The organism is Acidovorax sp. FW305-C-20-28, assembly GCF_058783375.1.
Genome location: NZ_JBYSYM010000019.1, coordinates 54,883 through 149,374, shown reverse-complemented (window position 1 = coordinate 149,374; position 94,492 = coordinate 54,883). Strand labels below are relative to the sequence as shown.

General features: G+C 69.2%; 76 protein-coding genes (1 of these 76 cut by a window edge). 30 read left to right on the top strand and 46 right to left on the bottom strand.

All coding sequences use genetic code 11. The annotated features are described in order from the left end of the window. Window positions 1–370: 370 nt before the first annotated feature. The 6 genes from AC3WOH_RS21480 to AC3WOH_RS21455 form a co-directional block, all read right to left on the bottom strand. Window positions 371–2,536, bottom strand: coding sequence for a TonB-dependent receptor domain-containing protein (locus tag AC3WOH_RS21480; RefSeq protein WP_492231354.1), 2,166 nt, complete (start codon window positions 2,534–2,536; stop codon window positions 371–373). A 233-nt stretch (window positions 2,537–2,769) separates the two neighbouring features. After that, window positions 2,770–4,164: a sulfite reductase subunit alpha gene (locus tag AC3WOH_RS21475; RefSeq protein WP_492231353.1), complete on the bottom strand. Its 1,395-nt coding sequence runs from the start codon at window positions 4,162–4,164 to the stop codon at window positions 2,770–2,772. Beyond that, on the bottom strand, window positions 4,161–5,243 hold the full coding sequence (locus tag AC3WOH_RS21470; RefSeq protein WP_492231352.1) for an FAD:protein FMN transferase: 1,083 nt from the start codon (window positions 5,241–5,243) through the stop codon (window positions 4,161–4,163). Before AC3WOH_RS21470 ends, AC3WOH_RS21475 begins: the two co-directional genes overlap by 4 nt. Before the next feature lie 21 nt (window positions 5,244–5,264). Continuing rightward, window positions 5,265–6,065 carry a DUF4198 domain-containing protein gene (locus tag AC3WOH_RS21465; protein ID WP_492231351.1) on the bottom strand — a complete coding sequence of 267 codons (801 nt, stop codon included), beginning with the start codon at window positions 6,063–6,065 and terminating at the stop codon, window positions 5,265–5,267. A gap of 30 nt (window positions 6,066–6,095) precedes the next feature. Then, the gene (locus AC3WOH_RS21460) at window positions 6,096–6,626 is read right to left on the bottom strand and encodes a DUF2271 domain-containing protein (protein WP_492231350.1); all 531 of its coding nucleotides are present in this window, start codon (window positions 6,624–6,626) and stop codon (window positions 6,096–6,098) included. 17 nt (window positions 6,627–6,643) lie between these two features. Further along, window positions 6,644–7,276, bottom strand: a complete 633-nt coding sequence (locus AC3WOH_RS21455) for a PepSY-associated TM helix domain-containing protein (protein WP_492231349.1) — start codon at window positions 7,274–7,276, stop codon at window positions 6,644–6,646. Window positions 7,277–7,528: 252 nt separating this feature from the next. Between AC3WOH_RS21455 and AC3WOH_RS21450 the strand changes: the two genes are divergently transcribed. The 3 genes from AC3WOH_RS21450 to AC3WOH_RS21440 all read left to right on the top strand — a co-directional run bounded on the left by AC3WOH_RS21450 (window position 7,529) and on the right by AC3WOH_RS21440 (window position 11,648). Further along, window positions 7,529–8,029, top strand: coding sequence for a sigma-70 family RNA polymerase sigma factor (locus AC3WOH_RS21450; RefSeq protein ID WP_492231348.1), 501 nt, complete (start codon window positions 7,529–7,531; stop codon window positions 8,027–8,029). Next, entirely contained in the window at window positions 8,026–9,033 is a 1,008-nt protein-coding gene (locus AC3WOH_RS21445) for a FecR family protein (RefSeq protein ID WP_492231347.1), read from the top strand. Before AC3WOH_RS21450 ends, AC3WOH_RS21445 begins: the two co-directional genes overlap by 4 nt. 107 nt (window positions 9,034–9,140) lie before the next feature. Next, complete coding sequence (locus AC3WOH_RS21440; protein ID WP_492231346.1) at window positions 9,141–11,648, top strand: TonB-dependent siderophore receptor; 2,508 nt, start codon at window positions 9,141–9,143, stop codon at window positions 11,646–11,648. Between the two features lie 28 nt (window positions 11,649–11,676). On the opposite strand, the gene AC3WOH_RS21435 is transcribed toward AC3WOH_RS21440, so the two are convergent. The 3 genes from AC3WOH_RS21435 to AC3WOH_RS21425 form a co-directional block, all read right to left on the bottom strand. Then, window positions 11,677–12,657, bottom strand: a complete 981-nt coding sequence (locus AC3WOH_RS21435; RefSeq protein ID WP_492231345.1) for a tripartite tricarboxylate transporter substrate binding protein — start codon at window positions 12,655–12,657, stop codon at window positions 11,677–11,679. Window positions 12,658–12,740: 83 nt separating this feature from the next. After that, entirely contained in the window at window positions 12,741–13,961 is a 1,221-nt protein-coding gene (locus AC3WOH_RS21430) for a CaiB/BaiF CoA transferase family protein (RefSeq protein WP_492231344.1), read from the bottom strand. Between the two features lie 20 nt (window positions 13,962–13,981). After that, entirely contained in the window at window positions 13,982–14,914 is a 933-nt protein-coding gene (locus tag AC3WOH_RS21425) for a hydroxymethylglutaryl-CoA lyase (protein ID WP_492231343.1), read from the bottom strand. A 104-nt stretch (window positions 14,915–15,018) separates the two neighbouring features. On the opposite strand from AC3WOH_RS21425, the gene AC3WOH_RS21420 reads away from it, so the two are divergent. Then, window positions 15,019–15,915, top strand: coding sequence for a LysR family transcriptional regulator (locus AC3WOH_RS21420; RefSeq protein WP_492231342.1), 897 nt, complete (start codon window positions 15,019–15,021; stop codon window positions 15,913–15,915). Here AC3WOH_RS21420 and AC3WOH_RS21415 read toward each other — a convergent pair. After that, window positions 15,912–16,778 carry a class I SAM-dependent methyltransferase gene (locus AC3WOH_RS21415; RefSeq protein WP_492231341.1) on the bottom strand — a complete coding sequence of 289 codons (867 nt, stop codon included), beginning with the start codon at window positions 16,776–16,778 and terminating at the stop codon, window positions 15,912–15,914. The genes AC3WOH_RS21420 and AC3WOH_RS21415 overlap by 4 nt on opposite strands. Before the next feature lie 243 nt (window positions 16,779–17,021). Between AC3WOH_RS21415 and AC3WOH_RS21410 the strand changes: the two genes are divergently transcribed. After that, window positions 17,022–17,336, top strand: coding sequence for a winged helix-turn-helix transcriptional regulator (locus AC3WOH_RS21410; protein ID WP_184858575.1), 315 nt, complete (start codon window positions 17,022–17,024; stop codon window positions 17,334–17,336). Between the two features lie 67 nt (window positions 17,337–17,403). Next, window positions 17,404–17,763 carry an FKBP-type peptidyl-prolyl cis-trans isomerase gene (locus AC3WOH_RS21405; protein ID WP_184858573.1) on the top strand — a complete coding sequence of 120 codons (360 nt, stop codon included), beginning with the start codon at window positions 17,404–17,406 and terminating at the stop codon, window positions 17,761–17,763. Between the two features lie 65 nt (window positions 17,764–17,828). Here the strand turns inward: AC3WOH_RS21405 and AC3WOH_RS21400 are convergent, their stop codons facing one another. The 4 genes from AC3WOH_RS21400 to ppsA form a co-directional block, all read right to left on the bottom strand. Continuing rightward, entirely contained in the window at window positions 17,829–18,368 is a 540-nt protein-coding gene (locus AC3WOH_RS21400) for a hypothetical protein (RefSeq protein WP_492231340.1), read from the bottom strand. Between the two features lie 173 nt (window positions 18,369–18,541). Beyond that, window positions 18,542–20,665 (bottom strand): VC_2705 family sodium/solute symporter, encoded by a 2,124-nt coding sequence (locus AC3WOH_RS21395; protein WP_492231339.1) that lies wholly within the window; start codon window positions 20,663–20,665, stop codon window positions 18,542–18,544. A gap of 4 nt (window positions 20,666–20,669) precedes the next feature. Further along, window positions 20,670–21,026, bottom strand: coding sequence for a DUF4212 domain-containing protein (locus tag AC3WOH_RS21390; protein WP_184858567.1), 357 nt, complete (start codon window positions 21,024–21,026; stop codon window positions 20,670–20,672). A gap of 46 nt (window positions 21,027–21,072) precedes the next feature. Beyond that, window positions 21,073–23,466, bottom strand: coding sequence for a phosphoenolpyruvate synthase (gene ppsA / locus AC3WOH_RS21385; RefSeq protein WP_492231338.1), 2,394 nt, complete (start codon window positions 23,464–23,466; stop codon window positions 21,073–21,075). Window positions 23,467–23,686: 220 nt separating this feature from the next. Here ppsA and ppsR point away from each other — a divergent pair, with 220 nt between their 5' ends. Next, on the top strand, window positions 23,687–24,508 hold the full coding sequence (ppsR, locus tag AC3WOH_RS21380; RefSeq protein WP_184858563.1) for a posphoenolpyruvate synthetase regulatory kinase/phosphorylase PpsR: 822 nt from the start codon (window positions 23,687–23,689) through the stop codon (window positions 24,506–24,508). 8 nt (window positions 24,509–24,516) lie between these two features. On the opposite strand, the gene AC3WOH_RS21375 is transcribed toward ppsR, so the two are convergent. The 14 genes from AC3WOH_RS21375 to AC3WOH_RS21310 form a co-directional block, all read right to left on the bottom strand. Then, on the bottom strand, window positions 24,517–25,077 hold the full coding sequence (locus tag AC3WOH_RS21375) for a DUF4303 domain-containing protein (RefSeq protein ID WP_492231337.1): 561 nt from the start codon (window positions 25,075–25,077) through the stop codon (window positions 24,517–24,519). 100 nt (window positions 25,078–25,177) lie between these two features. Continuing rightward, window positions 25,178–25,567 carry a hypothetical protein gene (locus AC3WOH_RS21370; protein WP_492231336.1) on the bottom strand — a complete coding sequence of 130 codons (390 nt, stop codon included), beginning with the start codon at window positions 25,565–25,567 and terminating at the stop codon, window positions 25,178–25,180. Between the two features lie 41 nt (window positions 25,568–25,608). Further along, window positions 25,609–28,728, bottom strand: a complete 3,120-nt coding sequence (locus AC3WOH_RS21365) for an efflux RND transporter permease subunit (RefSeq protein ID WP_492231335.1) — start codon at window positions 28,726–28,728, stop codon at window positions 25,609–25,611. A gap of 13 nt (window positions 28,729–28,741) precedes the next feature. Next, window positions 28,742–29,851 carry an efflux RND transporter periplasmic adaptor subunit gene (locus AC3WOH_RS21360; RefSeq protein WP_492231334.1) on the bottom strand — a complete coding sequence of 370 codons (1,110 nt, stop codon included), beginning with the start codon at window positions 29,849–29,851 and terminating at the stop codon, window positions 28,742–28,744. Continuing rightward, complete coding sequence (locus tag AC3WOH_RS21355) at window positions 29,848–30,396, bottom strand: hypothetical protein (protein WP_492231333.1); 549 nt, start codon at window positions 30,394–30,396, stop codon at window positions 29,848–29,850. The genes AC3WOH_RS21360 and AC3WOH_RS21355 overlap by 4 nt, the downstream gene beginning before the upstream one ends. A 40-nt stretch (window positions 30,397–30,436) precedes the next feature. Next, window positions 30,437–31,699 (bottom strand): TolC family protein, encoded by a 1,263-nt coding sequence (locus tag AC3WOH_RS21350; protein ID WP_492231332.1) that lies wholly within the window; start codon window positions 31,697–31,699, stop codon window positions 30,437–30,439. 145 nt (window positions 31,700–31,844) lie between these two features. Beyond that, window positions 31,845–32,225 (bottom strand): hypothetical protein, encoded by a 381-nt coding sequence (locus AC3WOH_RS21345; protein WP_492231331.1) that lies wholly within the window; start codon window positions 32,223–32,225, stop codon window positions 31,845–31,847. Between the two features lie 112 nt (window positions 32,226–32,337). Beyond that, entirely contained in the window at window positions 32,338–33,150 is an 813-nt protein-coding gene (locus AC3WOH_RS21340; RefSeq protein ID WP_492231330.1) for a heme ABC transporter ATP-binding protein, read from the bottom strand. Continuing rightward, window positions 33,147–34,220: a FecCD family ABC transporter permease gene (locus AC3WOH_RS21335; protein WP_492231356.1), complete on the bottom strand. Its 1,074-nt coding sequence runs from the start codon at window positions 34,218–34,220 to the stop codon at window positions 33,147–33,149. Before AC3WOH_RS21335 ends, AC3WOH_RS21340 begins: the two co-directional genes overlap by 4 nt. A gap of 5 nt (window positions 34,221–34,225) precedes the next feature. Continuing rightward, window positions 34,226–35,101 (bottom strand): heme/hemin ABC transporter substrate-binding protein, encoded by an 876-nt coding sequence (locus tag AC3WOH_RS21330; RefSeq protein WP_492231329.1) that lies wholly within the window; start codon window positions 35,099–35,101, stop codon window positions 34,226–34,228. Continuing rightward, on the bottom strand, window positions 35,091–36,218 hold the full coding sequence (locus AC3WOH_RS21325; RefSeq protein ID WP_492231328.1) for a hemin-degrading factor: 1,128 nt from the start codon (window positions 36,216–36,218) through the stop codon (window positions 35,091–35,093). Before AC3WOH_RS21325 ends, AC3WOH_RS21330 begins: the two co-directional genes overlap by 11 nt. A 5-nt stretch (window positions 36,219–36,223) precedes the next feature. Beyond that, window positions 36,224–36,571: a hypothetical protein gene (locus tag AC3WOH_RS21320; RefSeq protein WP_184858542.1), complete on the bottom strand. Its 348-nt coding sequence runs from the start codon at window positions 36,569–36,571 to the stop codon at window positions 36,224–36,226. A 48-nt stretch (window positions 36,572–36,619) separates the two neighbouring features. Continuing rightward, window positions 36,620–38,863 (bottom strand): TonB-dependent hemoglobin/transferrin/lactoferrin family receptor, encoded by a 2,244-nt coding sequence (locus tag AC3WOH_RS21315; RefSeq protein ID WP_492231326.1) that lies wholly within the window; start codon window positions 38,861–38,863, stop codon window positions 36,620–36,622. 163 nt (window positions 38,864–39,026) lie between these two features. Continuing rightward, window positions 39,027–40,049 (bottom strand): helix-turn-helix domain-containing protein, encoded by a 1,023-nt coding sequence (locus AC3WOH_RS21310; protein WP_492231325.1) that lies wholly within the window; start codon window positions 40,047–40,049, stop codon window positions 39,027–39,029. Between the two features lie 83 nt (window positions 40,050–40,132). Between AC3WOH_RS21310 and AC3WOH_RS21305 the strand changes: the two genes are divergently transcribed. Together AC3WOH_RS21305 and AC3WOH_RS21300 are read left to right on the top strand one after the other, a co-directional pair. Then, window positions 40,133–42,160: a TonB-dependent receptor domain-containing protein gene (locus AC3WOH_RS21305; RefSeq protein ID WP_492231323.1), complete on the top strand. Its 2,028-nt coding sequence runs from the start codon at window positions 40,133–40,135 to the stop codon at window positions 42,158–42,160. Beyond that, window positions 42,147–43,541, top strand: coding sequence for an alpha/beta hydrolase-fold protein (locus tag AC3WOH_RS21300; RefSeq protein ID WP_492231321.1), 1,395 nt, complete (start codon window positions 42,147–42,149; stop codon window positions 43,539–43,541). Before AC3WOH_RS21305 ends, AC3WOH_RS21300 begins: the two co-directional genes overlap by 14 nt. A gap of 51 nt (window positions 43,542–43,592) precedes the next feature. On the opposite strand, the gene ahpF is transcribed toward AC3WOH_RS21300, so the two are convergent. Continuing rightward, window positions 43,593–45,200 carry an alkyl hydroperoxide reductase subunit F gene (gene ahpF, locus AC3WOH_RS21295; protein ID WP_492231320.1) on the bottom strand — a complete coding sequence of 536 codons (1,608 nt, stop codon included), beginning with the start codon at window positions 45,198–45,200 and terminating at the stop codon, window positions 43,593–43,595. Window positions 45,201–45,383: 183 nt separating this feature from the next. Continuing rightward, the gene (ahpC, locus tag AC3WOH_RS21290; protein ID WP_184858532.1) at window positions 45,384–45,959 is read right to left on the bottom strand and encodes an alkyl hydroperoxide reductase subunit C; all 576 of its coding nucleotides are present in this window, start codon (window positions 45,957–45,959) and stop codon (window positions 45,384–45,386) included. Window positions 45,960–46,315: 356 nt separating this feature from the next. On the opposite strand from ahpC, the gene AC3WOH_RS21285 reads away from it, so the two are divergent. The 14 genes from AC3WOH_RS21285 (at window position 46,316) to AC3WOH_RS21220 (ending at window position 66,804) form a co-directional block, all read left to right on the top strand. Continuing rightward, window positions 46,316–47,110 carry an FTR1 family protein gene (locus AC3WOH_RS21285; protein WP_492231318.1) on the top strand — a complete coding sequence of 265 codons (795 nt, stop codon included), beginning with the start codon at window positions 46,316–46,318 and terminating at the stop codon, window positions 47,108–47,110. 196 nt (window positions 47,111–47,306) lie between these two features. Continuing rightward, the gene (gene bfr, locus AC3WOH_RS21280) at window positions 47,307–47,783 is read left to right on the top strand and encodes a bacterioferritin (protein WP_492231317.1); all 477 of its coding nucleotides are present in this window, start codon (window positions 47,307–47,309) and stop codon (window positions 47,781–47,783) included. Between the two features lie 434 nt (window positions 47,784–48,217). Next, window positions 48,218–48,526, top strand: a complete 309-nt coding sequence (locus AC3WOH_RS21275) for a DUF3649 domain-containing protein (RefSeq protein ID WP_492231316.1) — start codon at window positions 48,218–48,220, stop codon at window positions 48,524–48,526. Continuing rightward, complete coding sequence (locus AC3WOH_RS21270; protein WP_492231315.1) at window positions 48,523–50,217, top strand: PepSY-associated TM helix domain-containing protein; 1,695 nt, start codon at window positions 48,523–48,525, stop codon at window positions 50,215–50,217. The genes AC3WOH_RS21275 and AC3WOH_RS21270 overlap by 4 nt, the downstream gene beginning before the upstream one ends. Window positions 50,218–50,231: 14 nt before the next feature. Beyond that, entirely contained in the window at window positions 50,232–50,564 is a 333-nt protein-coding gene (locus AC3WOH_RS21265) for a DUF3325 domain-containing protein (protein ID WP_492231314.1), read from the top strand. A 73-nt stretch (window positions 50,565–50,637) separates the two neighbouring features. Continuing rightward, window positions 50,638–52,797 (top strand): TonB-dependent receptor, encoded by a 2,160-nt coding sequence (locus AC3WOH_RS21260; RefSeq protein WP_492231313.1) that lies wholly within the window; start codon window positions 50,638–50,640, stop codon window positions 52,795–52,797. A 35-nt stretch (window positions 52,798–52,832) separates the two neighbouring features. Continuing rightward, a complete protein-coding gene (locus AC3WOH_RS21255; RefSeq protein WP_492231312.1) occupies window positions 52,833–54,980 on the top strand; it encodes a TonB-dependent siderophore receptor in 2,148 nt (715 codons plus the stop codon). Window positions 54,981–55,212: 232 nt separating this feature from the next. Next, window positions 55,213–56,400: a PepSY-associated TM helix domain-containing protein gene (locus tag AC3WOH_RS21250; RefSeq protein ID WP_492231311.1), complete on the top strand. Its 1,188-nt coding sequence runs from the start codon at window positions 55,213–55,215 to the stop codon at window positions 56,398–56,400. Next, on the top strand, window positions 56,397–56,642 hold the full coding sequence (locus AC3WOH_RS21245; RefSeq protein WP_492231310.1) for a hypothetical protein: 246 nt from the start codon (window positions 56,397–56,399) through the stop codon (window positions 56,640–56,642). The genes AC3WOH_RS21250 and AC3WOH_RS21245 overlap by 4 nt, the downstream gene beginning before the upstream one ends. A gap of 33 nt (window positions 56,643–56,675) precedes the next feature. Then, window positions 56,676–58,886, top strand: a complete 2,211-nt coding sequence (locus AC3WOH_RS21240; protein WP_492231309.1) for a TonB-dependent receptor — start codon at window positions 56,676–56,678, stop codon at window positions 58,884–58,886. 162 nt (window positions 58,887–59,048) lie between these two features. Further along, entirely contained in the window at window positions 59,049–61,181 is a 2,133-nt protein-coding gene (locus AC3WOH_RS21235) for a TonB-dependent receptor (RefSeq protein WP_492231308.1), read from the top strand. A gap of 62 nt (window positions 61,182–61,243) precedes the next feature. Beyond that, window positions 61,244–61,963 (top strand): TonB-dependent receptor, encoded by a 720-nt coding sequence (locus AC3WOH_RS21230; protein ID WP_492231307.1) that lies wholly within the window; start codon window positions 61,244–61,246, stop codon window positions 61,961–61,963. A gap of 208 nt (window positions 61,964–62,171) precedes the next feature. Continuing rightward, window positions 62,172–64,343, top strand: coding sequence for a TonB-dependent siderophore receptor (locus tag AC3WOH_RS21225; RefSeq protein WP_492231306.1), 2,172 nt, complete (start codon window positions 62,172–62,174; stop codon window positions 64,341–64,343). A gap of 166 nt (window positions 64,344–64,509) precedes the next feature. Next, window positions 64,510–66,804 carry a sensor domain-containing diguanylate cyclase gene (locus AC3WOH_RS21220; protein WP_492231305.1) on the top strand — a complete coding sequence of 765 codons (2,295 nt, stop codon included), beginning with the start codon at window positions 64,510–64,512 and terminating at the stop codon, window positions 66,802–66,804. Between the two features lie 7 nt (window positions 66,805–66,811). Here AC3WOH_RS21220 and AC3WOH_RS21215 read toward each other — a convergent pair whose 3' ends face one another. The 3 genes from AC3WOH_RS21215 to AC3WOH_RS21205 form a co-directional block, all read right to left on the bottom strand. Next, window positions 66,812–67,486: a GNAT family N-acetyltransferase gene (locus tag AC3WOH_RS21215; protein ID WP_492231304.1), complete on the bottom strand. Its 675-nt coding sequence runs from the start codon at window positions 67,484–67,486 to the stop codon at window positions 66,812–66,814. After that, window positions 67,483–68,007, bottom strand: a complete 525-nt coding sequence (locus AC3WOH_RS21210) for a MarR family winged helix-turn-helix transcriptional regulator (RefSeq protein ID WP_492231303.1) — start codon at window positions 68,005–68,007, stop codon at window positions 67,483–67,485. Before AC3WOH_RS21210 ends, AC3WOH_RS21215 begins: the two co-directional genes overlap by 4 nt. Before the next feature lie 79 nt (window positions 68,008–68,086). Further along, the gene (locus AC3WOH_RS21205) at window positions 68,087–68,827 is read right to left on the bottom strand and encodes a LuxR family transcriptional regulator (RefSeq protein ID WP_492231302.1); all 741 of its coding nucleotides are present in this window, start codon (window positions 68,825–68,827) and stop codon (window positions 68,087–68,089) included. A gap of 152 nt (window positions 68,828–68,979) precedes the next feature. On the opposite strand from AC3WOH_RS21205, the gene AC3WOH_RS21200 reads away from it, so the two are divergent. Continuing rightward, complete coding sequence (locus AC3WOH_RS21200; protein WP_492231301.1) at window positions 68,980–70,110, top strand: sensor histidine kinase; 1,131 nt, start codon at window positions 68,980–68,982, stop codon at window positions 70,108–70,110. Continuing rightward, window positions 70,107–70,892 carry a LytR/AlgR family response regulator transcription factor gene (locus AC3WOH_RS21195; RefSeq protein WP_492231300.1) on the top strand — a complete coding sequence of 262 codons (786 nt, stop codon included), beginning with the start codon at window positions 70,107–70,109 and terminating at the stop codon, window positions 70,890–70,892. Before AC3WOH_RS21200 ends, AC3WOH_RS21195 begins: the two co-directional genes overlap by 4 nt. On the opposite strand, the gene AC3WOH_RS21190 is transcribed toward AC3WOH_RS21195, so the two are convergent. From AC3WOH_RS21190 to AC3WOH_RS21165, 6 genes are all read right to left on the bottom strand, one after another. Beyond that, on the bottom strand, window positions 70,797–71,567 hold the full coding sequence (locus tag AC3WOH_RS21190; RefSeq protein ID WP_492231299.1) for a hypothetical protein: 771 nt from the start codon (window positions 71,565–71,567) through the stop codon (window positions 70,797–70,799). The genes AC3WOH_RS21195 and AC3WOH_RS21190 overlap by 96 nt on opposite strands. 74 nt (window positions 71,568–71,641) lie before the next feature. After that, window positions 71,642–73,078 carry an NAD-dependent succinate-semialdehyde dehydrogenase gene (locus tag AC3WOH_RS21185; protein ID WP_492231298.1) on the bottom strand — a complete coding sequence of 479 codons (1,437 nt, stop codon included), beginning with the start codon at window positions 73,076–73,078 and terminating at the stop codon, window positions 71,642–71,644. Window positions 73,079–73,232: 154 nt separating this feature from the next. Then, complete coding sequence (locus tag AC3WOH_RS21180) at window positions 73,233–74,717, bottom strand: efflux transporter outer membrane subunit (protein ID WP_492231297.1); 1,485 nt, start codon at window positions 74,715–74,717, stop codon at window positions 73,233–73,235. A gap of 23 nt (window positions 74,718–74,740) precedes the next feature. Then, window positions 74,741–77,974, bottom strand: a complete 3,234-nt coding sequence (locus AC3WOH_RS21175; RefSeq protein ID WP_492231296.1) for an efflux RND transporter permease subunit — start codon at window positions 77,972–77,974, stop codon at window positions 74,741–74,743. A gap of 32 nt (window positions 77,975–78,006) precedes the next feature. Next, window positions 78,007–79,248 (bottom strand): efflux RND transporter periplasmic adaptor subunit, encoded by a 1,242-nt coding sequence (locus AC3WOH_RS21170; RefSeq protein WP_184858478.1) that lies wholly within the window; start codon window positions 79,246–79,248, stop codon window positions 78,007–78,009. A 441-nt stretch (window positions 79,249–79,689) separates the two neighbouring features. After that, window positions 79,690–80,571: an alpha/beta hydrolase gene (locus AC3WOH_RS21165; protein WP_492231295.1), complete on the bottom strand. Its 882-nt coding sequence runs from the start codon at window positions 80,569–80,571 to the stop codon at window positions 79,690–79,692. 171 nt (window positions 80,572–80,742) lie between these two features. Here AC3WOH_RS21165 and AC3WOH_RS21160 point away from each other — a divergent pair, with 171 nt between their 5' ends. Further along, window positions 80,743–81,660 carry a LysR family transcriptional regulator gene (locus tag AC3WOH_RS21160; protein ID WP_492231294.1) on the top strand — a complete coding sequence of 306 codons (918 nt, stop codon included), beginning with the start codon at window positions 80,743–80,745 and terminating at the stop codon, window positions 81,658–81,660. Window positions 81,661–81,682: 22 nt separating this feature from the next. Then, window positions 81,683–81,961, top strand: a complete 279-nt coding sequence (locus tag AC3WOH_RS21155) for a VF530 family protein (protein WP_492231293.1) — start codon at window positions 81,683–81,685, stop codon at window positions 81,959–81,961. On the opposite strand, the gene AC3WOH_RS21150 is transcribed toward AC3WOH_RS21155, so the two are convergent. Further along, entirely contained in the window at window positions 81,958–82,575 is a 618-nt protein-coding gene (locus AC3WOH_RS21150) for a DJ-1/PfpI family protein (protein WP_492231292.1), read from the bottom strand. The genes AC3WOH_RS21155 and AC3WOH_RS21150 overlap by 4 nt on opposite strands. An 88-nt stretch (window positions 82,576–82,663) precedes the next feature. Here AC3WOH_RS21150 and AC3WOH_RS21145 point away from each other — a divergent pair, with 88 nt between their 5' ends. Next, entirely contained in the window at window positions 82,664–83,995 is a 1,332-nt protein-coding gene (locus tag AC3WOH_RS21145) for an aminotransferase-like domain-containing protein (RefSeq protein ID WP_492231291.1), read from the top strand. A 3-nt stretch (window positions 83,996–83,998) separates the two neighbouring features. Here AC3WOH_RS21145 and AC3WOH_RS21140 read toward each other — a convergent pair whose 3' ends face one another. Then, window positions 83,999–84,922 carry a carbon-nitrogen hydrolase family protein gene (locus tag AC3WOH_RS21140; RefSeq protein WP_492231290.1) on the bottom strand — a complete coding sequence of 308 codons (924 nt, stop codon included), beginning with the start codon at window positions 84,920–84,922 and terminating at the stop codon, window positions 83,999–84,001. A gap of 83 nt (window positions 84,923–85,005) precedes the next feature. Here AC3WOH_RS21140 and AC3WOH_RS21135 point away from each other — a divergent pair, with 83 nt between their 5' ends. Next, entirely contained in the window at window positions 85,006–85,917 is a 912-nt protein-coding gene (locus tag AC3WOH_RS21135; RefSeq protein WP_492231289.1) for a LysR family transcriptional regulator, read from the top strand. 21 nt (window positions 85,918–85,938) lie between these two features. Here the strand turns inward: AC3WOH_RS21135 and AC3WOH_RS21130 are convergent, their stop codons facing one another. The 3 genes from AC3WOH_RS21130 to AC3WOH_RS21120 form a co-directional block, all read right to left on the bottom strand. Beyond that, on the bottom strand, window positions 85,939–86,898 hold the full coding sequence (locus tag AC3WOH_RS21130; protein WP_492231288.1) for an alpha-E domain-containing protein: 960 nt from the start codon (window positions 86,896–86,898) through the stop codon (window positions 85,939–85,941). After that, a complete protein-coding gene (locus AC3WOH_RS21125; protein ID WP_184858462.1) occupies window positions 86,898–88,355 on the bottom strand; it encodes a circularly permuted type 2 ATP-grasp protein in 1,458 nt (485 codons plus the stop codon). The genes AC3WOH_RS21130 and AC3WOH_RS21125 overlap by 1 nt, the downstream gene beginning before the upstream one ends. 94 nt (window positions 88,356–88,449) lie before the next feature. After that, window positions 88,450–91,017 carry a DNA internalization-related competence protein ComEC/Rec2 gene (locus AC3WOH_RS21120; RefSeq protein ID WP_492231287.1) on the bottom strand — a complete coding sequence of 856 codons (2,568 nt, stop codon included), beginning with the start codon at window positions 91,015–91,017 and terminating at the stop codon, window positions 88,450–88,452. 145 nt (window positions 91,018–91,162) lie between these two features. Here AC3WOH_RS21120 and AC3WOH_RS21115 point away from each other — a divergent pair, with 145 nt between their 5' ends. Beyond that, window positions 91,163–91,621: a RidA family protein gene (locus AC3WOH_RS21115; protein WP_184858458.1), complete on the top strand. Its 459-nt coding sequence runs from the start codon at window positions 91,163–91,165 to the stop codon at window positions 91,619–91,621. 30 nt (window positions 91,622–91,651) lie between these two features. Here the strand turns inward: AC3WOH_RS21115 and AC3WOH_RS21110 are convergent, their stop codons facing one another. Next, the gene (locus AC3WOH_RS21110; RefSeq protein WP_492231286.1) at window positions 91,652–93,400 is read right to left on the bottom strand and encodes a methyl-accepting chemotaxis protein; all 1,749 of its coding nucleotides are present in this window, start codon (window positions 93,398–93,400) and stop codon (window positions 91,652–91,654) included. Window positions 93,401–93,631: 231 nt separating this feature from the next. Continuing rightward, on the bottom strand, window positions 93,632–94,492 hold the 3' portion of the coding sequence (parC, locus tag AC3WOH_RS21105) for a DNA topoisomerase IV subunit A (protein ID WP_492231285.1). The gene runs 1,497 nt beyond the window's last position; 861 of the gene's 2,358 nt are visible here — the last part of the coding sequence; its start codon lies off the right edge, out of view — the gene reads right to left on this strand; its stop codon occupies window positions 93,632–93,634.

The following is a 94,492-nucleotide window of genomic DNA, read 5'->3' as shown; positions in this document are numbered from 1 at the left end:
CTGCCAAAGCAGCAGCCGTGCGGTACCCGCTCCCCACCCCTTCTGGCTGCGCCGAGAAGCGCAGGAGCTGGGGTGGGCGTGTGTGCCGAAGGACACACACGCTTCGTCTTCTGGCTCGTCGATGCTGTCTGAGCGGAGTTCACCCGAAGGGGGAACGTAGCGAGTTCATCGACGCCCACCCCAGATCCGAGCATCGCAGGTTGCCCGTAGCGAAGCGAAGGGACGCAGACAGCGGGGTCGCCTTTTCTTGGCCCACCTTCTTTTGGCGACGCAAAAGAAGGTGGGTGCGCCGCCGGGCGCACATCCCGGCCTCCGCCCTCAGCCAAAGCAAGAAGCATCAAAGCGAAGCGACACCCACACAACAAAAAAATCAGAACTCGTAAGTAGCCGACAACCACAACCTACGCCCATCCTGGCTGTTCGTATAAAGATTCCGATAGTTCACCACCGCAGGCGACCCTGGCACCGTATACGGCGTGTACTCCACAAAATCCTTGTTGAACAGGTTGTACACCGCCGCATTGATCGTGAACTGCGGCGTGACCTTGTAGCTGCCGCCCACATGGAACTGCGTGTACGCCTTGAAGTCCCCGAGTACTGCCTTCGCAGCCCGCGTATCCGCAGTCGTCCCCGGATCACGGAAACGCTCGCTGCGGTACTCCGCACGCAGCCACACATTCCACTGCTGCGAAGGCTCCCAGTTCAGCCGCGCGTTGAACGCATGCTCGGGCGTGTCCATCAGCGGCTTGCCCACGTTGGGCCCGCTCTTCTGTTCACTCTCGGTGTACGTGTAGTTGGCCGTGGCGGACCAGGCCTTGGTGATCGGGATGCGGGTGCTCAGCTCCAGCCCGCGCGTCACCGCCTCGTCCACGTTGATGGACTGGCCAAACGCATCCACGCGCGGCCAGTCGCCAAAGCTCACGCAGCCGGGGCGATTCGGCGCCACGCTGTAGCTGCAGTTGAGCAAACCCGGGCCGCTGGTGATCTTGTCCTTGAAGTCGTTGTTGAACAACATGGCGCTGGCAGCAAAACCACCGGGGCTGTCGAAGTACACGCCCAGTTCGGTGCTGCGGCTGGTCTCGGGCTTGAGGCCTGGGCTGCCCACCAGGGGAATCGTGCCCTGGCCGCCAAAGCCGTTGATGCCCGGCGCCAGTTGCTCCACGCGCGGCGTCTTGTAGCCGTTGCTGACACCGCCCTTCACGGTCCACTGCGGCGCAGCGTTCCACACGCCGTAGACGCGCGGGCTGACCTTGCCGCCGAAGATGCTGTGGTTGTCATACCGTGCGCCCAGGGTCAGCTTGAAGCTCTTGGTCAGGCTCCACTCGTCCTCGGCAAAGACCGCCTTCTGCGTGAAGGCGAACACCCCCGGGGCCACGCCGTCCTTCATCTCGGCGTCCCACCACTGGCCGCCCACGGTGGTCAGGTGGTCGCCCCAGGGCAGCATGAGCTTGGTGTCGAGCACCTTGCTTTCCACCTCCAGCGCGCGCGCACCGCCGGCCACTGCGCCCGGCGTGCCGGGCGGGATGGTGCGGCCGATGGTTTCGGTGCGGTTGACCATGTAGCTGGTGTCCCAGGTACCGAAGCCGTAGCGGCCGGTGTGGGCCAGCGTGACCTGGTCGCGGTGGTACTTCTGCTCGGGGCCATAGCCGCCCTGCACACCCAGCGTGCCCAGCTGGCCGCGTGAGTTGTCATAGGTCTGGCGGCCGGTGTCCAGGTCCAGCGTGAGGTCGTGGTACTTGTTGGGCGTGAACGCCAGCCGCGCACCCAGGGTGTTGACCTCGGACTTCACGGGGTTGGCCCCCATGATGGGCACGACCTCGCTGCCGGCCAGCGTCATGTAGCGGATGTCCGAGGCACCGCGGCGAAAGGTACTGCCGCGCAAGGACAGGCCGAGCATGTCTTCCTTGATGGGTCCGCTCAGGTAGAACTTGCCCGAGCGGGTGTCGCCAAAGTCCGATTCTTCCTGCAGCGCGTAGTCGGCCGACACAGATCCTGCCCAGGTCTTGCCGACCTTGCGCGTGATGATGTTGACCACGCCACCCATGGCATCGGAACCGTACAGCGTGGACATGGGGCCGCGGATCACTTCGATGCGCTCGATGGCCGACAGCGGTGGCATGAAGCTGGTCTGCGTGCCGCCGAAGTCGTTAGGCGTGACGTTGCCGGCCGCATTCTGGCGGCGCCCGTCGATCAGGATCAGCGTGTAGTCGCTGGGCATGCCGCGGATGCTGATGTTGAGCCCGCCCGACTTGTCGGTGGCCGTGCCGATGTCCACGCCTTCCACGTCTTCAAGCGCCTGCGCCAGGCTGCTGAAACGGTTCTGCTCGAGCTGCTTGCGCGTGATCACGGTGATGGAGGCCGGCGCCTCCTTGATGTCCTGCTCGAAACCAGAGGCAGAGACCACCACTTCGCGCAGCTGGGCTGTGGCAGGCTCCTGGGCCATGGCAGTGCCCCCCGCACACACGGCGGCGACCACCAGGGAAAGGGAAGAAAGACGCAGCGGGCACGAGGCGCCGGCAGGCATGCGGATGGGCATGGGAACAACACTCCAGGGAACAACGGTGGAAAAACGACGGAAAGGGTCCGTGCCACGCGCTCTGGAATGTTTTGTTCTGCGGCTCAACGGCGATCGACAGCGGCAGGCGCTGTCTGCGGTGCCGACTGTATCAATCAATAACAGAAATCGTTGTCATTACCATTCGTATTCGATGGATTCACAAGTAGGTGCTGCAGCGCGTGCATACGCACGCACGCGGCGAAGGCGGGCCCTCAGTACACATCGCGCCGGTAACGCCCGCTGCGCACCAGCTCGGCCATGGGCGCGGGCCCGAGCAGGCCTGCGAGCGCCAGGTCCACGCCCTGCGCCATGCCCTGCAGGCTGCCGCAGACGTAGATGGCGGCGCCCTGCCCTTCGACCCAGGCGCGCACGGTGGCGGCCTGCGCCTGCAGCAGGTCCTGCACATAGACCTTGTGGGCCGGGTCGTCGCGCGAGAAGGCCAGGTCCAGGCGCGCGAGCACTCCGCTGGCCTGCCAGGCGAGCAGTTCATCGCGAAACAGGAAATCGTGCGCCGCCTGGCGCTCGCCGAACAACAGCCAGCTGGGCCCTGCCCCGGCCTGTGCTCGGGCCCGCAGGTGGCTGCGCAGGCCGGCAATGCCCGTGCCGTTGCCCACCAGGATCAGCGGGCGCGCCGCGTTGTCCTCCAGCCGGAAATTGCGGTGCGCGCGCAGGCGCATCTGCACGGCCTCGCCCACGGGCGCGCCATGCGTCAACCAGTGCGATGCCAGGCCCGGCGTGCCGTCCTCGCGCGTGGTCTGGCGCACCACCAGGTGCACGCGGCCATCGCTGGCGAGCGAGGCGATCGAATACTCGCGCGGGTGCTGCAGATCATCCGGCACGCAGACCTGCACCAGGTCTCCGGACTCCCAGGTGGCCACTTCGGCCTCGGGCGGCGCCAGCTCGACAAGATGCACCTCGGCGCCCGCACTGCCCGGGTTCAGGTGGCTGCGCGCAGCCAGGGTCCATTGCGCGAACGCGGGGGCTTCCCACGCAGGTAGCTCGCTCAGGCTGGACACCTGGGCCAGGTGGTGCTGCCAGGCCGTGAGGGCGGCGGGATCGCCGTTGTCCATCTCCACACACTCGAACAGCGGCACCGCGCCGCGCGCGCGCAGCCAGGCATCGAGCTGGCGGCCAAAGCCGCAGAAGTGCGCATACTGCCGGTCGCCCAGGGCCAGCAGGCCGTACTGCAGTTGCGACAGATCGGCTGCATCGCCCTCCTGCCTGCCCATGCAGGCCTGCTGGAACGCGGCGGCATTGTCAGGTGCATCGCCCTCGCCATAGGTGCTGGCCAGGAACAGCGCACGCCGGCTGCGCGCCAGCAAGCCCGCATCGAGCTGATCGAGCGCACACAGGTGCACCGGCTCGCCGGCCGTGTGCAAGAGGCGCGCGGTCTCGCGCGCAAGCTCTTCGGCCTGGCCGGTCTGGCTGGCATAGACCACCAGCAGCGGCTGCACGCCTTCGCGCGCCGATGCCAGGGCCTGGGCCTGCGCGGCCTGGGCGCGGTGCCTGCGCCGCTCGCGCAGCCAGATGGCGGCACACATGGCGGCATACAGCAGCACCAGGGCGGCGGCCGCGGCCAGCCGCACAGCGGGATCAGAAACGTTCATTGAAATTCGGGAAAGCGCTCGCGCCAGGCCGGGGTCGCCGTCCACCGGGCCCCCTGGCCCGTGCGCTCGCACAGCAGCGCGGCCACGCCCTGCCCCGTGGCAAAGGCCAGGCCTTCGACCGGCCCCAGCACCGTGAGCACCGTGGCCAGGGCATCGGCATGCATGCACTCGGGGTGCAGCACCGTCACGCTGGCCAGCGCATGGGCCACCGGCGCACCGGTGCGCGGATCGATGGTGTGCGAGTAGCGGCGCCCGCCATGCTCGAAGGCATGCCAGTGGTCGCCCGAGGTGGCGATGGCCATGTCCTGCAGCGGCAGCGCCCGGGCCGGGTCTGCGGCCTCGCCTGCCACCGCTACGCGCCAGGGCTGTCCACCGGGGCGCGTGCCACTGGCGCGCAGCTCGCCACCCACCTCGGCCAGGAAATCGGCCCATCCCTGCGCCTGCAGGGCCTGCACCACCAGGTCCACCGAATGGCCCTTGGCAATGCCCGAGAGGTCCAGCTGCAGGCCACCGGGCTGCAGCACCTGCTGGGCCTCTTCGCGCAATACAAGGCCGGCACCTGGCGGGCGCAGGGCCGCCAACTCCGGTGCCAGCGGCATAGCCGCCGGCGCCGTGTGGTCGGCCTGCGGATCGGGCCGCGGGCCGAAGCCCCAGCGGCCCACCAGCGCTCCCACGCCCACGTCGAATGCACCGCCGCTGGCCTGTGCCCAGTGGCGCGCCGCCTGCAGCACCGCGAAGAACTCGGGCGACAGCAGGTGCCAGCTGCCCGCCGGCGCGCGGTTGAAGCGCGAGACCTCGGAGTCCGGCTCCCAGTTGCTCATCTGCCGCACGACCAGGGCCAGGGCCTCCTCGACGGCCGCGCGCACAGGCGCCAGCGGCGCGAACTGCGGGTTGCACAGGCGCACCGACCAGCTGGTGCCCATGGCCTCGCCGGCCAGGGTCTGCAAGGCCGTGGAATCGGCCGCGCGCACGGGGGCATGCGGGGCGGCATGGCCAAGCCCGCCGAACGAGACCCGGGCGGCAAGGGGCGCAGCGACAGCCGCTGCGCGCCCGAACCCGGGACCGTAGTGCACCTTCATCCGCAAGACCTCACGCCAGGCTCAAGGCAGGACTTCGAGCGTTCCCACGTACGACAGGCGGCGTTCCTTGGCCTGGGGCAGCGAGGTCTTGTCGTCCTTGGCATCGGCATCCACCCAGTACATGCCGGCGGCAGGCCAGGTCACGCTGAACTCGCCCTTGGCATCGGTGGTGGCCTTGATCTCGCCGATCTTGTCGCGGTAGCGCGTGGCACCGGCCACCAGCACCACTTCGAGGTTGGCGGCAGGCTTGCCGTCCACGTGGAAGGCGAAGGTGGCCTTCTCGCCCTTGACCAGGTCGTTGGGGTGGGTCACGGGCACCAGCTCCAGGCCCTGGCCCGTGGGCTTGATGGCGCTGGGCTTGCCCACCGTGATGAAGGTCTCGATGCGGCCGGCGGACTGCGTCACCTTGAGGTCCTGCGCGTCAGCCGGCACTTCGGCCGCAAACTTCTCGGCCGTGCCGCGCCAGCGCTTGTTCTGGCCGGCCTTGTCCTTGTAGGTGGCGCTCAGGCCGCTGTTGACCACGGCCAGGTGGTAGGTGCCGGGCTGCGTGAGGTTCAGGTCGAACACGCTGCGCAGCTTGCCGCGGTGCGCGTTCTCGGGCTTGATGGACGAGCCATCGGGTGCCACCACCACCAGGTTGTCCAGGCCCAGCGGCACATGGTTGAAGAAGAACAGGTCGTTGGACACGGCGGCGTCCACCGTGACCCACTCGGCCTTGGAGAGCACGGTGGTCGATGGCAGCAGCCAGACATTGTGGGCCTGGGCCGAGAAGGCACCGCACAGCAGGGCGATGCAGGTGGCGATACGGGTCTTGAATTGCATGGAAAGTCTCCGGGTAGGGGGGTGATGCGGTCAGGGCTTGAGGTCGAGGGTGACCTCGCCGAGCTCGCTGCTGCCCTTGGCGCTCAGCTGCTGGGCCTTGGCGGCGGGCCAGGTGAAGGGAATCGTCACCAGCTCGCGGCCGCCAACCTCGCGCGAGGCCTCGACCACCAGCTTGTAGCTGCCGGCAGGCAGCGCGGCCAGTTGCTTGGTGCCTTCGTTGAAGGCCAACTGGTGCTTGCCCGCAGGGCGCGTGGGGCTGGTCACGCCGTCGACGGGCATGGCCAGGTCACGACCGGTGCGGCGCCACCACTGGCGCAGGTCCTTGAGCCATTTGGTGCCCTCGTCGTTCTTGAGCTTCACGTCGTACCAGACGGCCAGGGTCGAGGCCACCGTGTTGTCGGCACGCTCGACCCACATCGCCACGTAGGGGCGGTGGTACTCGGCCACGTCCAGGCGCGGGATCTCCACGCCCACGCCCAAGCCGGCCGCGAAGGCCGGGGCCCCCAGGCAGGCGCCCAGGGCAATGCTGTAGCGCAGGTGCAAATGCTTGGTCACAGGCATTCTTTTCTACTTTCGGTTCAGTGGATAAACAGGAGCGCCAGCACCACGGGGATCACCAGCCCCATGCCCACCATGGGCCAGGTGAAGGGGCGGTTGCCCGCATGCATCTTGAGGATGAACAGCCCGGTGACGGTGAACACCAGGCAGGCGGCGGCGAAGATGTCGATGAACCAGCTCCAGGCGGCGCCCGTGTTGCGGCCCTTGTGCAGGTCGTTGAGGTAGGAGATCCAGCCCCGGTCGGTGCGCTCGTACTCGGCCTCGCCGTCGGCCAGGTTCACGCGCAGCCAGGCGTCGCCACCGGGGCGCGGCAGCGAGACATAGATCTCATCGGCCGACCACTCGGCCTCGCGCCCCGCCGCGTCCACGGCCCACTGCGTACGCGCCCATTCCTGCAGCGCGGCGGGCAGCGGCCCGCGGTCCTTGGGCGGTGGCGGCACAGCCTTGAGCGTGGTCAGCAGCGCACCGGGCAGCGTGGCCTGCTGGCTCACGACCTGGGGCTTGGCCTCGATCTGCCCGGCATGGTTGAGCGTGAAGCCGGTCACTGCGAACAGCAGCATGCCGATGAGGCACAGGGCCGAGCTGACCCAATGCCATTCGTGCAGCGTCTTGAGCCAGTAAGACCGGCGCCGGTTGTCCTGTGGTTTGTTCATTCCAGGGAGAGGTGCGCGCAGGCAGCAACGGGCTTGGCGCGGGGATGCGGAACCCAGGATTCTAGTTTCAGAGAATGACAACCATTTGCATTTGCACAATCTTTACCTTGGGAACACTGGGGGAACCCCGGGTTGGCAGGGGCAGCCGCCCTCCGAAAAGGCCGTGCGGCAGAAGCATTGATAAGAATGGTTATCATTACCATGTTTTTGCCTTAGGCCCGCCATGCGCAGCCCCTGCCGCCGCCTCCTCCCATGTCCCTTCCACACGCGCTGACCGACCTCTACGTACAGCACCACGGCTGGCTGCGCGGCTGGCTGCAGCGCCGGCTGGGCCATGCGGGGGATGCAGCCGACTTCGCCCAGGACACCTACCTGCGCGTGATCGAGTCGCGCACGGCGCTGGCCGAGATCCGCGAGCCGCGCGCCTTCCTCACCACCGTGGCCAAGCGTGTGGTGGCCAACCACCTGCGCCATCGCGAGATCGAGCGCGCCTACCTCGAAACGCTGGCCCACATGCCCCAGGCGCTGGCGCCCTCGCCCGAAGACCGCGCCATCGTGCTCGAGACGCTGCAGGAGATCGACACCCTCCTCGACGGCCTGCCGCCCAAGGTGCGCACGGCCTTTTTGTGGGCGCAACTCGACGGCATGCCCTATGCCGAGATTGCCGAGCGCATGGGGGTCTCGCTGAGCTCGGTCAAGCAGTACATGGCGCGTGCCATACGGCACTGCTATTTCCCCACAGGCACGGCATGAGCGCCCACCCGCCCACCACCAAAGCGCCACTGCCGGCCCCGGTGGTCGATGCCGCCGTGGAGTGGCTGGTGCACCTGTGGTCCGGCACCGCCACGGCCGAGAGCCGCAGCGCATGGCTGCGTTGGCGCGCCGCCCACCCGCAGCATGAACAGGCCTGGCAGCACATCGAGGCCACCAATGCGCGCCTGCGCGGCCATGGCGCCACCGGCCTGCTCACGGCCACCACGGCGGTGGCCACATTGGCCGGGCCCGCATCGCCGCGCCGGCGCCACGCACTGCGCGCCATCGGCGGCCTGGCAGCCGGCGGCGTGGCCACCTGGCTGGGCTACGAGCAACTGCCCTGGCGCGGCTGGGGTGCCGACCTGCGCACGGCCCGGGGCGAGCAGCGCAGCACCACCCTGCCCGACGGCACGCGCATCGTGCTCAACACCGCCAGCGCACTGGACGTGCGCTACACCGGTGGCCTGCGCCGCCTGCAGCTGCGCGAGGGCGAGGTGTTCATCACCACCGCGCACGACCCTGTGGCGGTGCCGCGCCCCTTCGTGGTGGACACGCCGGCCGGGCGCATCCGCGCACTGGGTACGCGCTTCACCGTACGGCACGAGGGTGATGCCAGCGAGGTCGCGGTGTACGAAGGTGCGGTGGAGCTGAGCCCCCTGAACCGGCCGGACACCACGGTGCGCGTGGCGGCAAACCAGTCGGCACGGCTCACACCGGGCGCGGCCACCATCCCCACGGCCAGTGCAACGGAGCCCCCCGGCTGGACCGAAGGCGTGCTGGTGGCCTCCAACATGCGCCTGTCGGATTTCGTTGCCGAACTGCGGCGCTACCGCAGCGGGGTGATCACGCTGTCCCCCGAGGTGGCGCACCTGCGCCTGTCGGGCGTGTTCCCGCTGGCGGACACGGACCGCATTCTGCAGGCCGTGGCCCAGGTGCTGCCGGTGCACGTGCGCATCCCCGTGCGCTACTGGGTGCGCATAGGCCCTGTGAGCGAGCACGGCTGAAGAACCTTCGATTTTTTTGGTGGCGGGGTCTGTACCTTTTGCGCGCTCGCGTGACAAGGAAGGGAAACCTGTTCTTTCCCCCTCCTTCTCCCCCTCTACCGACCACCATGTCCACCGCTTCCCGGCGCCTCGCATCCACCACCCGCCTCTCGGCACCCCGCTTCGCCCTGCGCCCCACGGCCGCGTTCACCGCGGCACTGGCCAGCGCGCTCTTTGCCGGGCTGGGTGCCGCCACCAGCCTGCCCGCGCAGGCCCAGGCCATCCAGGCGAGCCGCGCCACCGCCTACAGCATCCCTGCCGGCCCGCTGGAGCCCGCGCTCACTGCCTTCGCCAAGGCTTCGGGCGTGCTGCTGGCCTACACCCCCGATCTGGTGCAAGGCCGCAGCAGCCCGGGCCTGCAGGGCAACCACACGCCGCCCCAGGCCCTGGCGGCACTGCTTGCCGGCACGGGCCTCGCGGCCGTGGTGGCGGAGAACGGCACCTACACCCTGCGGCGCGCACCGGCCCCGGCGGCGGGCACGCCCGCCCCAGGCGCCGCCGCGGGCAGTGTCTCCCTGGCGGAAGTTCGCGTCACGGCGCAGGCCCAGCCCAACGACGGCACCACCGAAGGCACGGGCAGCTACACCGCGGCCGGCCCCAGCGGCGCCGCCACCGGCCTGAACCTGAGCCTGCGCGAAACACCGCAGTCCCTCACCATCATGTCGCGCCAGCGCATGGACGACTTCCATGTGGAGACGCTGAGCGATGCGCTCGAACAGACGCCCGGCGTGACCGTGAGCCGCCAGAGCGACATGACCACCTTCAACGTGCGCGGCTCCAGCGTGAACCTGAAGATCGATGGCAACCGGCTGCTGTCCAGCGGCTGGGGCTGGAACAGCCACATCATGTACTCGCTCGACGACCTGGCGGAGATCGACCGCGTCGAGGTGCTCAAGGGCTCCTCGGGCCTGGTCAACGGCGACGGCGGCTACGGCGGCACGGTGAACCTGGTGCGCAAGCGGCCCACGCGCGAGTTCCAGGCCAGTGCCCAGGCCGGCGTGGGCAGCTGGAACAGCTACCGGGGCGATGCCGACATCAGCGGCCCGCTGAATGCCGCCGGCACACTGCGTGGCCGCCTCGTCGTCGCCGCCAAGGATGCCGACGCGTTCCGCGACCGGCAGCACAGCCGCAACGCCACGCTGTACGGCACCGTGGAAGCCGACCTGGGCCCGGACACCGTGCTCGGCGCCGGCCTGACCTACAAGCAGCGCAGCCTGCAAGGGGCCACCGGCACCACGCCGATCCAGGCCTTCTCGGGCGATGGCGTCGCGGTGCCGCGCATGCCGCGCTCGTTCCGCATCGGTGCCACCTGGGCCGGCTACGACCAGGAATCGCTGGGCCTGTTCGCACGGCTGGAGCACCGCTTCGCCGGTGGCTGGACGGCCAAACTCCAGGTGGCGCGAGACACCGTGGAAACCCCGGACATGCGCATCGGCTACCTGCGCTACGCCCTGCCCGGCCAGCTCCAATACAACCGCTACACGGACATCGACGACCGCAACGACAGCATCAGCCTGGACGTGCAGGGCCCGTTCCAGCTGCTGGGCCGCACGCACGACCTGCTGCTGGGCGCGGGCAGCACGCGCGCCCGCACCACGCTGCTGCGTGGCAGCGGCGGGAGCGCGACGCTGGCAGCCGCCGGCATCACCTACGCGGGCGGAGGCGCCGCCATCGCCGAGCCCGACTGGAACCGCATGGCCTATTCCAACGACCTGTTCAGCCGCAAGAACCGCTATGCCTACGCCGCAGGCCGCTTCCACCTGGCCGACCCGGTCAAGCTGATCGCCGGTGCGCGCGTGAGCGACTATGACCAGAAGGACGTGACCGACATCGGCTGGTACAACTACCGCATGCGCGAGCGCGGCGTGGTCACGCCCTATGCAGGGCTGGTGGTGGACGTGGCCCCGGACATCTCGGTCTACGGCAGCTATGCCAGCATCTTCCAGCCGCAAAGCGCCAAGGACGTGGCCGAACGCACGCTGCCGCCCGAAGAGGGCACGACCTACGAGATCGGCGCCAAGGGCGAGTTCTTCAACAAGCGCCTGAACGCCAGCATCGCCTACTTCTGGATGCGCACCGAGAACACGGCCGAGGAGGTGGGCCTGAATGCCAACGGCGACAGCATCTACCGGGCCGTCAACAGCGCCACGCGCCGCGGCTATGAGCTCGAGCTCTCGGGCGAGCTGGCCCGTGGCTGGCAGGCACAAGGCAGCTATGTCATGAACAGCAGCAACCTGGGCAGCGCCAGCACCACACCCCGGCACCAGTTCAAGCTAGGCACCACCTACCGCATTGCCAACGGTGCTGCCCAGGGCCTCACGGTGGGCGCCTCCACGCGCTGGCAGAGCGCCATCTCCACCAGCCGCGGCACGGCCGTGCTGGGCCAGGGCGCCTACTGGCTGCTGGACCTGATGGCGCGCTACGAGATCAACCGCCAGCTCAGCGTCACGGCCAACATCCACAATGTGCTGGACAAGCAGTACTTCTCGGGCGTGACCAACTTCGCCGCGCAAGGCCTGTTCTACACCTGGGGCGCGCCACGCAGCTTCAACCTGAGCGCACGCTACACGTTCTGAGGCAGCAGCCCAAGGTGATGGGAGCCGATCAATCCATGGTCACATGCGCGTTCTTCACCACCTGGGCCATGCGCGCCAGTTCACTGCGCATGAAGGCCGTGGACGCCTCGGGCGCTGTGAGCTTGATCTCGTAGCCCTGTGCGATCAGCGCGTCGCGCGCCTCGGGCATGGCCAGGGCATTTTTGAAGCCGGCATGCAGGCGCGCCACCTCGGCCTTGGGGATGCCGGCGGGCGCGACGGCGGCGATCCAGCCGTCCAATTCGTAGCGCGGCAGGCCCTGTTCTGCAATGGTGGGCACGTCGGGCAGCGAGGGCACGCGCGCGGCCGTGCTCACGCCCAGGGCACGCAGGGCGCCGGCCTTGATGTGCGCGGCCGCCGGGGCCACCGCCACCACACCGAGCTGCACCTGCCCGCCCAGGATGTCGTTCATCAGCGGGCCCATGCCCTTGTAGGGGATGTGCTTGATGTCCAGTTGCGCCTGCTCCACGAACATGGCTGCACCGAGGTGCAGGATGGTGCCGTTGCCCGAGGAGCCATAGTTGAGCACGCCCGGCCTGGCCTTGGCCAGCGCGATCAGCTCCTTGACGTTCCTGGCCGGCAACGCCGGGTGGGCCACCAGCACGAAGGGCGTGGCGCCGATGATGGTGATGGGCGTGATGTCCTCGATGGAATCAAAGGGGATGTTCTTGTAGACGCTGGGGTTGACCACGTGGTTGTTAGAAACCACGCCGATCACCGAGCCGTCCTTGGGCGCACGCACCAGTTGCGTGGTGCCGGTGATGCCGCCCGCCCCGGGCAGGTTCTCGATGACCACGGGCTGGCCCAGCGCCTTGGCCAGGCTGTTACTCATGGCGCGGATGGCGCCATCGGCCCCCGAGCCGGCCGACAGCGGCAGGATGATGCGCAGGGGCTTGTCGCCCAGTTGGGCGAGCGCGAGGCCGGGGGCCGCGAGGGCTGCGGCGCCCAGGGCCAGTGCGCGGCGGCGTGTGGGTGCGGGGATGGTGTGCATTGCGTTGTCTCCTGGGGGGTATGTTCCACCCGGGGCGCGCAGACTGCCGCTGCGTTCAGGCCACCGGGCGGGAGGGATGAAAGTCAGGCCACGGCTGCAGCTTCCTGAAGGGCCTGCACCTGCTCAGGCGTGTAGCCCAGGCCAGCCAGCAGCTCGGCCGTGTGCTGGCCCAGCCGGGGCGGGTCGGTGCGCACAGGCATGCGCTGGCCGTCCATGCGCAGGGGCATGAGGGCCACGCGCGCGGTGCTGCCGGCACGCTCGCCATCGGGCAGCGCCACTTCGGCCAAGCCGCCCGTGGCGTTCAGGTGCGGGTCGTCGAACAATTGCTCGGGCCGCATGATGGGCGCAAACGGCAGGCCGTGGCGCTCGAAGATGGCCGCCAGTTCCTCGGCCGTGTGCGCGGCCAGGCGCTGGCGCAGTTCGGGCAGCAGCGTGGCACGGGCGCGCACGCGGTCGTTGTTGCTGGCCAGGCCGGCATCGGCCCGGAGGTCGGCATAGCCCATCGCATCACAGAAGGTGAGCCACTGCGCATCGCTCACCGCGGCCAGGAAGATCTGCCCGCCGTCCTTCACGCTGAACACGTCATACACAGCCCAGGAGGAAATGCGCTCGGGCATGGGCGCTGCGGGCTGGCCCGTGACGGCGTACTGCATCATGTGCTGGCCGACCAAAAAGACGTTGTTCTCGAACAGGGCCGAATCGACCTCCTGCCCGCGCCCGGTGGTGGCGCGCTGCATCAGCGCCGCCATCGCACCGATGGCGCCGAACATGCCGCCCATGATGTCGTTGACGCTGGTGCCCGCGCGCAGCGGGTCGCCCGGGCGCCCGGTCATGTAGGCCAGGCCGCCCATCATCTGCACCACCTCGTCGAGGGCCGTGCGGTGCTCGTACGGCCCGGGCAGAAAGCCCGCATGGTTCACATAGACCAGGCGCTCGTTCAGGCGCGACAGCGCCGCGTAGTCCAGCCCGTACTTGGCCATCACGCCGGGCTTGAAGTTCTGCGCCACCACATCGGCCGACGAGGCCAGGCGGATCGCCACCTCGAGCCCCTCAGGCCGGCGCAGGTCCAGCGCAATGCTCTTCTTGTTGCGGTTGAACATGGGGAAAAAGCCGGCGCCCGCGCCCAGCAGGTGGCGCGTGCGGTCACCGTCCACAGGCTCGACCTTGATGACCTCGGCCCCCAGGTCGGCCAGCACCATGCCACAGGTGGGGCCCATGACCATGTGGGTGAACTCCACCACACGCAGGCCGGCCAGGGGCAGCGCTGCGGCGGGGACGGAAGCAGGATTCAAAGCAACATTCATGGGGCAGGACGATAAACGTTTCAGGCCAGGGCGGGTGCCAGGGTGCGCGGCAGTCCGGCCTGCCACAGCGTGCCATGCAAGGTCTCACCGGCCAGCCAGCCTGTAACGCGCTGGCGCAAGGACAGCAGCGCAGGCACGTCCAGGCCGGTGGCCACGCCCATGCGTTCGAGCATGAAAGCCAGGTCTTCGGTGGTGACATTGCCGCTGGCGCCCGGCGCGTGCGGGCAGCCGCCGATGCCGGCCAGGCAGGCGTCGAAGCGCGTGATGCCGGTCTGCCAGGCCGCATAAGCATTGGCCAGGCCCATGCCGCGCGTGTCGTGGAAGTGCGCGCAGGCCAGGCGCTCGCCCACCAGGGCGCGGGCCTTCTCGAACAGGCGCTGCACACCCACCGGATCGGCATAGCCCACAGTGTCGGCCAGGCTCACGCGGTCGGCGCCGGCATCGAGCAGGGCCTGCATCAGGCGCAGCACCTCGCTCTCGGCCACCTCGCCCTGCAACGTGCAGCCAAAGGCCGTGCCCACGCCACCCTCGATCAGGATGCGCGAGCCCGCGGCATCGCGCGCGGCGCGGATGCGCGCCACCTCGGCCACCACCTCGTCGGGGGTCTTGCGCAGGTTGGCCAGGCTGTGCGCATGGCTGGCCGACAGGGGCACCACCATCAGGTGGGCGCCGCAGTCGATGGCGCGCTCGGCCCCCTTGAGGTTGGGCACCAGCACCGAGGCCGTGAGGCCCGGCAAGGTGAGCGCATGGGCCAGCACCTCGGCTGTGTCGGCCAGTTGGGGCAGCAGCCGGGCAGGCACGAAGGAGCCGACCTCCATCTCGCGCTGGCCTGCGGCGTAGGCGGCGTTGAGCCATTCGATCTTCTGCGCAGTGGAGACGATGGTGGCAATGCTTTGCAGGCCGTCGCGCAGGCCGACCTCACGGATGACGGTGGCAGGGGGCATGGGGTTCATTTCTCGGGTGTGCAGGGGATGGGTGGATTCTAGAAATTCCACAACACCATATGAAATCAATTTTGGAACACATAAAATTCCCAAACAGAATATCTAGTCACACCATGCGCCCGCTCGACCTGCAAACCCTCAAGCTCTTCGTGGCCGTCTGCGAGCACCGCAACATCGCGCGTGCGGCGGAGCAGGAGTCCATCGTGGGTTCGGCCGTGAGCAAGCGGCTGGCACAGCTGGAGGACACGGTGGGCACACCCCTGCTGGTGCGCAAGCGCCACGGCATGGCGCCCACGCCCGCGGGCGAGACGCTGCTCGAGCATGCGCGCGCCATGCTGGCCAGCGTGGGCCGCATCGAGCGCGACATGGCGGCCTTTGCCACCGGCATCAAGGGCCATGTGCGCGTGCTGGCCACCGCCTCGGTGATGGCCGAGTCGCTGGCCGAAGACGTGGCCGCCTTCTTGCAAGACCCGGCGCACCGCGACATCCAGATCAGCATGGAGGAGCGCGTGAGCCCCGACGTGGTGCGCGGCATCCGCGAGGGCAGCGCCTCCATCGGCATCTGCTGGGATGCGGCCGACCTCACGGGCCTGTCCACCTGCAGCTACCGGCACGACCACCTGGCCATCGTGGCGCATGCCAGCCACCCGGTGGCGCAGCAGGCAAGCGTGCGCTTTGCCGACGTGCTGGAGCACGAGTTCGTGAGCATGCCGGCCCTGAGCGCCGTGCAGCTGCTGCTGACCCGCGCCGCCGCCGTGGAGGGCAAGGCCCTGGCGCACCGGGTGCAGGTCTCCAACTTCGACGCCGCGCTGCGCGTGGTGCGCGCCAACCTGGCCATCAGCGTGGTGCCGCGCGAGGTGGCCGCGCCGTTTGCCGAGACGGCGCCGGTGCGCATCGTCGACCTGTCCGACCCCTGGGCCGACCGGCGCTTTGCCCTGTGCTGGCGCGGGCCGGAGGCCCTCACCCCTGCGGCCCGCCTGCTGGTGGACCACCTGGCGGCGCGTGCCTAGGTGCTTTCCGGCCGGCGTGCCACCAGGGAGTACATCAGCGGCATGCGCGCCCTGCCCGGCGGCATGCCCCAACGCCGGCCGCCCAGGTCCTGCATGCCCTCGAAGGCGCACCAACCGTTCATGTAGGGATACTCCTCGAGCGCCTCCAGCCGCAGGCCCGCGCCCAGCAGCGCCGCCACCACGCGGCCGATGCCCCAGGCGAATTCGTGGCTGGGGTGGGGGTTGGTGAACGCCTCCGATGCCGGGGCCGGCTGACCGTCCCGCGCATCCTGGGTCTCGCCCACATAGTCGCCCACCCCAGCCTCGTGCACCGGCGCGTCGTTGAAGTAGTCGTAGCGGGGCTCCCACTGCGGGTCGAACACCAGGGCCGCGGGGTGGAACTCCACAAAGACGAAGCGCCCGCCCGGGCGCAGAGCCGCCGCAACGCCGCGCGCCCAGCGCGCCAGGTCCGACAGCCAGCAAATGGTGCCGTAGGAGCTGAACACGGTGTCGAACGCCCCGCCCTGCCCTCCCGCAGCCGCCAGCCCGTCGAAATAGTCGTACACATCCGAGCGCACGAACTCGGCCGCAATGCCGCTGGCGTCCGACAGCGCCCGGGCAAAGGCGATGGCCTCGTCCGAAATGTCCACGCCGGTCACCCGGGCGCCCAGGCGGGCGATGCCCAGGCTGTCCTGCCCCGCATTGCACTGCAGGTGCAGCACGGCCTGGCCCTGCAGGTCACCCAACAGCGCAAGCTCCTCTGGGAACAGCGGCGAGCCCCCGGCCCGGAAAAAGGCGGCCTGGTCGCCCTTGTGGCGGTTGTGGGCACGGGTGGCCGCGTTCCAGGACAGCCGGTTGGCCTCGTGCAAGTGCTTGTATTCCATGAATTCCTCCCAGGGCGGTGCGCCGCCAAGGCCGGAATGCTACCTGCCCCAGCCGGCCGTGGCAGTGCCGCAACACTTCGCAAAAAAGACCCCCAATTCACGGGGTTGGTGCATATCAGTGCTGCATTCAGAGCTATTAAACTTGTAGCAAAATCGTTTCCAAGCTATATTGGCAGCGTCTTGCGGGCAGTGTCCGGCGGGCCGCGACTGCTTTCCACACCCACCGCGCAAGGAGAAGCTTGCATGAGCTCCAAGGAAAATTTCGCCATCAACCAGCTGTTCGAGCGGCTGGAATGCCGCTATGCGCTGCGTGTGCTGTGGGCCCTGCGTGACGGACACCCCCAGACCTTCCGCCTGCTGCAGGACAGCGTGGGCGGCATCACCCCCAACACCCTGAACACCCGCATCAAGGAACTGCGCGAGGCCGGCCTGGTCGACCACGGCAGCGACGGCTACACCGTGACCCCTTCAGGCACCGACCTGCTCAAGCGCCTGAGCGATGTACAGGCCTTTGCCACGCGCTGGGTGGCCGGCCGCGTGAAGAAGCCGGTCGCCTAAGTAAAATCAGCCTTTTCGGGCCGGACCTGCTCCGCCCGGCTCCCCCAACGACACCCCGAGGATTTCCATGGCACTCACCACCACCGCATCCGGCCTGCAGTACGAAGACACCCAAGTGGGCGACGGCGCAGAAGCCACCAAGGGCCAGAACGTCTCGGTGCACTACACCGGCTGGCTCTACAACAACGGCGAGCAAGGCGCCAAGTTCGACTCCAGCCGCGACCGCAACGACCCCTTCGAGTTCTCCCTGGGCGCCGGCATGGTCATCAAGGGCTGGGACGAAGGCGTGCAGGGCATGAAGATCGGCGGCCAGCGCACGCTGATCATCCCCGCCTCCCTGGGCTACGGCGCGCGCGGCGCGGGCGGCGTGATTCCCCCGAACGCCACGCTCAAGTTCGACGTGGAACTCCTCAAGGTCGGCCGCTGATCGCAGCGGACCCAACGACAAAGCGGCCCGCGGGCCGCTTTTTTCATGGCCGGGCGAAGCCTGTTTCAGTCGAAGAGTGCTTTGTCGAGCCTGGCGAACTTGGCGTCGCCCACCGCCTCGCGGATCTTGGGCGCCAGCGCCGCCAGGTCGGAGAAGCTGCCCGCCCCCTCCACCGCCAGGTTCAGTCGAAAGCCCCGCAGGCCCAGGCCGGCTGTGAGCTCGGTGGCAATGGGGTAGGCATCCTTGTAGCGCTGCTGGTCGGAGCGCCCGCTGCCCTGCACGGCCTCCATCGCCACCGTGGCCTCGAACGAGGTGCTGGAGGCCTGGGCGGCCGCTGCGGCCACCGCCTGGCCACTGCCCTTGGCGGCTGCTGCGGCGGCCACCGCGGCCCCGGCGCCGCTGCTCGACAGGGGCTCCAGCAGGCCCTGGGCGATCATGGCCTGCACATCGTCCTGCGTGATGCCCATGGCCGCCGTGGCGGCCAGCACCTCGCCTGTGGAACGCTTGCCATCGAACAGGATGAAGGCCGAACGCTGCCGTGAGGTCAAACCACCGTGGCGGTCCTTGAGCGCCTCCTGCCCCGCCTGTGTTTTGACAAGAACCATGTATCTCCCCCGAAATCTCTGAAACCAGCTACCGTGAACGGCTGCTGTCTTGCAGCCTGTTTACAGGGTGTCACGTTTGCGGCCTGTTGAACAGTCGGGTTTTTCCATGCCCCTTCGCCTGCGCGGCTTATTTCACGGCCTGGTCCAGGGGACGCGCCGCGCAGGGCAAACGCTCAGATCTCGATGCGCACGCGCGGCAGCTCGGGCGCGGGCCGCGTGATGCGGCTGACCACCAGCGCCACGAGCAGGCCCACCGGCACGCCGAAGACCCCGGCCGAGATGGGCTGGATGCCGAACCACAGCCCGTCGGCCAGCAGCCAGGCGGGCAGCAGCGCCTTCAGGGCCACCACATGCGAGAGCATGTAGTACACCGCCACGCCCAGGCCCGCGAGCATGCCCGCCACCGCCCCCTGGCGCGTGGTGCCGCGCCAGAAGATCCCGAGCACCATCACCGGCACGAAGGCCGAGGCCGCCAGCGAGAACGAGGCCGAGACCATGGGCAGGATCTCGGCCGGCTTGAGCGCCGCCACAAAGGCCGCCGACAGGGCCACCGCCAGCAGCGCGAACTTGGTGAGGATCACGCGCTGCTCGGGCGAGGCCTGGCGGTCCGAGCCCTGAAAATACAGGTCACGCACCAGCGCATTGCTGATGGTGAGCAAAAGCCCGTCGGCCGTGGACAGCGCCGCCGCCAGGCCACCGGCCGCCACCAGGCCCGAGACCACATAGGGCAGGCCCCCGAGTTCGGGCGTGGCCAGCATGATGAGGTCGGCCCCGAGCCGGATCTCGGCAAATTGCACGATGCCATCGCCATTGACATCCTCGATGGACAGCAGCGAGGCATCGACCCGCGCCCACTGCGCCATCCAGTTGGGCAGCGCCTCGAAGCTGCTGCCCACCAGGTTGTGCATGACCTCGAACTTCACGAGCACGGCGAGCGCCGGCGCGCTCAGGTACAAGAGGGCAATGAAGAACAGCGACCAGCCTACCGAGGCGCGCGCACCCGAGACCGTGGGCGAGGTGTAGTAGCGCGTGAGCAGGTGCGGCAGGCCCGCCGTGCCCACCATGAGGCAGAACATCAGCGCCATGAAATTGCGCCGGCTCAGGTCGAACTCGCGCTGCTCCTCGGGCGTGCCATCGGGGTCGCCGGCAAAGGCCTGGCTGTGCTGCGGCAGGCCGCCCAGGGGGCGGGCGCGCTCGGTGTTCTCCTGCATCTCGCGCGTCCAGCGTTCGCGCGCGGCGGCGGGGTCACGCGGCAGGGCCGCCAGGTCGCGGCTGGCCAATACGATGAGACCCACGTCGGCGTTCTGCGCGCGCAGGGTGCGGATGCGCTCGCGCCCCTTCTCGCGCTCGCGCTCCAGGGCGGCCTCCACGTCCTTCAGGCGCTCCTCGAACTCCAGTGCGCGCTCGCGGTAGATCTGCACCACCTGGTTTTCGGCGGGCGAATCGAGCAGTTGCGCCTCCAGGTCGGCGATCTTGGTGATCTGCGCGCCGTAGGCCACCGGGGCCAGCGGGCTGCCCAGCTGCTTGTAGGCCAGCCAGGACACGGGGATCAGAAAGGCCAGCAGCAGCACCACGTACTGCGCGACCTGCGTCCAGGTGATGGCGCGCATGCCACCGAGGAAGGAGCACAGCAGCACCCCACCCAGGCCGAGCATGATGCCGATCTCGAACTGCACGCCCGTGAGGCGCGAGGCGATCAGCCCCACACCGTAGATCTGTGCCACCACATAGGTGAACGAGCAAAGCACGGCCGCCAGCGCTGCGATCACGCGCGGCCAGCGCCCGCCAAAGCGCACGTGGAAGAAGTCGGGCACGGTGTACAGGCCCATGGCGCGCAGGTGCGGCGCGATCAGCATGGCCACGAGGCAAAAGCCCCCCGTCCAGCCCAGCAGGTAGGCCAGGCCGCCGGGCTGCCCCGGCGTGCCGGCAAAGCCCTGCAGGTAGAGCGCGCCCGAGAGGCTGATGAACGAGGCCGCGCTCATCCAGTCGGCCGCCGCCGCCATGCCGTTGTACAGGGGCGGAATGCGCCGCCCGGCGACATAGTATTCCTCGGGGTCCGAGGTGCGGCCATAGACGCCGATGCCGGCATAGACCATGACGGTGAGAAAGAGAAAGATGGGCCCGATCCAGTGGCGCGACAGGCCCTGGTGCTCGGCCCAGGTCATGAGGGCCAGAAAGCCCAGCACCCCGCAGACATACAGCGCCAGGATGCGGTGCAGGCGCCAGGAGTAGGCGTTTTCCACGGCGCTCTGGCCGGCTGCGGACGAAGCGCCCCCGGGGCTGCTGCGCTGGCGCATGGCGTCAGGCCGCGTCGGCGGGGGGTTTGGCGCCCGCCAGGGGCTCGGCCTCCAGCGCCAGGCGGCGCTGTTCATCCTGGCGCTCGAAGCGGTTCATGGCCCAGGCATAGACCACCACGATGCCGATGAACACCAGCACCGCGCCCTGGGCCTCGATCCAGTAGCCCAGCGGCCAGCCACCGGCCATGAGGAACTGCAGGTCGCGCGCGAAATAGGTGGCCACGAAGGACACCAGCACCCAGATCAGCAGCAGCCCGGCCTTGAGCCAGAGGTGGCGCACATCGTGCAGGTCGGGCGGAAACGGTCCGGCGAGTTCGGGCTCGGCGGACTTCACGGGGGAGCGTGGCAGCAGCAGGGACATGGGGTCAGCCAGGGGGCGGCATCGGTCCAGGTCCCTGCACCAGGCCTCAGCCCGCGGCCAGCTGCTGCCAGGTGGCCATCACGCTGTCGGGGTTCAGCGAGATCGAGGAGATGCCCTCGGCGGCCAGCCACTGCGCGAAGTCGGGGTGGTCGCTGGGGCCCTGGCCGCAGATGCCGATGTACTTGCCCTGGGCCAGGCAGGCCTTGATGGCCTGGTGGATCAACGCCAGCACGGCAGGGTCGCGCTCGTCGAAGTCCTGGGCCAGCAGTTCCAGGCCCGAATCGCGGTCCAGGCCCAGCGAGAGCTGGGTCAGGTCGTTGGAACCGATGGAGAAGCCGTCGAAGAATTCGAGGAAGCGCTCGGCCAGGATGGCGTTGCTCGGCACCTCGCACATCATGATGACCTTGAGCTCGTCCTTGCCGCGCTGCAGGCCATGCTGGGCCAGCAATTGCGTGACGCGCTCGGCCTGGCCCAGCGTGCGCACGAAGGGCACCATCACCTGCACATTGGTCAGACCCATGTCGTTGCGCACGCGCTTGAGCGCTTCGCACTCCATGGCGAAGGCTTCGCCGAAGTCGGCGCTCAGGTAGCGCGCCGCGCCGCGGAAGCCCAGCATGGGGTTTTCTTCCTCGGGCTCGTAGCGGCTGCCGCCGATGAGCTTCCTGTACTCGTTGCTCTTGAAGTCCGACAGGCGCACGATGACCGGCTTGGGGTAGAAGGCCGCGGCGATGGTGGCCACGCCTTCGGCGACCTTGTCCACGTAGAAGGCACGGGGGCTGGCATGGCCGCGGGCCACCGATTCCACGGCCTTCTTGAGGTCGGCATCGATCTGCGGGTAGTCCAGGATGGCCTTGGGGTGCACGCCGATGTTGTTGTTGATGATGAACTCCAGCCGCGCCAGGCCCACGCCCTCGTTGGGCAGCTGGCAGAAGTCGAAGGCGAGCTGGGGGTTGCCCACGTTCATCATGATCTTGGTCTTGATGCTCGGCATCTCGCCGCGCTGCACTTCCGTGACCTCGGTTTCCAACAGGCCGTCATAGATCTGGCCGGTGTCGCCCTCGGCGCAGCTCACGGTAACCAGGGTGCCGTCCTTCAGGCGCTCGGTCGCATCACCGCAGCCCACCACGGCCGGGATGCCCAGCTCGCGCGCGATGATGGCCGCGTGGCAGGTGCGCCCGCCGCGGTTGGTGACGATGGCGCTGGCGCGTTTCATCACCGGCTCCCAGTTGGGGTCGGTCATGTCGGTCACGAGCACATCGCCGGGCTGGACCTTGTCCATCTCGGAGATGCTGTGCACCAGGCGCACGGGGCCGGTGCCGATCTTCTGGCCAATGGCGCGGCCCTCGGCCAGCACGGTGCCCTGGCCCTTGAGCTTGTAGCGCATCTCGGCCTGGCCCTTGGACTGGCTCTTCACCGTCTCGGGGCGGGCCTGCAGGATGTAGAGCAGGCCGTCGGTGCCGTCCTTGCCCCATTCGATGTCCATGGGGCGGCCATAGTGCTGCTCGATCACCAGCGCGTAGTGCGCCAGCTGCTGCACGTCGGCATCGCTCAGCGAATAGCGGTTGCGCTGCTCGGTGGGCACATCGGTGGTCTTGACCAGCTTGCCCGAGGCGGCCTTTTCCTCGGCCGAGGAGAACACCATCTGCACCAGCTTGCTGCCCAGGTTGCGGCGGATCACGGCCTTCTTGCCGGCCTTGAGCATGGGCTTGTGCACGTAGAACTCGTCGGGGTTCACGGCGCCCTGCACCACGGTCTCGCCCAGGCCGTAGCTGCTGGTGATGAAGACGACTTCATCAAAGCCCGATTCGGTGTCGATGGTGAACATCACGCCCGCAGCGCCCAGGTCGGAGCGCACCATGCGCTGCACGCCGGCCGACAGGGCCACCACGTCGTGCGCGAAGCCCTTGTGCACGCGGTAGGAGATGGCGCGGTCGTTGTACAGGGAGGCGAACACCTCCTTCATCTTGTGCAGCACGTCCTCGATGCCCACCACGTTCAGGAAGGTCTCCTGCTGGCCGGCGAACGAGGCGTCGGGCAGGTCCTCGGCCGTGGCGGACGAGCGCACGGCAAAGCTGGCCTGCGGGTTGCCGGCGGACAGGGTGGCGAAGGCATCGCCGATGGCCTTTTGCAGATCGGCCGGGAAGGGCTGGGCCTCGACCATGGCGCGGATTTCGGCACCCACGCGGGCCAGGGCACGCACATCCTCGGTGTCCAGGCTCGCCAGCTTGGCGCTGATCTTGTCGGCCAGGCCATCGTGGGCCAGGAACTGGCGGAAGGCATGGGCCGTGGTGGCAAAGCCGGTCGGGACGCGCACGCCCTCGGGCAGTTGGGAGATCATCTCGCCGAGGGAGGCGTTTTTACCGCCCACCGACTCGACGTCGGTCATTCTCAGGTTTTCAAACGGTACGACCAGGGCGGTCGGGCTGAAAAGTGCAGACATGGGAAAGCTCCAGAAGTTGAAACCGGGTCGTCTGCGCGCCCGCCCCTTCCAAGGGGCACCGTGGGGCGAGCGGCCATGCACGGGCGCTTGGGGCTTTGTCGTTGTGGTTGTGGGCCGACGGCGTGCATGGTGGAGAAATTTGGATAATTGACACAATTGTAGGCCTGCCGCGCCCAAAGCAGGTTGACATCGTGTTGACACACCCAAAGGCCCCCCTCCCATGCACACGCGCACCGTATTCTTTGTCTCCGACGGCACCGGCATCACCGCAGAGACTTTTGGCAACGCCATCCTGGCCCAGTTCGAGATGAAGCCGCGCCACGTGCGCCTGCCCTTCATCGACAGCGTGGACAAGGCCCACCAGACCGTGCGGCAGATCAACCACACGGCCGAGATCGAGGGCAAGAAGCCCATCGTCTTCACCACCCTGGTGAACATGGAGGTGCTGCGCGTCATCCAGGAAGGCTGCAAGGGCATGCTGCTCGACATGTTCGGCACCTTCGTGCACCCGCTGGAAGACGAACTGGGCATCAAGTCGCACCACCGCGTGGGCCGTTTCTCCGACGTAAGCCGCAGCAAGGAGTACACCGACCGCATCGAGGCCATCAACTTCAGCCTGGCGCACGACGACGGCCAGAGCAACCGCGACCTGGTGAACGCCGACGTGATCCTGGTCGGCGTGAGCCGCAGCGGCAAGACCCCCACCAGCCTCTACCTGGCCATGCAGTACGGCATGAAGGCCGCCAACTACCCGCTGATCCCCGAGGATTTCGAGCGCCGCCAGTTGCCGCCCGCGCTGGAGCCGCACCGCAAGAAGATTTTCGGCCTGACCATCCAGCCCGAGCGCCTGTCCGAGATCCGCAACGAGCGCCGGCCCAACTCCAAGTACGCCGACCTGGTCAACTGCCGCAACGAGGTGGCCGACGCCGAGGCCATGATGCGCCGCGCCGGCATCCGCTGGCTGTCGACCACCACCAAGTCGATCGAGGAGATCGCGACGACCATCCTGCAGGAGATCCGGCCGGAACGCCTGGAATACTGATCTGACGGCTAACCCCAGGTATCCGTCCAGGCCTTGAACCGGGCCGCCACGGCCGGCGGGTTCAGGCGCGCCACCCACTGGTTCAGCAGCTCGGCAGGCTCGTCGCCGTCCGACACGGCCACCTGCAGCATCAGCGATTCCCGGGCAAAGGCCGGGTCTTCGCGGCGCAGCTGCTCCAGCACCTGGAGCAGGGTTTCGAGCAGTTGGGTGCGGAACGCGGTGAAGGCCGCATCACCATCCGCGTCCGGCAGCGCCAGCACATGGTCGGCCACCCGGGTGCACAGCCCGTTGAAGGCGGCGTTGGCGCCCTCGCCCTCCAGGGGCCATTCCGCGGAACTGTAGCGGTAGTAGTCGGCATCGTCCGGGTGGCGCATGGTGAGCGCTTGCACCTGGCCCTCGGTCACCATGGCCGGGCAGACGGTCATGGCGCCATCGTCGGTGTAGAGCGTGAAGGCGCACACGGGGTCGTGCGGGCCGCAGCGCTCGGAGATCTCGGCCAGGGCGGCGCGGCTGGCCTGGGCAATGCCCTCGGCCAGCGCGGCGAAATCGAAGTCGGCGGAAGCAGGCATGCCGGCATGGTAGGCCAGGCATGCGCCGCACGCAGCCCATGCCGGCGCATCGGGCGCCACTTTCGTGACGGATTGCGCGCCGGCGGGCGTGGGTGCCTGCTTACTTCAGCGCAAAGCGCACGTTCGCAGGCTTCTTGCCCGGCAGGGTCACCAGGGCCACGACCTTGGTGCCGGCTGCCACCTTGAACGTGCCCTTGGCTTCGAGCTTGCCCTCGCCCGCGGGCGTCAGCACGGCCTCGGACTTCTCCGTACCGCTCAGCAGCGTGAGCTTGGCGCTCACGCCCTGCGCGCTGGCCGGCTTGCCGTGGTCGCGCAGGTGCAGGGTGATCACGTCGGGCCGTGCCACGAGTTCGTAGTCCATGTCGTGGGTGCCGGCCACGATGCCGCCGTGCTGCGGCTTGTGGTCGTCGCCATGGCTGTGGTCGCCGGCCGCGAAGGCGGCGCCCGAAACGGCCAGCGCCAGCGCGGCCAGGAGATGCTTGCTTGTCATGGATGTCCTTTCATGGGGTTGCGGGAACAGGGAAAACATGGTCAGAAGGCCTCGGCGTTCTTGTCGTTCAGCAGGCGCTCGGCGTCGCGGCGGCCGAACAGCCAGAACAGGGCCGGGGTGAGAAAGGTGTCGAGCAGGGTCGAGCTGATCAGGCCCGAGAAGATAACCACCGCCACGGGGTGCAGGATCTCGGTGCCCGGGCGCTCGGCCTCGAGCAACAGCGGTGCCAGTGCAAACGCGGTGACCAGGGCCGTCATGAGCACGGGGGAGAGGCGCTCCAGCGAGCCGCGCACGATCATCGCGGTGTCGAAGTTCTCGCCCTCCACACGCATCAGGTTCAGGTAGTGGCTGACCTTCAGGATGCCGTTGCGCACCGAGATGCCCGCCAGCGTGATGAAGCCGATCAGCGCCGCCACCGACAGCGGCTGGCCCGAGATCCACAGGCCCAGCACGGCCCCCACCAGCGCCAGCGGGATGTTGGCCATGATGAGTGCCGACAGCGTGGCCGAGCGGTAGCGCGTGTACAGCACCACGAACATCAGCACCAGCGAGACGATGGCCAGCATGCCCACCAGGCGGCTGGCCTCTTCCTGCGCCTGGAACTGGCCGCCCAGGGTGATGAAGTAGCCGTCGGGCAGGCGCGTCTCGCCCACCACCTTGCGGATGTCGGCCACCACGTCGGACAGCGCCCTGCCCTGCGCATTGGCCGACAGCACGATGCGGCGCTTGCCATCGTCGCGGCTGATCTGGTTGGGGCCGTCGCCGTCCTCGATGCTGGCCAGGCGCGACAGCGGCACCCGCCCGCGCGGCGTCTCGATCATGATCTGCGCCAGGCCATCGAGCGAGCGCGCACTCTCGGGCAGGCGAACCACCAGCGCAAAGCGCCGGCTGCCTTCGACGATCTGCGTGAGCTTCTCGCCTTCCACCAGCCCTTGCAGCGTGGCCAGCACCTGCGCCGCGGGCACGCCGTACTGGGCGGCTGCGGCGTGGTCCACGCGCACGGTGATCTGCGGCGCCAGCACCTGCTTTTCCACCTCCAGGTCGGCCAGGCCGTCGATGGTGGCCAGGCGCGCGCGCAGCGCATCGGCCTGGCCGCGCAGGGTATCGAGGTCCTCGCCGAAGAGCTTGATCGCGATCTGCGAGCGCACGCCCGAAAGCATGTGGTCGATGCGGTGCGAGATCGGCTGGCCGATGGCGATGGCCGCCGGCATCTGCGCCAGCCGGCTGCGGATGTCGGCCTGCACCTCGCCCATGCTGCGTTTCAGTTCGCTCGCGGGCAGCAGGCCCACGTCGAGCTCGCTCACGTGCACGCCCTCGGCATGTTCGTCGAGCTCGGCGCGGCCACTGCGCCGGCCCACGTGCGTGACCTCGGGCACCTGGCGCACCAGCACCTCGGCCTGGCTGGCCAGCAGGGTCGATTCGGCCAGCGTCACGCCCGGGTTCAGGCGCATGCCGATGAGCAGCGTGCCTTCATTGAACGGCGGCAGGAAGGTGGTCGGAAAGAACGGCACCGCCGCCACCGACAGCACCACCGCCACCGCGCTCACGGCCATGGCGATGCGCGGGCGTGCCAGCACCCGGCCGAGCCCGCCGCGGTAGCGCGCCTTGAGCCAGGCCACCACGCGCGTGTCCCCATGGTCCAGGTTCTTCATGCGCGGCAGCAGGTAGAAGGCCAGCACCGGCGTGACCGTGACCGATACCAGCAGCGAGGCCAGCGTGGAGACGATGAAGGCAATGCCCAGCGGCACGAACAGCCGCCCCTCGATGCCCGGCAGCGCGAACAGCGGCAGGAACACCAGCACGATGATGGCCGTGGCGTAGAGGATGCCCGAGCGCACTTCCATCGACGCGAGCTTGACCACCTCCAGCGGGTGCAGCCGGTGCTGCGGGTGCCGGGCGCGGTCCATCTTCAGGCGGCGCAGCACGTTCTCCACGTCCACCACCGCATCGTCCACCAGGCCGCCGATGGCAATGGCCAGGCCGCCCAGCGTCATGGTGTTGATGGACAGGCCGAAGTACTTGAACACCAGGGCCGTGATGAAGATCGACACCGGGATGGCCGTGAGCGCAATCACCGTGGGCCGGAGCGTGCCCAGGAACACGAACAGGATCACCGCCACGAACACCGAGGCGCCGATGAGCTTGCCCTGCAAGGTAGTGACCGAGGCCTCGATGAAGCTGGCCTGGCGGAAGGTGACGCGCGGCGCCTCCATGCCCGCGGGCAGCGACTTCTTCAGATCGACCAGCGCCGCCTCGATGCTGCGCGTGAGCGCAATGGTGTCGGCCGTGGGCTGCTTCTGGATACCGAGGATCACGGCCGGCTTGCCCTCGAAGCCCGCATCGCCGCGCTTGAGTGCGGCGGCGAATGTCACCTCGGCCACCTGGCGCAGCAGCACGGGCTGGCCGTTCTTTGCGGTGAGGGCCAGGTTCTGCAGGTCCGAAAGCCGCGAGGTGCGGCCCAGGTGGCGAATCAGGTATTCACGCCCGTTGAGCTCCAGGAAGCCGCCCGAGGTGTTGCTGGAGAAGCCCTTGAGCGCCCCCGTGAGCTGGTCGTGCGTGATGCCCAGCTCGGCCATGCGCTCCGTCTGCGGCTGCACCTGGAACTGGCGCACCTCGCCGCCGATGGAAATCACCTGGGCCACGCCGGCAATGGCCAGCAGGCGCGGGCGCAGCACCCAGTCGGCGTACTCGCGCACGGCCATGGGCGTGGTGCGCTGCACGTCGATGGGTATCGCCACCTGCATGATCTCGCCCATGATGGAGCTGATGGGGCCCATGCGCGGCGTCACGCCGACGGGCAGGCCCTCCTCCATGGAGGACAGGCGCTCGGACACCATCTGCCGTGCGCGGAAGATGTCCACGCTCCAGTCGAAGGTGACGTAGATGAAGGACAGGCCCGCGCTGGAGGTGGAACGCACGCTCTCCACGCCGGGCAGGCCGTTCATCGTCGTCTCCAGCGGGAAGGTGATGAGCTGCTCCACCTCTTCGGCGGCCATGCCGCCGGCCTCGGTCATCAGCGTGACGGTGGGCTTGTTGAGGTCGGGGAACACGTCCACCGGGGTGCGCGAGAGCGTGAAGGCGCCATAGGCCATGAGCACGCCGGCCGCGATGAGCACCAGCAGCCGATTGACCAGGCTGCTTTCGAGTAGCCACTTGAACATGGTGGTGGCTCCCTCAGCGGACCTGGTTGATCAGCGTGGCGCCCTGCGTGGCCACGCGGTCACCCGCCTTGAGGCCCGAGGTCACGGCCACCGAGGTGCCATCGAGCGGCACATGGGTGACCACACGCGGCACGAAGCGCTCGGGCGACTCCTTGACCCAGACGATGGTCTGGTTCGCGGGGTTGCGCAGCAGCGCGGCGACCGGCACCTGCACGCCGGCCGCCTGCTCGGTGGACTGCACGAACACGCGCACGGGCTGGCCCAGGGCCAGGGTGCCCAGCACCGCCGAGTCGCCGGCAAACTGCAGCGGCAGCGCCTGCTCGCGCAGGCTGCGCGCCGCGCCCAGAAAGCGCAGCGGCACGCGCTGCCCGCCCACGGCCAGCGCGGCACCGGCCACGCTGTGGGCCTGGGCCGTGTCATAGGCCAGGGCCTCGACGCGCAGGCGCGCGGGGTCCACCACCTCGAACACCAGTTCGCGCGCATCCACCACCTGGCCGGCCACGGCGTTGGCCGAGGCGATCACGCCCGAGACCGGTGCCAGCAGCGCATCGCGCGTGGACAGGCCGGCCCCCACCGCGCCCAGGCGCTGCGTGAAGCTCTGCAGCTCGCTCTCGGCCGCCTCGATCTCCTTGCGCGGCACGGTGTCGGCCAGCTCTTTGAGCCGCGCCACGCGCCGTGCCGCCAGGTCGCGCGAGGCACGCAGCTCGGCCTGCTGGGCCAGTTGGTTGGAGCGCTCGATGGCACCCGCCGTGGGCACCACATAGGCCAGCACCTCGCCCTTGCGCACCGCCTGGCCCACGCCGGGCAGGCCCTTGGGCCCGGCCTCCAGGCGGCCGGCCAGGGCCGCCTGCACCTTGCCGCCGGCATTCGGGTCCATGACCACGGTGCCCGCCAGCTCGAAGGCCTTGGCGTGCCGGCCCTCGGCCGCCACCAGGGTGCGCACGCCCAGTTGGCGCTGCGCGGGCTTGGGCAAGAAGACGCTGCCATCGGGCTGGCGCTTGGGGCCGTTGCCATCGGCGGCTGCAGGCGCATCGCCATGGTCATGGCCTTCTCCCGCGGCCACGGAGAGCGGAGCCCACAGGGCTGCCGCCGCCAGCATGGCGGCAATCATGGTGCGCTTCATGCTGCACCTCCCACGCGGGCGGCGCGGCCACGCCGCAGGCCCCACACGGCGGCCAGCGCCGCCAGCACGGCAGCGACGGCACCTGCCACCCAGACCTTGCGCGGGCCTGCCGGCTCGGCATGGGCATGCACGGCGGCATGCACGTCGATCTCGCCAGCCAGCAGGTCGGTCTCGGCGCCGGCCACCACGGTGGCCGTGACAGGGCTCACGCCCTCGGCCAGGGGGGCGGCCAGGGCGGCCTGGAATTCGCCATCGGCCACGCGGGTCACGGGCACGCGCGTGCCCGCGATGTCAAGCTCGAGCTGCGCCTCCTTCACGGGGCTGTTGTCGCCCGCGTGGTCAAGGTAGAGCGCGAGCTTTTGCCCATCGAGCACGCCAACCAGTTCGAACAGGTCCGACGTGGCGGCAAAGCGCGGCAGCGCAGGGCCGGATGCGGCAGCGGGGGCTTCGCCATGGTCATGGCCTTCGCCGGCCAGGGCCCATGAGGGTGCGAGACCCAGCACCAGGGCCAGGCCCAGTGCGGAAAGAAAGGAGGGGAATTGCATGGTGTTCAGAAAAATGGGGGGAGAAAGGGGCTGCGGGCGCTCACTGCGGCAACAGGCCCAGGGCCTGGCGCAGGCTGGAGATGGCGGCGGCCGCATCGATGCGGGCCCGCGCGAGCTGGCGTTCGGCCTGCACGGCATCGAGTTCCACGCGCAGGCGCGTGGGCCAGTCGGCTTCGCCCAGGCGAAAGGCCTTGTCGATGAAACCCCTTGTGTCGCGCGCCAGGGCGGCATGGCGCTCCATGGCCTCGCGCTGGCGCTTCATCGACTGGACACGGGCCGTGGCCGCAGCCACCTCGGCGGCCAGCCGGTCCTGCTCCACGCGCACGCGGGCCTCGGCGTCCAGCGCGTCGGCCCGTGCAGCGGTCTCCTTCGCACGCGCGCGGTCGCCGCCGCCCAGGGGAATGCGCACGCCCAGCGTGAAGCTTTGCGCATAGCGTTCGCCTGACTGCTCGCGCGCCCGCGTGGCCGCCACGGTCAGCTCGGGGTTGGCCCGGGTCTGCACGGCCGCCAGGTCGGCGCTGCGGCGCGCCACCTCGGCCTGGTCCTGCCAATCCGCCACGGCGGGGTGGTCGGCGGGCAGCCCGGCGGCGGGCCAGGCCTCGGGTTCGGCGCCATCGGCCTGGACCACGGCACCGCCCCACACCGCCAGCGCAGCCTGCGCGGCATCGCGCGCGCCCGTGGCTTCGGCCACGGCGGCCTCGGCCTGGGCCACGGCGCCATCGGCCTGGGTCTGGTCGGCACGCGACATGTCACCGGCCTTGAAGCGCCGCGCCACATCGGCCGCAAGCTGCTGCGCGCTGTGCAGACGGTCCTGGGCCAGTCCCAGTTCCGCCTGGGCCCGCTGTAAGGCCCACCAGGCCTCGCGCACGGTGGCCGCCAACTGCAGCTGCGCGGCCAGGCGGCGGCTTTCCACGGCCTTGAGCTCGGCATCGCCCAGCGCCGCCTTGCGGGCGCGCTCACCGGGCAGCCACAGCGGCAGGGCCACGCCCACCTCGTATTCGCGGCTGCCCTGGTTGCTGCCGGGGCGGTCGCTCTTGCGCGACAGTTCCAGCGCGGCGGGCTCGGCCGTCCAGGCGTCGGCACCGCTGCGCGCGGCCTGCGCGGACTCGCGCCGCAGCGCGGCCGACTGCGCCTCGGGCTGGCGTTCCCAGGCGCGCTCGAACAGGGCCTTGAGCGTGGTCGGCGGCGGTGGCGGTGGGGGCGGCGACTGGGCCAGCGCGGCACTGCCGCCCAGTGCCCACGCCAGGGCCACGGCCGCCATGCGCCGCCGTGGGGTGTGGTTCGTTTCTCTCGTTCGTTGCATCCGATTCCTCTGCAGTGGCCGGGGGCCACGGGGTTGAAATCGGCAAGGCACGACACCGGGCGCGCACGCACATGCGCACCGCTACTGCCCGGCAGGGCAGCGTGGAATCGTCAGGAAAGGGGCCGCCCGCAGCCCGCCTCGCCGTTCAGGCGAGGAGGTGCCAGTTGGGGCGTTCGGGCCGGGAAAGGGGAGGATGCACCCAGGCCGGTGCCATCTGGGGCGCAGGGCGGCCCACCGACACCACGATGGCCTGCGCACTGGCGCTCAGCGCCATGCCACTGCCCGCGCCGTGGCAGGCATGGCAGTCCATGTCCGCCCCGCCGGAGGTCGTCAGGGCCTTGTGGTCGGGCGTCTCGCTCGCCTGCGAGGGGGCGGCATGCCCGTCATCGGCCTGGTGCTCGTGCACATGGTGGCCGAAATGCGAGGCCTGCGGCGCTGCCTCGTGCCCGCAGTACGGCGATGCCGCGGCCCAGATGGACTGGAGCGGCATGAACAGCAGCAGAAAGACAAGCAGCAGGCGGCGCATGGTGTGCGCGCATTCTAGTGACAAGATGGCGCGGCGCAGCATGCGCCGGCACGCATATCCCCATGGCCCCAAGGGCAAGGCCCGGCAAGATGACACAATCGTCATCTGCGCATCACCCGGCCGCCACCAGGAACTGCGCCACACCGTCGCTGGCGCGCACCTCGGAGCATTGCACGCCCCATACGCGCGCAATGGCAGCGGCGTCCAGGATCTCGCCCGTGGGGCCTACGTCGCAGCGCCCTGCCCCCATCAGCACCACGTCGTGCGCATAGCGCAGCGCCAGGTTCAAGTCGTGCAGCACCGCCACCACGCCGATGCCCTGCTCCACCGCCCAGCGGCGCACCAGGGCCATGGCCTGGTGCTGGTGCGCCAGGTCGAGCGCCGCGGTGGGTTCGTCGAGCAGCAGCCAGCGCGTGGCGCCGTCGGGCAAGGGCTCCCAGATCTGTGCCAGGGCCCGGGCCAGATGCGCACGCGCGCGCTCGCCGCCCGAGAGGGTGTTCACGCCGCGCAGCGCCAGATGCGCCACGCCCGTGGCCTCCATGGCATCGTGGGCGATGCGCGCCTCCTGCCGGCTGGGAGTTTGCCGGTGGGGAAAGCGCCCCATCTCCACCACCTCCTGCACCGTGAAGTCGAAGGCCACCGCCGTCTCCTGCGGCAGCACCGCGCGCAGGCGCGCCAGTTCCGGCGCGACAATGGCCGAGAGCGCTCGGCCCCCCAGGCTCACAGCACCCGAGCGCGGTGCGCGCTGGCCCGAGAGCATGGACAGCAGCGTGGACTTGCCCGCCCCGTTGGGCCCGAGGATGGCCGTGAAGCGGCCCGGTGCGAGCTGCGCATGCACGGTGGCCAGCAGTGGCCTGCCCGGCAGGCCCACCCCCAGCTGATCGCACACCAGAGGATCGCCGGGATGGAGCGAGGCCGCGTTCATACCTTGCTCCTGAACTGGCGCAGCATGGCCAGGAACAGCGGCACGCCGATGAAGGCCGTGAGCACACCGAGGGGCAGCTCCGCCGGTTTGACGATGGTGCGCGCCACCACGTCGGCCACCAGCACCAGCGTGGCGCCCAGCAGGGCCGAGCAGGGCAGCACCACGCGGTGGTCCGGCCCGGCCACCAGGCGCACCCAGTGCGGCGCCACCAGGCCGATGAAACCGATGATGCCCGTGGCTGCGGTCACCGCCCCCACGGCCAGCGCCGTCACCAGCACGGCCAGGCGCTTGGTGCGCTCCACCGGCACACCCAGCAGCGCGGCCTGCGCCTCGCCCAGGGCAATGGCATTGAGCGGCCGCGCCAGTGCCAGGCCCAGGCCGCAGGCCACGGTCACGATGGCCCCCACCAGGGCCACGGCGCTCCAGCGGGCGCCACCCAGGCTGCCCAAGAGCCACATCTGGATGTTGCGCAACTGCTCGTCGGTGGAAATGAAATTGAGGTAGCCCAGGCCCGCCAGCGCCAGCGCATTCACGGCCACGCCGGCCAATAGCATGAGCCCCATGCGCGTGCCACCATCGGCCTGCGCCAGGCCGTAGATCAGCGCCGTGACGACCATGCCACCGCCGAAGGCCATCGCCACCAGGGGCCAACTGCCCAGAGTGCGCGGCAGATCGGGCAGCCAATGCATGCCCAGCACAATGGTCAGCGCCGCGGCCAGCGCGGCCCCGCTGCTCACGCCGATCAGGCCGGGGTCGGCCAGCGGGTTGCGGAACAGGCCCTGCATCAGCGCACCCGCCAGGCCCAGGCCTGCGCCCGCGGCCACGCCCATCAGCAGGCGCGGCAGGCGGATGTTGACGAACACCAGGTACTCGGGCGCGTTCTCGGGCGCGGGCACAGCGCCCACGGCCTGCAGCAGCACCTGCCACAGCTGGGTGCCCGTGATCGCATAGGCGCCCTGGGTGCTGGCCCAGACGAAGGCCGCAGCCACCAGCGCCAGGCCCAGGGCCAGTGCGCTGCGGGGGCTCAGGCGCCCAGGAACCCACCGTGCGCCAGGCGGTGCCGCCACCAGTTCACTCACGCAGTGACCACCTGCAGGCGCGCCTGGATCTCGCGCACGGTGGCGGGCAGGCGCGGCCCGAAGCCGAGCAACTGGCTGGCCTCCATGGTCACCAGGGCCTTGCGGCGGAAGGCGGGCGTGAGCGCCAGCTCGGGCCGCTGCCAGAACGCGGCCTCACCGCCCAGCGCCTCGATGCCCTGGGTGCTGTTGAGCAGCACCTCGGGTGCGGCACTGGCCATGGCCTCGGCCGTGAGTGGCCGGTAGCCCGCGAACTGGGTGATGGCATTGGTGCCGCCGGCAAAGCGGATCAGCGCATCGGCCGCCGTGCCGGTGCCCGCCACCATGGGGCTGCCGCTGTGCGAGAGGATGAAGATCGCGCGCGGGCGCTTCGTGGAGGCCGCCACGGCCTTCTGCACGGCAGCCCACTGGGCATCGAGATCGGCCTGCAGGGCGGCAGCCTCGCGTTCGCGGCCCGCCACGCGGCCCACGGTGGCGACCTTGCGCTGCACCTCGTCCCAGGTGTGATCGGCCTTGACCAGTTCCACGCGCACGCCGGCGCTGCGCACCTGGTCCAGCACCACGGGCGGGCCGGCCTCGGTGGTGCCCACCACGGCATCGGGCTTGAGCGACAGCAGCCCCTCGGCCGAGAGCTGGCGCATGTAGCCCACCTTGGCGGTCTTGAGTGCGGCCTCTGGGAACAGGCTGGTGGTATCGGTGCCCACCAGCTGGCCCTGTGCGCCCAGCAGGTAGACCACCTCGGTCAGCGCGCCGCCCAGCGAGACGATGCGCGCCGCGCCCGCCGCACGGGCCTGGCCCAGTGCGAACGACAGCGGCAATGCCGCAGCACCGCGCAGCAGATGGCGGCGCTCGATCAAACCGGCATCACGCAGCATGGGCCAGCTCCTGCAGCCGTGGCAGGCCCGCAACCAGGTCGCGCCAGCCCTGCAGCTCGGCCTGGCCGGGCTTGCGCGCGCCGAAGAACATGGCCATCAGCTCGCCCGCATGGTCGAAGACTTCGACCGAGGTCACCACACCGTCGGCCGTGGGTTTTTCCACCAGCCACACGCTGGCCACCATGTCGGTGCGCAGGTGCAGGTTGAAGCCGGGGTCGAGCACGTTGATCCACTGCGCGCCGCCGGGCGTATCGAGCGGCTTGATGTTCACCACCGGGCCGGTGTGGATCTGGATGCAGCCCCCGCTGCCCACGAAGACCATGATGGGCAGGCCACCCGCGGCCGCCTGCTGCAACACGGCGGTGACGGATTCCTTGGCCAGGTGCCAGGCAAACTGCCCCTCCACCAGGCGAAAGCTCTGCTGGCGCTCCACCGCGAACTTCCGGATCAGGCCGAAGAATTCGTGCGTGTCCTGCATCGCGGCCCAGCCTTCGCGCAGGCCGGCAGCGTCGATCTCGGCATCGGGCCGGGGCGCTTCGGCCGCTGGCGGCGCACCGAAGACATAGCCCGCGCTCGGCTGGGCAAAGCGCTGCACCACGGCATCGAGCGCGGCCAGGTCGGTGGCTTCGCGCACGAAGACCTTGTGCACCGCACGCCCGTGGGCGTTGAAGAACTGCAGGCTGCGCTGCGCTGGGCGCGCCGGGTCGGCGGCCGCTTCGGTCACGGCAAAGCCCGCATGCCATTGCGCGAAGAACAGGCGCAGGTCGATGTCTTCGCTCAGGGCGATGCCCACCGGCCCGGTGGCCGAGATGTTGGTGTAGACCCCGGTCTTCTCGTGCACCACACCCTCGTTGCGCGTGAGCGCCATCAACGGGCCGCAGGCTTCGAGCGCCTGCAGCAGCTGCAGCCACGAGCCCTGCAGCGGCACGGCCTTGAGCGGGTATTCATGCTCGCCCGCATGGGCGGCAATGGCCGCGCCTTCGGACAGGCCCAGGGCCTCGGCAGCGTCCTTGGCACGCTTGCCGGTGGCGCGCACGGCAGCAAACTGTTCGCGGATGGCGGGCGCCGTCTGCAGGCGCACGCCGTTGGGGTCTGGGGTGAAGGAAGAAGAAGTCATGCGCGTCATTGAACGGTCTCGGGGGCGGCGATCCACAGCGCACGGCGCTGCTCGGCGGCCGACAGCGCGGCGCTGGCGGCATCGGCCGCGGGGCCTGCGCACTGCTGGGCCCAGCGGCCCTGCAGGCTCCAGACCACGGTGCGAAAGTGCGGCGTGAAGCCTTCGGCATCGGCCAGCATCTGCAGGTTGGCGGTGATCTTGCGGCCCATGGCATCGCGGTGGCTGTCACAGCAGGCCTGCACATAGCCCGTCATCAGGGCCAGCGTGCCGGCCAGCAGCGCCTCGGCACAGGGCAGGCTGTATTCCTCGTCGCAATGGCCGCTGGATGCGGGCGTATCGGGTGCATGGCTCATGTCTGTCTCCTTGCGCGATGGGATGGGTTCGAAGAAAGGTCGCCCCGGTCAGAAGTCCGCGACCAGCGAGACGCGCACGGCGCGGCCGGGCTGGCTGTAGGCGTCGATGAAGCTGGCGTTGGCGGCCAGGCCGCGCACGTCGGCCCAGCGCCAGTGCTTCTTGTCGGTCAGGTTGTAGATGCCGGCGTTCAGGCGCAGGTCCTTGCGGATGCGCCACTGGCCCGACAGGTCGAGCACCGTGTACGAGGGCGTGAGGAACTGCGTGCTGCCCGTGGCCAGGGTCACGTCCTCGGCCTTCTTGGCGGCGGCATGCGTCATGTCCAGGCGCACCATGAAGGCGCTGGTGTCGTAGCGCAGGCCGGCCGTCAGGCGCGAAGGGTCCACGGTGTTGACGGGCTTGCCGGTGGCGGTGTCGCGCCCACGCGTCTGGCCATAGGCGAAGGGCGTGCTCAGCTGGCCGCCCGCCAGCTTGCCCCAGCGCACATCGCCCTTGACCTCGAAGCCACTGAGCTTGACGCGGCCGATGTTGACCGACTGGAACACCAGCGGGTTGCCCGGCGCGCCGGTGCCGCCCACCTGGCGCAGGTCTTCGATGAAGTCCTTGTAGCGGCCGGTGAAGGCCGCGGCCTCGATGGACAGCATGTCCATGCGGCCGCGCACGCCGAGCTCGAAGTTCTGGCTCTTCTCGGGCTTGAGGTTGCCGTTGGGCACCGTCTTGTAGTTGCTGACCGGGTTCTCGAAGAAGGCGTTGACCTGGCCGGCGTTGGGCGCGCGAAAGCCCGCCGCGTAGTTGCCGAACACGCTCCACGCCTCATTGGCGCGGTACAGCACGCCCAGCTTGGGCGAGGTGGCGTTGCCCGAGAGCGAGACCGCCTGTGCGCCGAAGCCGGTCTGGTCGGCCTTGATGCGGAAGCTGTCGAAACGCACGCCCGGCGTCACGCTGAAGGGGCCGCTCACGATCTCGTCCTGCACGTACAGCGCGGCGCTGGTCTCGTTGGTGTCCGGGAAGCGCTTGAGCGGGAAGGTCTCGCCCACGGGCGGCGTCACGCCGTCCTGCAGGTTGGTGACCTTGGCGGCCGCGTAGTCCAGGCCGTAGGTGATCTTCTGCACCAGGCTGCCGCTGCCGCGCAGCACCTTGCTGCCCTGCAGGTTGGCTTGCCAGCTGCGCTCGTCGTAGGTCACGTCGCGCACGCGGTCGGCCGCGGTGTTGCGGTCCTCGAAGGCGTATTCGCGCGAATGCGCGTCCTGGTAGCTCAGCGTGGCCTTCACGTCGTCGGCAAAGCCGGTGTTCAGGCGCCAACTGCCCTCCCAGGTGGCGCGGGTGCGCTGCATGTCGGTGGAGGAGTTGGACGACAGCGTGGACGTGGCGGCCAGCGGCGGCTTGGAGCGCGCGGTGAGCAGCTCGTAGTCGGAGGTCTTGTCCACATGCTCCACCGTGAAGGCGTGGCGCTGGCCGCCACCGGGGGTGAGCACCACCTTGGCCAGCAAGGCGCCGCCCTGGTCCTTCTGCGGGTTGGGCAGGGTGCGGTCGGCGTTGGCCGCATCGTTGGTGCCCATGTTGTCGAGTTCGCGCGAGCGGTTCACGCTGCCGGCCACCAGCCACTGCACCGTGTCGTTGACGCGGCCGGCCACCGTGGCGCCCAGGCGCTTGCCGTGGTCGTCGCCGTCGTAGCCCGCGCTCACCTGGCCGCCCAGGGTCTTGCCGTCCTTGAGGAAGTTCTCGGGGTCGACGGTGATGAAGTTCACCAGGCCGGCCATGCCGTCCGATCCGTACAGCGCCGAGGTGGCGCCGCGCACCACCTCGATGCGCTGCAGCAGGCCCATGTCCAGGTAGTCGCGGCCGAAGGCGTTGGCGCTGAACACATAGCTGCGCGGCAGGCGGATGCCGTCCACCATCATGAGCACGCGGTTGCCGTCCAGGCCGCGGATGTTGAAGCCCGCGTTCTGCTCGCGGCCTGTGGAGCCGCTGGCCAGCGAGAAGCGCGCGGGCGAGCGCGTGACAGAGACGTTGGGCAGCTCGCGCGCCGCATCGCGGATGTCGCGCACCTGGCCTTCTTCGAGCGCACGGGCGTTGATCACGTCGATGCTCATCGGCAGGTCGTCGGGGTTCTGCTCGCTGCGCGAGCCGCTGATCACCACCTCCTTGAGCGCGGGGCCGGCCGCAATCAGCTGCGCAGGCTCGCTGCCCGTGGTCTGCGCCTGGGCGCCCGTGAAAGAGGCGCATGCCAGCGCGGCCAACAGGGCCAGCGGACGGGGTGCGAAACGGGGGGAATTGTCGGTCGGGTGCGCCACAGGGGAAACCTTTTCTCTGAATCGGGGTTGGAACAGAGCTGGCTTCGGGCGCCGGAAATCCCCGGGAAAGTGGGGCTGGCAGTGGCTGGCTATCGGGCCATTATATGAGAATAATTATCAATACGTATTGACCTGTCTCTGTCTGCGCCCTTACCAGAAACACTCACAGCCGCTGGCGCGCCTGCCGCGGCGTGATGCCGAACACGCGGCGGAACGCCGTCGCGAAATTGGCCGCGCTGGCGTAGCCGGCCAGGGCGGCGGCGCCCGCCACATCGGCCTCGCCACGCTCCAGCGCCTGGCGCGCGCGCAACAGGCGGCGCTGGCGCAGGTAGTCCACCACCGAGGTACCGCCGACCTTGGGGAAGTGGCGCTGCAGGTGGGCCGCACTCATGCCCGCATGGCGCGCGATGGCGGCCAGCGGCAGGGCATCGGCCTCCCCGCTGTCCAGGAAGTCGCGCAGTGCGCGCAGGCGGCGGTGGCTGCGGGCATCCAATGCGTCGTTCCGCGCGGGGGCCGCAGCCCCTTCTGCAGAGCCTGTGCCCTGGCGCGCAATCACGTCCAGCGCCTCGACCACGATGTCCAGGCAGCGGCTCTCCAGCCACAGGCGGCGCAGGACGGGATCCATCTCGGGCGGGCGGCCGATCTGGTCGGCCAGCGCCATGGCGCGCGCCGAAGGCTGCCAGGGCGCCACGGCCAGGTGCTGGCGGCTGAAGGCCTGCACGGCGCCATTCGCCACACCATTGGCCTCCAGCCACTCGGGCATCAGCGTGAGCGAGACCTTGCGCTCGGCGCGCCCGCTCTGCCAGTGGCGCGTGAAGCGGTCGGGCTCGGCCAGCGCCACCAAAGCGGCAGGCATGCGGCCGCTTCCAGGGCCCAGCACAAAGCTGCGCCGCCCATACGAGAGCTCGGAACTGCCCTGCACCAGCATGCACAGCTTGAGGCCGGGCAGCAGCAGGTTGGAGGTGCGCAGCGTGCACAGGTCCTGCAGCTCGGTGCGGTAGAGCACCAGGCCGGGGCGCAGCTCCAGCGTCTCCATGCGGCCGCGCAGCACCGCGCGCGGCGCGGCCTGCATGCCGGCGACCTGGTAGTCACCGCCCAGCAGGTGCAGGTTGCGCGTGAGCTCGGGCAGCCCGAGCACGGGCATTTCTGGGCACAGCGCAAAGCTTTCTGGGTGGATGTCCAACATGGCGGCGGCCCACGGGGGCGTAAGCGTGAAATGATAAACGGGTTTCATTCTCATTTAGAAAATACAACAGCACCGAGGACTGCATGCATTTCCGTACCACCCCCCTTCCCCTGGCGCTGACCGCGCTGTGCGCCGCCCTGGCTGCCGCCGGGGCCCATGCGCAGGCGGTCGCCGATGCGCCCGCCGCACCGGCCCTGTCCACCGTCGTGGTCACCGCATCGGGCAATGAGCAGGAGCTGCGCGAGGCACCGGCCAGCGTCTCGGTGATCACGCGCGAGGAACTGGAGCGCCGCCCCGTGCAGGAACTGGCCGAGTTGCTGGGCACCGTGGAAGGCGTCACGCTCAGCCGCAGCGGCAACCTGGTGCCCGGCGTGCAGCTGCGCGGCCTGGGCTCGGCCTACACGCTGATGCTGATCGACGGCAAGCGCGTGAACGCCACCTCGGCCATGTTCCGCGGCAACGACTACGACACGGGCTGGGTGGCCACCGACGAGATCGAGCGCATCGAGATCGTGCGCGGTCCCATGTCCTCGCTCTATGGATCGGACGCCATCGGCGGCGTGGTCAACATCATCACGCGCCCGGTGGGCAAACAATGGCGCGGCTCGGCCCGCGTGGAGACCGTGCTGCAGCAGGACAAGCAGGCCGGCGACAGCCGCCTGGCAGGCTTTTCGCTGGCCGGCCCCATCGCCACCGACCTGCTGGGCCTGAAGCTCACGGGCGCCTACGACCAGCGCGATGCCGACGGCGCCAACATCAACTCCCAGCCCGCCTCGGGCACGCGCCAGACCGGGCTGCAGCACATCCGCAACCGCCTGTTCGGCGCGCAACTGGCCTTCACGCCCGATGCGCGCCAGAGCATCACCGCCGATGTAGACACGAGCCGGCGCGACCACGCGGGCTTCCTCATGGAGCGCGACGCCGTGGCGCTGCGCCACAAGGGCCAATGGGGCTTCGGCAACACCGAGCTGACCTACGCCGCCGACGAGATCCGCAACCTCACCGGCATGGTCACGGGCCAGGTCAACCCCAACAAGGCCAGCACCAGCAACCTCTCTGGCAAGCTCAACCTGCCCGTGGCCTGGGGCAACCAGTTCGTCACGGCGGGCTTCGACGTGCGCCGCGAAAAGCTCAACGACCCGGCCAACCTGCGCGGCCTGCCGGGCACGGCGAGCTACAACGCCAGCCCCGAGACCTCCATCGGCCAGTGGGCGCTGTTCGTGGAGGACGAGATCCGCGTCAACGACAAGCTGGCCATCACCCTGGGCAACCGCTTCGACCACCACGAGAACTTCGGTGGCCACAACAGCCCGCGCGCCTACGCGGTCTACCACCTGAGCGATGCCCTCACCGTCAAGGGCGGCGTGTCGCGCGCCTTCCGCGCGCCCACGCTGCTGCAGGGCAGCCCCAATTGGGGTTCGGTGTCCTGCGGCAGCGCCACCGTGGGCTGCTACATCGTGGGCAGCCAGGCCATACAACCCGAGACCGGCACCAGCCAGGAGCTGGGCCTGCAGTTCGCGCAGGGCATCCACAGCGGCGGCCTCACGTTCTTCAACACCGACCTGAAGAACATGATCGACATCCCCAACCGCACAGCCGACCGCGCGCTGGCACCGAGCTACGACAACTTCGTCGGCTACCTGCCCGATGGCCGCCCGATCTTCCGCTACCAGAACATCGCCAGCGTGCTCTCGCGCGGCGTGGAAGCCAGCTGGGCGGCCCGCCCCTCGGCCGCCTGGAACCTGCGCGCCAACTACACCTACACCGATGCCAAGAACACCAGCGGCGCCATCGCCCTGCCGCTGACCTACCGGCCGCGCCATGTGGTGAACCTGGGCGCCGACTGGCGCGCCACGGCGCAGCTCACCGTGAGCGGCAGCCTGCGCTACCACAGCGCCCAGTACATCAGCGTGCCATCCAATGGCCAGAACAAGGTGGAGAAGGCCGGCTATGCGATCGCCGACCTCACCGCCGGCTGGCGCCTCACCGATGCACTCACGCTGCGCGGCGGCATCCTGAACCTGACCCACAAGACCTTCGACCGCACGACCTCGGCCGACTTCAACGAAGACGGCCGCCGCTACTACCTGGCCCTGCATGCGAAGTTCTGACCGGCGCCCCGTCGCCAGCACTGCCGCCCTGCTGCTGGCAGCGCTGCTGGCCTGCGCGCCCGGGCTGTCGCCCGCCCAGTCCGCAACGACCTCGATCGCCGCGCCCCAGGCGGCAGCCCTCGAAAGCCCGCGCCTCGCGCGCCTGCACGCGGCCCTGGCCGCAGGCGAAGGCACCGAGGCGTTCTGGCGCGAGACGGCCACCCACGGCGGGCCGCTGGTGGAGCCGGGCGCCAACGACAAGGAGGCCCTGCTCACCTTCCTGTGGCGCGGAACGCCGGCCACGCGCTCGGTCAAGGTCTCATGGGCCATGCGCTCGGAGAGCGGCTTCGCACTGGCGCAGCTGGACCAGAGCGATGTGTGGTACCTGAGCCTTACCGTGCCCAAGGGCCTGCGCGCCTCCTACCAGCTGGTGCCCGATGCCGAGGTGCCGCCCGGCGCGGACCGCATGGCGCGCGCCCGGGCCGAGGACGCCGTGGCGCAGCCCGACCCGCTCAACATGGCGCGCTGGCCTCTGCAGCCCAGCCGCACGCCCGTCAGCGCCGAGCCCACGGCCCCGCGCTCGGTGCTGCGCCTGCCAGGTGCCCTGGCAGAGCCCTGGCGCGACGACGCCAGCACCCCGCGCGGCACACTGGAGCATCTGCGCCTGGCGAGCACCCGCCTGGCCAACGAGCGCGACGTGAGCCTGTACCTGCCGGCCGCCACCGCCACCGGCAAGCCGCTGCCGCTGCTGGTGCTGTTCGACCGCGATGCCTACCTGGACCGCGCCGATGTGCCCGCGCTGCTCGACGCCCTGATCGCCCAGGGCCGCATCCCGCCGCTGGCCGCCGTGTTCGTGGGCCACCCGGCACCGGCCCTGCGCGGCACCGAGCTGCCGGCCAACCCGGAGTTCGCCGACTTCCTCGCGCACGAGCTCATGCCCTGGCTGCACGCGCGCCAGCCCGGCATCTCGCACGACGCGCGCGACGTGGTCGTGGCCGGCTCCAGCTACGGCGGTCTGGCCGCAGCGTTTGCGGGCTACCGCCACCCGGGGGTGTTCGGCAATGTGCTGGCGCTGTCGGGTTCGTTCTGGTGGGGGCCGCGCAATGTGCCGCGCACGCCCGGGTTCGACCGCTTCGGCGAGGGCGAATGGCTCACGCGCGAGTTCGCTGCCAGCGCACGCCTGCCACTGCGCTTTTTCATCACGGCGGGGCTCATGGAGATATCGCTCACCGGCGATGGCGGCGGCATCCTCGATACCAGCCGCCACCTGCGCACCGTGCTGCAGGCCAAGGGCTACCCGGTGCACTACCAGGAGTTCGCAGGCGGCCACGACTACTACGCCTGGCGCGGCGAGCTGGCGCAGGGCCTGGTGCACCTGCTGGGCGACCGGGCCAGACCATGAAAAACGGGAGCCCTCGGGCTCCCGTTGTCATTCATCGCAGCGCGCGCAGGCTCATGCGGCCACGGCTTCCGGCACGGCTTCGGCCGTGGCCTTGGCCACCACCGGCATGCGGATCAGGTGGTCGAAGGCGCTCAATGCGGCCTTGGAGCCGTCGCCCGCGGCAATGACGATCTGCTTGAACGGCACCGTCGTGCAGTCGCCCGCGGCGAACACGCCGGGCAGGTTGGTGCGGCCGTGCGAGTCGACGATCACCTCGCCGAACTTGGACAGCTCCACCGTGCCCTTGAGCCATTCGGTGTTGGGCACCAGGCCGATCTGCACGAACACGCCTTCGAGCGGTACCAGGTGCTCTGCGCCCGTCGCCCGGTCCTTGTACCTGAGGCCGTTGACCTTGCCGTCGGCGCCGGTGATCTCGGTGGTCTGCGCATTGGTGTGGATGCTCACGTTGGGCAGGCTCTTGAGCTTGTTGACCAGCACCGCATCGGCCTTGAGCTGGTCGGCGAACTCGACCAGCGTGACATGCGCCACGATGCCGGCCAGGTCGATGGCGGCCTCGACACCCGAGTTGCCGCCGCCGATGACGGACACGCGCTTGCCCTTGAACAGCGGGCCATCGCAGTGCGGGCAGTAGGCCACGCCCTTGTTCTTGTACTCGGCTTCGCCGGGCACATTGACATTGCGCCAGCGCGCGCCGGTGGACAGGATCACCGTCTTCGATTGCAAGGTGGCGCCGTTGGCCAGTTGCACGCCGACCAGGCCGCCGGGTTCGCTGGCCGGGATCAGCTTGTCGGCACGCTGCAGGTTCATGATGTCCACGTCGTAGGCGCGGGTGTGGGCTTCGAGCGCCGCGGCGAACTTGGGGCCGTCGGTCTCCAGCACCGAGATGTAGTTCTCGATGGCCAGCGTGTCGTTGACCTGGCCGCCGAAGCGCTCGGCCGCCACACCGGTGCGGATGCCCTTGCGGGCGGCATACACAGCCGCTGCGGCACCAGCAGGGCCACCGCCGACGATGAGCACGTCATAGGGTGCCTTGGCCGACAGCTTGGCCGCGTCGCGGGCTGCGGCGCCGGTGTCGAGCTTGGCCACGATCTCTTCGACCGACATGCGGCCCGAGGCGAACACCTGGCCATTCATGAACACCATGGGCACGGCCATGATCTCGCGCTCGGCCACTTCCTTCTGGAAGGCGCCGCCTTCGATCACGGTGGTCTTGATCTTGGGGTTGACGATGGACATGAGCGACAGCGCCTGCACCACGTCGGGGCAGTTGTGGCAGGTCAGGCTCATGTAGACGTCGAAGCTGAAGTCGCCGTCGAGCGCGGCGATCTGCTCGATCACCTCGGGTTCGACCTTGGGTGGATGGCCGCCGGTCCACAGCAGGGCCAGCACCAGCGAGGTGAATTCATGGCCCAGGGGCAGGCCGGCAAAGCGCAGCGAATTCGTGCTGCCCACGCGCTGCAGGCTGAACGAGGGGGTACGGGCGTCCTGGCCATCGGTGCGCAGGCTGATCTTGTCACCGCGCAGGGACTGTATGGTCCGGAGCAGCTCCAGCATGTCGCGGGAGGTTTCGCTGTCGTCCAGGGAGGCCACCAGTTCGAACGGCTGCGTCACGCGCTCCAGGTAGGCGGCAAGCTGGGTCTTGAGTTGGTCGTCGAGCATGGTGGTGTCCTTTCGATTTATAGGTACAGGTTGGGGGCTCGGGGCGCTTGTGGCAAGCCCCGTACCGCAACAGTGCGTAAGAAAAAATGGGCGAAAAAAAGCCGGACGGCATGGCGCACACGCGCCACGACGCTGTCCGGCTGGGGGCGGCCTTGAGGCCGCCGTGCCGATGCAATCAGCCGATCAGATCTTGCCGACCAGGTCCAGCGAAGGAGCCAGGGTCTTGGCGCCGTCGTTCCACTTGGCGGGGCAGACTTCGCCGGGGTGGGCGGCGGTGTACTGGGCAGCCTTGAGCTTGCGCACGGTTTCCTTGACGTCGCGGGCGATTTCGTTGGAGTGGATTTCGGCGGTCTTGATGATGCCGTCGGGGTTGATCACGAAGGTGCCGCGCAGTGCCAGGCCTTCTTCAGGGATGTGCACGCCGAAGGCGTTGGTCAGCTGGTGCGTTGGGTCGCCGACCAGGGGGAACTTGGCCTTGCCCACGGCAGGCGAGGTCTCGTGCCACACCTTGTGCGAGAAGTGCGTGTCGGTCGTGACGATGTAGACCTCGGTGCCGGCCTTCTGGAACTCGGGGTAGTTGTCGGCCGCGTCTTCGATTTCGGTGGGGCAGTTGAAGGTGAAGGCGGCAGGCATGAAGATCAGCACGGACCACTTGCCCTTCAGGTCGGCTTCGGTCAGGTCGATGAACTCGCCCTTGCCATTGCGGTTGACGAAGGCGGTGGTCTTGAAGGGTTGAACTTGCGTGTTGATCAGGGACATTGCTGTTTCCTTAAATAAAAGGTGGATTGTGAACTGACTACGGAATGAAGTTTAGGCCCTGGAAGGCCATCAATCCAATTAATTGATTTGATTGAATCAATTGGTTGTGACTATATCAAGACAATGCCCTGCCCGAGCTTGGCCGCGCGGCGGCCACCGACACGGCCCTTGTGCCATGTCAAATACTCCAAATAAGATTGATTCTCGTTAAGCGCATGATCCGCGGGCCGCGGGAGCAGCCAGTGCCCTGCGGCACCGCCTTGGCCACCGCTGCCAATTCCCTCCGAACCGGTCATAAGAGCCAGGTTTCGCCCTCGGGCGGATCGGCTCACCATCCATAGCAAAGACCTGAATCCATGTTCCAGACCCTGCTCATCTGTTTCCGCGAAGGGCTCGAAGCCCTTCTGGTCGTGGCCATCGCCACCCTGTACCTGCGCAAGACCGGGCGCCTGCACCTCCTGACGCCGCTGCGCGCCGGCGTGGTGGTCGCCCTGCTGCTCTCGCTGGGCCTGGGCTGGGTGCTGTCGCGCGTGGGTGCCCTCTCGCCCGTGGCCGAAGGCGTGATGGCCCTGGTGGCCGCCGCCGCCGTGGCCTGGTGCGTGGTGCACATGCGCAGTGCCGGCAAGGGCATGGGGCAGGAGATCGCAGCCCGCATCGACCGCGCCAGTGTGCTCGAAGGCCCGCAGGCCTGGCTGGCCGTGTTCCTGTTCGCCCTGTTCATGGTGGGCCGTGAAGGGGTGGAAACCGCCACCATGCTGGCATCGCTGGCCAGCAGTGCCGAACTCGGCTACATGGTCTGGGGCGGCCTCGGCGGCCTGGCGCTGGCCGCCGCCATCGCCTGGGCCTGGACACGCTATGGCCGCGCAGTGAACCTGGGCCGCTTCTTTCGCGTCACCTCCTGGTTCATGGCCGTGTTCGCCGTGCAGCTCGTGGTCTATGCGCTGCACGAGTTCACCGAAGGCAACCTCATCCCCGGCATCGACAACGCCTGGTGGCATGCCAACACCGAAGACCTGGCCGAAGGCTCGATCGCCCAGATGATCTCGCTGGCCCTGGTGCTGGTGCCCACCGTATGGCTGGCCGCGGCCCACTGGCGCGACCGCCGGCAGGCCGGCAACACGCCCTCCGCACCGGGCGTGCAAACACAGTAAGCCAGCCTGCCCCGCCCCTTGTGCCCCACGGGCCGCTGCGCAACCGCGCAGCGGCCCGTGCTGCATTGCGGCACCAAACGCGAACACAACTCAGCATCACACGCAGCCAATGCGCCACAGAGGGGTCTTGCCTTGCACGGGCCCTGCCGGGTCACGACAATCAGCGGCGAAACACATCAATAAGAAGGAGTCTCCCATGCAAGGCGACGCACAGGTCATAGCCCATCTGCAGGCCCAGCTCAAGAACGAGCTCACAGCCATCAACCAGTACTTCCTGCACTACCGCATGCTCAAGCACTGGGGCTTCGACAAGCTGGCCAAGAAGGAGTACGAGGAGTCCATCGGCGAGATGAAGCACGCCGACGTGCTCATGGACCGCATCTTCATGCTCGACGGCCTGCCCAATCTGCAGGACCTGGCCAAGCTGCAGGTCGGCGAGGACGTGCCCGAGATCCTGAGTTGCGACCTGAGCTCCGAAAAGGGCGCCCAGGCCACCATCAAGGAAGGCATTGCCCACTGCGAGACCGTGCGCGACTACGTCTCGCGCGACATCCTGCAAAAAATCCTCGACGACACCGAAGAGCACATCGACTTCCTGGAAACCCAGATCGAGCTGATCGCCAAGATCGGCCTGCAGAACTACCTGCAGTCGCAAATGAGCGAAGAACACTGAGCCACCGCCCCCATCAACGAGTCGCCCCACGAAGACAAGAAGAGCAGGCTCGACAAGAAGAAGACCGGACCATCGACGACGGCGGCAATACTGAGAAACACAAGCACCTCACGCATTCTCCAAACGGGCCTCGGGCCCGTTTTTTTATGCCCGCGGGGCACAAACCGTTGCATTTGCACATCAAGCATTCACATTTGCAAATGCGAATGCTTCTCATAAATTACACTTTCGGCCCGAAGGCCTTTTGACCTGTGCGGGCGCTCCGGGCGCCGCAGTGCAGGCCACAGGCCCCGAAACCACCCGCCAGCCAAACGGGGCCCCGCGCCCTGCAGCCAGCATCCCGTGGTGACCAGCCCTGCGCTCACGACACCAGGGCCAGGCTGCCGCCCGCGTCGCAACGACGCGTCTTCCCCCATTTGGACGACCGATCGCCCATGAAAGCGACCCACCCTGCCTGGCGCTACCGCCTGGCCATCACCTCGCGCGCCCTGGCCGCCACCGCCGGCGGATATGCGCTGGCCGCCGCCTTCACGGCCGCGCTGTCTCTCGCCCTGGCACTGGCCATGCCACGCGTCGAAGCGGTGCTCACCGCGACCATGCTGGCCTGGCTGGTCTACGCGGGCGCCGCGGGCTGGGCCTTCTATGCGCGCACGGCCTGGGGCGCCTGGGGCGGCACCCTGCTGCCCGCGCTGCTGCTGGGCGCCGGCGCCATGGCGCCGCGCTGGCTGGAGCAACTGCCATGACCGATACCACCGCCTCCACCCCAGCCCCACGCGCAGCGCGCGAACAGGCGCGCGAGGGCTTTCGCCAGGCCATGTCCTGGCTGCACACCTGGGCCGGCCTCGTCCTGGGCTGGCTGCTGTTCGCGATCTTCCTCACGGGCACGCTGTCGTTCTTCAAGACCGAGATCAACCTGTGGATGCGGCCCGAGCTGCATGGCATGCCGCCGCCCACGCGCGACGTGGCCGAGCGCGCCATCGCGGCGATGAACCAGAAGCAGCCCGACGTCACGCAGTGGATCATGCGCATGCCCGACGAGCGGCAGAACGCCATCACGCTGCTGTGGCGCGACACGGGCAACGGCCGCTTCGAGACCCTGCTCATGAACCCGCAGACCGGCGAGAGCGTGGATGCGCGCAAGACCATGGGCGGCGAGTTCTTCTACCGCTTCCACTTCGAGCTGCGCACCGCGCAGAAGGGCCGCTGGACCATCGAAGGCCGCTGGGTGGTGGGCGTGGCCACCATGCTGATGTTCATCGCCCTGCTCACGGGCGTGGTCACGCACCGGCGCATCTTCAAGGACTTCTTCACCTTCCGCCCGGCCAAGGGCGGGCAGCGCGCCTGGCTCGATGCGCACAACGTCACCGGCGTGCTGGTGCTGCCCTTCTACCTGATGATCACCTTCAGCGGGCTGATGATCTTCCACACCCTGTACATGCCCTCGGGCATCGCGGTCGCCTACCAGGGCCCCAAGGGCGTGGACTCGCAGACCTATTTTGCCGACCTGCAGGGCGAGAAGCCCGAGCGCCGCGTGCGCCGCAACCCCGGCGACAAGGTCGAACCCCTGCCCGCGCTGGCGCTCGGCCCCATCCTGGAGCAGGCGCGCACGCGCTGGGAGGGCGGGCGCATCGGCGGCATCCAGGCGCGGCGCGATGCCCAGGGCACGCCCGTGGTGGAAGTCACGCGCCACGAGGGCGACCGCCTGCAGTACCGGCCCGAGCGCATGCTGTTCGACGGCACCACGGGCAAATTGCTGGAGCAGACCGATGCCACCACGCCCGCCGCCGTGACCTACGGCGTGCTCTACGGCCTGCACCTGGGGCGCTTTGCCGGCCCGGGCATGCGCTGGGTGCTGGTGGGCTTTGGCCTCCTGGGCAGCCTGATGATCGCCACCGGCATGGTGCTGTGGTCCGTCAAGCGCGCCGCGCAGGGCCAGCGCAAGGGCGCGACGGCCGATGAAAAGGCGCGCCTGCCCTTTGGCCAGCGCCTGGTGGCCAGCCTCAACATCGCCTCGCTGGCCGGCCTGCCGCTGGCCTGCGCGGTGTACATGGCATCCAACCGGCTCATCCCGCTCGATGCGCCCGAGCGGCCCGACGCCGAGCTGTCGTACTTCTTCGGCGCCTGGGGCGTGGCCCTGCTCTGGGGCGTGCTGTTCCCCAACCGCCGGGGCTGGTCGCTGGTGCTGGCGCTCGCAGGGGCCACCTGGGCCGCGCTGCCCGTGCTCAACGCCCTGACGACGTCCACGCACCTGGGGGTGAGCCTGCCCGCGGGCGACTGGCTCTGGGCGGGCCTGGACCTCACGTTCCTGGCCACCGGCGCATTGCTGGGCTGGCTGGCCTGGCGCCTGCGCCCCGGCCGGCCCTTGCCGAGCAAGGTCCCGCGCAAGCCCGCAGCCATGGCTGCGCCCGATGCCCAGCCTGCGACCCAGGCCTGAGGGAGCCATCCGCCATGTCTGCCTTTTTCTTCTGCTTTGCCGCCTGGTCTGCGATCGCCCTGGGCATGGAGCGCCACCACGAAGACGCGATGGGCCGGGAGGCGGCCGCACCGCGCCTGGCGCAGCTGCGCCGCGCGGGCTGGCTGCTGCTGGCACTGTCGCTGTGGCTGGCCGCCCACCCGTCTGCGGGCACACCCGCATCGCTGGGTGTGACGGCCTGGACGGTTGCGCTCTCGGTGGCCGCCGTGGCCGTCACCGCCGTGGTGACCTGGCAGCCCCGGCGCGCGCCTTGGCTGGCCGGCGCCGCACTGGCCGCCGGCCTCGCGGCCTGGGCCGCCGGGTGGTGAACAACCGCCCCTCGCACAGCCCTCATCGATTTCGTCTTTTCCCTTCATCACCGCTTCCTCTTCAAGGTACCCCATGTCCCAGCATTCCCTGTTGCTCGCAGCACGCACGCCCGTGGCGGCGGCCCTGATCGCCGCCTTCAGCGCCCCCGCACTGGCCCAGTCCACGCCGCGCGCTCCCCAGACCCTGGGCGAAGTCACCATCCAGTCGGGCGCCGCGGACGACGCCTACTCGCCGGCCGCCAGCAGCACCGCCACCAAGGGCAGTGCGCCGCTGCGCGATGTGCCCCAGGCCGTCAACGTGGTGCCGGGCCAGTTGCTGCGCGACCAGGGCGCGCGCTCCATGGAAGACGCGCTGCGCAACGTGCCCGGCGTGGCCATGAGCCATGGCGATGGCCAGCGCGACCAGGTGGTGATCCGCGGCTTCACGGCCATTGCCGACCAGTTCGTCGACGGCGTGCGCGACGATGCGCTGTACTTCCGCGACCTGGCCGACATCGAGCGCATCGAGGTGCTCAAGGGCCCGGCCGCCGTGCTCTACGGCCGCGGCTCGTCCGGCGGCCTGATCAACCGCGTGACCAAGAAACCGGTGTTCGGCACGACCAACGGCGAGGCCACGCTGGGCCTGGGCAGCCACGATTACCGCCGCGCCACGGCCGACGTGAACGTGGGCATCAGCGATGCCGCCGCCTTCCGCCTCAACGTGGCGGGGGAGGACTCGGGCAGCTACCGCGACCAGCAATTCGTCAAGCGCCACAACTTCGCACCCTCGCTGGCGCTCAAGCTCGCACCCCAAACCCAGCTGCTGCTGCAGTACACCGATGCGCGCGACCAGCGCCTCACGGACTTCGGCATCCCCGCGCTCAACGGCCGCCCGGTCAACGTGCCGGCTGGCACCTACTACGGCTCGGGCACGGCCGAGAAGGACGACACCAGCACCAGCCATGTGCAGTCGTTCACCGCCACGCTCAACCACCGCTTCAGCGACGACTGGTCGGTGCGCAATGTCACGCGCCTGTACGACTACACGCTGGACCGCTACAACACCCTGCCCGGCGGCACCACCGACCCTGTGGCCATGACCGTGGGCCGCACGCGCAGCCTGGTGTTCCGCGACGAGAGCGGCGTGTTCAACCAGACCGACCTGACCTGGCGCAACACCCTCGCAGGCCTGCGCCAGGAATGGCTGATGGGCATGGAACTGGGCCGCCAGAAAAAGCGCGCCGAATCCATCTCGGCCGGCGTGGTCGACCGCGTGAACATCCTGAACCCGGGCAATGTGCCTGCACCGGCCATCCCCGCCAGCGCCTACACGGCCACCAGCGCCATCCCCAGCCACACCGAGCAGAGCACCGCCGCGCTCTACGTGCAGGACCAGATCACCCTGGCGCCGCAATGGAAGGCCCTGGTGGGCGCGCGCTACGACGTGTTCAAGCAGGAGACGAACTTCGACCGCACCCTGGCCAGCCTGGCCCGCACCGACAAGAAGTTCAGCCCGCGCGCCGGCATCGTCTGGCAACCCAGCGAGCAGGTGTCGTACTACCTGTCGTACAGCAAGTCCTTCCAGCCCTCGGGAGAGACCTTTGCGCTGGCCGCCAACAACACCGCCAACGAACCCGAGATCACACAGAACAAGGAAATCGGCGCCAAGCTCGATCTGCTGGACGGCCGCCTCAACCTCACCGGTGCGCTGTTCAATCTCACGCGCAGCAACATCAAGAACACCGACCCCGCCAACCCAGCGCGCCAGATCAATGTGGGCACGCAGCGCACCAACGGGCTGGAGATCACCGGCAGCGGCCGCCTGTCCGGCGGCTGGGATGTGAGCGCCGGCTATGCCTACCTCGACGGCCGCATGACCAAGTCCCTGGCCACCGCCGCGAGCAGCCAGTTGCCCACGGTGAACGTGCCCTCGCAGGGCAAGGTGGCGGCGCTCACGCCGCGCAACTCGGCCTTCCTCTGGGCCATGAAGGACATGGGCCACGGCCTGCGCCTGGGCGGCGGCGTGAGCCATGTGGGCGAGCGCTACACCTCGCTCACCAACCTGGTCACCCTGCCCGCCTACACCACGGTGGACGCGGCCCTGCAGTACACGCTGGGCACCTGGGGGCTGGACGTGAACGTCAAGAACCTCACCAACCGCAAGTTCTACGTGTCGTCCCATGGCAGCAACGACAACCTGATCCTGCCCGGCTCGCCCCGCGCGCTGCAGGTCACGCTGCGCACCCGCTTCTGAGCCCCTCCTGCTCCCTCTTTTCACAGGCCCGCACCATGCCCTCCATCGACGCCCCCTCTGACAGCTGCGCAGCGGCCCCGCGCTTTCCCCTGAGCACCCTGGCCCTGCTGGCCGCCTGCAGTTGCCTGGCCGCAGGCGCAGCGCACGCGCAGGACGCCGCCCTGCCCGAAGTGAAGGTGACCAACAGCAGCGACACCACCGAAGGCACGGGCCAGTACACGGCGCGCCAACTCAGCGTGGGCAAGATGGACCAGTCACCGCGCGAGATTCCGCAGTCCATCAGCGTCATCACGCGCCAGCAGCTCGACGACCGCAACGTGACCAAGGTGGAAGACGCCGTCAAGTACAGCACCGGCATCAACGTGACCCGATTTGACGGCGCCGGCAACTACAACACCTTCCAGTCGCGCGGCTTCGACCTCGGCGCCATCCAGCTCGATGGCGTGCCCATCCCCCAGGGCAACTACAGCACACTGGACACGGCCATGTACGACCGCATCGAGGTGCTGCGCGGCCCCGCCGGCCTGCTGCAGGGCGGCAGCGAGCCGGGCGGCACGGTGAACCTGGTGCGCAAGCGCGCGCCGGGCAAGCTCATGCTCAACGCCGACGCCTCCGTGGGCTCGTTCGGCCTGCGCCGCGGCGCGGTGGACGTGGGCGGTGCGCTCAACACCAGCGGCACGGTGCGCGCCCGTGCCGTGGCCGTGGCGGAAGACCGCGACAGCCATGTCGACACCGTGTTCAACAACAAGCGCCTGGGCTATGGAACGCTGGAGTGGGACATCGCCCCGTCCACCACGCTGTCCATCGGCGGCGCGCAGCAGCGCGTGCGCGCCTCCATCGACCAGGGCCTGCCCACCTACGCCGATGGCCGCCTGGCCAGCCTGCCGCGCAGCGCCTTCTCGGGCCTGGCCGCCAACCGCCAGGACCTGGAGACCACCGACCTGTTCGCCGAACTGGAGCACCGCCTCTCGGGCGGCGGCACGCTGCGCCTGTCGGCGCGCGACGTGGACCGCACCGCCTACTACCGCTCCGCCCGCGCCAACAGCGCCCTCAGCGCCAACGGCAACTTCACGATGGAGACGGTGGACGGCCTGACCCATGTGAAGACGCGCAACTACGACCTGTTCGCCAACCTGCCGGTGCAGGTGGCGGGCCGCACGCACCGCCTGCTGGTGGGCGCAAGCCACAGCGAGAACAAGAGCTACGACAACAACTACGGCTACGGCCCGAGCTACCAGGTCAACCTGCTCGCGCCCAACTACGCCCAGGCTTACCCCGACATCCAACTGCCCGGCTACACGGCCATCACCACGCGCACCGAGAAGGCGCTATACGGCCAGGCCCAGATCAGCGTGGCCGACTCCGTCAAGCTGCTGGCCGGCGGCCGCCTGAGCTGGGCCGACGCGGTCACGCGCAGCACCAGCACCGGCGCCGCCACCAGCGTGGCCGACCCGGGCCGCCAGTTCGTGCCTTCGGTGGCCGTGCTCTGGGACTTCCACCCGCAGTACACGGCCTATGCCGGCTACTCCGAAACCTTCGTGGTGCAGAGCCAGCTCGATGCGGCCAAGAAGCTGCTCGACCCGCGCACCGGCAAGCAGGTGGAAGTGGGCGTGAAGGGCGAGTTCCTGGACAAGCGCCTGCAGGCGCATGCCGCCATCTTCCGCATCATCGACGAGAACCGCGCCATGGCCGACCCCAACGTGGCCAACGCCTCCATCGCCGCCGGCAAGGTGCGCTCGCAGGGCTTCGAGGCCGAAGTCAGCGGCCAGCCCCAGCCGGGCTGGGACGTGGTGGCCGGCTACGCCTACAACGACACGCTCTACCTCAAGGCACCCGTGGCCCAGGTCGGCCAGATTTTCAGTCCTGTCACGCCGCGCCACAGCGTGAACATCTTCACACGCTACGCCTTCACCTCGCCCGCGCTGCGCGGCTTCAGCATCGGCGGCGGCCTCTCCTACCGCAGCGACTTCTTTGCGCAGAGCGGCGCGCTGCGCATCACCTCGGGTGACTACGTGCTGGCCAGCGCGCAGGTGGGCTACCAGATCAACGACCAGCTGGCGCTGAACCTCTCGGTGGACAACCTGTTCGACAAGACCTATTACGAAAAGGTCTCGGGCATTGCGCGCCAGAACTTCTACGGCGAGCCGCGCCGTGTGACGCTGTCGCTCAAGGCGCGCTACTGAGCGCCCGGAACGCCTTGGGCAGGGCCCGGCGCACCCAGGGGCCCCGGGCCCTTTTTGACATCAAAACAACAATACAAAAATAACGCAAAAGCAAATCATTCTTACTTGCATCGTAAAATCGACGCACCAAGCCCCCCCGGCACGCCGCCGCGGGGGCTTCTTCCATCGCCCTGTTTCCACGTTTCCACGTTTCCACGTTTCCAAGCTTGTCCGGCCTGCGAAGCCCTGCACCATGCTGTCACCCACCGCCATCCGCCGCTGGTCCTGGACCCACAAGTGGTCCAGCCTCATCTGCACGGTCTTCATGCTGCTGCTGTGCCTCACCGGCCTGCCGCTGATCTTCCACCACGAGATCGGCCACCTGCTGGGCACCGAGGTCGAGGCCCCCGCCATGCCCGACAGCACGCCCCGCGCCAGCCTCGACACGGTGATCGCCGCCGCCAAGGCCGTGCACCCCGAGCGCATGGTGCAGTTCGTCTCGCAGGCCGAGGATGACGACAAGGTCTGGTTCGTCACGCTCACCCACACGCCCGACCCGACCGAAGACTTCAAGTCCGTGGCAGTGGATGCGCGCACGGCCAAGGTGCTGTCCGACATCCCCACCAACCAGGGCTTCATGAACCTGATGTTCCGCCTGCACGTGGACCTGTTCGCGGGCCTGCCGGGCAAGCTCTTCCTGGGCTTCATGGGCCTGTTGCTGCTGGTGGCCATCGTCACCGGGGTGGTGCTGTACGCGCCGTTCATGCGCAAGCTGCGCTTCGGCGAGGTGCGGCGCGACCGCTCCACGCGCGTGAAGTGGCTGGACCTGCACAACCTGCTGGGCATCGTCACCCTGGTCTGGGCCCTGGTGGTGGGCGCCACCGGCATGATCAACACCTGGGCCGACCTGATGATCAAATACTGGCAGTACGACCAGTTGTCCACCCTGCTCGCGCCCTACAAAGGCAAGCCCGTGATCGCCATGGCAGAGCGCGGCCCGCTGCAGCAGGCGGTGGACGTGGCGCGTGCGCACGCGCCAGGCACCAAGCTGTCGTTCATCGCTTTCCCGGGCACTGCGTTTTCGAGCCCGCACCACAACACCGTCTTCGTGCGCGGCGCCGAGCCACTCACCTCGCGCTTGCTGCAGCCCATCCTGGTCGATGCCCACAGCGGCCAGATCACGGCCGCGCCGCAACTGCCCTGGTACCTCACGGCGCTGCTGGTCTCGCAGCCGCTGCACTTCGGCGACTACGGCGGCATGCCCATGAAGATCCTCTGGGCGCTGCTGGACATCGCCACCATCATCGTGCTGGGCAGCGGCCTGTACCTGTGGCTGCGCCGCAAGGCGCCCGCGCAGGCTGCCGCGCCAGCAGCAGCCTCCACGGCCCTGCCCGCCAATGCCGCAGCCTCCCTGGCCGCCAACCCGGAGCGCGCGGCATGAGCAGGAACGCCTCCACACCGTTTCGCACCCTCTGGGGCTGGCCCATCGTGCTCGGGCTGCTCACCGCCAGCGGCCTGGCCACCGCGCTCATTTCGGACACCTGGGGCGACTGGTGGTCCTGGGCCGGTCTGGGCGTGCCTGTGGCCGTGATGGCCTGGTTCGCCTGGCGGCCCACCCCCACCCACACACCCACCGCAACAGCGGGCGACGACGGCAGCGACGCCGACTCCACCCCTTCCTGAGATCCACCGCTCTTCGACTTGTTCCCAGCCACCATGCACGACACCACACGCACCCCTCTGTTTGCACCCACACCGGCGGCCCTGGCCGCGGCCCTGCTGTGCATGTTTGCCCTGCCTGCCGCACTCGCGCAGACCGCTGCCGGCAATGACAAGACGCTCTCCACCGTCACCGTGAATGCCAGCGCCGACGCCTCGGCCCAAGGCCTGTCGCCCGCCTATGCGGGTGGCCAGGTGGCACGCGGCGGCCGCGTCGGCATCCTGGGCACGCGCGACGCGATGGAGACGCCGTTCTCCACCATCAGCTACACCAACGAGCTGATCCAGGACCGCCATGCCCGCAGCGTGGGCGACGTGCTGCAGAACGACCCCACGGTGCGCGTGGCGCGCGGCTTCGGCAACTTCCAGGAGTCGTACTTCATCCGCGGCTTCATCCTGGGCTCGGACGACACGGCCTACAACGGCCTGTACGGCCTGCTGCCACGCCAATACATCGCCACCGAGCTGTTCGAGCGCGTGGAAGTGCTGCGCGGCGCCTCGTCCTTCCTGAACGGTGCCAACCCCGGTGGTGGTGGCCTGGGCGGCGCCATCAACCTGCTGCCCAAGCGCGCCCCCAACGAGCCGTTGAACCGGGTCAGCGTGGGCGCCGGCAGCGGCGGCCACAGCGACGTGGCGGCCGACATCGCGCGCCGCTTCGGGCCTGACGGCAACACCGGCATCCGCGTCAACGTGGCCTCGCACAACGGCGGCACGGCCATCGACAACGAAAAGGCCAAGCTCGGCCTGGCCGCCGTGGGCCTGGACTGGCGCAGCCGCGACGTGCGCCTGTCGGGAGACATCGGCTGGCAGGATCACAAGCTCAACCGCACGCGCACCAACGTCACCCTGGGCGGTGCCGTGACCGTGGTGCCCACCGCACCGGACGGCAACAGCAACTTCGCGCAGCCCTGGTCCTTCTCCAACGAGCGCGACACCTTCGGCACGCTGCGCGGCGAATGGGACATCAACCAGAACATCACCGCCTGGGCTGCCGCCGGTGCCCGCAGCGGCAAGGAACTGAACTCGCTGGCCAACCTCTCGGTGTCCAACGGCAGCACCGGAGCGGCCACGACCTACCGCTTCGACAACGCCCGCAAGGACAATGTGAACACCGGCGAGGTCGGCCTGCGCGGCAAGCTGCAGACCGGCGGCATCGGCCATGAGTGGGTGCTCGCGGCCTCCACGTTCAGCCTGGACAAGAAGAACGCCTACATCTTCGACTCGGGCAACACGCAGGCCACGAACCTCTACAACCCTGTGTTCTCGGCTTTTCCCGCCTTCAGCGCAACGGCCGTCAAGGGCAGCGTGATGAGCAATCCGTTGACCAACGGCCGTACCCGCATGAGCAGCGTGGCGCTGGGCGACACGCTCTCGATGCTGGACAACCGCCTGCTGGTCACGCTGGGTGTGCGCCACCAGAAGTTCGATATCGCCAACTATGCCTACAACACCGGCATCCAGACCTCGCGCTACGAGCAGGACCGCACCAGCCCCCTGCTGGGCGCCCTGTACAAGGTGGACAAGAGCCTGTCGGTGTATGCCAACTACGCCGAGGGCCTGAGCCAGGGCGATACCGCGCCCGCCACGGCGGCCAACCGCGGCACCATGCTGGCCCCCTATGTCTCCAAGCAGAAGGAGATCGGCGTGAAGTACGACGGCGGCCGTGTGGGCGGCAGCGTGGCCCTGTTCTCCACCGACAAGCCGCGCTCGATAGTCGACGCAGCGAACATCTTCAGTGCCAGCGGCAAGGACCGCCACCAGGGCCTGGAGCTGGCCGTGCAGGGCGAAGCCGTGGCCGGCCTGCGCGTGCTGGGCGGCGCCACCTGGCTCAATGCCAAGCAGGAGCGCACGGGCGTGGCAAGCACCGAAGGCCAGCGCGTGATCGGCGTGCCCAAGCTGCAGGCCAACCTGGGCCTGGAGTGGGATGTGCCCGGCGTGCGCGGCCTGGCGCTGGACGGCCGCCTGGTGCACACCGGATCGAGCTACGCCAACGCCACCAACACCCTGCGCGTGGCCGGCTGGAACCGGCTGGACCTGGGCGCCCGCTACCTGACCGAGGTGGGCGGCAAGCTGGTCACGCTGCGTGCACGCATCGACAACGCGACCAACAAGAACTACTGGGCCTCGGTGGGCGGCTACCCCGGCTCGGGTTACCTGGTGGTGGGTGCACCGCGAGCCTTCACACTGAGTGCCAGCGTCGATTTCTGACAGGCGCCACCCTGCCCGTCCGCGGGAGCGCATGCCGCTCCCGCGCATTTTTCCAGCCACCAACGCGAACCACCGCAGCGTTTCGCACAGGCAGCCATTTTTCGTGAGCCACGGCACGCGCCTTCGGGCCTGCGTGCCTTTTTCCCAAGAGATGACACTGCCATGCCACGCACATTGACACCCGTGATGGCCGCGCTGCTCGGCCTGGCCGCCACGGCCCAGGCCCAGCAGGCCCTGCCCGAGGTCAAGATCCAGGAAGCCGCCAGCGAGCGCGATGGCGCCGCGGCCCAGGGCTACCGCCCCGCCCAGGTGCGCCAGCTCGGCCCCCTGGCCGACCTGCCCCTGCTCGATACGCCGTTCTCGGTCAATGTGACCACCAGCGAGCTGCTGCAGAACCTGCAGGCCAGCAAGCCCGATGACGCCTTCCGCTACAACCCCGTGGTACAGCTGCAGGGGCCGCAGTCGCGCTTTTTCACCAGCGTCGCCATGCGCGGCTTCAGCGTGGGCTCCACCAAGCGCATCGACGGCGTTCCCAGCACCACCACCTATGTGAACACGGACCTGGAGGACAAGGAGCGCATCGAGGTGCTGACCGGCCTGTCGGGCTTTCTCTATGGCAGCGGCAACGTAGGCGGCACCATCAACTACGTGCTCAAGCGCCCCGTCTACCAGCCGCTGGCGCGCGTGACCGCCGGCATCACCGAAGGCAGCAACCTGCGCGTGCATGGCGATTTCGGCGGTGCGCTGGACGCCGATGGCCGGCTGGCCTACCGCCTGAACGCGGTGGCGCAGGACGGCGACCTGCGGCTTGACGGCCAATCCCTGCGCCGCGGCCTGGTGAGCGGCGCGCTCGACTGGAACCTCAGCGACCGCCTGCAGTTGCAGTTCGATGCTTCGCGCAGCACCTACCACATGCAGGGTACCGAGCCCTTCTGGGACGTGGACCCCGGGGCCGCGTTTCCCGCCGCACCCGACCTGCACCGCGCCTATGGCCAGCCCTTCACGCGCACCGACACCACGCAGACCCAGTGGGGCGCTCGCCTGACCTGGCGCACCAGCGAGGCGCTGACCGTGCGCACCGGCCTCACGCAGCGCAAGAGCGACATCGACCTCATCGCCGCCAACAACCTCTTCGTGACCGGCGCCCCGGGCCGCTACCGCGTGCAGGCCAGCGCCTGGGACTACCCCGACGTCAAGGCGCTGGGCGGCTTCGCGCTGGTGGACGGCAAGCTGCAGACCGGCAGTGTGCGCCACAAGCTCACGGCAGGATGGTATGGCGACCACGATGAGCGCACCCCCTTCCTGAGTTCGGCGGGCGGCTGGGCCACGCTGACCTCGGCGCCCATGGACATCGCCGCGCCCACGGCGCTCACCGCCCCGGCCTTCAGCATCGCGGGCCCCAAGTACATCGCCCAGCGCTCGCGCTACGGCAACTGGGTGCTGGGCGACCATGTGGAATTCAACGCGCAGTGGTCGGCCCTGGTCGGCCTCACGCACGCCAGCATCACGGACACCAGCTACAACGCCGCGGGCGCCGCCACGGCACGCTATGGCGACAGCCGCACCACGCCCTCGGTGGCGCTGCTGTTCAAGCCGCGCGAGCACATCACCCTCTATGCCAACTACATGGAGAGCCTGGAGAAGGGCGGCACCGCGCCGCTGACCGCAGGCGGGCGCGCCGTGGTCAATGCGGGCGCCGTTCTGCCGCCCCTGCTGTCCAAACAGGCGGAACTCGGGATCAAGGCCGAACTCGGCCACATGCTGCTGACCGGGGCCCTGTTCCAGATCGACAAGGGCCTGCAGTACACCGACACCACCACCAACCCCGCCGCGCCGGTGTACGTGCAGGACGGCCGCCAGGTGCACAAGGGGCTTGAATTCACCGCCAGCGGCCGCGCCCTGCCCGGGCTCACGCTGTGGGGCGGCGTCACCCTGCTGGACGCCCAGGTGACCCGGCAGACGGCCAACCCGGCGCTGCAGGGCAAGACGCCCGCCAACGTCGCCGAGGTCCAGGCCAAGCTCTACGCCGAGCAGGACATCGCCGCCGTGCCCGGCCTCGCGCTCACGGGCGGCCTGCTCTACACCGGCAAGCAGCAGCGCGACGCCCTCAACACCCAGCAGCTGCCCGCCTACACGCTGCTCGATGCCGGGCTGCGCTATGCCGCCAAGGTGGCGGGCAAGCCCGTGGTCTGGCGCCTGTCGGTGGCCAACCTCACCGACAAGCAATACTGGCTCAACGGCACCTACCTGGGCCGCCCGCGCACCGTCTCCCTGTCGGCACAGGTAGATTTGTAAAGTACAACGATAATCACCATCGTTCTCATTTACCAACCCTCTCACTTCAAAGGCATCTCACCATGACCCTGACACTTCGCACCGCCGCCGCCATCGCCCTGGTGGCAGCAGCCGCCACCTCCGCCAACGCCCACCAAGTCTGGCTCGAAAATGCCGGCGGCGGCCAGGTCCGCCTGCACTTCGGCGAGTTCAACGACAACCTGCGCGAAACCTCGCCGGGCGCGCTGGACAAGTTCAAGGGCGTGCCCGTGCTCGAGCAACGCGCCGGCACCGCCAGCCAGAAGGTCGAGGGCAAGCTCACCAAGGACGCCTTCGCCTACACCGTGACCGGCAACGCCGACACGCTGTTCGCCGCCGCCACCTACCCGCTGATCGACCGCAGCAAGCGCAACCTGCCCGCCATGTACTGGCAGCCCTCGGCCCGCTGGGTCGCGAGCCTGGCCCAGCCCGTGGCGCCCGGCCAGGCGCTGGACCTGGTGCCCACCGGCAAGCCCGGCCAGCTCAAGGTCGTGTTCAACGGCAAGCCGCTGCCCAAGGCCAAGGTGCAACTGGTCTCGCCCGCCGGCTGGAGCCGCGAAGCCCAGTCCGCCGACGACGGCACGGTGGATTTCCTGACCCCCTGGAAGGGCCAGTACGTGGCCGAAGTGCACCACACCGACAAGACGCCCGGCGAAGCCCAGGGTGAGAAGTACGGTGAAGCCAGCTACGTGACCACACTGAGCTTCGTGCAGGCCGAAGGCGCCGTCTCGCCACCGCTGCCACCCGCACCCGAAAAGCACTGACAGCAGCGTCCCTCCAGGCGGCCGCAAGGCCATGCAGCCTGCAGGGCCCCCCGGGCTTGCGCCACTGCGCGCAGCCCGTTTCCCCCACCACGGCCACCGGACCGCGCGCACCCGCTGCTGCACCCGGCTGCGGCCGTGCACCGCCACCCCTAGCCAACCCGCCTTCGCTGCCGCCCGGCCGCGGGCCGAACCTTTGCCATCGACGACCATGCCAACCCACCACCTCGCGCGGCTTCCGCGCACCACCATTGCCCAGGCCGCCTTCCTGGTGGCCTGCAGCGCCTGTGCGCAGGCCCAGACCGCAGCACCGGCGGCCGCTGAAGCCACGCTGGCCCCCGTGACCGTGCAGTCCGGCGCCGAGCGCGAAAACCCCACCGCCCCGGTTTCCGGCTTCGTGGCCAAGCGTGGCTTGAGCGCCACCAAGACCGACACACCGCTGCTCGAGACCCCGCAGGCCATCAGCGTGGTGACGCGCGACCAGATGGAGGCCCAGGGCGTGCAGACCCTGCGCCAGGTCACGGCCTACACCGCGGGCGCAGTCTCCAACTACTTCGACAGCCGCGTGGACAGTTTCAGCGCGCGCGGCGCCACCGTCTCGCAGTACCAGGACGGCCTGCTGCGCACCTACGGCACCTACAACAGCAGCCGGCCCGATCCGTATACGCTGGAGCGCGTGGAGTTCCTGCGCGGCCCGACCTCGGTGCTGTACGGCCAGGGCAGCGTGGGCGGCGTGCTCAACCTCACGAGCAAGCGCCCCCAGGCCGAGACCGCACGCGAAGTGCAGGTGCAGGTGGGCAGCCACGCACGCAAGCAGATCGCCGCCGACCTGAGCGGCGCGCTCGATGCCAATGGCCAGTGGCTGTACCGCCTGGTGGCCGTGGGGCGCGACAGCGGCACCCAGGTGAACCATGTGGACGACGACCGCGTGGTGCTCGCCCCCTCGCTGACCTGGCGCCCCAGCGCCGACACCTCGCTCACGCTGCAGGGCCTGCACCAGAAGGACAAGAGCGGTTCGCTGATCGGCTTCTTCCCCTGGCAGGGCACGCAGTTGCCCAACCAGTACGGCCAGATTCCGCGCTCGACCTTCATCAGCGAGCCGGGCTGGGACGCCTTCGACACCGAGAACAGCTCCTGGGGCTACCTGTTCAGCCACCGCCTGAACGATGGCTGGACCGTGCGCCAGAACCTGCGCCGCACCGTGACCGAGGTCGACTACCGCACCATCTACACCAGCTTCACGGCCAATGCCGCCACCGGCCGCCCTGCGCGCCCGGTGTTCAACAGCGACAACCGCACCGTGGTGCGCGACGCGGTATGGAACCTCAACACCGGCCGCATGCTGCTCATCGACACGCAGCTCGAAGGCAAGCTCAACGCGGGCGCCACGCAGCACACGCTGTTGGCCGGCCTGGACGTGCAGCGCAACCACTCGGGCCAGTCGGCCTGGCGTGCCGTGGCCCCGTCCATCGACGTCTACAACCCGGTGTACGGCAACTTCACCGCGCCCAGTGCCTCGGCCCTGGTGCGCCAGCCCGGCGTGGCCCAGCGCCAGCTCGGCTTCTATGCCCAGGACCAGATCACCTGGGGCCGCTTCACGGCCACCCTGGGCCTGCGCCACGACAGCGCCAAGACCGACACCGAGGGCCGCCCCGCAGCCGCGGTGGACGACAAGGCCTGGACCAAGCGCGCCGGCGTCACCTACCAGATGGACGGCGGCTGGGCACCCTATGTGGGCTACTCCGAATCCTTCCAGCCGCTGGGCGGCCTGGACGTCTACGGCACGCCCTACAAACCCACGCGCGGCAAGCAGTGGGAGGCGGGTGTGAAGTGGCAACCGCCAGGCCAGGGCATCTCGGCCTTCGTGGCAGCCTACCAGCTGCGCGAGACCAACCGCAAGACCAACGACCCGGCCAACCCGCTCAACAGCCTGCAGATCGGCGAGGTCAAGGTCAACGGCCTGGATGCCGAGCTCACCGCCAGCCTGGCAAGCCACTGGGACCTGACCCTGGCCTATGGCTACACCGACGCCAAGATCGCCCGCAGCAACGCCGGCGACCAGGGCCTGCCCGTGGCCAGCGTGCCCAAGCAGACGGGTTCGGCCTGGCTGTCGCACCGCTTTGCCAGCGAAGGGCGCGGCGGCTGGACCGTGGGCGTCGGCGTGCGCCACACCGGCTCGCAGTGGAGTGGCAGCTCCGCCATCAGCACGCCTTCTGCCACGCTGGCCGATGCCCTGCTGGCCTACGACGCGGGCGACTGGCGCATTGCCTTCAACGTGACCAACCTGACCGACAAGGTGCACATCACCCAGTGCCTGGCGCGCGGCGACTGCTTCTATGGCCAGGGGCGCACCTATGCGCTGACCTCGACCTACCGGTTCTGAGGCACGGCACCGGCCCCGGTGCCGGTGTGCAAAGCAAAGCTTTCAGACACCGCGGGGAACCGCTAGCATGGCTGTCCGACAAGGGTATCCCCGCAGTTTCCACGGGAGGTGTCAATGAGTCAGCGCATGCCTGCAGCGCCCCGCAGGGGCCGAACCCCGGCCCCCCATGCAGGGTAGCTACGACCCGGTCCTGGTCCTGCTCTCGGTCGCCACCGCGGTGGTGGCCTCGTTCGTGGCGCTGGACATGGCCTCGCGGGTGGCCGCGGCCGTCGGCAGCGCGCGCCGCGCGCTGCTGTGGCTGGGCTGCGGCGCCCTGGCCATGGGCACCGGCATCTGGTCCATGCACTTCGTCGGCATGCTGGCCTTCTCGCTGCCGGTGCCGCTGGCCTATGAGGCCGGCACCACGCTGGCTTCCTGGCTGGTCGCCGTGCTGTCCTCGGCCCTGGCCCTGTACACGGTCAGCCGGCCGCACCTGGGCGGGCAGCGCCTGCTGGGGGCGGGCGCCCTCATGGGCCTGGGCATTGCCGCCATGCACTACCTGGGCATGGAGGCGATGCAGATGCGACCGCGCATCGCCTACGACCCTTGGTTGTTCGCCCTCTCCATCCTGTTCGCCATCGGCGCCTCGACGGCCGCGCTGCTGATCTGCTTTCGCCTGCGCCACGAGACCGTGCTCACGGGCTTTCGCAAAAAGACGGCCAGCGCCCTGGTCATGGGCAGCGCCATTGCCGGCATGCACTACACCGGCATGGCGGCCGCCATTTTCGCCCCCGGCAGCATCTGCGGGGCCTTGCCCACGGGCATTGGCGGCAGCTGGCTGGGCTTTTCCATCAGCGGGCTGGCCGCGCTGTTCCTGGTCACGACGCTGCTGATTTCGGTGTACGGGGCCATGCCGCCAACCATCCGCTCGCGCCTGGTGTTCCTGGTCGTGGCGGCCAGCCTGCCCGTGTCCCTGATGGCCGTGGTGGTCATGGTCTACGACTACCAGCGGCTGCGCGAGCAACAGGCCCGGGCGCTGGTGGTCACGGCGCGCGCCATCATCGCCACCGTCGACAGGGACCTCGCCGGCATCGAATCGGGCCTGCGCGTGCTGTCCACGTCGCGGCTGCTGCTGGCCGGCAACCTGCCCGCCTTCCAGTTGCAGGCCGAGGATGCACTGGGCCACCTGCATGTGGCGGCCCTCGCGCTGGAGGACCAGCATGGCAGCGTGCTGATGGACACCCGGCTGCCGCCGGGCACCCCGGCCACGCCCCCCTCCCAAAGTCCACGCCCGGCCACAGCGCTCTCGAAAGCGGCCTTCCTGCAGGCCCGTTTCGAGAAGGAGACCACCGTCACCATCGCGGTGCCCGTGGCGCCCAGAGCGGCCGGCAAGCTTCCTGGTGCGGAGCAGCTGCTCCGGGCCAGCCTGTGGCCGGAGCGGTTGACCCAGTTGCTGAGCAACCAGCACCTGGCCCCGGACTGGATCGTCTCCATCTACGATGCGGAAGGCACCATCGTCGCGCGCAGCCACGAGATGCGGCGCTTCGTCGGGGCCAAGGGCGCCCCGCGGATACTGCAGCGGCTGGCCCAGGTGGACGAGGATTCGGTGGACGCCGTGACGCTGGAGGGCATTCCCGTGCTCTCGGCCTTCAGCCGCTCGCCGACCACGGGCTGGGCGGTCTCCATCGGCATCCCCAGCAGCAGCCTCAGCATCCCGCTGCTGCGCACCGTCGCCTGGCTGCTGGCGGGCCTGGTGCTGATGCTGGCCGCCAGCCTGCTCCTGGCCTGGCGCATCGGCGGCTCCATCGCCAACGCCGTGCAGGCCCTGACCGAGCCGGCACTGGCCCTGGGCTCAGGCGCGCCCGTCCTGGTGCCGCCGCTCGGTCTGACGGAGGCCGACAAGGTCGGCCATGCCCTGAGCCAGGCGGCGCAGCTGCTGGACACGGCCAAGCACGAGGCCCACCACGACATGCTGACCGGCCTGGCCAACCGCGCGCTGTTCCGCCAGATCGTGCAGCAGCAGCTCGCACAGGCCCACCGCAACGGCGGTGATGTCTCCATCCTGTTCGTCGACCTTGATGGTTTCAAGGGTGTCAACGACACCCATGGCCACGCAGTCGGCGATGTGCTGCTGCAGCAGGTGGCCCAGCGGCTGGTGCAAGGGGTGCGCGGCGGCGATCTGGTCGCGCGCCTGGGGGGCGACGAATTCGCCGTGGCCCTGGTCCAGCCGGGCCTGCGCGGCACGGCCAAGGTGGCCGGCAAGCTGGTGGAAAGCCTGTCCTCGCCGTTCCTGATCGGGGGTCTGACGCTGCAGATTTCTGCCAGCATCGGCGGTGCCAGCTACGGCCCGCACACCACCACCGGCCTGGCCAGCTGCGAGGCCCTGCTGCAGGAAGCCGACAATGCCATGTACCGGGCCAAGGAAGCCGGGAAGCGGCGCTTTGTCATGGCCGATTCCGTGCGCTCCCCGAAGCTGGCGTGAACCGGTTCTAGCGTCCGAGCACGGCCACCTGGATTTCCGTGCGCGTCTCGAAGCCCAGACCCTCGTAGAGCGTGATCGCCGCGCGGTTGCTGACCCAGGCATGCAAAAAGGCCTGCTCGCCGCGCTGCTGGATGGCATGCGCCACCACGGCCGACAGCCGGCGCGCGAGACCCCGGCCGCGGAAGTCGGGATGGGTGCAGACCCCGCTGACCTCCGTGGCGCCCGCGAAACGCATGCGCTCGCCGGCCATCGCGGCCAGGCGCCCATCGATCCGCACGCCGACAAAGCGGCCCATGCTGTGCGTGCGCGGCAAAAAGGGGCCGGGCTCGGTCAATTGCGCCAGGGCCAGCATCTCGGGCGCATCGGCCTCGCCGAGCACCACCACGGCCTCGGGGCCGTCCACGGGCACGACGGCCCGCATCGCCAGCATCTGCACCCCCTGGGCGCTGCGCACGAGCTGCAGGCCCTGCGGCACCTGGACCGGTGCCACCTGCGCCAGGTAGACCGACTCCCCCGCGCCCACCAGGGCGGCCAGCGCCGCCAGACTGGCGGCGCCATCGTCGCGCGCAGACGCGAACAGGTTCACATCGCGCCGGTAGCGCCGGGCCAGGTCGCCGCCTTCGGCGAGTTGCGGTGCGTGCAGCAGCGAAGCCCACACGGGGCGGTCAAGGAGGGTGTTCATCGGGGTGCCTTGTGGGTCGAGGGTCGTGCGGGTTGGGCCGCGAAGGTGGCTGCAGCACGCTGCAGCAGCGAGGTGTGTGCGAGGCCCGCTTCCAGGGCGGCGAGTTGGTCGAGCAGCGGCCCCTGCAGCGGCGCGCAGATCTGCGCGACGGAGGCCTCGATCACGGGCCAGACCTCGCGCCGGGCCCGCTCGACCAGGGCCAGCCCGGCCTCGCTGAGCTGCACCTTGCGGATGCGCCGGTCCTGCGCCAGCGCGTGCGATTCCACCAGGCCGCTGGCTTGCAGCCCGTGCAGCGAGCGCGTGACCACGGGCTGGCTGACGCCGACCGCAGTGCTCAGTTCGCCCACGCCCAGCGGGCCATGCCGGTCGAGTGCCGCGAGCAGCGGAAAGTGGGCCGCGGGCAGGTCGATGCCATGCTGCGCCATGAGGGCCTGGGTCTGCGCCTGCAGCGACTCCCCGATGCGCCGAAAGCGCGTGCCGAGGGTGAGGAAGCCGAGTTCCTTGACGGTGTCCTGGACCATGATTCTCCTTTGATATATATCATGCTATGTATTTAGCTCGACAAAGTCAAGCCGCCTGCAAGGGCAGGCGGGCGGAGGATCAGAAGGGACTGGGCTGGATGAGGCCGAGCAGCAAGGCGCGCGCAATGGCGTGCTGGCGGCTGAACACCCCGAGCTTCTGCGCGATGGCCTGGAGGTGGAAATTGGCCGTGCGCTCGGAGATGTGCAGCAGGCACGAAATCTCCCAGGAGGTCTTGCCATCGGCGGCCCAGCGCAGGCACTGCTGCTCGCGCGGGCTCAGGGTCGGTCGCGTGAGCGGCATGGGCGCAAGGCGCCGCATGGCCTCGTGCACATGGCTGGCCAGCAGGTGCGCATGCGCCTGCACCTGGGCCATGTCGGCCCGGGCCCCGGCGCCCACGCGCGACACCGTGCCGCTCAGTATCCCGACTTCGCCATGGGGCGTGTGCAGGGGCACGCTCAGCCCGGTGCGCAGCCCGTGCTCGGCCGCCTCGCCCATGACCCGCGCGGCGCCGGGGCCCATGCCCTCCCCAGGCAACTGGTGCCACAGCACGGGCAGAATGCTGCGGCTGCAGTAGCGCAGAACGGGGTCGTGCACGTGCAGGGCCTGGGCCATGTAGTGGCCCGTCCAGCCCGGGGGGTAACCATCCACCAGCAGCACGCTCGACTGCGCAAAGTGCTCGGGCACCCGCAAGGCGTAGATGAAGTGCTCGAACCCGAGCGCCTGCGCCAGCCGCTGCACCCCTGCATGCAGGCGGGGCAGGTCGGGGCTGTGCAGCAGTTGCTCCAGCGATTCACGAAAAGGCGCAAGCGTCAGATCCATGGCAATGGCAGGTGGGGCCGGGACGGACCAGAATCCATCGCCTGCAACAGGTTGTTGGCGGCCCCATTCCCGCAAGAAGGAGGACCGGGGAGAATTCTTGGCGAGGTTCCCCTGCCCGGAAATTCCAACGACTTCCCTTGCCCGACGAAGCCATGCCCATTTCGACGAACGGATCGAAACCGTCGACGAACGACACCACGGCCGCCCAGAGCGATGCCGCCGCTTTGGCGCGCGGCCCGTGGGCGGGCCTGCCCGGCACCACCGCCAAGCTGGCCGCAGTGTTCTGGAGCGCCGTGCTGCTGAGCGACAGCATCCTGTGGGGGATTGCCGGGGTCGACCCGCTCGCATCCTTCCCGGGCAAGCTGGTGCTCAACAGCTTCGGCGCCCTGCTCACCGTGGGCATGTCGGCACTGCTGTTCTGGATGCGGCAGCGCGGCATCCTGTTCAAGGCAGCCATGGCCTTCGTGCTGTCCATGGCCTGTGCGCCGCTGTACAGCCTGCTGGACTTCCAGGTCTACAGCTTCCATGTGGCACCCGAGGTGCCCGCCTTCGAATGGCGCAACTTCGGCTTCACCATGGTGTCGAGCATGGCGATGTTCTTCGGCTGGTCGTGCCTGTATGTGTCCATGGTCTACGCCTTCGAGGTGCGCGACCGCGAACGCAGCCTGGCCGCCGCCCGCGAGGAGGCCCTGCTCGCCCAGATGCGCGCGCTGCGCTACCAGGCCAACCCGCACTTCCTGTTCAACACCCTCAACTCCATTGCCGGCCTGGTCGAGGAAGGCGCCACCGCACGCGCCAGCCGCATGCTGCTGTCGCTGTCGATGTTCCTGCGCACCACGCTGACCATCGATCCCCTGCAGGACGTCACGCTGGCGGACGAGCTGGTGCTGCAGCAGGACTACCTGGAGATCGAGCAGGAGCGCTTCTCCGACCGCATGGGCTTCCAGGTGGAGGCCTGCGACGAAGTGCGGCAGGCGCTCGTGCCCAGCCTGATCCTGCAGCCGCTGATCGAGAATGCCGTGAAGCACGGCGTGGGCCAGTCGGCGGCCCACACGCGCATCAGTATTCGCGCGCTACGCCAGCACGACGTTCTGCGGCTTGTCGTCGAGAACGACCTGGCGGCCGCGCGCTCGCCGGCCGGCCCGGTGGTTGGCCTGGGCATCGGCCTGCGCAATGTGGCCGACCGCCTGCGCATGCGCTTTGGCGATGCCGGGCGTTTCAGCGCCAGCACCGTGGACGGCCGCTTTCGCGCCGAGATCGAACTGCCCTGGAGAACCGGATGAGCGCCATCATGAATGTGCTGGTCGTGGACGACGAGCCCCTGGCGCGGCGCAGGGCCGTCCGGCAACTGCAGCGCCTGCAGTGGGTTGGCGCGGTCGAGGAGGCAGGCACGGTGCAGCAGGCCCTTGCCAGGCTGGCCGATTTCGACGCGCAGATCGTCCTGCTGGACATCCAGATGCCCGGGGGCAGCGGCTTCGACCTGGTGGCCCGCCTGCCCGCACCGGCGCCGGCCATCGTCTTCGTGACCGCCTTCGACGACCAGGCCTGCCGCGCCTTCGATGCGAACGCGGTGGACTACGTGACCAAGCCCATCGACCCGGTGCGCCTGCACCTGGCCCTGGAGCGGGCGCGCCAGGCCGTGCTGTCGCACAGCCGCCAGGAGCGGATCACCGAACTGGAGGAAGTCGTCGCCAGCCTGCGCAGCGCCGCCGCACACCGCAGCGCAGGCAGCAGAGACCTGTGGGTGAAAGCGGGCCCCAACTACCTGCGCATCCCGTGCAGCAGCATCACCCACATCCAGGCCGAACGCGACTACGCGCGCATCCATGCCGATGGCCGCGACTACCTGCACAACGAGAGCCTGTCGGAGCTGGAGCGCAGCCTGCCGGCAGGGGAGTTCCTGCGCATCCACCGCAGCACGCTGGTGCGCCTGGGCGCCATCTCGCATGTGGCGGTCGGCCGCTACGCCTCACTGAGCGTCGTGTTCCCCGGGGGCATGATCACCAAGGTCGGACGGACCTATGCGGCCGATGTCCGGGCCCGGCTGGCACCGCCCGCCCCCTGAAGGGAGGGCCGCCATCACCTGCGCCAACCAGTTGGGCGCAGGGCCGGTGGTGGCAGCGCTGCGGGCAAACAGGCGCGTGAAGTGCCGAAACTCCGTCAGATCACCGGGGGGCAGCGTCTGCGCGACGGCCGCAAAGCGCTCCAGCAGACCGGTGGCCTCGGGGTAGATGTCCGCCACCTGTTCGATGTAGGCAATGGCAAACACCAGATTGGACAGCACGGGCCCCTCGGGCTTGCGCTCCAGCTTGCGGATCAAGGGCGCAGTCCAGGCCTGCACGGCCGGCCAGGCGCGCGGGTCGGCCACGGCCGCCAGGGCCCAGAGCACATAGCTCTTGGATGTTCCCTTGCGCACCAGGCATTCGGTGAGCCAGTCCGTCGCGTCGGCTCCGCAGAGACGGGCCACGGCCAGGACCGAGGTGGCCTTGACGTCCTGGATCGAGAAGTCGGCCAGCGCCTTGAGGACCGGCACGGCCTCGGTGGCCTGGAGGTCCGCCAGGGCGTGGCATGCCAGTGGCATCGCCGACCGGGGCTTGTGGTCACGCAGTACGCCCAACAGGCCCTGGACGTCGTAGGCAACCCCCAGCCGGCGGAAATAAGCCTGGTCTTGCAGCATGTCGCCCTCGCCGCGCACCAGGGCTGCGGCACAGGGGTGCAGTACGGGTACGGGTGTCGGCATGCCCCAGCTCACACAGGATGGAAGAAGGCAGGCCCCTGGCATCCAGGGACCTGCCGGCAAGGATCAGGTCGCCTTCAGGCGTTCATGATCGAGACCAGGCGCGTGTTCAGGTGCGCCTCGACGGCTTCGGAGCCGCCTTCGGAGCCATAGCCCGAGTCCTTCAGGCCGCCGAAGGGCAGTTCGGCCGCGGGGGCGGCTGCCTGGTTGATCCACAGCATGCCCACTTCCAGGCGCTGCGACAGCAGGTGCGCGTTCTTGAGCGAGCGCGTGAAGGCATAGCCGGCCAGGCCGAAGGGCAGGCGGTTGGCTTCGGCGATCGCGTCCTCGATCTTCTCGAAGCCGCGCACGGCAGCCACGGGGCCGAAGGGCTCCTCGTTGAAGATGCGGGCCGACAGCGGCACGTCGTTGAGCACCGTGGGCTGGAAGAAGTTGCCTTCGCTGCCGATGCGCTCGCCACCGGCGGCCAGTTGGGCGCCCTGCTGCACGGCGTCGGCCAGCAGGTCGGCCATGGCGGTCACGCGGCGCGGGTTGGCCAGCGGGCCCATCTGCGTGCCCTGCACCAGGCCGTCGCCGACCTTCAGGCCCTGGGCATGGCCCGTGAGCGCGGCCACGAACTCGGCGCGGATGCTCTCGTGCACCAGGAAGCGCGTGGGCGAGATGCAGACCTGGCCTGCGTTGCGGAACTTGGCACCGCCAGCGGCCTTGATGGCCAGGGCCACGTCGGCATCCTCGGCCACGATCACGGGGGCGTGGCCGCCGAGCTCCATGGTCACGCGCTTCATGTGTTTGCCGGCCAGGGCGGCCAGTTGCTTGCCCACGGGGGTGGAGCCGGTGAAGGTGACCTTGCGGATCACGGGGTGCGGGATCAGGTAGTTGGAGATTTCGGCCGGGTCGCCGTAGACCAGGCCCACCGTGCCTGCGGGCACGCCGGCATCGGCGAAAGCGCGGATCAGTTCGGCCGGGCTGGCCGGGGTCTCTTCAGGTGCCTTGACCAGGATGGAGCAGCCGGCCGACAGCGCGGCCGCGAGCTTGCGCACCACCTGGTTGATCGGGAAGTTCCAGGGCGTGAAGGCCGCCACGGGGCCCACGGGGTCCTTGATGACCAGCTGCTGGGCCTTGAGGTTGCGCGAAGGCACGATGCGGCCGTAGACGCGCATGGCTTCGTCGGCGAACCATTCGATGATTTCGGCCGAGGCCATGGTCTCGACCTTGGCTTCGGCCAGGGGCTTGCCCTGCTCCTGCACCATGATGGCGGCGATCGCTTCGGCGCGCTCGCGCATCAGCGCGGCAGCGCGGCGCATGGTCTTGGCACGGTCCGCGGCCGGGATGTCGCGCCAGGCCTCGAAGCCCTTCTGGGCGGCTTCGAGCGCACGGTCCAGGTCGGCCTTGCCGGCATGGGCCACGCGGCCGATTTCCTTGCCCGTGGCGGGGTTGTGCACGGCAATGGTCTTGCCGTCGGCGGCGTCCTGCCACTGGCCGGCGATGAAGAGGCGGGTATCGGGATAACTCATGCGGATGCTCCTGATTAGCAAGGGGTGTGAAGGGGACGGCCACAAAACCAACCCTTCGGTCGGGTGGCGACACCCGGCACTATAGGCCCCTTGCCGCAGGCCGGGGCGGACGCCCCGGAAAGCCCCTGTCAAGATCCCCAGGGACAGCCGCTGCTCAGCGGCCGGGCGCCTGCGCCAGGGCCGCACCCTTGGCGTCGCCCCAGCCACCGCCCAGCGCGCGGATCAGGCCCACGGTGGCGGTGTACTGCGCGGTGCGCACCTGCAGCGCCTGGCGGCGGTTGCGCAGCTCGCTGCGGCGCGCGTCCAGCAGTTCGAGCTGGCTCACCAGGCCGTTGCGGTAGCGCGAGTCCGACAGCTGCGTGGCGCGTGCGGCCGACTGCACGGCGCGGCCCTGGGCCTCGGCCTGGCCGGCCAGGAGGCGCAGCGCGCTCAGCTGGTCCTCGACCTCGCGGAAGGCGGTGAGCACCTGGCCACGGTGGGCCGCCATGGCGGCTTCCAGCCGCGCGCGGGCGCCCTCTTCCTGGGCCTTGCGCTGGCCACCGTCGAAGATCGGCAGCGACAGCAGCGCGCCAATGCCCCAGGAGCGAGCCGACCACTTGAACAGGTCGCCGAGCTCGGGCGAGGCCTGTCCGGCATTGCCCGTGAGCGTGATGGCCGGGAACCAGGCCGCCTCGGCCACGCCCACGCGCACCTGGGCCGCCAGCACCGACGCCTGGGCCGCCGACACGTCGGGCCGGCGCGCCAGCACCGTGCCGGGCACGCCGGCCGGGATCACGGGCAGCGCCGCGTCGCCGGTGGCCGGTGCCACGGCAAAGCCGGTGGCCACGTCGCCCACGAGCACGGCCAGGGCGTTGGACAGCAGCGCCTGCTGGCGCTCGAGCGCCAGGGCTTCGGACTCGGTGGCCGCGACCTCGGTCTGCACGCGCGCCACATCGAGCTCGGCCACGTCGCCGGCCTGGAAGCGCCGCTGCGTCAGGCGCAGCGTGTCGCGGTAGGCGGCCAGGCTCTCCTTCACCAGCACCTGCTCGGCCTGCACCGAGCGCAGTTGCAGGTAGGTCTGGGCCACGTCGGCCTGCACCAAGAGGCGCGTGCTCTGCAGCAGCGCATCGCGGGCCTGGGCATCCAGGCGCGCCGCGTCGCTGGCCTTGGACAGGCGGCCGAACAGATCGAGCTCATAGGAAATGTTGAGCCCCACCGTGGTCAGCGTGGACGCATCGGTGCTGCCCGTGGTGCCGGCACCGGCCTGGCGTGTGGCGCCGGCCGAGGCCCCCACCTGCGGGGCGCGCGCGGCATCGGCCGAGCGCAGCAGCGAGCGCGCCTCGGCCAGGCGGGCCGCGGCCTCCTGCACGGTGGTGTTGCCGCTGGCGGCACGCTCCACCAGGCCGCTGAGCACCGGGTCCTGGAAGCCCAGCCACCATTCGCCGCGCGGCTGTGCCTCGGCAGGGGCGGCGGTGGTCCAGGCGGGCGCGCCATCGGCCACGCTGAAGCTGGCGGGCACGGCCACGCCGGCATGCGCGGGCTGGGGCGCAACGGGCGTGCCCATGCAGCCGGCCAGCACCAGGGCCGCAGCCAGCGGCGCCAGGCGGGCCGCACGCCGCACGCTCAGGGAAGGTTCAGAAAACATCGTATGGACATTCATGGCAAAGACTCCTTTGCGCTCATTCATTCGTCATGGCCGCGCGGTGCAGCCAGGATGGGGTGGGCCACGGCGCCGGGGCCGGTGGCATCGGTCAGCGGTGCCGTGTGGCTGCCGTGGTTGGCCAGCGGGCGGTTGCCCGCCATGCGGCGCAGCACCACATAGAACACCGGCGTGAGGAACAGGCCGAAGGCCGTGACCCCGATCATCCCGGCGAACACCGCCACGCCCATGGCACTGCGCATCTCGGCGCCGGCACCGGTGGACAGCACCAGGGGCAGCACACCCATCACGAAGGCCAGCGAGGTCATCAGGATGGGGCGCAGGCGCAGCCGGCTGGCCTCGATGGCGGCCTGCACGGGCGTGCGCCCGGCAAACTCCAGCTCACGGGCAAATTCCACGATCAGGATGGCATTCTTCGCCGACAGCCCCACCAGCACGATGAGCCCGATCTGCGTGAAGACGTTGTTGTCGCCCTTGCTGAGCCACACGCCCGTCATCGCGGCCAACAGGCCCATGGGCACGATCAGGATGATGGCGATCGGCAACGTGAGGCTTTCGTACTGCGCGGCCAGCACCAGGAACACCAGCAGGATGGCGATGGGGAACACCAGCACGGCGGAGTTGCCGGCCAGGATTTCCTGGTAGGTCAGCTCGGTCCACTCGAAGCTGATGCCCTTGGGCAGCGTTTCGGCGGCGATGCGCTCGATGGCGTCCTGCGCCTGGCCCGACGAGAAGCCGGGGCCGGGCTGGCCGTTCACGTCGGCCGCGAGGAAGCCGTTGTAGCGCATGGCACGCTCGGGGCCGAAGCTGGGTTCGAGCTTCATCAGCGCCGACAGCGGCACCATCTCGCCCGAGGTGGAACGCACCTTGAGCAGGCCCACATCGTCGCTGCGGGCGCGGAAGGCCGCGTCCGCCTGCACCCGCACGCTGTAGGTGCGGCCGAACTGGTTGAAGTCGTTGGCGTACAGGCTGCCCAGGTAGATCTGCAGCGTCTCGAAGATGTCCGTCACGGGCACACCGAGCTGGCGCGCCTTGGTGCGGTCGATGTTCGCATACAGCTGCGGCACGTTGACCTGCCAGCTCGTGAACAGGCCGGCCAGTTCGGGCGTCTGGTAGGCCTTGGTCATGAAGGCCTTCACGGCGCCGTCCATGGCTTCGTAGCCCAGTGATGCGCGGTCCTCGATCTGCAGCTTGAAGCCACCCGTGGTGCCCAGGCCCGCCACCGGTGGCGGTGGGAACATGGCGATGAAGGCCTCCTGGATCTCACCGAAGGACTGGTTCAGCTGCATGGCCACGGCGCCGCCGCTCTGGTCGGCGCGCGTGCGCTCGGCAAAGGGCTTGAGCGTGGCGAACACGATGCCCGAGTTGGAGCTGTTGGTGAAGCCGTTGATCGACAGGCCCGGGAAGGCGATGGCGTCTTCCACGTTCGGGTTCTTCTTCATGATGTCGCCCATGCGGCGGATCACGTCCTCGGTGCGGTCCAGCGTGGCGCCGTCGGGCAGTTGCGCAAAGCCGATCAGGTACTGCTTGTCCTGGCCGGGCACGAAGCCGCTGGGCACGGCCTTGAACAGGCCGAAGGTCAGGCCCACCAGGGCCAGGTAGATCGCCAGCATCACCGCCTTGCGGCCGATGACGCGCTTGACGCCGCCGCTGTAGGCCTCGGAGCCGCGGTGGAACACCCGGTTGAAGCCGCGGAACACACCGCCCAGCACTTTGTCCATGCCGCGCGTGAGTGCATCCTTGGGCTCGTGGTGGCCCTTGAGCAGCAGCGCGCTGAGCGCAGGCGACAGGGTCAGCGAGTTGATGGCCGAGATCACCGTGGAGATGGCGATGGTGACCGCGAACTGGCGGTAGAACTGGCCCGTGAGCCCGCTGATGAAGGCCAGCGGCACGAACACCGCCACCAGCACCAGGGCGATGGCGATGATGGGGCCGGAGACTTCGCGCATGGCGCGGTAGGTGGCCTCGCGCGGGGTCAGGCCCGCTTCGATGTTGCGCTCCACGTTCTCCACCACCACGATGGCGTCGTCCACCACGATACCGATGGCCAGCACCAGGCCGAACAGGCTCAGGGCGTTGATCGAGAAGCCCAAGAGGTGCAGCACGGCGAAGGTACCCACCACCGACACTGGCACGGCCAGCAGCGGGATGATGGAGGCGCGCCAGGTCTGCAGGAACAGGATCACCACGATCACCACCAGGGCGATGGCTTCGAGCAGGGTGTGGATCACCGACTTGATCGAGGCGCGCACGAACTGCGTGGGGTCGTAGGCGATGCGGTACTCCACGCCCTCGGGCATGTTCTTCTGCAGCTCGTCCATGGTCTTGCGCACATTGGCCGAGATGTCGAGCGCGTTGGAGCCCGGTGCCTGGAACACGCCCATGCCCACGGCCGGGTCGTTGTTGAGCAGCGAGCGCAGCGAGTAGTCGGCCGCGCCCAGCTCCAGGCGGGCGATGTCGCGCAGGCGCGTCACCGCACCGTCGGTGCCGGTCTTGACGATGATGTCGCCGAAGTCGTCCTCGGTCTGCAGGCGGCCCTGGGCGTTGATGGACAGCTGCAGGTCCACGCCGGGCAGGCCGGGCGATGCGCCCACCACGCCGGCCGCGGCCTGCACGTTCTGGCCGCGGATGGCGGCCACCACGTCGCTGGCCGAGAGGCCGCGCTGCGCCACCTTCTGCGGGTCGAGCCAGACGCGCATGGAATAGTCACCACCGCCGAAGATCTGCACCTGGCCCACGCCCTGGATGCGCGCGAGGCGGTCCTTGACGTTGAGCACGGCGTAGTTGCGCAGGTAGTCGATGTCGTAGCGGCCATTGGGCGAGACCATGTGCACGACCATGGTCAGGTCGGGCGCGCTCTTGACCGTGGTGACGCCCAGGCGGCGCACTTCCTCGGGCAGGCGCGGCTCGGCCTGCGAGACGCGGTTTTGCACCAGTTGCTGGGCCTTGTCGGGGTCGGTGCCCAGGGCGAAGGTCACGGTCAGTGTCATCACGCCGTCGGTCGTGGCCTGGCTGCCCATGTAGAGCATGCCTTCCACGCCGTTGATGGATTCCTCCAGCGGCGTGGCCACGGTCTCTGCGATGACCTTGGGGTTGGCGCCCGGGTACTGGGCGCGCACCACCACCGAGGGCGGGGCCACCTCGGGGTATTCGGAGATCGGCAGGCTGCGCAGCGCGATCAGCCCCCCGAGGAAGATGAGCACCGACAGCACCCCGGCGAAGATGGGGCGGTCGATGAAGAAGCGGGATAGATTCATGGCTGGTTGTCTTTCAGCGGGCGCTCACGGCCTCAGGCGGCAGGCGACTTGGCGGCGCGGGCTTCCTTGCGGTCGGCAGGAATCTCGGCCTTGGCGGTCATGGGGACGGACTGCGGGGCGACGACGGCGCCGGGGCGCACGCGCTGCAGGCCGTTGACGATGATGGTCTCGCCGGCTTTCAGGCCCGAGGTGACCACGCGCAGGCCTTCGATGGGCGCACCCAGCGTGACCTCGCGGTACTCGGCCTTGTTGCCCTCGCCCACCACGAGCACGAACTTCTTGTTCTGGTCCGTGCCCACGGCACGCTCGTTGATCAAAATGGCCTGCGAGCTGCGCGCCTGGCCCATGCGGATGCGCGCGAACTGGCCTGGGATGAGGTCGCCGTCTGCGTTGTCGAACACGGCGCGCACGCGCACGGTGCCGCTCTTGGCATCGACCTGGTTGTCGATGAGTTGCAGCTTGCCCGCGTGTGGCGTGCCGCCCGAGGTGCCGGTGCCCATCTGCACGGGGATGCGCTCGATCAGGGTGCGGGCGCTGGTGCCGGACTTGAGGTCCTGCAGCGCCTTCACCACGACCTGCTCGTCGGTGTCGAAGCTGGCGTAGATCGGGCTCACCGAGACCAGCGTGGTCAGCACCGGGGCGCCGGGGCCCGAGGCCACGAGGTTGCCCTGGGTGATCTCGATGCGGCCTACGCGGCCTGCCACGGGGGCGCGCACCTGGGTGTAGCCGAGGTTCAGGCGCGCGGTCTGCAGCGCCGCCTGGGCGGCACGCAGGTTGGCGTCGGCCTCGCGCTGGGCGTTCTGGCGTTCGTCGTGCTCGCGCTGGGCGATGGCGCTTTCCTGCAGCAGGCGCGTGGCGCGCTCCAGCTCACTGCGGGTGTAGGAGACGCGGGCCTGCGCTGCGGCGACCTGGGCTTCGGCACGGTCGACCTCGGCGGCATAGGGTGCCGGGTCCACGGTGATCAGGAGGTCGCCCTGCTTGACCAGCGAGCCTTCGCGGAAGTGCACGGACTGCACCGCGCCGGAGACGCGGGCGCGGATGTCCACGCGCTGCACGGCTTCGAGCCGGCCCGAGAACTCGTCCCACAGGGAAATGTCCTGCTGCAGCACTGCGGCCACGGAGACGGGCACGGCCTGGGGCTGCGCCGCACCGGCGGTGGCCTGGGCCGATGGCGACTGGAACACCAGCACGGCAGAGGCCGCGACGGCTGCGGCGGCCGTGGCCAGGGTGGCGAGGCCCAGGGGGCGCTTTGGGAAAGGAAGATGGAAGTTCATGGTCACTTTCAGTGGCGGGGCCGTTCTCGTGGAACAGGTCCCGCAGCGGTTTTCAATAGCGGGTGGAGTGGAAGCGGACGAAGTCTGGGCACTGACACGGTGGCAAGGTCAACACTGGCAGCGCGCGGCGGCGGCGTGGGTGTCGGCAGTGGCAGTGCTCCCGGGTGCAGCGGCCTGCAGGTCGATGGTGTTCATAGGCAATTCCTCCGTGTCGTTGATATGGGCAAAACAGATCGTCAAAAAAGCGCGGGCAACAGCCGGTCCGTACCGATCTCGGTCGGCACTTGCACCGGCTCCTGGCCAGTCATGGGCAAAGCCTCTCCCCGCCGGCGCCAATGGCCGGAAATTGCAGGGTGAGCGCCTTGCTCGGAAGGTGGGGTGGCGGGAGTATCGAACCTCAACTTATGTTGAGGTCAACCACATCCTACAAACCCTGGGGTTTCAGGTGGGGGCCGGACATCGGGTGTCCTCGAAAAACTGCCGGATCTGCAGCAGCGCGCCTTCGGCGCAGGGGCATTCGCGCTGCTCGGCCTCCAGGGCCTCGGGCATCTCGCCGGCTTTGGGAAACACATGGCGCCGCACCAGCAGGCCGGCAGACTCGAGCCGCGCGGCATAGGCCAGCGCCTCGTCGTGCATGGGGTCGGTGTCGCCCACCATCACCAGGGTGGAGGGCAGGCCCGCCAGGCGGTGTGCGGTGGCGGGAACGGCATAGGGGTGTTCGGCATCGCGCGGGCAGCGCAGGAAGTTGCGCCAGCCCTCGGTCCATTTGCAGCCGGTGGCATCGCCGGTGGCTTCGCGCACCGAGGCCGTGCCCACGCAGGGGTCGAGCATGGGCGACAGCAGGATCTGGCCCGCCAGCGGCGGGTGCGACTGGTCGCGCGCCATCACCGAGACGGCGGCGGCCAGGTTGCCCCCGGCTTCTTCGCCGGCCAAGTAGATCTGCGCGCCCTGGCCGCCGAGCTTGACGCGGTTGCGAAAGGCCCACTGCAGCACACCGTATCCGGTGTTCACGGGCTGGGGAAACGGGGTCAGCGGGTAGGCCACCGAGACCACCACGGCGCCGGCCTGCTCGAACAGCCCGGCCACGGTGCAGCCGGTGTCGAGGTCGCCCGTGGTGAACGCGCCACCGTGGAAATGCACCACCAGCGGCGAGGGCTTGCCGGGCTGTTTGCGGCCGTAGACGCGCACCGCCACCTCTTCGCCCTTCGCCACCTCAATGGTGGCATCGGTGCGCAGGGGGGCACCCGCGGGCTTGCCGGAGGCCTTGGAAGAGGCCCCGCTGCGGGAAGACGGCGATGTGGACGGCGAACGGTCGGGCGGCATGGCATGGACCCATTGGATTGACGATGGATGAAATGTAGTCCCTGTCGCTCGCCCGATAAACAGGCCAAAACACCACCGCACTGTTTCCAAAACCTCAACAATCGAACAAAGGCCGCATGTGAGAATTACCCTGCACCCACTGGTGGGTGCAACTACAAGGAGAGAACGCCCATGGACCAGATACAGGCCATGCGCATATTCGTGCGGGTGGTGGAGGCCGGCACGTTCACCCGGGCGGCCGATTCGCTGACCCTGCCCAAGGCCACGGTCACCAAGCATGTGCAGGCGCTGGAGGAGCGTCTGCGCGTGAAGCTGCTCAACCGCACCACGCGCCGCGTCACCGTCACGGCCGACGGCGCGGCCTATTACGAGCGCACGGTGCGCCTGCTGACCGACCTGGACGACATCGAGGCGAGCATGACGAATGCCCGCTCGAACCCGCGCGGGCGCCTGCGCGTGGACGTGGGCACGTCGATGGCGCAGTTGCTGATTTTGCCCAACCTGGCGGAGTTCCATGCGCGCTTTCCCGACATCCAGGTGGATCTGGGCGTGAGCGACCGCATGGTGGACCTGATCAGCGACAACGTGGACTGTGTGATCCGCGGTGGCGAGCTGACCGACCAATCACTGGTGGCGCGGCGCATCGGCAACCTCGAATTCATCACCGTGGCCTCGCCCGAGTACCTGGCAAAGAACGGCACGCCCGCGCACCCGCTGGAGATCGAGGAAAAGCACTCCATCGTCGTCTACTTTTCGCCACAGTCGGGGCGCCACTACCCGCTGGAGTTCCGCAAGGGCGAAGAGTCGGTGGACATCACCGGCCCCTACCAGGTCAGTGTGAACGAGGCCAATGCCTATGTGACGGCGGTGGTGTCGGGCCTGGGCATCGGGCAGGTCACGAGCTTCCAGGCCACGCGCCACCTGGAGAACGGCACGCTGGTGCGCCTGCTGCCCGAATGGACGCAGGCGCTGCTGCCGATCTATGTGGTCTATCCGCCCAACCGGCACCTGAGCGCCAAGGTGCGGGCCTTTGTGGACTGGACAGCCGAATTGGTGCAGCGCAACTCGCACCTGCAACGGACGACCTGAGGCGCGCGGGTATGCTCGGGCCATGAGCACCCCCGAGACCCCGCCGCCCGCCCCACCCTCCAAGCCCGCCCAACCGCGCAACCCGCTGCATGGCGTGACGCTGGAGGCCATGGTGGTGGCGCTGGCCGACTACTTCGGCTGGGCCGGGCTGGCCGAGCGCATTCCGGTGCGCTGCTTCCAGCACGAACCGAGTGTGGGCTCCAGCCTCAAGTTCCTGCGCAAGACGCCCTGGGCGCGCGAGAAGGTCGAAAGCCTGTACCTCTTCATGCTGCGCGACCAGAAGCGCAACGGCGAGATCTAAACGGTTTCAACAGCCGGCATGTAGCGCTCGATATGGCCCATGGCACGGGCCACATACTCTTCTTTTTCGCCCACCGGGGCGAAGTAGTGCAGCGCGGCGGCCGCCTCTTCGGCACCCGCCAGGCGCGCAATCACCCATCCCGCCAGGTAGGACGAGGACAGGCAGCCCCCGGCCGTGGCCACATTGCCGCGGGCAAACAGCGGCTGGTCCAGCACGGTCACGCCAGCGGCCTGCACCCAGGGTTTGGTGGTCAGGTCGGTGCAGGCCGGCACACCGTCGAGCAAGCCCAGCTTGGCAAGAACCAGCGCGCCCGAGCACTGCGCGCCCAGCAGCTGGCGCGCGGGGTCAAAGCGCATCTGGGCCATCAGCGCCGCGTCCTCCACCACCTCACGGGTCTGGATGCCGCTACCGACCAGCACGGCGTCTGCATCCTGCGCCCAGGCCAGCGAGGCCTGGTGCGGCTCGACCACGATGCCGTTCATGGAGCGCACGCGCGCCGCAGGGCAAACCAGGGCCACCTCCCAGCCGGGGCGTTTGACCCGGTTGAGGATGCCCAGGGCGATCAGGGAATCGAGTTCGTTGAAGCCGTCAAAGGCCAGCAGGGCGATGCGCATGGTGTTCTCGCAGGGGTGGAAGAATGCGCCATCCTAGGCAGGCCACTTAGTACAATCAAAGAATTGTCATAGATACACTGGGATTGCAATGGGGGTCGTCCGGTACAAGCAGGTCGTCGATGCGCTGGCGGCCGATATCCGCGCCGGCCGGTTGCGGCCCGCCACGCGCCTGCCCACGCACCGCGAACTGGCGACCAGGCACGGCCTGGCACTGGCCACGGCCAGCCGGGTGTATGCGGAACTGGAGGCCATCGGCCTGGTGGTGGGCGAGACCGGGCGCGGCACCTTTGTGCGCGACCCCTCGTACCCGCACCCGGGGGCGGACCTCACCGCGCCGCAGGCCAGCGCCATCGACCTGTCGTTCAACAACCCCAGCGTGCCCGGCCAGACCGAGCAGTTGCGCGAGGCGCTGCGCCAGTTGGCAGCCTCGGGCGACCTGGAATCGCTGCTGCACTACCAGCCCTACGGCGGGCGCCCGCACGAGCGCGCCACCGTGGCGCGGCACCTGCAGTCGCGCTTGCTGAAGGTGACTGGCGAGCAGGTGCTCATCGTCAATGGTGCCCAGCACGGCATGGCCGTCGCTGCGCTGGGCCTGCTCAGCCCCGGTGACATCGTGGCCGTGGACGCCCTCACCTACCCGGGCTTTCGCGTGCTGGCCGAGCGCCTGCGGCTGGACCTGGCGCCCGTGCCTGTGGGCCCCGAGGGCACGGACCTCGACGCGCTGCAGCGCCTGTGCCATGCCCGGCCGGTGCGCGCCGTCTACACCATGCCCACGCTGCACAACCCGCTGGGCTGCGTGATGCCGGCGCGTTCGCGCGGGCGCCTGGCCATGATCGCGCGCCAGCACGACCTGCTGGTGATCGAGGACGCGCCCTATGCCTACCTGGCCGGCGATGCCCTGGTGCCCATTGCCGCGCTCGCGCCGGAGCGCACGGTGTATGTCTCCAGCCTGTCCAAGAACGTGGCCACGGGCCTGCGCTTCGGCTTTGTCGCGGCAGCGCCGGCGCTGGTCCCGGCGCTGGAGCGCGCGATCCGCGCCACCTCGTGGAACACGGCGGGCGTGCTCACCGCCATCGCCTGCGCCTGGATCGAGGACGGCACCGTGGCCCGACTGGAGACCGAGAAACGCGCCGACACCGCGCAGCGCCATGCCCTGGTGACCCAGGTGCTCGGGGGCCTGCCCCTGGTGCGCCACCCGCACTCCTACTTCGTCTGGCTGCCGCTCTGCGACGACCAGCGTGCCGACCGCATTGCCGCCACCCTGCTGCAGCGCGGCGTGACCGTCTCCACCGCCGAGGCCTTTGCCACCACCACCCATGTGCCCCAGGCACTGCGCGTGGCGCTGGGCTCGGTGCCGCTGGAGGAGTTGCCCCGGGCGCTGGCGCTGGTGCGGCAGGCCGTGGAGCAGGATTCGTCCTGACGCTCAGTCGGTGAAGGCCACCGTCTGGCGCGCACGCCGATCCACCTGCAGGGTGAAGATATCGGGCCGCGCATAGTGGCCCACCACGTCGAAGTCATAGCGGGCACGCACCAACTCCTCCACGTCGACCTGCGCGGTGAGCAGGTCGGTGGTGTTCTGCAGCGGGCCGGCAAGCACGTCACCCAGCGGACCCACGATCATGCTGTTGCCGCGGATCAGCGGGCGGTCGGCGTCCCAGCCGGGTGCGTCGATTCCCAGCGCGCGTGGCGAGGGCTGCACCTGGCAGGCGCTGATGACAAAGCAGCGCCCCTCGTGCGCGATGTGGCGCATGGAGCATTGCCAGATATCGCGCTCGTCCACCGTGGGCGCACACCAGATCTGCACACCCTGGGCGTACATGGCGGTGCGCAGCAGGGGCATGTGGTTCTCCCAGCAGATCACACCGCCCACGCGGCCGACGGCCGACTCCACCACCGGCAGCGTGGAGCCGTCACCCTGGCCCCAGATCAGGCGCTCGGTGCCCGTGGGCATGAGCTTGCGGTGCTTGGCCACCAGGCCCTTGTCGGGGTCGATGTACAGCGCCGTGCAGTACAGCGTGCTGCCCGCGCGCTCGATCACACCGAGCACCAGCAGGGCGCCCGTGCGCTGGGCCAGGCCCGCCAGCGCCTCGGTCTCGGGCCCGGGCACGTCGATGGCGCTCGCGAAATAGCGCGCATAGGCCTCGCGCCCCTCGGGCAGGCGGTAGCCCAGGCGCGTGCCGAAGATCTCGCCCTTGGGGTAGCCGCCCAGCAAGGCCTCGGGCATGACGACCAGGCGCGCGCCCGAGGCTTTGATCTCCTCCTCGAAGGCCAGCACGTTGGCCAGGGTCTGGGCGGTGCCCTCGGGGGAGGAGCCGATCTGCAGGGCGGCGACAGTGGAAAGTGCCATGGAAGAACTCCGTTGAAAGATGGGGATGCGCCAGTGTTGCCCGCCCGCTAAGATGAATCAATGCGCTTTCATTGCTGATGGATATGAATGAAATTGATATCGGATTCGACCTCAACGGGCTGCGCGTGTTCGAGGCGCTCTACGAAGAAGGCGGCGCCACGCGCGCCGCGCTGCGCCTGTCGCTGACCCAGTCGGCCGTGAGCGCGGCCCTGGGCCGGCTGCGCAAGGTCTATGGCGACCCGCTGTTCACACGCACCGGCCGGGGCCTGGCGCCCACGCTGCGCGCGCAGGAGCTGCGCCCGGTGATCGGCGAGGCGCTCAACAAATGCCGCGAGAGCCTGGCCCTGGGCACCTCGCCCGCGGCGCGCTACCAGGGCCGCTCGGTGGTGCTGGGCCTGTCGGACGACTTCGAGATCGCCATGGGTCCGTGGCTGGTGCAATTGCTGGCGCAGCATGCGCCGGGGCTGCGCCTGGCCTTTCGCCAGACGCACAGCCAGATCGTGGCCGAGATGCTGATGGCGCGCGAGATCGACCTGGCCATCACGGCCGGCGGCTTTGCCACGCGCTGGCTGAGCCACCGGGTGCTGGGCGAGGGCGGCTATGCCTGTGTGGTCGATGCGCCCGCACCGCTCACGGTGCAGGACTATGTGGCGCGTGACCACATCCTCATTTCATCGGGCGGCTTCATCGGCGTGGTGGACGAGGTGCTGGCCGCCCTGGGCCACCAACGGCGCGTGGTGGCCTCGACCACGCACTTCGCGGCCCTGCCCTACCTGCTCAAGGGCACCCAGGCCGTGGCCACCGTGCCTGTCCACGCCGCCCACGCCATGGCGCGCCTGGCCGGCCTCACGGTGCTGCCCTGCCCCGTGGCCATGCCGCGCTTTGCGGTGGAACTGGGTTGGCGCACCGATGCCCTGCGCGACTCGGCCGTGGCGCAGGTGCATTCGGTGGTGGCAGCCCACTGGGGTACGCTGCCCACGGCCTCGGGCGGCTGAAGCCGCCCGGAGAGCGCGGGTTCAATCGCCCGTCGCGACTAGGAAGTTGCGGCTGATGCCGCCGCCCAGGTCGTTCACGCGGTCCAGGAACTGCGTGAGGAAGGCGTGCAGCCCGGTCGACAGGATCTCGTCGATGCGGCCGTACTGCAGGTCGGCCAGCAGGCGGCCGGCGCGGCGCTGGGTCTCGGACGACTGGTCGTTGGCGAGCACGGCCAGGTTGTCCACCACCTCGCGCATGCTGGCATGCAGCGAGCGCGGCATGTCGCGGCGCAGGATCAAGAGGTCGGCCACCCGGCCCGGGGTGATCACGTCGCGGTAGACCTTGCGGTAGACCTCGAAGGCCGAGACGCTGCGCAGGATGGCGCTCCAGTGGTAGAAATCATTCTCCTGGTTGCGCTCGCTGGCGCGGCCGAAGAAGTCCTTCTTCACGGCGTGGAACTTCACGTCCAGCAGGCGCGCGGTGTTGTCCGAGCGCTCCAGGAAGGTGCCCATGCGCAGGAAGTGAAAGGCCTCGTCCTGCAGCATGGTGCCCAGCGTGACGCCACGCGAGAGGTGCGAGCGGTACTTGACCCACTCGAAGAACTGGCCCGGGTCGCGCTCGAAGGCATCGCCCTTGAGCAGGCGCTGCAGTTCCAGCCAGGTCTGGTTCTGCGTTTCCCAGATCTCGGTGGTGAGCGCGCCGCGCACGGCACGCGCGTTCTCGCGCGCAGCGCGCAGGCAGGAGACGATGGACGAGGGGTTGTTACCATCGCGCACCATGAAGTGCAGCACCCGGTCGGGCGTGACATCACCATGCTTGGCGGTATAGGCGGGGATCAGCTCGCTGATGGACAGCAGGCCCTCCCAGCCCTCCTGTGCCACGGCGGCGGACTGGGGCAGCAGTGAGGTCTCGTAGCTCACATTGAGCATGCGTGCGGTGTTCTCTGCCCGCTCGGTGTAGCGGGACATCCAGAACAGGTGATCGGCTGTGCGGCTGAGCATTACGCGGTCCCTCCTTCTCCAAGCACCCAGGTGTCCTTGGTGCCACCGCCTTGTGATGAATTGACGACCAGCGAGCCCTCCTGCAGGGCCACGCGGGTGAGGCCGCCGGCGACCATCTGCACCTCGCGCCCGCTGAGCACGAAGGGGCGCAGGTCGATGTGGCGCGGCGCGATGCCGGCATCCACATAGGTCGGGCAGCTCGACAGGCTGAGCGTGGGCTGGCCGATGTAGCCCGCCGGGTTGGCCAGCAAGGCGCCGCGGAATTCCTCGATCTCGGCCTTGGTGGCCGCCGGGCCGATGAGCATGCCGTAGCCACCCGCGCCGTGCACCTCCTTGACCACCAGTTCATGCAGGTGGTCGAGCACGTACTGCAGGTCGTCCTGCTTGCGGCACATCCAGGTGGGCACGTTCTTCAGGATGGGCTCCTGGCCCAGGTAGAAGCGGATCATCTCGGGCACGTAGGGGTAGACCGACTTGTCGTCGGCCACGCCCGTGCCCACGGCGTTGCAGATGCCGACGTTGCCTGCGCGGTAGGCCTCCATCAGACCGGCACAGCCCAGCGTGGAGGTGCGGCGGAACACCTGCGGGTCGAGGAAGTCGTCGTCCACGCGGCGGTAGATCACGTCCACGCGCTGCAGGCCGCGCGTGGTGCGCATGTAGACGAAGCGGTCCTTGACCACCAGGTCCTGGCCCTCGACCAGCTCCACCCCCATCTGCTGGGCCAGGAAGGCGTGCTCGAAATAAGCGCTGTTGTGCATGCCCGGCGTGAGCACCACCACCGTGGGCTCATCGGCCGTGGCAGGGGCACTGGCGCGCAGGGTCTCCAGCAGCATGTCGGGGTAGTGGGCCACGGGCGCCACCTTGTGCAGGCTGAACAGGTCGGGGAACAGCCGCATCATCATCTTGCGGTTTTCCAGCATGTAGCTCACGCCGCTGGGCACGCGCAGGTTGTCTTCGAGCACGTAGTACTCGCCCTCGCCCTGGGCATTGGGGGCGCGCACGATATCGATGCCGGCAATGTGGGCATAGATGTTCTGCGGCACCTGCACGCCCGCCATCTCGGGCCGGTACTGGGCGTTGTGGAGCACCAGATCGGCCGGCACGATGCCGGCGCGAATGATGTCCTGCCCGTGGTAGACGTCGTGGATGAAGCGGTTGAGCGCCGTGACGCGCTGCACCAGGCCCTGCTGCATGCTGGACCATTCGTGCGCGGGGATGATGCGCGGGATCAGGTCGAAGGGGATGAGCCGCTCGTTGCCGGCACCGTCCTCGTCCTTGGCGCCGTAGACGGCAAAGGTGATGCCCACGCGGCGGAAGATCATCTCCGCCTCGGCCCTGCGGGCCTGCATCACGTCGGGGGGCTGCTTGGACAACCATTGCGCATAGCGCTTGTAGTGTTCTCGCACGTCGCTGCCATCGAAAGGCAGCATGGCGTACATCTCGTCAAATTTCTGCATGAACAACAGGCCTCCTGCAGGCAGGATAGCAAGTTGTGCGCCCAGTTTCCGAAATCAGCCGACTGCGGCAGTACGCCATCGATGCCTTGCTGCACTAACGCGACAAAGCTGGCACCATGCTGTGCTGCCAGTACCGCTGGCCGGATTCGCGCTGGCAGGCCACCCCTTCGGGCCGCTTGGACGACCAGGTGGCCGCCCCGCAGCGCGCCGACTCCACCACCGCAATCCCACGCGCCTGGTAGCGGGCCAGTACGTCGGGCGCCGGGTGGCCGAAGCGGTTGCGGTAGCCGGCCTGCACCAAGGCGGTGCGCGGCGCCACGGCGTCGAGGAAGCCCCCGGTGGACGAGGTCTTGCTGCCGTGGTGCGGCACCAGCAGCACGTCGGCCTTGAGCGGTGCCTTGCCGGCCACCAGGGCCTGCTCCTGCGCGGTCTCGATGTCGCCCGCCAGCAGCGCCACGGGCGCACCTGCGCCCGCCGCAGCGATGCGCAGCACGCAGCTGGCATGGTTGGCGCGCACCACGGCCCCGGCGCCAGGCGCGGGGTGCAGCACCTCGAAGGCCACGCCGTCCCATTCCCAGCGCTGGCCTGCCAGACAGGGCGTGGCCGGCCGCAGGGCCTGCAGTTCGTGCCCGGCCTCAATGGAGCCCGTGAGCCGCGCGCCGGGCTGCTGGGCCAGCACGGCTGCCGCGCCGCCCGTGTGGTCGGCATCGCGGTGGCTGAGCATGAGCAGATCCACCCGCTCTCCCAGGGCGCGCAGCAGCGGCACCAGCACGCGGTGTCCGGCATCGCTCTCCAGGCTGAAGCGCGGGCCAGCGTCGTACAGCAGGGTGTGGCTGGCGGTGCGCACCAGCACCGCATTGCCCTGGCCGATATCGGCCGCCAGCAGCTCGAACTCGCCCGTCGCGGGCCGGCCCGGCTGCCACCACAGCACCGGCAGCACCAGGGGCAGGGCCAGCAGGCGCAGCCGCCACGGCAGGCGCATGGCCAGCAGCAGACCGCCCGCAAGCGCCGCCGCGCCCGCCCACAGCGGCGCCACCGGCAGGTAGAGCACGGCCATGGGCCAGGTGGCCAGCCACTGCAGCAGGGCGGCCAGGGGCTGCAGGCTCCACAGTGCCAGGTTCCACAAGGGCACGCAGAGCACACCGCCCAGCGCCAGCGGCGTGACCACCAGCGTCACCCAGGGGATGGCCACGAGGTTGGCCACCAGGCCCACCAGCGACACCTGGCCGAACAGCAGCAGGGACAGGGGCGTGAGCGCCAGCGTGACCACCCACTGCTCGCGCAGCAGCGCCAGCACCCGCGCCCGGCCGCGCACCGGTGCGGCGCCCACCGTCCGCGTATCGGTGGCAAAGAGCACCGCCACCGCGACGAAGCTCAGCCAGAAGCCCGCCTGGTACAGCGCCCAGGGATCGACCCAGACCACGGCCGCACAGGCCAGCAACCACACCTGCGGCCAGGGCCAGCGCCGGCCCGAGAGCTGCAGCAGGGCCACGGTGGCCAGCATGGTCACCGTGCGCTGCGCGGGCACACCCCAGCCGCTGAAAAGCGCGTACGCGGCCGCCAGCAGCACCCCGGCCACCAGCGCTGCCGAGGGGGCCGACACGGCCATGCACAGGCGCGGCGAACGGCGCCACAGCGCGCCCACGGCCAGCGCCGCGAGCCAGGCGAACAGGGTGATGTGCAGGCCGGAAATGCTCATGAGGTGCGCCACCCCGGTCGCGCGAAACACGTCCCAGTCGGCCCGGTCGATGGCGCGCTGGTCGCCCGTGACCAGGGCCGCCACCACGCCGGCCATGCGGGCACGCCCCGGGTCATCGGGGTCCAGGCCCGGGGCCAGGCGCGCCAGGATGGCGTCGCGCACCGACTGCCGCGCCTGCTCCACGGGGTATTGCCAGGTGCTGGCCAGGCGCACCGGCGCCTGGTCCTTGGGGCCGGTGCGCACGGTTGCCGTCGCCTGCACGCCCTGCTCCCAGGCCCAGAGCTCGTAGTCGAAACCATGCGGGTTGCTCAGGCCGTGCGGCGCACGCGGGCGCAGGGTCATCTCCCAGCGCTCGCCCGCATGCAGGGTGGGCGGGCGGCGCTGCGGCTCCAGCGGCCGCACCGTGGTGGTGGCGCTGGTGGCGCCGAAGAAGAAGCCTCCGTACCAGGAAACGTCCATGCGTTCGGGCAACTGCACGGCCTTGCGCGCAGGCCCCTCACCCTCGCCCGGCAGCCAGGCCGATTCCACAGCCAGGCGCAGGCGCACGCCCGCCTCGTTGACCTGCGGCATGGCCGCGATGGTGGCGACGACACGGATGTTCTGCCCCTCCAGCGCCGGGTCCAGCGCCCCCCGCTGGTAGACCGTAGCACGCAGGCCCGTGCTGGCAAACAGCAGACCGGCCCCGGCGCAGGCCACCAGCACACGGCACAGCCAGCGCCCCGCAACGCCCGGCGATCGCGCCCACAGGCCCGACAGCATCCAGGCGACGGCGGCGCACGCCAGCACCATCCCATAGCCATGCCATTGCCACAGCACGGACTGCTGCAGCTGCAGCGCTGCGCCCACCAGGCTGCCTGACAGCAGCGCGGGCAGGCGCCACAGGGCCGGCGCATGGCTGCGCAGCGCCGCCACCGCAACGCCGGCGGGGCGGGCTACCACGGCAGCAGCAAGAGGGTCGGACATGCGCGCATGCTAAACCGCGGGCGCAGCAGGCTTTCGCAGCCGGCCCGGGCACGCGGTGTGTAACACTCGCATGCTGACCGACCCGGCGCTACCCGCAGCCCTGCGGCCCCGGCAAGTGAACCATCTCAACCGAAGGACGACGACCATGAGCGTTTACGACAAGCTTTCCGAACTGAACATCACCCTGCCCCCCGTCTCCGTGCCTGCGGCCGCCTACGTGCCCTACGTGCAGACCGGCAACCTGGTGTTCCTCTCCGGCCACATCGCGCGCAAGGACGGCAAGCCCTGGGCCGCCCAGTTCGGCAACAACATCGGCACCGAGGAAGGCAAGACTGCGGCGCGCGCCGTGGCCATCGACCTGCTGGGCACGCTGCATGCCGCCACCGGCGGCGACCTGAACCGCATCAAGCGCATCGTGAAGGTGATGAGCCTGGTGAACTCGACCGGTGATTTCACCGAGCAGCACCTGGTGACCAATGGTGCGAGCGAGCTGTTCGGCCAGGTGTTCGGCGACAAGGGCGTGCATGCGCGCAGCGCCTTCGGCGTGGCGCAGATCCCCATGGGTGCATGCGTCGAAATCGAACTCATCGCAGAGCTGGCCTGATACCTGCCGGGGGCGCATCGCGCCCCGGGTTCAGAACGACTCCCAGTCCTCCTCCGCGCCCTGGGCCAGGGCCGGTGAGCGTGCAGGCGCCGCCTTGGCGGGCGCAGCGGGCTTGGCGGCCGGCTTGCTGGCCGCCTGGGTGATGCGGGGCGCAGCGGTCTTGGTGGCCGCTGCCGCCGGCCTGGCCGCAGGTGTGTGCGCCGCGCGCATGGGCGGTGCCACGCCACCGTAGGCCGCGCCATTGACCTTGAACACCGAGACCACCTGGGCCAGGTGTTCGGCCTGTTCGCGCAGGCTTTGCGCGGCGGCGGCGCTTTGCTCGACCAGGGCGGCGTTCTGCTGGGTCATCTGGTCAAGGTTGCCCACGGCCTGGTTGACCTGCGAGATGCCTGCGCTCTGCTCGGACGATGCGGCGGTGATCTCGCCGATCATGTCGGTCACGCTCTGCACCGAGCGCACGATGTCGGTCATGGTGCTGCCGGCATCGGCCACCAGGCGGCTGCCGGTCTCGACCTTTTCCACCGAGGCGCTGATCAGCGTCTTGATCTCCTTGGCGGCCTCGGCGCTGCGCTGGGCCAGGCTGCGCACCTCGCTGGCCACCACGGCAAAGCCCCGACCCTGCTCACCCGCACGGGCCGCTTCCACGGCGGCATTGAGCGCGAGGATGTTGGTCTGGAAAGCGATGCCGTCGATCACACCGATGATGTCATTGATCTTCTTGCTGCTGTGGTTGATGTCCTCCATGGTGGAGACCACCTGGGTCACCACCGCACCACCGCGCTCGGCCACGCCCGTGGCGCCGGCAGCCAGGGTGCTGGCCTGGCGGGCGCTGGAGGCGCTCTGCGCAATGGTGCTGGTGAACTGCTCCATGGCCGCCGCCGTCTGCTGCAGGTTGCTCGAAGTCTGCTCGGTGCGCGCCGACAGGTCGTGGTTGCCGGTGGCGATCTCGGCACTGGCAATGGCGATGCTGTCGGTGCTCTGGCGCACCTGGTGCACCATGCGCCCGAGCGAATCGCTCATGGCGTACTGCGAGCGCAGCAGGTCGCCGAACTCGTCGCCGCGCGTGACCGAGCCCTGCTCGCTGAGGTCGCCCGCCGCGATCTTGGCCGCCAGGTCATTGGCCTGCGCCAGCGGGCGCTGGATGCTGCCGATCAGGTAGTAGGCGCCCGCAATGATGGCGGCCAGCAGTGCCGCCACGGCCACGGCCGCGATCTTCACCGTGAGCATGCGCGATGCGGACATCTCGGCCAGCCGGGTCTGCGCGGTCGTCTGCTGCAGGTCCACGAACTCGCGCAGCGCCGTGAGGTAGGCCGCGACCGCCGGGTTGTAGGTCTGCTTGACCAGGGTGACCGCCTCGTCGGCCTTGCCATCGGCCTTGAGCTGGCGTGCCTTGCCACGCAGGTCGATCATGGTCTTGCGCGCATCGGCGATCTTGGCCATCTGCGCCTTGTCCACGTCGGACAGGGCCATGCCCTCGAGTGCCTTCTGCACTTCGGTGATCTGCGCCGAGGTGGCGGCGATCACGTCCTTGAATTCGGCTTCGACCGCCGCATCGCTGCTCACGATGAGCGCCTGCGTGCGGGCGGCATTGGTCTCGGTCAGGCCCGCCCAGCGGATGGCAGTGTTCACACGGGTCTGCATTTCGCGCGACACCGCATCGGCCTCGGCCTGCACCTTGGCCGAGCGGTAGGCCGAGAAGCCCACCACGCTGGCCAGCATGACCACGATGAAAATGACGGCGAGCCACAGTTTCTGGGCAATCCGGATGCGTTGGAACATCATGGTCTCCTGTCGTTGTCGATGGTTTCAAGGTCTGCCGGCTTCGGCCGGGAGGGCTTTGCAGCATCGTCGCACAAACGGCATCCACTCCTGCACCGCGCCATAGCAGACACTTTTTTACATATGGTGCGCCCGTTCCCGCCATTCGTCCAATCCGTAGCAACCCGTGGAATGCTGCGGCGCACAAAAAAAGCCACCCCGCAGGGTGGCTTGCGGGCGACGCGGGACCGCTTATTCGACGCGCACCACGGCCGAGGGCTTGAAGCCCAGATCGGCCGCCTTGCCCTTGCGCCCGCGCGCGGCCCGGGCGTTGTTGAGCGAGCGGATCTCCAGCGTCTCCTCGCGCTCCTTGCCGCCCCGGCCGATGCCTTCGATGCGGATGCTGCGCGTGTAGGCCGCGGCACCGGCCAGCGTGTCCTTGGCCTCCAGGTCGATCAGCATCAGGCCGCGTCCGCCATTGGCCATGGTCTTGAGTTCGCTGATCTCGAAGGTCAGGATGCGCCCGCCCACCGAGGCACAGGCCACGTGGGTGGCCGGGGTCAGCGGCTGGGCGCCGGTGGTGCCCGCGGCATGCGAGGGCGGGCAGACGGTCTCGCCCTCACCCAGTGTGAGGAAAGCCTTGCCGCCCTTCTGGCGCGAGACCATGTTCTCCACCGAGGCGATGAAGCCATAGCCGCCCGAGTTGGACAGCAGCAGGCTGGCGCTGGCCGGCCCGGCAAAGTAGTGCAGCAGTTGGGTGCCCGATTCGAGTTCGATCAGCGTGGTCACGGGCTGGCCATCACCACGCGCGCCCGGCAGCACCGACACCGGCACCGAGTACACGCGGCCATTGCTGCCAAAGGCCAGCAGGGTATCGACCGTGCGGCACTCGAAAGTGCGGTACAGACCGTCGCCCGCCTTGAAGGCGAAGCTTGCGGCCTCATGGCCGTGGCCGGTGCGCGCACGCACCCAGCCCTTTTGCGAGACCACCACGGTCACGGGCTCGTCCACCACCTTGACCTCGGCCACGGCCTTCTTCTCGGCCTGGATCAGCGTGCGGCGCGCATCGGCAAAGGTCTTGGCGTCGGCCTCGATCTCCCTGGCCATCAGGCG

What these genes read in the sequence shown, in the direction of transcription:
- AC3WOH_RS21480 (WP_492231354.1), bottom strand. Translation starts at nt 2,536, where the DNA reads ATGCCCATCCGCATGCCTGCCGGCGCCTCGTGCCCGCTGCGTCTTTCT.
- AC3WOH_RS21475 (WP_492231353.1), bottom strand. Translation starts at nt 4,164, where the DNA reads ATGAACGTTTCTGATCCCGCTGTGCGGCTGGCCGCGGCCGCCGCCCTG.
- AC3WOH_RS21470 (WP_492231352.1), bottom strand. Translation starts at nt 5,243, where the DNA reads ATGAAGGTGCACTACGGTCCCGGGTTCGGGCGCGCAGCGGCTGTCGCT.
- AC3WOH_RS21465 (WP_492231351.1), bottom strand. Translation starts at nt 6,065, where the DNA reads ATGCAATTCAAGACCCGTATCGCCACCTGCATCGCCCTGCTGTGCGGT.
- AC3WOH_RS21460 (WP_492231350.1), bottom strand. Translation starts at nt 6,626, where the DNA reads ATGCCTGTGACCAAGCATTTGCACCTGCGCTACAGCATTGCCCTGGGC.
- AC3WOH_RS21455 (WP_492231349.1), bottom strand. Translation starts at nt 7,276, where the DNA reads ATGAACAAACCACAGGACAACCGGCGCCGGTCTTACTGGCTCAAGACG.
- AC3WOH_RS21450 (WP_492231348.1), top strand. Translation starts at nt 7,529, where the DNA reads ATGTCCCTTCCACACGCGCTGACCGACCTCTACGTACAGCACCACGGC.
- AC3WOH_RS21445 (WP_492231347.1), top strand. Translation starts at nt 8,026, where the DNA reads ATGAGCGCCCACCCGCCCACCACCAAAGCGCCACTGCCGGCCCCGGTG.
- AC3WOH_RS21440 (WP_492231346.1), top strand. Translation starts at nt 9,141, where the DNA reads ATGTCCACCGCTTCCCGGCGCCTCGCATCCACCACCCGCCTCTCGGCA.
- AC3WOH_RS21435 (WP_492231345.1), bottom strand. Translation starts at nt 12,657, where the DNA reads ATGCACACCATCCCCGCACCCACACGCCGCCGCGCACTGGCCCTGGGC.
- AC3WOH_RS21430 (WP_492231344.1), bottom strand. Translation starts at nt 13,961, where the DNA reads ATGAATGTTGCTTTGAATCCTGCTTCCGTCCCCGCCGCAGCGCTGCCC.
- AC3WOH_RS21425 (WP_492231343.1), bottom strand. Translation starts at nt 14,914, where the DNA reads ATGAACCCCATGCCCCCTGCCACCGTCATCCGTGAGGTCGGCCTGCGC.
- AC3WOH_RS21420 (WP_492231342.1), top strand. Translation starts at nt 15,019, where the DNA reads ATGCGCCCGCTCGACCTGCAAACCCTCAAGCTCTTCGTGGCCGTCTGC.
- AC3WOH_RS21415 (WP_492231341.1), bottom strand. Translation starts at nt 16,778, where the DNA reads ATGGAATACAAGCACTTGCACGAGGCCAACCGGCTGTCCTGGAACGCG.
- AC3WOH_RS21410 (WP_184858575.1), top strand. Translation starts at nt 17,022, where the DNA reads ATGAGCTCCAAGGAAAATTTCGCCATCAACCAGCTGTTCGAGCGGCTG.
- AC3WOH_RS21405 (WP_184858573.1), top strand. Translation starts at nt 17,404, where the DNA reads ATGGCACTCACCACCACCGCATCCGGCCTGCAGTACGAAGACACCCAA.
- AC3WOH_RS21400 (WP_492231340.1), bottom strand. Translation starts at nt 18,368, where the DNA reads ATGGTTCTTGTCAAAACACAGGCGGGGCAGGAGGCGCTCAAGGACCGC.
- AC3WOH_RS21395 (WP_492231339.1), bottom strand. Translation starts at nt 20,665, where the DNA reads ATGCGCCAGCGCAGCAGCCCCGGGGGCGCTTCGTCCGCAGCCGGCCAG.
- AC3WOH_RS21390 (WP_184858567.1), bottom strand. Translation starts at nt 21,026, where the DNA reads ATGTCCCTGCTGCTGCCACGCTCCCCCGTGAAGTCCGCCGAGCCCGAA.
- ppsA (WP_492231338.1), bottom strand. Translation starts at nt 23,466, where the DNA reads ATGTCTGCACTTTTCAGCCCGACCGCCCTGGTCGTACCGTTTGAAAAC.
- ppsR (WP_184858563.1), top strand. Translation starts at nt 23,687, where the DNA reads ATGCACACGCGCACCGTATTCTTTGTCTCCGACGGCACCGGCATCACC.
- AC3WOH_RS21375 (WP_492231337.1), bottom strand. Translation starts at nt 25,077, where the DNA reads ATGCCTGCTTCCGCCGACTTCGATTTCGCCGCGCTGGCCGAGGGCATT.
- AC3WOH_RS21370 (WP_492231336.1), bottom strand. Translation starts at nt 25,567, where the DNA reads ATGACAAGCAAGCATCTCCTGGCCGCGCTGGCGCTGGCCGTTTCGGGC.
- AC3WOH_RS21365 (WP_492231335.1), bottom strand. Translation starts at nt 28,728, where the DNA reads ATGTTCAAGTGGCTACTCGAAAGCAGCCTGGTCAATCGGCTGCTGGTG.
- AC3WOH_RS21360 (WP_492231334.1), bottom strand. Translation starts at nt 29,851, where the DNA reads ATGAAGCGCACCATGATTGCCGCCATGCTGGCGGCGGCAGCCCTGTGG.
- AC3WOH_RS21355 (WP_492231333.1), bottom strand. Translation starts at nt 30,396, where the DNA reads ATGCAATTCCCCTCCTTTCTTTCCGCACTGGGCCTGGCCCTGGTGCTG.
- AC3WOH_RS21350 (WP_492231332.1), bottom strand. Translation starts at nt 31,699, where the DNA reads ATGCAACGAACGAGAGAAACGAACCACACCCCACGGCGGCGCATGGCG.
- AC3WOH_RS21345 (WP_492231331.1), bottom strand. Translation starts at nt 32,225, where the DNA reads ATGCGCCGCCTGCTGCTTGTCTTTCTGCTGCTGTTCATGCCGCTCCAG.
- AC3WOH_RS21340 (WP_492231330.1), bottom strand. Translation starts at nt 33,150, where the DNA reads ATGAACGCGGCCTCGCTCCATCCCGGCGATCCTCTGGTGTGCGATCAG.
- AC3WOH_RS21330 (WP_492231329.1), bottom strand. Translation starts at nt 35,101, where the DNA reads ATGCTGCGTGATGCCGGTTTGATCGAGCGCCGCCATCTGCTGCGCGGT.
- AC3WOH_RS21325 (WP_492231328.1), bottom strand. Translation starts at nt 36,218, where the DNA reads ATGACTTCTTCTTCCTTCACCCCAGACCCCAACGGCGTGCGCCTGCAG.
- AC3WOH_RS21320 (WP_184858542.1), bottom strand. Translation starts at nt 36,571, where the DNA reads ATGAGCCATGCACCCGATACGCCCGCATCCAGCGGCCATTGCGACGAG.
- AC3WOH_RS21310 (WP_492231325.1), bottom strand. Translation starts at nt 40,049, where the DNA reads ATGTTGGACATCCACCCAGAAAGCTTTGCGCTGTGCCCAGAAATGCCC.
- AC3WOH_RS21305 (WP_492231323.1), top strand. Translation starts at nt 40,133, where the DNA reads ATGCATTTCCGTACCACCCCCCTTCCCCTGGCGCTGACCGCGCTGTGC.
- AC3WOH_RS21300 (WP_492231321.1), top strand. Translation starts at nt 42,147, where the DNA reads ATGCGAAGTTCTGACCGGCGCCCCGTCGCCAGCACTGCCGCCCTGCTG.
- ahpF (WP_492231320.1), bottom strand. Translation starts at nt 45,200, where the DNA reads ATGCTCGACGACCAACTCAAGACCCAGCTTGCCGCCTACCTGGAGCGC.
- ahpC (WP_184858532.1), bottom strand. Translation starts at nt 45,959, where the DNA reads ATGTCCCTGATCAACACGCAAGTTCAACCCTTCAAGACCACCGCCTTC.
- AC3WOH_RS21285 (WP_492231318.1), top strand. Translation starts at nt 46,316, where the DNA reads ATGTTCCAGACCCTGCTCATCTGTTTCCGCGAAGGGCTCGAAGCCCTT.
- bfr (WP_492231317.1), top strand. Translation starts at nt 47,307, where the DNA reads ATGCAAGGCGACGCACAGGTCATAGCCCATCTGCAGGCCCAGCTCAAG.
- AC3WOH_RS21275 (WP_492231316.1), top strand. Translation starts at nt 48,218, where the DNA reads ATGAAAGCGACCCACCCTGCCTGGCGCTACCGCCTGGCCATCACCTCG.
- AC3WOH_RS21270 (WP_492231315.1), top strand. Translation starts at nt 48,523, where the DNA reads ATGACCGATACCACCGCCTCCACCCCAGCCCCACGCGCAGCGCGCGAA.
- AC3WOH_RS21265 (WP_492231314.1), top strand. Translation starts at nt 50,232, where the DNA reads ATGTCTGCCTTTTTCTTCTGCTTTGCCGCCTGGTCTGCGATCGCCCTG.
- AC3WOH_RS21260 (WP_492231313.1), top strand. Translation starts at nt 50,638, where the DNA reads ATGTCCCAGCATTCCCTGTTGCTCGCAGCACGCACGCCCGTGGCGGCG.
- AC3WOH_RS21255 (WP_492231312.1), top strand. Translation starts at nt 52,833, where the DNA reads ATGCCCTCCATCGACGCCCCCTCTGACAGCTGCGCAGCGGCCCCGCGC.
- AC3WOH_RS21250 (WP_492231311.1), top strand. Translation starts at nt 55,213, where the DNA reads ATGCTGTCACCCACCGCCATCCGCCGCTGGTCCTGGACCCACAAGTGG.
- AC3WOH_RS21245 (WP_492231310.1), top strand. Translation starts at nt 56,397, where the DNA reads ATGAGCAGGAACGCCTCCACACCGTTTCGCACCCTCTGGGGCTGGCCC.
- AC3WOH_RS21240 (WP_492231309.1), top strand. Translation starts at nt 56,676, where the DNA reads ATGCACGACACCACACGCACCCCTCTGTTTGCACCCACACCGGCGGCC.
- AC3WOH_RS21235 (WP_492231308.1), top strand. Translation starts at nt 59,049, where the DNA reads ATGCCACGCACATTGACACCCGTGATGGCCGCGCTGCTCGGCCTGGCC.
- AC3WOH_RS21230 (WP_492231307.1), top strand. Translation starts at nt 61,244, where the DNA reads ATGACCCTGACACTTCGCACCGCCGCCGCCATCGCCCTGGTGGCAGCA.
- AC3WOH_RS21225 (WP_492231306.1), top strand. Translation starts at nt 62,172, where the DNA reads ATGCCAACCCACCACCTCGCGCGGCTTCCGCGCACCACCATTGCCCAG.
- AC3WOH_RS21220 (WP_492231305.1), top strand. Translation starts at nt 64,510, where the DNA reads ATGCAGGGTAGCTACGACCCGGTCCTGGTCCTGCTCTCGGTCGCCACC.
- AC3WOH_RS21215 (WP_492231304.1), bottom strand. Translation starts at nt 67,486, where the DNA reads ATGAACACCCTCCTTGACCGCCCCGTGTGGGCTTCGCTGCTGCACGCA.
- AC3WOH_RS21210 (WP_492231303.1), bottom strand. Translation starts at nt 68,007, where the DNA reads ATGGTCCAGGACACCGTCAAGGAACTCGGCTTCCTCACCCTCGGCACG.
- AC3WOH_RS21205 (WP_492231302.1), bottom strand. Translation starts at nt 68,827, where the DNA reads ATGGATCTGACGCTTGCGCCTTTTCGTGAATCGCTGGAGCAACTGCTG.
- AC3WOH_RS21200 (WP_492231301.1), top strand. Translation starts at nt 68,980, where the DNA reads ATGCCCATTTCGACGAACGGATCGAAACCGTCGACGAACGACACCACG.
- AC3WOH_RS21195 (WP_492231300.1), top strand. Translation starts at nt 70,107, where the DNA reads ATGAGCGCCATCATGAATGTGCTGGTCGTGGACGACGAGCCCCTGGCG.
- AC3WOH_RS21190 (WP_492231299.1), bottom strand. Translation starts at nt 71,567, where the DNA reads ATGCCGACACCCGTACCCGTACTGCACCCCTGTGCCGCAGCCCTGGTG.
- AC3WOH_RS21185 (WP_492231298.1), bottom strand. Translation starts at nt 73,078, where the DNA reads ATGAGTTATCCCGATACCCGCCTCTTCATCGCCGGCCAGTGGCAGGAC.
- AC3WOH_RS21180 (WP_492231297.1), bottom strand. Translation starts at nt 74,717, where the DNA reads ATGAATGTCCATACGATGTTTTCTGAACCTTCCCTGAGCGTGCGGCGT.
- AC3WOH_RS21175 (WP_492231296.1), bottom strand. Translation starts at nt 77,974, where the DNA reads ATGAATCTATCCCGCTTCTTCATCGACCGCCCCATCTTCGCCGGGGTG.
- AC3WOH_RS21170 (WP_184858478.1), bottom strand. Translation starts at nt 79,248, where the DNA reads ATGAACTTCCATCTTCCTTTCCCAAAGCGCCCCCTGGGCCTCGCCACC.
- AC3WOH_RS21165 (WP_492231295.1), bottom strand. Translation starts at nt 80,571, where the DNA reads ATGCCGCCCGACCGTTCGCCGTCCACATCGCCGTCTTCCCGCAGCGGG.
- AC3WOH_RS21160 (WP_492231294.1), top strand. Translation starts at nt 80,743, where the DNA reads ATGGACCAGATACAGGCCATGCGCATATTCGTGCGGGTGGTGGAGGCC.
- AC3WOH_RS21155 (WP_492231293.1), top strand. Translation starts at nt 81,683, where the DNA reads ATGAGCACCCCCGAGACCCCGCCGCCCGCCCCACCCTCCAAGCCCGCC.
- AC3WOH_RS21150 (WP_492231292.1), bottom strand. Translation starts at nt 82,575, where the DNA reads ATGCGCATCGCCCTGCTGGCCTTTGACGGCTTCAACGAACTCGATTCC.
- AC3WOH_RS21145 (WP_492231291.1), top strand. Translation starts at nt 82,664, where the DNA reads ATGGGGGTCGTCCGGTACAAGCAGGTCGTCGATGCGCTGGCGGCCGAT.
- AC3WOH_RS21140 (WP_492231290.1), bottom strand. Translation starts at nt 84,922, where the DNA reads ATGGCACTTTCCACTGTCGCCGCCCTGCAGATCGGCTCCTCCCCCGAG.
- AC3WOH_RS21135 (WP_492231289.1), top strand. Translation starts at nt 85,006, where the DNA reads ATGAATGAAATTGATATCGGATTCGACCTCAACGGGCTGCGCGTGTTC.
- AC3WOH_RS21130 (WP_492231288.1), bottom strand. Translation starts at nt 86,898, where the DNA reads ATGCTCAGCCGCACAGCCGATCACCTGTTCTGGATGTCCCGCTACACC.
- AC3WOH_RS21125 (WP_184858462.1), bottom strand. Translation starts at nt 88,355, where the DNA reads ATGCAGAAATTTGACGAGATGTACGCCATGCTGCCTTTCGATGGCAGC.
- AC3WOH_RS21120 (WP_492231287.1), bottom strand. Translation starts at nt 91,017, where the DNA reads ATGTCCGACCCTCTTGCTGCTGCCGTGGTAGCCCGCCCCGCCGGCGTT.
- AC3WOH_RS21115 (WP_184858458.1), top strand. Translation starts at nt 91,163, where the DNA reads ATGAGCGTTTACGACAAGCTTTCCGAACTGAACATCACCCTGCCCCCC.
- AC3WOH_RS21110 (WP_492231286.1), bottom strand. Translation starts at nt 93,400, where the DNA reads ATGTTCCAACGCATCCGGATTGCCCAGAAACTGTGGCTCGCCGTCATT.